This is a genomic window from Pseudomonas sp. FP1762, from assembly GCF_030687105.1.
GTDB classification, from domain to species: domain Bacteria; phylum Pseudomonadota; class Gammaproteobacteria; order Pseudomonadales; family Pseudomonadaceae; genus Aquipseudomonas; species Aquipseudomonas siliginis.
The window spans coordinates 1,717,624-1,831,719 of sequence record NZ_CP117458.1 but is presented as its reverse complement, the minus strand read 5'-3'; the positions used below and the strand labels follow the sequence as shown (position 1 = coordinate 1,831,719).

Genomic DNA, 114,096 nt, shown 5'->3' with positions numbered 1-114,096 from the left:
CGGCAACGTCATTCGCTATCGCGTCGAAGCGCGCGGGGTGGAACTGGTGGTCGACGTACTCAACCGCTCCGCCGCCGATCTGCATCCCGACGGACAACGCCTGGCACTTTCCATCGATCCGACGGCCCTGTGTGAGGTAGCCTGATGACTTTGCTGACGTTGAAGAGAGAACTGCACTGATGGCCCTGGCAATTTTTGATCTGGACGAAACGTTGATCCACGGCGACTGCGCCACCCTCTGGAGCGAGCAGATGGGGCGCCTGGGCTGGGTCGATCCCGAGTCGTTCATGCGCAAGAACAACGAACTGATGGACGCCTACAGCCATGGCAAATTACGCATGGAAGATTACATGGCGTTCAGCCTCGAACCGCTGATCGGCCGTACGCCAGAAGAAGTCGAGCACCTGGTCGGGCCGTGGGTTGAAGACTTTATCGAACCGATCATCTTCAGCGACGCGACCAAAACCATCGCCGCGCACCGCAAGGCCGGCGACCGGATTCTGGTGATCTCGGCGTCGGGCACGCACCTGGTCAGACCGATTGCCGATCGACTCGGCATCGACGAGATTCTAGGGATTGAACTGGAAGTCGCGCACGGCGTTTACAGCGGCCATACCGTGGGCACGTTGACCTACCGCGAAGGCAAGATCACTCGCCTGCTGGAATGGCTGGACGCCGAAGAAGAAAACCTAGAGGGCGCGAGTTTCTATTCCGATTCGCGCAATGACTTGCCGCTGCTGTTGAAAGTGGATTTTCCACACGTGGTCAATCCGGATCCGGTGCTGCTTGAGCACGCAGAAAAGGCCGGCTGGCCGATCCACCTCTGGAAATAAAAGCAAAAGATCGCAGCCTTCGGCAGCTCCTACTTTTGGAATGCGTGCCTCTGTAGGAGCTGCCGAAGGCTGCGATCTTTTGACCTTGCTTTGCTGTCAGCTCAAACCCTCATTGATCACCAACACCAACTTGCCCGCCACCGTATTGCTCGCCAGTTGGGCAAACGCTGCTTCGGCATCCTTCACCGCAAAGGCTCTGGCCAATTGCGGACGCAAGCGGCCCTCGGCAAACAGCGGCCACACATGCTGGCCCAGATCACTGAGCAGATCGGCCTTGAATTGATCGCTACGGCTGCGCAACGTCGAACCGAGCAGTTGCACACGCTTGGCCAACACCTGCGCCAGATCCAGTTTCGCCTCGCGCCCGCCCATCAAACCGATCAGCACCCAACGTCCGTCCAGCGCCATCAGCTTGAGGTTCAGCGCCGCATAATTGCCGCCCACCGGGTCGAGAATCACATCGAACGGCCCGAAGTCGCGCAGGCTTTCAATTTCATCGGTGCGCACCACGCCGCCCTGCGCACCCAATGCTTCGCAGTAAGCCAGGCGTTCGGCGGAACCGACGCTGACCCAGCAAGGGTTACCGAAGGCTTTGCACAGCTGAATGGCGGCTGAACCGATTCCACTTGCGCCGGCGTGCAGGAGAATTTTCTCACCGGGTTTCAGCGCTGCAAGTTGAAACACATTCAGCCAGACGGTGGCGTACACCTCGGGCAATGCCGCCGCCTCGATCAGCGAAACACCTTCGGGCACGGGCAGCACATGCCGTCCGTCGACGACCACCTCTTCAGCCATGCCGCCCCCGGCCAACAAGGCGCAAACCCGGTCGCCAACCTGCCAGGACGAGCCCGCGCCGACCTCGCTGATCACCCCGGAGCACTCAAGACCAAGCACTTGGCTGGCCCCGGGTGGTGGCGGATAAAGCCCTGCTTTCTGTAATAAATCGGCGCGATTGAGGCCGGCTGCCGCCACCCGGATGCGGACTTGTCCTACATCGCACGTCGGACTCGGCTCTTCAACCCATGCCACTTGACCTTCAACGCCTTGCAATGCCTTCACACTGCCTCCATAGTGAGTCTGGACTGAGCCCGAAGCTGTAGCGCCGGGCTTTTTGCATTATGCGACCGGCTCTCAAAGAACCGGCGACTTCAAAGACGGCCTAATATGCGTTATCAATTGTCCCCGCGTCGAATCAGCATGAAGCATCTGCTCCCCAGCACCGCCCTCGCTCTTTTCATCGGTATCGGCCTGTTGCCGGTGTCGGGCACCACATTCGCAGCCAACAGCTGGGACAAGTTGCAGCCTGATCGCGATGAAGTCATCGCCAGCCTGAACGTCGTCGAGTTGCTCAAGCGTCACCACTACAGCAAGCCGCCGCTCGATGATGCGCGCTCGGTGATCATCTACGACAGCTACATCAAGCTGCTCGACCCGTCGCGCAGCTATTTCATGGCCAGCGACATCGCCGAATTCGACAAGTGGAAGACCCAGTTCGACGACTTCCTCAAAAGCGGCGACCTCAACGCCGGGTTCACCATCTACAAGCGCTATCTGGACCGCGTCAAAGCGCGTCTGGACTTCGCCCTTGCCGAGCTGAACAAAGGCGTCGACAAGATGGACTTCAACACCAAGGAGACCTTGCTGATCGATCGCAAGGACGCGCCTTGGCTCAAGTCCACCGCGGAACTCGACGACCTCTGGCGCAAACGCGTCAAGGACGAAGTGCTGCGCCAGAAGATCGCCGGCAAAGACCCGAAGCAGATCCAGGAAACCCTGACCAAGCGCTACAAGAATCAGCTGGCGCGCCTCGACCAGACCCGTGCCGAGGACATTTTCCAGGCGTACATCAACACCTTCGCCATGTCCTACGACCCGCACACCAACTATCTGTCGCCGGATAACGCGGAAAACTTCGACATCAACATGAGTCTGTCCCTTGAGGGCATCGGTGCCGTGTTGCAGAGCGACAATGATCAAGTGAAGGTCGTGCGTCTGGTGCCGGCTGGCCCGGCGGACAAGACCAAGCAAGTCGCTCCGGCCGACAAGATCATCGGCGTTGCCCAGGGCAACAAGGAAATGGTCGACGTGGTCGGCTGGCGTCTGGACGAAGTGGTCAAATTGATTCGCGGTCCTAAAGGCACCGTGGTGCGTCTGGAAGTCATTCCGGCGAGCAATGCGCCGAACGACCAGACCACCAAGATCGTGCCGATCACCCGTGAAGCGGTGAAGCTCGAAGATCAGGCCGTGAAGAAGTCGATTCTCAGCCTGAAACAGGACGGCAAGGACTACAAACTTGGCGTGATCGAGATCCCGGCCTTCTACCTCGACTTCAAGGCATTCCGTGCCGGCGATCCGGACTACAAGAGCACCACTCGCGACGTCAAGAAGCTGCTCACCGAGCTGCAGAAGGACAAAGTCGACGGCGTGGTCATCGACCTGCGCAACAACGGCGGCGGCTCCCTGCAGGAAGCCACCGAGCTGACCAGCCTGTTCATCGACAAAGGTCCGACCGTACTCGTGCGTAACGCCGACGGCCGTGTCGACGTGCTCGAAGATGAAAACCCGGGCGCGTTCTACAAAGGCCCGATGGCGCTGTTGGTCAACCGCCTGTCCGCCTCGGCCTCGGAGATCTTCGCCGGCGCCATGCAGGACTACCATCGCGCATTGATCATCGGCGGCCAGACTTTCGGTAAAGGCACTGTGCAAACCATTCAGCCGCTGAACCACGGCGAACTGAAACTGACCCTGGCCAAGTTCTACCGTGTCTCCGGGCAGAGCACCCAGCATCAGGGTGTACTGCCGGACATCGACTACCCGTCGCTGATCGACACCAAGGAAATCGGCGAAAGTGCCCTGCCGGAAGCCATGCCGTGGGACACCATTCGCGCGGCGATCAAGCCGGCGGCCGATCCGTTCAAGCCGTTCCTCGCCCAGTTGAAGTCCGAACATGACTCGCGCACCAACAAGGATGCCGAGTTCGTGTTCATCCGCGACAAGCTGGCCCTGGCGCAGAAACTGATGGAAGAAAAAACCGTCAGCCTCAACGAAGCCGATCGTCGTGCCCAGCACGCCGACATCGACGCCAAGCAACTGGCGATGGAGAACATCCGTCGCAAGGCCAAAGGCGAAGAACCGCTCAAAGAGCTGAAGAAAGAAGACGAAGACGCACTGGCCGCTGCCGAGCCGGACAAGGTCAAACCGGAAGACGATGCCTACCTGAGCGAAACCGGGCGCGTACTGCTGGATTACCTGAAACTGAGCAATCAGGTGGCCAAGAAGTAAGTGATGGCAATTTAGTGCTGGCGATCCACGGATCGTCATCAAACAGTCATCATTCTGTCGTGCAATAAAGGACCGGGAGCAAGCGCTCCCGGTCCTTTTTTTTATCGCCAGAGACTGCCATGACCACGACCGAACAGCTGAGCGCCTTGAGCTCGATCCTGACTCAAAGCGGTTTGCACAGTCTGTTCCAGCCGATCATCTGTCTCTCCGAACGCCGCATTCTCGGTTACGAAGCCCTCACCCGTGGGCCGTCCAACAGCCCTCTTCACTCGCCGATTGCCCTGTTCGCCGTTGCACGTCAGGCCGGTCGGTTGAGCGAACTGGAAATCGCCTGCCGGCAAAGCGCCTGTCGCCGATTCAATGAACAGCAGTTGCCGGGCAAACTGTTCCTCAACGTTTCGCCGGAATCCTTGCTCGAGGCCGCGCACCAACCCGGACGAACGTTGCAACTGTTGCAGGACTTGGGCATTGCGCCGAGCCAGGTGGTGATCGAGCTCACCGAGCAGACGCCGATCGATGACTTCCAGTTGCTGCAAACCGCCCTGCATCACTACCGGGCGATGGGTTTTTCCATTGCGCTGGACGACTTGGGCGCGGGGTATTCGAGCCTGCGCCTGTGGTCGGAATTGCGTCCGGATTACGTGAAGATCGACCGGCACTTCATTGATGGCATTCATCAGGATGCGTTGAAAAGAGAGTTTGTCGGTTCGATTCTGCAAATCGCCAAAGCCTCGCGCGCGCAAGTCATCGCCGAGGGCATCGAGCTACCGGAAGAACTCGCGGTGCTGACTGAAATGGGCGTCGACCTGGTGCAAGGCTACCTGCTCGGCCGCCCTCAGGAACATCCGTCCCGCGACGCTCGCGCGTTGATGCCCAAACACGACAGCAGCGCCGTCGCGCTGAATGACGAAGGCAGCGACCTCAGCGCCCTGCTCAACGACCAGCCCGCCGTGCAACGCGATACGCCCACCGCGACGGTACTGGAAGCCTTTCGCCGCCAGGCCAACCTCAATTCGCTCGCGGTGCTCGACGAACAAGGCCAGCCCTGCGGCATCGTCCATCGCCACTCGCTGTCGGACGCACTGCTCAAACCGTTTGCCACCGATCTTTTCGCGCGCAAACCGATCAGCCGCCTGATGAACGATGATTTCCTCGCCGTGGAAATCAGCCAGTCGCTGCAGCAAGTCAGCCGCCTGATCACCAGCCGCGCACGCCAGCGCATCGAAGAAGACTTCATCATCACCCTCAACGGCGGTTATCTAGGCCTCGGCCGAGTGATCGACGTGCTGAAACTGATCACCGAACTGAAAATCCAGCAGGCGCGCTACGCCAATCCCCTCACCCTGCTGCCGGGCAACGTACCGATCCAGCAGTGCCTCACCCGCCTGCTGCAACAGGCCCGCGAATCGATCATCTGCTACGTCGACATTGACAGCTTCAAACCCTTCAACGACATCTACGGCTACGGTCGCGGCGACGAAGTCCTGCTCTGCCTCGCGCAATGCCTCAACGAACGCATCGACCCCACCCGCGACTTTGTCGGTCACATCGGCGGCGACGACTTCCTCCTCGTCCTCGGCCCCGAAGACTGGCGCAAACGCCTCAACCAACTGCTCGACGATTTCCAAAGCCAATGCCGCCGGTTCTATCGGCCCGAGCATCTGGAAGCCGGTTGTTTTGTAGCGCCAAACCGACAGGGTGTGCGGCAAGAATTTGCGTTGTTGTCGTTATCGATCGGGGTGGTGCATCTGCGACCTGAGGCTTGTGCAGCGCTTGATGCCAGCCAGCTTGCGGAGATGGCTTCGCAGGCTAAGCATCATGCGAAGGGGGTTGTGGGGTTTAGTGTGTACGTGATTGATAGTTTCGTCGCTGCCGAGCTACTTCCGTCATAGCTTACGGACCAACGTCAACTTGGCTTTTAGTTTACCAAGTTGATCTATCCTCATTAGTTGCCATCAATAGATCCTCTTTCCAAATTTCCTGCGCCAGTCGAAAGACATCTTGAAAAAAGCAACGGGGATTTTCTAATGAGTACCATTCCTCACGCGGCCAACTGTTTGTCTCGCATTCATCAATTTCGAATACAGCTTGAAAATCGAAGCTTGAATCCTTAAGCACTGCTTCCAGATTTTCAATGAGAACCAGTTTATGCCTAAAGGAGAGATAGGGCTGATTTAAGCAATATTTCGTTATTAGCACGCTTCTATCAGCTCGATCATTCGGATCATATATCTCGAGCTCCACACCCTTGGTTTCCTCTCTATCATAAACATCAAATACACCAACGAACCACATCAAATCAGGTTCAAAAGGCTCATTTAAAAATGGGTCTTTAAGCATCATTTGCCCTCCGACGGGAAGCCCGTAAAAGGCTTCTGTGTATTGTCTTTGTCGAACTTAACCTCAAACCAATTCATATCCTCATTCAGCCGAGGATTTTGTGCATCTTTTTTATTAGGCCTGTAGCCGCGCCCAGCTCCAGGCAGTTCCAATCGAACTATAGGATTTTTCTTTTGATCCTTCCCTGTATGCTTAATCAATCCGTTTTCATCCTTCGTCATCGCTTTATTCAAGGCCCCCAGATGCATACGCCAACTATGAAACTGAGAGCTTGGATTACCTTTGGCATTTTTAGGAACCTCGCCAGTATGAGGATCCGCGCCATTTATCGCTCGCTGCTTGAGAGCCGGGCCAGTAATTTCCGAACTATGTTTTTTCACAGTGTGCATGTCATAAAGTTCTTCATACTCACTCACACGCCGTTTCGCATTCTCCTCAGCCACTTCATCAATCCTCGCCCGTCGTTCCTGCGCCGTCATCTTTGGCAGCGGGGGCGCTCCCTCTTCGACGACCACGCGACCAGCCTCGTATCGCATCGGACGTCGTGGCGCTGACGGTGGACAAATGCAACTCAACCCCAACGGATCCACCCACCCCGTCGGATTCGGCACGTATTGGTACTGATTCAACCCACCCGCCAGCTTCACCGGGTCCGGCGTTAAATACCGCCCTAGCCTCGGGTCGTAATACCGATGCCGGTTGTAATGCAGCCCACTTTCAACATCGAAATACTGCCCCTGAAAGCGCAGCGGTTGATCCAGGTAGTCTTCGCCGGCGAGGGTGACGGCGGCGACTTTGCCGTAGGCGTCGTATTGCGCGGACCAGACGATTTCGCCGCTGTAGTCGGTGAGTTCCTGCGGGGTGCCGAGGTGGTCGAGTTGGTAGTAGAACGGGCAGGCTTTTTTCGGGCCTTTGCCGTCGAGCATCGCCAGTGGGCGGAAGGTGCCGGGTTCGTAGAGGAAGCTGCGGTATTGCGTGGCGCTGCTTTCGGCGACGAGGTGTTCGCCTTGCCAGAAGAACTCGGTGATGGCGCCGTCGACGGTTTTGCGGATACGGCGGCCGAAGGCGTCGTATTGATAAGTGGCGGTCTGGCCGTCGGGGCGGGTCAGGCCGATCAGGCGGTGCTGGCAGTCGTAGCGGTATTCGGTGACCAGGGTCTGGCCGTGGCCTCGGCGTTCGCGGATCAGGTTGCCGAAGGCGTCGTAGTCGTAATGGCGGTCGCCTTGCATCAGCAGGCGGTTGCCCTTGATCTGCGCGGGACCGGGGCGGTCCTGCATCAGCAGGTTGCCCGCCGGGTCGTGGGCGAAGGATTCGGGCAGTTCGTCGCGCGAGTGACGTACGCGGATCAACCGGTCGAGGGCGTCGTAGCCGTAGGTGCGCTGGCCGTGGCGGCTGTCGGCGATGTGCTCGAGATTGCCGTTGGCGCTGTAGGCATAATCGCGGCGGTACAGCGAAGCGTGGCGATGGCCTACAGCGTGGGCGAGCAAGCGGCCCTGATCGTCGTAGGAGTATTCGCTGAGCAGCAAACCTTGCTGGCGTTGCTGTTCGCGACCGGACTGATACACATGCCGGGTCAGCGGCGTGCCGTTGAGGTCGATGGCTGACAGCGCACCGCCCTTGGCGTAGTGATAATCGAGCTTGCTGTTGTCCGGCAGACGCAGGCGTTTGAGCTGACCGCAGGCGTCATAGGCGTAGCGCAAGGTGCCCCAGCCCTGATGCTCGGTGATCAGCCGGTCCTGACGGTCATACTCGAAGGCCAGCGGATGGTTTTGCCCGTCATCAACGGCAACCAAGCGCCCGAGGCGATCATAGTCGTAGCGGACTTTGAGCCCATCGGGCAGGGTTTTGACCAGCAAACGCCCGGCCTTGTCGCGCTCATAGTGGGTGACCAGACTGGGGCCGAAATCACCAAACTCGGTCTTCTCCAGCAAATGACCATTGAGGTCGTAGACGTAAGCCGTGCGCCGCCCATCAAACCCGGTTTCCTGTCGGATCAATCCGGTCGGCGTGTAATCCAGTCGGTATTTTTCGCCCGATTCGTTTTCAATTTCGGTCAGCAACAGCCGCGCATGGTCATAGCGGTACTGCACGCGGGTGCCGTCGGGGTTGATCCGCCGCGAGACCAGATGCAGGTCGTCGTCATATTCGTAGCGGGTGATGCGCCCGAGCTCGTCGCGCTCAGCGGTGATCTGGCCGTAGGCGCCGTAGCTGTAGGCGCGCGTGCTTCCCGTAGGAGAAGTCGTCAGGATCAGTCGGCCGGCCGCGTCCCACTGCTGACGACTGACAACACCAAATTCGTCATGGGTGGTAATCCGCCGGCCCAGCGCATCGTAGGAAAAACGCCGCACGCCGCCGTCCGGCAGGGTTTCTTCGATGAGCTGGCCGAGCTCGTTCCACACCCAGCGGTGGCGGCTGCTGTCCGGATAGCGCAGCGACAGCAATTGGCCGCGCAGGTTGTAGTAGTAATGGGTGACCTGGCCGTGGGGATCGACCGCTTCGGTAACGGCGCCTTCAGCGTTGCGCCGGTAGATCCACACCGCATCACCACGGCAACGCTTGTAGAGAAAACCGTTGCGGTACTCGTAGGACGTTGGTGCATCGTCCGGCGGAATCAGCGCGATCAGCCGTCCGAGTTCGTCGTAGCGATATTCGGTGACCGCGCCCAACGCATCCTGCTCGGCGATCAATCGCCCCTGCTGGTCATAAGCCTTGAGCTGCTCGCCGCCATCGGCCGCAACCTGGCGCACCAGTCGCGCGCGCTCGTCGTGGACGTAGACTTCTTCGGTACCGTCGACGTAATGCACGGTCACGCTGGCGTCGTCATCGTTCCAGACGTAACGGGTGTTCATCTGCGAGAACGAAGCCCAGTGCCTCACGCAGCGCGCCGCTTTGCCCTCGCGCTGCCACTCCCAGAAGAAGCTCGCGCCGCCGGTCAGCTGGCGCTGGAGGATGACGTGATGGTCGTCGTAGTCGTAGCGTTCGCTGTCGCCGACCGCGTTGGTCGCGGTCAGCAGGCGTTGCCGGGCATCGAAGCTGTAGGTGGCGAGGGTTTGCTCGGTGGTCCACTCGCCTTGGACGAACACCTGATAATCGATCGCCACCAGTTGCGCGCGGTCATAACGCAACAGCAGGGCGCGGCCGGCGCCGTTGTCCAGACGCTGAATGCGGTCGGAGCGATCGCGTTGCAGGGTCAGACGATTGCCGTAGACGTCGCTGATCGCCGTCAGCCGGCCGGCGCGAAAGTGATAAAAGCGCGCGCTGTCGCCGGCCAAAACCAGAATCAGTTCTTCCGGCTCATCGCCGAGAAAGATCGCCGCCCGCGACAGGCTGTTGTGAATCGCTGGGCGCGCGACGTTGGGCAGGGGAAAACGAGTGCGGCGGTTTTCGTGGTCGATCCAGATCACGCCATCGCCGTCGAAGGACAGGCGATGGGCCAGCGTGTGGCTCCAGCCAAAACCCAGGCCGATGTCGATCTCGACCGCGCTGCTGCGGTACAAGCGGGTGAACTCGAAGGGCAGCACGCCATCGAGCACCGCGTCGGTCAGGGTCAGCAGTTCCTCGCCGGTGACCATCGACACCGGACAGCCGTTTTTGCAGGTATTGGGGACGCAATCGGCGGCGTCGCCGTTGGGGTTTTTTGCCTGGTCGGGGACGTCGTCGTGCTGTTCGTCTTTCTTCAACATGGCGTTGCGCTGGGCATCCCAGCGCAATTGCATCCGGCCCTTTTTCACCCCGGCGGCGATGCCGCGCGCGGCAACGGCTTTGTAGCGGTCGACGTATTCAATGAAGGCGCTGACGATGCTGAACAGCGCCTTGACCAGACGCTTGGCGACGTTGAACAGCTGCGTTGCACGGTCAGCCAGACGCAGCGTCAGATAAGCGATCCCCGCCCCCGCTCCGACAAACGTCAGCACCACGCTGGTCAACACATCGATGATCAGTTGCACGATCATCATCGACGCCACTTCAGCAGATTTGCCGGCAATCTCGCTGGGCGGCAGCATGTCCAGCCACAGGCTTGCCGACCGCAGCAGCAAGCACATCGCCGCTTCGTCACTGACCAGCAACTGCAGCTTTTCCATGAGATTTGGCGCGGTCTGTGCCAGCTCGATCAGCTCAGCCGCGCCACTGCCCAAACGCTCGGCAAACTTGCCGGGGTCCTGGAGAATTTCCGAGAGCAGTCCGAGGCTGTCCCATACCCCCTCGATGGCCGCCCAACTGCCGGCGAGCATGCCGTTGCTGGCTGCGGTCGCCACCGACTGTGACCACTGCGGCTTGAAACCCTGCCACTCGCTACGCAGCCAGCGTTTCAGTTCGCCGGTCAAACCGTTGTAGGATTTGAACAGCTCGTCGACTTGACTGGAGGTGACAGCGCTGTGGACCAGAACGCGGTAGAACTTGCCCTCTTCGCCTCTGAATTCAGCCTTGCCCTGCTGATCAAGGGTGACCGGGCTGGTTTTGCCGCTATCCACGTCGACCACATCGACGGAAATGTTGCCCAGCGGGATGTCGTAGACCGATTCGAACTTGCTCTCGATCTGCATGAGCCCGCCCTGCGGGCACTGGACAACGCTGGAAGAAAACTCCTCGTCGCTGCTACTGACCGCCGTGCGGCTATCGCCGAAGCGGATGATCCGCTCCATGCCCACCAGCGATGGCAGGTCTGCTGCCTCGCTGATCTGGTCCACCCTGCGACTGAGCCAGTGATCGAGCTGTTTGCGGTAGAGGCTGAGCGTTTGCGGGAAACTGTCGAGTTCCTGCTCGATGCGAGCGATGGCTTCCATCAACACACGCAGGCAGACAAGGTGGGCTGAAAAACGGGCTGAAGCATGAGCGGTCCCTCGCGCAAGAAATTAGTCGCGGGAACTGTGCGGGGGATCAGAAAGGAAAGAAGTCAGGCGAGTAGGCAAAGGATGTAGGACTAATCTGCAATCCAACATCCAGCGAAAAACGTGCAGGCAAAAACGTAAACGCGGCGTGAGGAAAACCTCACGCCGCGTTTACTTAGAAGACATACATGGAATTACTGCGTTGAATCACCAGCCATCAGCTGTTGCAGCTTAAGCTCGGCCAACGGGTGGCCGGCTTCGGCGGCCATGCTCCACCAACGAGCGGCCTCAGCGGGATCCGGCGCCTTGCTCGGGGTACCGGCGAGGCTGATCACGCCGACTTGATACGCCGCTTTACCATCACCAGCCAACGCCGCCAGACGCAGTAAGCGCACGCCTTCTTCACGCGCGCCTAACCCGACGCCGCGAAAAGTCAGAATGTGCCCATAAAAGCTTTGCGCACCGACATCGCCGAGGTTGGCCATGCGTGCAAACTGGCCTTCGAGCCAGCGCCAGCCACGCGGCTGGCGAACGAACCACGACCAATGAAACAGCCTGCGGGCCAGCCAGTAACCGGCCCGCGCCTTGAGGCGCAGAAACACTCAGGCCTCCGCCGATTCCGGGTATTCGTATTCGAAGACGCGCACCACTTCCGACGCATGCCAGGACGCCGCTGCAACGCCATCCGAAGGCCCGGAAAAGCGCCCCAGACGCTCGACACATTCAAAAAAACCGGTACGCGGCAAACGACTGGCGCCCTGACTGATGACCAGCGAACTGCGCAACGGCTGCTCGGCTTTGGCGTCCAGTGCGGCCAGATGCTCCAGCGCAGCCGTCAGTGTCTGCATCGCCGGCGTCGGCAGCTGCAAACGCTCAAGCAAGGCTCGATAAGTGAGAAGATGGCGCTGACGACGCGCCTGGTCCAGTTCCCCCAGCAATCCGTCCCAATGTTGACGGCTGATTCGTACGCTCACGATTCGTCCCTCCAACCCGGCACCGTCAGTTCCCAGGCCAGGCTGCGGCGAATCGCGGCGTCGGGCTGACGCTCACCACTTTCGATCATGGCCAGATAAGACGGGCTGATACCTACCGTGCGGGCCAGCGCCTCGATGGCGATGCCCTTCCCTTCGCGCAAACTGCGTAATTGATCCAGACCCGGAAGAATCGGCTCCGGCGAGGCGGCGAGCGGCGCTGCTGGCTGCTGCACCGGTGTTGCGTTGATCCCTGCTGCTTTCAGTAAAGCCTGATATTGAGCCCACGGCAGAACCGCGTATTCGGGTTCGCCATCGCGTGCAATTATCTGAATATCCATGACTACCCCGTAGGACAACACCACTTAGCGAGTCGGCACTTTTCCCTAGAAGTGTAATCCTAACAGCGGCCAAGGTCGCGAGTGGTATCTATCTGTAGGCAGTCTTCGTCAGTCAGGGCTTTTTCGGGCCTTGCAGCTGCAATTGTTCAGGGGTATCAGGAAGGCGCTCAACCACCGCCAGCTTCTCGGGTTGCTGGCGCTTGCGCCACAGGCGGAAGGCGTTGAGCTCGTCATCGAGGGTTTTCATCAGCCAAGCGAGGACAGCGATGTCATCGAGCATGCCGAACATGGGAATGAAATCCGGAATGGCATCGACCGGGCTGAGGAAATACATCAGGCCGGCCACCACCGAAATCAGCGACTTGGCACTGATCGCGCGATACTCGCCACGCCAGTAGGCCAGGCACAGCGACTGCAGCAAGCGCAGATCATCCTTGAGTTTGCCCAGGCGATTGCCTTGCGCGGCGCCTTTGCTGGCCACGGCAAACAACAGGGTCGGCAAGCGTCCACGGGCCAGCAGGCGACCGGCCAACGGCAGGAATCGAGCGAAATTCCACGGAGCTTTCATCTATTCTTCCCGTTGAAATGTTATCCACACAAATTGTGGATAACCTTGTGAACAGAGCTGCATTTCAGCGCTGAGAGCCCCGTTTCATAAGGGCTGCGCTCAGATCGGGCGTTTTTTACTCACATAAAAAAGCCCAATATTTCATTGACTTGGCGGCTCAGGACGTCTAGCGCGGGCAGCCTCAAAGCTATGACTGTGCTGATCGCTGTCAGTTCGCTCTGTTTACCTTTCCTGACCTGCAGATGCAACAACGCCCCGCATAAGCGAGGCGTTGTTGGCGATGCCGTTGCGTGTTACTTGGCAGCGGCGTCTTCTTTGCCTGGATCCTTGATGGCCAGCAGTTCCAGGTCGAAAACCAGAACCGAGTTGGCCGGGATTGCCGGGCTTGGCGACTGAGCGCCGTAAGCCAGATCGCTAGGGATGTACAGTTTGTACTTCTCGCCAACGTGCATCAGTTGCAGACCTTCAACCCAACCCGGGATCACGCCACTGACTGGCAGATCGATCGGGCTGCCGCGCTCTACGGAGCTGTCGAACACGGTGCCGTTGGTCAGCTTGCCGGTGTAGTGAACAGTTACGACGTCGGTCGGCTTAGGCTGTGGGCCATCGGCTTTCTTCACTACTTCGTACTGCAGGCCGGAAGCGGTGGTGGTCACACCGGCTTTCTTGCCGTTTTCTTCGAGGAATTTCTTGCCGGCGGCTGCCGACTCTTCACTCATCTTGGCCATACGCTCTTCAGCACGCTTTTGCAGCGAGGCGAAGGCTTCGACCAGTTCTTCATCTTTCAGCTTCTGTTCTTTCTTGCCAACGGCATCTTCGATGCCCTGGGCTACCGCTTTGGAGTCCAGATCATCCATGCCTTCCTGGGCAAGGCTTTTGCCCATGTTCAGGCCGATGCCGTAGGAAGCTTTTTGCGCCGGGGTTTTCAGCTCTACGCTGGTCTGCGAGTCACAACCCGCGAGTACCAGGCTAACCAGGGCTACCGCCGCCGCCAACCGATGCTGTTTCATGCTATTTCCTTGTTCATGCGCCGAATGGGCAATCGAGTAAAGCCGCGAGCTTATCAGGCCGCCACGACCAATGGCTACCGGCATGAGAGCAGGAATCTTCCGATAAGTTCAGGGATTAAAACGCATTTGGGCAACGGCTGGATGAAGCTTCTGTCATCCACGGACGACAAGCGTCATCGGAGCTTGCCTCAGCGTCTGGCGTAATGGCCACTTGCCCAGCAGTCATGGCTCAGGCATAACAGCGCAACAATTCGACAAGGATGTTTAACTTGCGCCTTCTATTCCGCGTTCTCACTCTGGTGATCGTGCTGGCGATAATCGCCCTCGCGGTGACCGTCTATTACGTCGCCAATCCGAAATTGCCCTCCTACACCCCGCCGCAACAGGTACGTTACCTGGATCAATGGAGCGAAGAGCAACGGCGGACCTACTACTTCACGCCCCAAGGTACGCAAGTCAAAGGCCTGCGTTACGAGTGGTTCCAGGCATTGGAATTGCCGTTCTCCGAGCAGCGCTTCGCCTCCCCTGAATATCTCGCCCGTTTCGGCTTCCTGGTCGACCCGCAGCAGAAAGCGAGCGCGAACAACCCCGGCAACCTTCCCGTCGGTTTTGCCCGGCACCAGAATCCCGGCAACGCCTCGGAGCATTATCTGGACATCACCTGCGCCGCTTGCCACACCGGCGAGTTGCGCGTCAAAGGCCAGGCCGTACGTATCGATGGCGGCAGCGCACAGCACGTGTTGCCTTCCAGCGTTCCTACGTTGCGCGGTGGCAGTTTCGGACAGGCCCTGGTCGCCAGTCTCGCCTCGACTTACTACAACCCGTGGAAGTTCGAGCGCTTCGCCCGCCAGGTGCTCGGAGATGATTACGAAGCGCGCCGCGAACAATTGCGCAGCGAGTTCAAGACCTCGCTGAACACCTTCGTCAAAGTGGCGTGGAACGACACCCATCGCGGCCTGTACCCGACCGAGGAAGGCCCGGGGCGCACCGATGCGTTCGGCCGGATTGCCAACGCGACGTTTGGCGATGCGATTTCCCCTGCCAACTACCGTGTGGCCGATGCCCCGGTGGATTACCCGCAGCTGTGGGACATGTGGACGTTCGACTGGGTGCAGTGGAACGGCTCGGCTCAACAGCCAATGGCGCGCAATATCGGCGAGGCGCTCGGCGTCGGTGCCACGCTGAATTTCTTCGACGGCAACGGCCAGCCGCTGCAAGGCGCTGAGCGCTATCCCTCCAGCGTGCGCGTGCGCGATCTGCACGCTATCGAAGAAACCTTGCAGCAGTTGAAGCCGCCGACCTGGCCGGAAGATCTGTTCGGAGCGATCGACAAGCCGCTGGCCACCAGAGGCCGCGCGCTGTTCGCGGAAAACTGCGCCGGCTGCCATGTCCCGCGCCAATCGCAGGAAGGCGAACGTTGGGTGCAGCACTTGCACATGATTCCCGTGGAGGTGATCGGTACCGATCCGAATGCGGCCAACAACGTTGCCAGCCATCGTTTCGACCTGAGCGCGCTGCAATGGGATGTCAAAGAGTTGGAAAAAATGGACGTCAGACTGCACCCCGAACCTAAAGCGCCGCTTGATCTGAGCCAATTGTCGGTGGCCAAGGGCCTGGCTTACGTCACCGCGTTCGTGGAAAACCGTGCCTATCGCGACGCGCAGATCACGCCGGAAGAAAAACCGCGCATGGACGGTTTCGGCCTGCCGATCGGCGTGCGCGAGAAGGTCGCTTACAAGGCTCGACCGCTGGCTGGCGTGTGGGCGACTGCGCCGTTTCTGCACAACGGTTCGGTGCCAAGCATCTATCAGTTGCTGTCACCGCAGGATGAGCGCGCCACCACCTTCTATAAAGGCACGCTCGAATACGACCCGCGCCACCTCGGCTATCGCACCGAACCTTTCACCAACGGTTTTCTGTTCGACACGCGCATCAGCGGCAACCACAACAGCGGCCACGAATTCCGCGCTGGCGCTCGCGGCAACGGGGTGATCGGCCGCCTCCTGCAACCAGAGGAGCGCTGGGCGCTGCTCGAATACCTGAAAGTGCTGGGCGGACCACTGGAGGCGCAGTTGCCATGATCATGCCGACATTCAAAAAAGAACTGCCGCCACTGGCTCGCTTCTGGCTCTGGTTGGGGCGTTTGCTTGGCAAGACGCTGCTGATCCTGCTGATCATCGGCCTGCTCGGCTGGGCCATCGCCGCCGCGTGGTTCGCTTGGCAGCATCGTGGGCCGGTGTCGGCGCAGGAACAGATTCCACCAGGCGAAGCGGTGATGACCCAGGACATCATTCAAACCGCTGTGCGCATCGTCGACCAGCATCGCGAAAGCACGCGTTATCTGCGCGATGCCCACGCCAAGGCGCATGGCTGCGTGAAGGCGCAAGTGCAAGTGTTACCGGAACTGGAGCAATCGCTGCGACAGGGTGTGTTCAGCGAGCCGGGCAAGACCTGGCAGGCGCTGATCCGGTTGTCCAACGGCAATGCCTACCCGCAATTCGACAGCATTCGCGACGCGCGCGGAATGGCGATCAAGTTGCTTGAGGTTCCTGGCACGCAACTGCTAGGCAACCGCCAGGACCAGCATGAACAGGATTTCGTGATGTTCAGCCATCCGAATTTCTTTGTCAGCAATGTCGCCGAGTACCGTCAGAATGTGGCGGCGCAGGCTGACGGCAAGAAGGTCATGGCGTTTTTTCCGACGTGGGATCCGCGCACCTGGCAGGTCCGTCATCTATTCATCGCGTTGGCAACCCTGTCAGCGCCGCCGGACAGTCCGACCGAGACTACATATTTCTCTGTATCACCCTACAAGTTCGGTGAGGCCAATGCGAAATTCCGCGTCGTGCCGGATCCGGAGCGTTGCCCGGCGTATACCTTGCCCAAACAGAATCACGACTTGCCGAATTTTCTGCGCAGTGCACTGAATCAACAGTTATCCACGGATCGGGTGCCGGCGTGTTTTGCCCTGCAGATCCAGCGCCAGGACGCGAACAAGTACATGCCGATCGAAAACACCAGCATTGAGTGGCGTGAGCAGGATGCGCCTTTTGCAACGGTGGCGCGGATCACCCTGCCCGCGCAGGACTTCGATACGCCGGCGCTGAATCTGCAATGCGACAACCTGTCGTTCAACCCGTGGTTCGGCATCGAGGCGCATCGGCCGGTGGGCGGGATCAATCGCTTGCGCAAGGCAGTGTACGAGGCGGTGAGCGACTATCGGCATGCCCACAATGCGGCGCAGTAGCGCGGCGATTTCATAAATCGCAGACAGCAAAAAGCCCGCACAAGGCGGGCTTTTTGTGGTGTCTGGCGTTCAGTTCCAGATACCGAATATGGCGCAGCGGACGGGACTCGAACCCGCGACCCCCGGCGTGACAGGCCGGTATTCTAACCGACTGAACTACCGCTGCGCGAAACGCTTGAAACGAATGGTGGGTGATGACGGGATCGAACCGCCGACATTCTGCTTGTAAGGCAGACGCTCTCCCAGCTGAGCTAATCACCCTTCGCTTCGTTACGGGGCGTATTATGCCACAGGTTTTCGTAAAGTGTTGATTTAATTGAATATTTTCAAAAAAATCTGAAAACCGGTGAAACGATACATCCCGCGGGTACAACCTTGAGACAGAAAAAAACCCGCCTCAGCGGGTTTTTCCGTGGTGACCTGGCGTTCAGTGGTCCAGGTTACCGAATATGGCGCAGCGGACGGGACTCGAACCCGCGACCCCCGGCGTGACAGGCCGGTATTCTAACCGACTGAACTACCGCTGCGCTAAACACTTGAAACGAATGGTGGGTGATGACGGGATCGAACCGCCGACATTCTGCTTGTAAGGCAGACGCTCTCCCAGCTGAGCTAATCACCCTTCGCTTCGGTGTGGCGCGCATTCTACGGAGCACCCCAACCTCTGGCAAGCACTTTTTTAAATAATTTTCCGAGGCCTTCCAAAGGCTTAGAGAAGGGTTGGCCTATGCCCCGGCGAAGACAATAATGCCCCCCTTTGTATAAAGGAGTGACTCGCCCCATGTGGTTCAAGAACCTGCTGATCTATCGCCTGACCCAAGACCTGCCTGTCGATGCCGAGGCGCTGGAAACTGCACTGGCGACCAAACTGGCGCGGCCGTGTGCAAGCCAGGAGCTGACCACTTACGGTTTCGTTGCACCGTTCGGCAAGGGCGAAGATGCGCCGCTGGTGCACGTCAGCGGCGATTTCCTGCTGATCTCTGCGCGCAAGGAAGAACGCATTCTGCCGGGCAGCGTCGTGCGTGACGCGGTCAAGGAAAAGGTCGAAGAGATCGAAGCCGAGCAGATGCGCAAGGTCTATAAGAAGGAACGCGACCAGATCAAGGATGAAATTATCCAGGCGTTTCTGCCGCGCGCGTTCATCCGTCGTTCGTCGACCTTCGCCGCGATCGCGCCGAAACAGGGCCTGATCCTGGTCAACTCGGCCAGCCCGAAACGCGCCGAAGACCTGCTGTCGACGCTGCGCGAAGTGATCGGCACCCTGCCCGTGCGTCCATTGACCGTGAAAATGGCACCGACTGCGGTGATGACCGAGTGGGTCACCACGCAGAAAGCCGCCGACGATTTTTATGTACTGGACGAGTGCGAACTGCGCGACACCCACGAAGACGGCGGCATCGTCCGTTGCAAGCGTCAGGACCTGACCAGCGAAGAAATCCAGCTGCACCTGAGCACCGGCAAAGTCGTCACTCAGTTGTCGCTGGCGTGGCAGGACAAACTGTCGTTCATGCTCGACGACAAGATGACCGTCAAACGCCTGAAATTCGAGGATCTGCTGCAGGATCAGGCGGAACAGGACGGTGGCGATGAAGCCCTGGGCCAACTGGATGCCAGCTTCACCCTGATGATGCTGACCTTCGGCGACTTCCTGCCGGCGCTGGTTGAAGCGTTGGGTGGGGAAGAGATGCCGCAGGGGATCTGACCCTGACGAGCATCTAACCTGTGGGAGCGAGCCTGCTCGCGAATGCGGTGCGCCAGCAACATTAATGTATCTGGCTCACCGCTTTCGCGAGCAGGCTCGCTCCCACAATGTTTTGTGGTGTAACCAAAAATAAGGATCAAGCCATGCGCGCACTGGCTGCACTCAGCCGCTTTGTCGGCAATACCTTCGCTTACTGGGTTCTGATATTCGCCGTCGTGGCCTTCCTGCAACCGGCGTGGTTCATCGGCCTGAAAAGCGCGATCGTACCGCTGCTGGGTCTGGTGATGTTCGGCATGGGCCTGACCCTCAAGCTCGACGACTTCGCTGCCGTCGCTCGCCATCCGTGGCGGGTGGCGCTGGGCGTGGTTGCACATTTCGTGATCATGCCCGGTGTGGCGTGGTTGCTCTGCCAGGTGTTTCACCTGCCGCCGGAAATCGCCGTCGGGGTGATTCTGGTCGGCTGCTGCCCGAGCGGCACCTCTTCGAACGTGATGACCTGGCTGGCACGCGGTGATCTGGCGCTTTCAGTGGCGATTGCCGCGGTCACTACCCTCCTCGCCCCACTGTTGACCCCGGCGCTGATCTGGCTGCTGGCCTCGGCGTGGCTGCCGGTATCGTTCATGGAGCTGTTCTGGTCGATCCTGCAAGTGGTGCTGTTGCCGATCGTTCTCGGCGTGGTCGCGCAGCGGCTGCTCGGCGACAAGGTGCGGCATGCGGTGGATGTGTTGCCGCTGGTATCGGTGGTCAGCATCGTGATTATCGTCACCGCCGTGGTGGCGGCGAGTCAGGCGAAAATCGCCGAGTCCGGCCTGTTGATCATGGCCGTGGTGATGCTGCACAACAGCTTCGGTTATCTGCTCGGCTACTTCACCGGACGCCTGTTCGGCTTGCCTCTGGCTCAGCGCAAGTCGCTGGCACTGGAGGTCGGCATGCAGAATTCGGGACTGGGCGCGGCATTGGCCAGTGCGCACTTCTCGCCACTGGCGGCGGTGCCGAGCGCGCTGTTCAGCGTTTGGCACAATATTTCCGGAGCACTGCTATCGACGTACTTCCGGCGCATGAGCGAAAAAGAAGATCGCGACAACCTCGCACAACGGGCTGCCGATTGAGGCTGAAAACTTGATCCCCGGGTTAATGCTCGTCAGTATATTGCGCAACGCGGGGACGACCCTGCGGCTCGATCGAGTCATTCATCTGGGGACGACCCCGTCAATCGATGGAGGTCCTGCATGTCCTGGATCATTCTGTTTTGCGCCGGCCTGTTCGAAGTCGGCTGGGCCGTTGGCCTGAAATACACCGACGGCTTCACCCGCCCGCTTCCCACCGCCCTGACCGTTGCCGCCATGGCCATCAGTCTGGGTCTATTGGGCTTGGCGATGAAGGAATTGCCATTGGGTACGGCTTATGCGATCTGGACCGGCGTAGGTGCGGTGGGCACGGTGATCGCCGGGATCATTTTGTTTGGCGAATCAATGGCGCTGATTCGACTGGTCAGTGTGGCGTTGATCGTTACCGGGTTGATCGGGCTCAAGGTCAGCGCTTAAGCCACCGGCCCCATCGCTGGCAAGCCAGCTCCCACAAGATTGGTGTACACCATCTAACCTGTGGGAGCTGGCTTGCCAGCGATGAGGGCCGTCCAGTCAACAACTATCTGACGGATCCGCGCAACTCCCCCACCAACACCTGCAACTTCGCCGGCTCGGTCCCTTCGGTAATAGCCGGCCCCGCCACCAGCGTCACCCGCGACCACAAGCGATGGAACAAGCCCTTGTTCGGATCGCGACTGAAGAAACTCCCCCACAATCCTTGCAGCGCCAGCGGAATCACCGGCACCGGGGTCTCTTCGAGAATCCGCGTCACGCCGCCGCGAAACTCGTTGATCTCGCCATCGGCGGTCAATTTGCCTTCCGGGAAAATGCACACCAGTTCGCCGTCCTTCAGATACTGAGCGATGCGGGTGAAGGCTTTTTCGTAGATCTGGATATCTTCCTGGCGTCCGGCAATCGGAATAGCGCCCGCCGTGCGGAAGATGAAGTTCAGCACCGGCAAGTTGTAGATCTTGTAGTACATGACAAAGCGAATCGGCCTACGCACCGCCCCGCCGATCAGCAAGGCGTCGACGAACGACACATGGTTGCACACCAGCAGCGCCGCGCCCTCGTCCGGGATCGCTTCAAGGTTGCGATGTTCGACGCGGTACATGGAATGGCTGAGCAGCCAGATCATGAAGCGCATGCTGAATTCCGGAACGATCTTGAAGATGTAGGCGTTGACGCCGATGTTCAGCAGCGACACCACCAGGAACAGTTGCGGGATCGACAGCTTGGCGACGCTCAACAACGCGATCGAAACAATCGCCGACACCACCATAAACAACGCGTTGAGAATGTTGTTGGCGGCAATCACCCGCGCGCGTTCGTTTTCAGCCGTACGCGACTGGATCAGCGCGTACAGCGGGACAATATAGAAGCCACCGAAAATGCCGAGGCCAAGAATGTCGATCAACACCGCCCAGGTGTGCACGAAGCCGAGCACCGCAATCCAGCTATGGCCGCTGACGCTGTCCGGGATCCCACCGGAATGCCACCACAGCAACAGGCCGAACACGGTCAGGCCAAACGAGCCAAACGGCACCAGACCGATCTCGACTTTGCGCCCGGAGAGCTTCTCGCAGAGCATCGAACCCAGCGCGATGCCCACCGAGAACACGGTCAGGATCAGCGTGACCACGGTTTCGTCACCGTGCATCCATTCCTTGGCGTAGGCCGGGATCTGCGTCAGATAGATAGCCCCGACGAACCAGAACCACGAGTTGCCGACAATCGAGCGCGACACCGCAGGCGTCTGGCCCAGACCGAGTTTCAACGTCGCCCAGGACTGACTGAAGATATTCCAGTTCAGGCGCATTTCCGGCGACGAGGCCGCCGCGCGCGGAATACTGCGGCTGGCCAGATAACCCAGCACGGCAATGCCGACGATCGCGGCGGAGACTACCGGCGCGTAGTGCTCGGTCGACATCATGATCCCGGCGCCGATGGTCCCGGCGAGAATCGCCAGAAACGTGCCCATTTCCACCAGACCGTTGCCGCCGACCAGTTCATCGTCGCGCAAGGCCTGCGGCAGGATCGAATACTTCACCGGGCCGAACAGCGCCGAGTGCGTGCCCATGGCGAACAGCGCCACCAGCATCAGCGACAGATGATCGAAGAGGAAGCCGATCGATCCTACGGCCATGATGGCGATTTCCGCGAGTTTGATCAGACGGATCAGCGCGTCCTTGGCGAATTTTTCCCCGAACTGCCCGGCCAGCGCCGAGAACAGGAAAAACGGCAGGATAAACAGCAGCGCGCAGAGGTTGACCCAGATCGAGCGATCGCCCTCGATGGTCAGCCGATAGAGGATGGCGAGGATCAACGACTGCTTGAACACATTGTCGTTAAACGCGCCGAGCGACTGGGTAATAAAGAAGGGCAAAAAGCGCCGGGTGCGCAACAGGTTGAACTGTGAGGGGTGACTCATCTTCCGTGTTTCCTGATGTTAGGTAGTGAGGCCTGGGTGCTTGTTATTGGAATCCCGCACCACGATCCAGGCCACACCTTACCTAAACTTTTCGGATTATTTCTTCAAACCTGCAATACACGGCGAGACAAACAGCTCGCCACGCCACGCGCCCTGCACGGTGCGCTTGCCGACGATCAGCCACATTGCCGCCAACAAAATCACCAGCGCCGTACCGATCACACTGAAAAATGTCAGGTTGAGGATACTTGCCAGTTTCAGCGTCGCCAGCGAATACACGCCCAATGGGAAGGTGAAGCCCCACCAGCCGAGGTTGAACGGAATGCCGTCACGCAGATAACGCACGGTGATCAGCAGCGCCATCAACATCCACCACAGACCAAAACCCCACAGGGTGATCCCTGCCACCAGCCCTAATCCTGAGGCGATTTCACCAACGCCGGGCAGACCATTCGCGGCAAAAATCGCTGGCGCCTCACCGCCCAACAGCAACATGCCCAGGGCACCGGTGCCGATCGGACCGAGGGCGAGCCAGCTCGACGCGGCCATGTTTTCGTGGGGTAGCTTGTGCAGAGCCATGCGCAACAACAGGATGGTCAGAATGCTGAACGCCACCGGCAGGGAGAAAGCCCAGAGCACATAGCTGGTGGTCAGTACGACGAGTTGCCCATGGGCGTCGGTCAGATGCGGGGCGAGCAAACCGCCGCTGGCCGCTGCTACTTCCGCCGCCACCACCGGCAGCAACCAGACCGCAGTCATCTGATCGATGCTGTGTTCCTGACGGGTAAACATCATGTACGGAATCAACACACCGCAGGCCAGCGACATCGCTACATCGATCCACCACAACACTTCAACGAGCTGAATGACACCGTCGCCCCAGCGCGGCAGCCCGAACAACAGAAAGCCGTTGATGATCGTCGCCAGGCCCATGGGAATGGTGCCGAAGAACATCGACACAGTGGAATGACCGAAAATCCGCCGCGCCTCGTCAAAGAACAGAATCCAGCGCGCGGCGTAGGCAGCGGTAAACAGGCTGAACAAGAGAATGTTGAACAACCACAGCCCTTCGGCCACAGCGCGCAATCCGGGAATGGCCAGCGGCAACTGGGCCAGCGCCAATGCCAACACACCGGTGCCCATGGTCGCGGCGAACCAGTTCGGCGTGAACTGGCGGATCACTTCACGCGGATGCTGAAGCTGGCTGAAAGGTTTGTAGCCGGGGGTGACACTGTTAGGGCAAATCATCATGAACTCCTGTCCTCTGGTGAGGTTGAGTCCATGGTAGATCCGAATCGAATATCGATATAACGGGTAATATCTCTAACTGTTATCTGTTTTGCAGATAAGATCTACACGCGCTTAAGGAGCGTTGCAAACTCTGCCGGTCTGCGGACGCAGACTGAGCAGCAGCGCAGCCACGGCCAGCACGATCAATACAACGCCGTAACCATCAGTGGTCGCCAGCAACCCGAAACTGCGCGCCAGGTGCCCGGCCAGCAACGCCGGCAAACAGAACGCCAGATAACTGAGCACGTAATACGCCGACATCAATCCGGCTCGCTCGTGTGGCGAGGCCAGCGACACCAGACTGCGCACCGCACCGAGGAAACCCGAACCGAAGCCGCAACCGGCGATCAGGGTGCCAAAGAAAAACAGCGACAGACTGGCGCCATGCACACCGAGCAGAATCAGCACTAGCCCGATCGGCAGCAAGCTCGCGCCCAGCCGCAGCGCCTGAGCGGCCGGACGATTGCGCATCATGAAAATCATCAACGCACCGGTCACGGTGAGCGCCGCGACCGTAGCGCCGCCGATCAGATTGGAGGTAGAGCCAGTGGCGGTGCGCACCAACGACGGTGCCAGCGAGGCATAAAAACCTCCGAGCGCCCAGGTTGCGGTGTTCAGCGGCAGCACTCGCCACAACGTCGATCGCGCTTGCACCGGCACGTGCAAAGTCGGTCGCAAAGACGCCAGCGCCCCACCTTGCCGCGAGACACTTTCCGGCAGGCGCCAGACATACACGCCTTGCAACACAAACAGTGCCAACAGTAACCAATAGGTCAGCTGCAACGGCGCTGGTGCGAATTCTGCCAGCAAGCCACAGCCCAAACCGCCCAAAGCCATCCCGAGTAACGGCGCGACACTGTTGATCAGCGGCCCCTGCTGACGGTCGGTGTCGAGCAGCGTTGCACTCAATACGGCAGTGGCCATGCCGGTGGCGAAACCTTGCAGCACCCGTGCGCTGATCAACCACGACACGCTGTCGGCATAAATGAACAGCAGCATCGCCAGCGCATTGAGCAGCACTGCACTGAAGATCACCGGTTTGCGTCCGAGATGGTCGGAAAGCGAACCAACCGTCAGCAACGCCGCCAACAGACTGAAAGCGTAAACGGCGAAGATCAGCGTCAACATCGCTGCCGAGAAATGCAGCTGATCCTGATACAAGTGATACAACGGCGTCGGAGCGGTGGAAGCGGCGAGAAAACTGAGTAAGGTGATCGCCAGAAACCACAAGCTGGACCGGTGGGAAGCGACACTATTCAAGGGGCTGGTCATGGGCATACTCCGCAAAAGCTAATTTTTTGCTTTTGCGGAGTGTGCTACCGCCCAGCGCTTAAAGCAAATTCTTTGTGTTAAGGTCTGCCGCATGGCTATTAAAGAAGGTTTACGCCCCGGTGGCCGCAGTGCCCGGGTGCAGGAGTCGATTCATTCGGCGGTCAATGCGCTGCTGCAAGAGCAGGAACGTTCCACCGTGACCGTCCCGCAGATTGCCGCCCGCGCGGGGGTTACGCCGTCGACGATCTACCGCCGCTGGGGTGATCTGGCGGCGTTGCTGGCGGACGTCGCCCTCGCCCGCATGCGCCCGGACAGCGAGCCGGCGAACACTGGCAGCCTGCGCGGCGATATCCGCGCCTGGGCCGAGCAATATCTCGACGAGATGAGCTCGGAGGTCGGGCGCAACATGATGCGCGACGTGCAGGCCAGCGCTACGCCCGGCTATTGCGTGGCGATCATCGGTGCGCAGTTGCAGACCATTGTCGATCGCTATCCGGATGAAAACACACCGAGTGTCGACCGCTTGATCAATCTGGTGGTGGCGCCGGTGGTGTTCCGGATTCTGTTTTCGGCCACGGCGCTGGAGGTGGATGAGTTGCATCGGTTGATCGATATTGCATTGCGGCAGGACTGACGCCTTCGCGAGCAGGCTCGCTCCCACAAGGGAATGCATTCCAGAAAGTGGGAGCGAGCCTGCTCGCGAAGAGGCCCGCCCGGGCACCACAAAAACCACCCGGTACCCCGCCTGCGACACCCCGCCACGCCACGACCTTGGTCGACACTGACTAACCGTCGCGCGCGTGCGAGACTGTCCGCCCGGGCAGGAGTGCCGGGGAGTCTTTTGTCGGGAGTGCTGCATGTCGTTGTCCACCGGGCTGATCGCCGTCGTTGCCCTGGCCTACATGGCCATCATGTTCGCCATCGCCTTCTACGGCGACCGTCGCAGCACGCCGTTGCCGCCACGGGTGCGCGCCTGGGTGTACAGCCTGTCGCTGGCGGTTTACTGCACCAGTTGGACGTTCTTCGGCGCGGTCGGTCAGGCGGCGGAACAACTGTGGTCATTCCTGCCGATCTACCTCGGGCCGATCCTGCTGCTGGTCGGCGCGCCGTGGGTCCTGCAGAAAATGGTGATGATCAGCAAACAGGAGAACATCACCTCCATCGCCGACTTCATCGCCGCGCGCTACGGTAAGTCGCAATCGCTGGCGGTGGTGGTGGCGCTGATTTGTCTCGTCGGCGTCTTGCCCTACATCGCCCTGCAACTCAAAGGCATTGTCCTTGGCGTGAACCTGTTGATCGGCGCCGGCGCCGATGCCATGGGCACCCGCGCCCAGGACACGGCGCTGATCGTGTCGCTGGTGCTGGCGTTGTTCACCATCGTTTTCGGTACGCGCAACCTCGACGCCACCGAACACCACCGTGGCATGGTGCTGGCGATCGCGTTCGAATCGCTGGTCAAGCTGTTCGCCTTCCTCGCCGTCGGCGCCTTCGTCACGTACGGGCTGTATGACGGTTTCGACGACCTGTTCAATCAGGCGATGCTCGCCCCGCGCCTTGAGGCGTACTGGAAGGAAACGATTAATTGGCCGTCGATGGTGGTGCAGACCGGCGTGGCGATGATGGCGATCATCTGCCTGCCCCGGCAATTTCACGTGACCGTGGTGGAGAACATCGACCCGCAGGATCTGCGACTGGCGAAATGGGTCTTCCCCGCCTATCTGGCTTTGGCCGCACTGTTTGTAGTCCCGATCGCCCTTGCCGGTCAGATGATGCTGCCCAGCGATGTACTGCCCGACTCGTTCGTGATCAGCCTGCCGCTGGCCCAGGCCCATCCGGCGCTGGCGATGCTGGCGTTTATCGGCGGCGCATCGGCAGCGACCGGCATGGTGATTGTCGCCAGCGTCGCACTGTCGACCATGGTCTCCAACGACATGCTGCTGCCGTGGCTGTTGCGGCGCAACAACGCCGAGCGCCCGTTCGAGGTGTTCCGCCAGTGGATGCTCTCGGTGCGCCGCGTGAGCATCGTGGTGATTCTGCTGCTGGCCTACGTCAGTTATCGCTTGCTCGGCTCGACCGCGAGCCTGGCGACCATCGGCCAGATCGCCTTCGCGGCGGTAACGCAACTGGCGCCGGCCATGCTTGGCGCGCTGTACTGGAAACAGGCCAACCGCCGTGGCGTGTTCGCCGGGCTCGCTACCGGGACGTTTCTGTGGTTTTACACGCTGGTGCTGCCGATTGCCGCGCACAGTCTCGGCTGGTCACTGGCGAGCTTCCCCGGCTTGGCGTGGCTGCACAGCAATCCGCTGAACCTGCCGATCACCCCGTTGACCCAAGGCGTGGTGCTGTCGCTGGCCGGTAATTTCACCCTGTTCGCCTGGGTCTCGGTGCTGTCGCGCACGCGCGTTTCCGAGCACTGGCAAGCCGGGCGCTTCATCGGTCAGGAAATCAGCGCGCGGCCTAATGCCCGTTCGATGCTGGCGGTGCAGATCGACGATCTGCTGCAACTGGCGGCGCGTTTCGTCGGCGAAGAACGTGCGCGGCAGAGCTTCATTCGCTTCGCCTACCGTCAGGGCAAGGGTTTCAACCCCAACCAGAACGCCGACAGCGAATGGATTGCCCACACCGAACGCTTGCTCGCCGGTGTCCTTGGCGCCTCTTCGACGCGCGCCGTAGTAAAGGCCGCCATCGAAGGTCGGGAAATGCAGTTGGAGGACGTAGTCCGAATCGCTGACGAAGCCTCGGAAGTGCTGCAGTTCAACCGCGCCCTGCTGCAAGGCGCGATCGAGAACATCACCCAGGGCATCAGCGTGGTCGACCAGTCGCTGAAACTGGTGGCGTGGAACCGGCGTTATCTGGAGCTGTTCAACTACCCCGACGGCCTGATCAGCGTCGGCCGGCCGATTGCCGACATCATTCGCTACAACGCCGAACGCGGTTTGTGCGGCCCTGGCGAAGCGGAAGTGCACGTCGCGCGACGCTTGCACTGGATGCGTCAGGGCCGCGCACACACTTCCGAACGGCTGTTCCCCAATGGCCGGGTGATCGAGCTGATCGGCAACCCGATGCCCGGCGGCGGATTTGTCATGAGCTTCACCGACATTACCGCGTTCCGCGAAGCCGAACAGGCGCTGACCGAGGCCAACGAAGGGCTGGAACAACGGGTCAGCGAGCGCACCCAGGAACTGTCGCAACTCAACGTCGCGCTCACCGAAGCCAAGGGCAATGCCGAGGCGGCCAACCAGTCGAAAACCCGCTTCCTCGCCGCCGTCAGCCACGACTTGATGCAACCGCTGAACGCCGCGCGACTGTTCTCCGCCGCCCTCTCCCACCAGAACGAAGGCTTGAGCGCAGAGGCGCAGCAGCTGGTGCAACACCTCGACAGCTCGTTGCGTTCGGCGGAAGACCTGATCAGCGATCTACTGGACATATCGCGCCTGGAAAACGGCAAGATCAACCCGGACCGCAAAGCGTTCGTCGTCAATGAACTGTTCGACACCCTAGGCGCGGAGTTCAAGGCGCTGGCCCAAGAGCAAAAGCTCACGTTCCGGGTGCGCGGCAGTCAATTGCGCATCGACAGCGACATCAAACTGCTGCGGCGGATTCTGCAGAATTTCCTCACCAACGCGTTCCGCTACGCCAAAGGCCCAGTGCTGCTGGGCGTGCGTCGGCGCGGTGGTGAGTTATGTCTGGAAGTCTGGGATCGCGGCCCGGGGATTCCGGAAGACAAACAACAAGTGATTTTCGAAGAATTCAAACGCCTCGACAGCCACCAGACCCGCGCCGAAAAAGGTCTGGGCCTGGGTCTGGCGATCGCCGACGGCTTGTGCCGCGTGCTCGGGCACACCCTGCGCGTTCGCTCCTGGCCGGGGCGCGGCAGTGTGTTCAGCGTCACGGTACCGCTGGCGCGCGCGCAAACGCCTGCGGCGAGCGCCTCGATCGAACCAAACAGCAAAATGCTCAGCGGCGCGCAGGTGCTGTGCATCGATAACGAAGACAGCATCCTGATCGGCATGAACAGCCTGCTGAGCCGCTGGGGGTGCCAGGTATGGACGGCGCGCAATCGCGAAGAATGCGCAGCGATATTGAATGAAGGTGTGCGGCCGCAACTGGCGCTGGTCGACTATCACCTCGACCACGGCGATACCGGCACAGAGCTGATGGCCTGGTTGCGCACGCGCCTGGGCGAGCCGGTACCCGGCGTGGTAATCAGCGCGGATGGACGCCCGGAGACCGTAGCGCAAGTGCATGCCGCGGGCCTGGATTACCTGGCCAAACCGGTGAAGCCGGCAGCGTTGCGGGCACTGTTGAGTCGGTATTTGCCGTTGTAGAAGGTGACCTTGCAGACGCCTTCGCGAGCAGGCTCGCTCCCACAGAACAGCAAGAGCAAGAGCAAGAGCAAGAGCAAGAGCAAGAGCAAGAGCAAGAGCAAGAGCAAGAGCAAGAGCAAGAGCAAGAGCAAGAGCAAGAGCAAGAGCAAGAGCAAGAGCAAGAGCAAGAGCAAGAGCAAGAGCAAGAGCAAGAGCAAGAGCAAAAGATCGCAGCCTTCGGCAGCTCCTACAGTTGGACCGTCGATATCTGAGTGGAATGGTTGGTCGGCAGATTGCCTTCGCGAGCAGGCTCGCTCCCACAGAAAAGCAAAGCAGCGAAGCTGCCCGCGGCGCAGCCGCCCCACTCAACAATGAGCGCAAGCTCGAGTGCTTTTGATCTTGATCCACCGGCGACGTCGGAAGGCTGAGTGGAGGGATTGATCCGGGCGTGGGAGCGCAGCGACCGTCTGGCGCAGCCAGACACAGCGAGTGTAGGTGCAGCGAAGCAAACCGGAGCCGCTGCGCCCGGATCGATCCCGGAGCGAAGGAACCCGAGCCTGCGAGGGCCGAACGCAGGAGCTAGCGTTTTTTGCTTACTTTTTTAGGCGCTTGTAAAAAAGTAAGTCGCCGTCAGGCGAAACCGCCAGCCGCCACGCCCGCAGCAACGGATATGCCCCCAAAATCAGCCCAAAAAACGACGCCTACTCAGGCAACTCAACCAACCCATCAACATCCGTCATCGCCCGCTCCAGCAAATCCGCCGGCAAGCTCTTGCTCGCCCGCGCACCGAGCAACTTCAACTGCTCACTGCGGCTGACCAGATTACCGCGCCCCTCTGTCAGCTTATTGCGCGCTGAGCTGTAAGCCTTGTCCAGTTGCTGCAGACGATTGCCCACTTCGTCCAGATCCTGAATAAACAACACGAACTTGTCGTACAGCCAACCCGCCCGCTCAGCGATTTCCCGGGCATTCTGGCTCTGCCGTTCCTGCTTCCACAAACTGTCGATCACCCGCAGCGTGGCCAGCAGCGTAGTCGGGCTGACGATCACGATATTGCGGTCGAAAGCGTCCTGAAACAGCGACGGCTCAGCCTGTAACGCAGCGGAAAATGCCGCTTCGATCGGTACGAACAACAAAACGAAATCGAGGCTGTGCAGGCCTTCCAGGCGCTTGTAATCCTTGCCGGCCAGACCTTTGACGTGATTGCGCAGCGACAACACGTGCTGCTTAATCGCGATCTGCCCCAACGTGTCGTCATCAGCCGCAACATATTGTTGATAGGCCGTGAGGCTGACTTTCGAATCGACCACCACCTGCTTGTCGCCGGGCAGATAAATGATCACATCGGGCTGGAAGCGTTCCCCGTCCGGGCCTTTGAGATTGACCTGGGTCTGGTACTCGCGGCCCTTCTCCAGACCTGCATGCTCAAGAACGCGCTCGAGGATCAGTTCGCCCCAATTGCCTTGGGTTTTCTGGCCCTTGAGCGCGCGAGTCAGGTTGGTCGCTTCGTCGCTCAGGCGCAGGTTCAATGCCTGCAAACGCTCCAGCTCCTTGGCCAGCGAGAAGCGCTCGCGGGCTTCGGCCTGATAGCTTTCTTCCACGCGTTTTTCAAAGGACTGGATGCGTTCTTTCAACGGATCGAGTAACTGCCCGAGCCGCTGCTGGCTGGTTTCGGCAAAGCGCTGCTCACGCTCATCGAAGATCTTGCCGGCCAGCTCGGCGAATTGCGCACGCAACTCATCGCGCGAGCCTTGCAGGTCGTTGAGACGTTGTTGATGGCTTTCCTGTTGCTCTCGCAGTTCGGCACTCAGCGAGGCCGCTTGGGCGTCGAGGCGGCGCAACTCAGCGTCCTTGTTGGCGCGTTCGAGGTTCCAGGCGTGGGAGGCGTCGCGGGCGTCATCGCGCTCGATCTGCAGCAATTCAACTTCGCGGCGCAGGGCGGCGAGGTCTGCCTGTTTGGCGGCATTGGCCTGGCCGAGATCGGCGATTTCATCGCGGCTCGCTTCAAGCTGCGCGGTGAGGCCGTCCTGGGCCAGTTGCGCCATCGCCAGGCGCTCCTCGAGCAAGGCCAGATCGGCCTGGGCATTGCCGGCCCGGCGTTGCAGTTGCCAGGCCAGCGCCAGCAGCGGCACCCCTGCTGCCGCAAGACCAAGCAATATGCTGGTCAAGTCCATAGCCATAGCGACTCCTGCCAATCGGATAAAGCCTGAAGGTTAACCAAGGTGTCTGGGCTTGGACAGCTCAGTCTTCGATCAGACCGAGTTCCTGCTGTGCGCGACGGTCACCGGCGCGGGCGGCCTGACGCAGCAGCTCCTGACCGATACGCCGGTCACGGGCATTGCCGCACTCACGGCAGATCAATTGGCCGAGACGGCTTTGCGCAGCGACTACACCTTCACGGGCCGGTTGCTTGAGCAGGCGGCCCGCGAGGTGTTTGGCGCTGGGGCTGTCGCTCAGGCGCGGCGCATCGAGCAGCCACTCAGCCACACGTACGGAAAAACGCTTGGGAGCGGTAACAGAGGTCGGATTGGAGGTAACAGAGTCTGATACTGAGCGAAACTTCATAAAGCACTGCGGGACAGATCGGAAGGCGCGCCACTTTACTCTCTTTTTCTTACAGGTAAAGTCGAAAAAAACCCGGCACGCCCGTCCTAGAGCAAGCGCTAGGGACAATCCACAGAAGCTGTGGATAAGTCAGTGGACAACCGCTCTGTGATCCTCGCAAAGCCTTATGGAATGGGGCTCGCAGTCAAACTGACGATTTTTTCACCAACAAAAAAAGACGATATTTTTCATTGACTTAAACTTTTGATACAGGCAGTGACTGGAGTCAGGATCGATGTGACAGTTGCGTTACGCTCTGCGCAACTAATGTGCACAAGTACCTGTGAGCCGGTTATATGCGTGCGCTTTTTCGGGTCATTTTGCGCAGCTACGAGCGACCGAAAGGCTCTGCGAAAAGCATGCACGCCGACGGACGGTGCGACCCGACCATTCCCTGTGAAGTTTTTTTGACGTGGGGTTTGCTTCGCCCGAACGGATCCGTTACTATCCGCGGCGTTAGTACCAAGCTGAAAGTCAATTCCGGTCGAACATCTCCCACGGTCAACTTCCAACAGGAAGACACTGCCGAAAAAAGCGGGAACGACCCCTCGATGGTTTCCAGGTAACTTTTGCGACGACGCTGCCTTTGAACGAAAGCAAAGGGCGTTGCGAAGAACACTTACTCTGACCGAACCAACCTGCAAATTGATCAGGATCTTCACCCCGGGCCCAGAACCTTTGCCCTCGCTGTGATGCCTGTCCTCCTAAGTACCTACCTGCCAGCCCAAGCGCGCTCACTTATCAGCGCTTCAAACTGGCTGCTTTGTTCCAGTCGGGTTCTTCGTTCGATCAATGGTGATCAACGTTACTGGAACGTTTTAACGTTGCACGGTTCTTATCCGTGTCATTTGTAGGAACACCTAATAACTATGTCTACTCAAATCCAGACTCAGGATGCCATTCGCACCCTAACCAACGCTTTTGCTCCAATGAACTGCCTGATCATGGCCGCTCGCAAAGGCTGCTTCAGCTTCACCGTAGTCAATGAACACGGTATCGCTCGTCACAGCGAGCGTCTGTACCCCGATCAATACTCCAGCGCCGAACCGCTGCAGGCCGTGATCGAGCGTACCCGTCAGGCACTGGTTGCCTGAAAGCCGGACAGGCTGCAAAAGCAAAGCCCTGCTGAAAAGCGGGGCTTTTTATTGCCTGATATTTCACTTTTAGCGCAACGCCTCTAAGCATGTTCCGATCTAACGCCCGGGATGCGATGGCGGAAATATTTTAAAAACAGTCCTTTACACGCTGAATATGACACTACACTTCAACTCAAGCGGCTTGACCCGCTTGCGGCGAGCCTGATTCGATCCACTGCTGCCAAAGCCCCTTCAGGACTCGCCCTCAACAACAAGAACCGAGGGTGTTATGGGTATCGCTGCCAGCGAACTGTGCCGCTATGTGATCCGTCCCACATTGATCTATCTGGGACGCCACTGCGCAACCGCCGAATCCCTGCTGTTGGGTATCGCTGCCAGCCAATCCGCCCTCGGCTCTGCCCTGCATGACCGCCGTGGCCACGGCCTATACCGGATTGCCGAGCATCGCCATCAGGCGCTCTGGGATGATTATCTGGCGCTCGATCCGGAGCGCGCCAGCCTGGTGCGCGGCCTCGCCAGTCAGCATGCATTCCTCAGCGGCCCGCACCTGGAACTGACCGTCAACCTGCGTTACGCCACGGCCATCGCCTGGCTGCTGGTGGAAGAACAGAACCCCACCCTCCCCGCTCCGACCGATCTGCTCGGCATGGCGCGCATCTGGCGCCAGACCTTTCAACCGCAAGGCCGTTTGCGCGACTTCACCTATGCCTGGCAAACCTGTGTTTCACCGTTGAATCAGGTCGCTTGCTGACCGGGCGGTTTCACAAGTTCTCGCAACAAGTCGCCATTTTGGTCGGATTGTCCTACAAAACCGCTCTAACTCAAGGCTTACAAGCTATAGCGCTGGGACGAAAATGTTGGTAATTTTCGCCCCGGTGATCACCAGGAGTTCTAATAATGAAAAAAGTCATGCTCAAAACCACCCTTAGCCTCGCCGTTACCCTTGCCTCCACACAAATCTTCGCGGCAGGTTTTGCCCTCAACGAACAAAGCATCAGTGGGATGGGGACTGGTTTTGCCGGGCGATCTTCTTCTGCCGACGACGCAAGCACTGTTTATGGCAACCCGGCCGGCATGGCGCGCATCAAGCGCGAACAAGTCACCGGCGGCGTCGCCCTGGTCGACGCGCATACCGATATCAGCGATACCAGCTCCAGCCCTAATGGCGGCAGCAACAAGGGCGACATGGTGCCCCTCACTGCCGTACCGATGGGCTTCTATGTAAAACCGATCGATGATCACTGGGCATTCGGCCTCGGTGTGTACGTACCGTTCGGTCTGATCACGGATTACGAAAACGGCTTCGCCGGTCGTTACTTCGGCAGCAAGTCGGAAGTACAAGTCATCACCTTCCAGCCAACCGTCAGCTACGCCTTCAACGACAAGGTGTCGATCGGTTTCGGCCCGACCATCAACCGCATCGACGGCTCGCTGGAATCCAACCTGTCGATCACCCAGGCACTGCCGGACGGCAAGGTCAAGATCAAGGGTGACGACACCGCGCTGGGCTACAACGTCGGCTTGCTGGTCCAGGCCACCGACACCACCCGTGTCGGCCTGACCTATCACTCCAAGGTCGACTACAAGCTCGAAGGCGACACCAAGGTCAACTACAACGCTCTGGCGCTGGTGGGCGTTGGCGCCAACCAGAAGTACGACGCTTCGTTGAAGATCACCACGCCGGAATCCGTGGACCTGTCGGTCACCCAGGCGATCAACGATCGCTGGAACGTCTACGCCGGTACCACCTGGACCCGCTGGAGCCAACTGGACAAGATCACCGTGAAGAACTCCGGCGTGCAGCCTCTGCTGGCCGGTCAGTTCGGTTCGATCAACGAAGACCAGAACTGGCATGACTCCTGGGCCTATGCCGTGGGTACCTCGTACCAGTTGAACAAGGAATGGGTCCTGCGTACCGGTCTGACCTTCGACCAGTCGCCAACCAATAACGAAGACCGCTCGCCGCGTATCCCGACTGGCGACCGTACCATCTTCAGTATCGGTGCCGGCTGGAGCCCGACCGACGACCTGACCATCGACGTCGCGTACTCGTACCTCAAAGAAGAGTCGGTCAACATCCGCAACGAAAACGCGCGTGGCCAGACTTACGATGCCAAGTATGAAAACTCGGCAAACGGCTTCGGTGTCGGCGCGACATACCGCTTCTGATGCACCGTGGCGAGGCTAACCCCTCGCCCACGAAAAAGCCCCGCTCTCTTCGCAGAGGCGGGGCTTTTTCATGCCTGCAACTTTTCACTGGAACGACAAAATTACAATTGTGGGAGCGAGCCTGCTCGAAGGCGGTATGTCAGATGTAGATTTGCTGGCTGACACACCGCTTCGCGAGCAGGCTCGCTCCCACAGAGAACAGCGTTAATCAGGGCTTCAGCGGTTTGGATGCAATTGCCTTTTCGATCGCGGCAATAAACTCGGGATCATCCGGCTTGGTCAAGCTGGAAAAACTCGCCACGACCTTGCCCTGCCGGTCGACCACGTACTTGTAGAAATTCCACTTCGGCGCATTGCTCTGCGCGGCCAGCACCTGAAACAGATGCGTGGCGTCATCGCCGCGGACCTTCTGCGGCTCGGTCATGTTGAAGGTCACGCCATAGTTGGCGTAGCAGACCTTGGCGGTTTCCGCGCTGTCCTTGGACTCCTGCTTGAAGTCATTCGACGGCACGCCAAGCATTTCCAGCCCCTGATCCTTATAGCGCTTGTTGAGCGCCTCAAGCCCTTCGAACTGCGGCGCGAAACCGCAGAAGCTGGCGGTATTGACCACCACCAGCGGCTTGTCGGCGTACTGCTTGCACAGATCGATGGATTCCTTGGCGCGCAGCTTGGGCAGCGAGCCTTGCAGCAGCTCAGGACAGTCGGCGGCCTGGGCCAGGCCAGTCAACGCCATCAGCAACGCGGGAACAGCACACCAGCGCATCAACATGTTGAATTTCCTTGGGCAGTCATCAGGCTTCGACGTTACTCGCCACGCTGCCATCTAGCAAATGCTCATGCCCAACTGCATCAGCGCCAGACCGCCGCGTTGCCAGCCCCACCACACCAGCGCCAACAGCGCTGCAGCCAGTGCGGTCAGCGCGAATCGCGCGCAGATCCGGCTCATGCTGCGCTCGCCGCAGCTTGCAGGCGCGCCACCGGACGCTCGCGCACCGGCCAGTTCAACGCCGCCGCGAGCAGGCTCAAGAGAACCGCCACTTGCCAGATCAAGTCATAACTTCCGGTTTGGTCATACACCACCCCGCCCAGCCAGCCGCCAAGGAATGAGCCAAGCTGATGGAACAGAAAGACGATGCCACCGAGCATGGACAAATTGCGCACGCCGAACAAGGTTGCCACCGTACCGTTGGTCAACGGCACCGTCGACAGCCACAGAAAGCCCATGGCCATGCCGAACAGATACGCTGTGGTGGTCGTCACCGGCAACCACAGGAACAGCGCGATCACCACCGCGCGCAGCAGATACAACGCCATCAGCAGACGCGGTTTGGACATGCGGCCACCGAGCCAACCAGCGGTGTAAGTGCCGAAGATATTGAACAGTCCGATCAACGCCAGCACCGTAGTGCCGACACTGGCGGGCAGATGCTGATCGACCAGATACGCTGGCAAGTGCACGCCAATGAACACCACTTGAAACCCGCAGACAAAAAAGCCGAACGCCAGCAGCCAGAATCCCGAATGCGAGCAGGCTTCACGCAGCGCTTCGGAGAGGGTTTGTTCGTGGCCGAGAACCGGCAGTGGCTTGTCTTTTAACATGCTCACCAGCGGCACGATCATCGCCACCAGCAGGCCCAGCACCAACAGCGCGGCCGACCAGCCGAGCCAGCCGATCAGGCCCAGCGTGCCCGGCAACATCGCGAACTGGCCGAACGAACCGGCGGCGCTGGCGATACCCATGCCCATGCTGCGTTTCTCTGGCGGCACAGCGCGACCCACAACACCAAGAATGACCGAAAACGAAGTGCCCGAAAGACCGATACCGATCAGCAGACCGGCACTGAGTGACAGAGTCACCGCCGAATCAGACAGGCCCATGCACACCAGGCCCGCCGCGTAGAGGATCCCACCGACCAGCACCACTTTCGCCGCACCGAAGCGGTCGGCCAGCGCGCCGGTGAACGGCTGCGCCAGGCCCCAGATCAGGTTTTGCAGGGCTATGGCGAAGGCAAACACTTCGCGACCCCAGCCGAACTGCGCGCTCATCGGCGACAGGAACAGACCGAAACCGTGGCGCACGCCCAATGACAACGCCAGGATCAGCGCACTCCCCAGCAACACCCAACCGCACGTACGCCACATCGATGTCATTGTTATTCTCCAGTCGCGGGTATATACCCGCTTGAGCGCGAAAAAACCGCCGTCAGGCCAGTTCGTCGAGCAGTTTGAGCAAGGTTTCGCGCTTCTCGGCACCGAGACGGTCGATCAGCCGCTGTTGCGCCGCTTCCCACGCCGGCAATGCCGCTGCCAGGCGCTGCACGCCGTTTTCAGTGAGGCGCACGATGCGGTTGCGCATGTCCTCGCCTTCGGCCAGCGCCACCAGACCTTCGCCCTCCAGCACACGTAGATTGCGTCCGAGCGTGCTGCGATCCAGGCCCATGGCCTCAGCCAGTTCGGAAATGCTCGGTTGCTCCAGCCGCTGCAGATTGCACAGCAGAGAATACTGGGCAACGTTGATCCCGAAGCCATCGAGAGCGCCGTCGTAATGCCTGCTGACGCCACGCGCGGCGCGACGCAGGTTGGTGCACAAACACTGAGAAGGAAGCATGATGCGTGTATATACCCGCGAGTGTGTTAAATCAAGTTACAGATGAGTTTACTCTGAACATCATTGTTGCCGGTGAGGCCCCTTCGCGAGCAGGCTCGCTCCCACAGGGGATTGCATTTCGAAAGTGGGAGCGAGCCTGCTCGCGAAGGGGCCGGCATCATCTACGCAAATCTTTCAGACCAAAGCGAGCCCCACCAACACCCCCATCTCCAGCAATTCCAGCAACGCCCCCGCCGTGTCCCCGGTAGTCCCGCCCAGCCGCTGCATCATCAGCCGCCGCAGCCAGACAAACCCAACCAGCGAAATCAGCACCGCACCGAAGCCAGCGATCAACACGCAGCCCAAGGCACTCAACCCCAGCACCCACCACCCCACTTTACGCGGCAGATGATCGGCCAGTGCCTGACCCAATCCACCCGCACGCACATACGGCGTAGTCAGAAACAACCCCAACAGCGCCGCTCGCCCGAGCACCGGGACGATGATCAGCGCCAGGGTATGCCCTTGCTCGATCAGCGCCAGCAGCGCGGCGAATTTCAGCAACAACACCAGCACCAGCGTGACCACCGCGCTCGGCCCGCTGCGCGGATCTTTCATGATCGTCAGCGTACGTTCACGATCACCAAAACCGCCGAGCCAGGCATCGGCGCTGTCCGCCAAGCCATCGAGATGCAGCGCGCCGCTGAGCAATACCCACACGGTCAACAACAGCGCCGCATGGAGCAACATTGGTGTGCCGCCAAGCAGTAGATTCGAGGCGTAGAGGATCAACCCGAACAGCAATCCCACCAGCGGATAAAACAGCAGCGAACGGCCAAGCTGTTGCGGCTCGGGCATGCCCGGCAGGCGAATCGGCAGGCTGCTGAGAAACTGCAAGGCGATCCACAGCGGCAACATCTCAGTGACCTTCCTTGAGCGCGCCGTCAGCCTCGACCGTCAGCGCAAACAGCGCGCCGTGGCCGACTTCGACATTGAGCAACTGTTCGCGCGGCAGACCACGTGCCTGCGCGAGCAACAAGCGCATCACGCCGCCGTGGCTGACCAGCAGAATCCGTTCGCCGGCGTAAGCCGCCTGCAACCGCGCGACCGCCGCCAACACCCGCGCGGAAAACGCGCTGACCGGCTCGCCCTGCGGTGGCGTGAAGCCATAGGGATCAGCCCAGAACAGCCCCAGCGCTTCAGCATCCGTTTCCATCAACGCCGCCGCGCTCTGCCCTTCCCACGCGCCGAAATGCAGCTCTTGCAGATCCTTGTCCAGATGCACGGACAGGTTCAATTGCTCGCCGAGTTCAGCGGCGAAGCGCGCGCAGCGCTGCAATGGCGAACTGACAATTCGATCCCACGGCCCGCCGTCGACCACCGCTGCACGCATCTGCGTCCAGCCGTTTGCGGTCAGCGCATCGTCGAGGCTGCCGCGCAAGCCGCCGCCGAGTTCCGTTTCGCCGTGGCGCAGCAGATCCAGGCGCAGACTCATGCCGGGCGATCCGCCACGGCTGCTTCGGCGAACGTCGCCATTTGCCCGTGCAGGTCACAGGCCAGACACAACAACGGCACCGCCAACGCTGCGCCACTGCCCTCGCCCAAGCGCAGGTCGAGTTCCAGCAACGGTTCGGCGCTCAAGGTTTCCAGCACATGACGATGGCCCGGCTCGGCACCGCGATGGCCGAACAACAGCCACTGGCGACAGGCCGGATTCAAGCGCACCGCGACCAGCGCGGCGACCGTGCAGATAAAGCCGTCAACCAGCACCGCAATGCCTTCCTGCGCGCAGGCCAGATAGGCGCCGACCAACGCGGCAATCTCGAAACCGCCAAGATTGAACAACGTCTGCAAGGCATCGCCACGCTGTGCGGCATGCAGCGCCAGCGCGCGTTCGATGACTTGCGCCTTGTGGCTGACGCCAGCGGCATTCAGCCCGGTACCGGGGCCGGTCAGGTGCGCCACCGGGCAATCGAGCAAGGCACAGGCCAGCGCACTGGCCGCCGTGGTATTGCCGATGCCCATCTCGCCGCCGATGAACAACTGGGTGCCGGCGGCTTTCGCGCGCAAGACGCTGTCGCGACCGGCCTGCAAGGCCGATTCGCCCTGTGCCTGAGTCATCGCTGCGCCCTGAGCGAAGTTCGCCGTTCCCGCGCCGATGTTCAGATGGCGCACGCCGGGCAAATTCAGCGTCGGATTCACCGTGCCCAGATCGACCACTTCCAGTTGCGCACCGAGCTGACGCGCCAGCACGCTGATCGCCGCGCCGCCGCTGACAAAGTTGAGCAGCATCTGCCCGGTGACTTCCTGCGGATAAGCCGATACGCCTTCGGCTACCACGCCATGGTCGCCAGCGAAAATCGCGATCCAGACTTGTTCCAGCGTTGGCTTGAGCTGACCTTGCAGACCGGCCAGTTGCACGGCCACCGATTCAAGGCGCCCCAGCGAACCGGCCGGTTTGGTCAGTTGCTGCTGGCGCTCGGTCGCTTGCGCGATGATGTCCGAGTTCACGGTTTTGCACGGGTTCAGCCACCAGGTCGGGCTCATAACGCAGATCCTTTCAAAGTCAGGGGCAGGCCGGCGACGGTCAGGACAACTCGCTGACAGCGCTCGGCCAGAGCTTGATGCAGCCAACCGGCTTCATCGACATAGCGGCGAGTCAATTCGCCCAGCGGCACGACACCCATTCCGGTCTCGTTGCTGACAAAAATGATTTCACCCGGCAACGACGCCAGGCAGTCGAGCAGCGCTTCACGCTCGGCGGCGAGACGTTCGGCGTCGTCGAGCATGAGCAGATTGGTCAGCCACAGGGTCAGGCAATCGACCAGCAGGCAGCGCTCGGCGCCAGCGGATTCGCGCAGCACGCGGGCCAGTTCCAGTGGCTCTTCGATCAACGCCCATTCGACCGGGCGGCGCGCGCGGTGATGGGCGACGCGCTGGTTCATTTCGCCGTCGAGCGGTTGGCTGGTGGCGATGTAGGTGACCGCCAGATGGCTGTCGCTGGCGAGTTTTTCCGCCAGACGACTCTTGCCGGAGCGGGCGCCGCCGAGGATCAGTTGGAGCATGGGTTCATCCAAAAATGTGTGGTGAGACAACCGGCCCCTTCGCGAGCAGGATCGCTCCCACCGTTGATCGCGTCTCCCTGTGGGAGCGAGCCTGCTCGCGAAGAGGCCAGTCCAGACAACTCAAATCCCGCAGAGCTGACGCAACAGCCCGGTATCCAGATGCTTCTCCACCAGATCTGCCAGCCGTTCGATGTCGCGTTCGCGCAAGCCGTGGTAATCGACTTCCTGCACATCACTCAACCCGGCCCAGCGCAGCAACGCCGCGCTCGCCTCGGGGGATTCGAACAAGCCGTGCAGATAGGTGCCAAACACCTGACCATCGGCACTTTGCGCACCATCGCAACGACCGTCGTCCAAATGTACCGCCGGATTCTCCAGCGCCGGCCCGCTGGTTACGCCAGCGTGTATTTCGTAACCGCTGACTGCGGCGCTTTCCAACGCCAGCCGCCCGCGCACGTTGCGCAATTGCTTCTCGGCTTCGAGTTGCGTTTCGAACGCCAGCAGCCCCAGACCGGCGCTGGAGCCGGCAGCGCCTTCCAGCCCAAGCGGATCGTGTACTTGCTCACCGAGCATCTGCAGACCGCCGCAAATCCCCAGCACCTTGCCGCCGTAGCGCAGATGCCGATTGATCGCAGCGTCCCAGCCGTTGGCGCGCAGATAAGCCAGATCACTGCGCACGCTTTTCGAGCCCGGCAGGATGATCAGGTCGGCGGCGGGAATCGCCTGCCCCGGGCCGACAAATTGCAGATCCACCTGCGGATGCAGACGCAGCGGGTCGAAATCGGTGTGATTGCTGATGCGCGGCAGCACCGGCACCACCACTTTCAAGACCTGTTCGGCCTTGTCGGTCTGGCGTTGGTCGATGCCGTCCTCGGCTTCAAGGTGCAGGTCCATCACGTAGGGCAGGACGCCGACCACCGGTTTGCCGGTGCGCTGTTCCAGCCAGTCGAGGCCCGGTTGCAACAAGGCGATATCGCCACGAAAGCGGTTGATGATGAAGCCTTTGACCCGCGCCTGCTCGCTCGGTGAAAGCAATTCCAGCGTGCCGACCAAATGCGCAAACACGCCGCCGCGATTGATGTCGGCGATCAGCAGCACCGGGCAATCCACCGCTTCGGCAAAGCCCATGTTGGCAATGTCGCCGGCGCGCAGATTGATCTCCGCCGGCGAACCGGCGCCTTCGACCATTACCAACGAGTACGCAGCGCTGAGTCGCTCGTGCGAGGCGAGCACCGCTTGCATCGCGATGGCCTTGTAATCGTGATAGGCGACGGCGTTCATCGTCGTCACCGCGCGGCCATGAATGATCACTTGCGCGCCGGTGTCGCTGTTGGGCTTGAGCAGCACCGGGTTCATGTCTGTGTGCGGTTCAAGACCGGCCGCTTGCGCCTGCACTGCCTGCGCGCGGCCGATCTCGCCGCCGTCAGCGGTGACTGCGCTGTTGAGCGCCATGTTCTGCGGTTTGAACGGCACCACCGCCACGCCCTGGCGAGTGGCCCAGCGGCACAACGCGGTCACCAATGTGCTTTTGCCGGCATCGGACGTGGTGCCTTGCACCATCAGAGTGGTCATGGGTGGTCCTTGGCGAATGCTTGCAAAGCCTGTTCGAGACGCAGCTCTTGCGCGGCATCGGCTGGCAGGCCGAAACGCACGCTGCTGTTGTGGCTGAACAGGCGCAGGAGGATGCCGCGCCGGGCGAGGAATTCGTGCAGCGCTTCGGCGTGCTCGGTGATCAGCCACTGAAACAGCGCGCAGCCACCCTGCGGTGCAAAACCGCAACGGGTCAGCAGCGCCGCCAGCCGTTCGCTCGCTTCATCGCTACGAATCCGCTGACGGGTGTGACCCTCGGTGTCTTGCAGGCACGCCGTACCGAGTACCCGCGTCGGCCCGCTCACCGCCCACGGCCCGACCTGTTCGGCGAGCAGTTTGAGCAACTTGCGCTCAGCCAGAACGAAACCGAGGCGCACCCCGGCCAGACCGAAAAACTTGCCGAACGAACGCAACACCACCAGCCCGACCTGATGCGCATAGGGCGCCAGGCTCAGTTGCGGTGTGTTGTCCATGAATGCTTCGTCGACCACCAGCCAGCCGCCGCGTTGCGCCAGCCGCGCATGCCAGTCGAGCAGGCGTGCCGGGGTCAGGCTGAGGCCGGTCGGATTGTTCGGATTGACTACCACCAGCACATCGAGACTGTCGAGAAAGAACTCGACTTCCTGCTCGAGCACTTCACGGACGATGTAACCGCTGCGCCGCCAGGCTTCGGCATGCTCGGCATAGCACGGCGACAACACGCCGACCTTGCCGGCCCGGCGCAGACGCGGCAGCAACTGGATAGCCATTTGCGAGCCGGCGACCGGTAGCACCTGCGCGGCGCCGTAATAATCGCAGGCGGCCTGTTCCAGTCCGTCATCGGTTTCCGGCAAGCGCGCCCAGGCGCGTAGCGGGATCTCCGGGATCGGGAACGGCCATGGCGCGAGGCCGCTGGACAGGTCAAGCCAGTCGGCCTCGGCAATCCCGTAATCGAGTGCAGCCTTGCGCAGCCGGCCACCGTGCTCAAGCATAAAATTCCGCCCCCAGGCAAAGCATCAGCAGCCACAACCATACGCCGCGCTGGACCAATTGCCAGCCACGGTCAATGGAATCGGCATCCGCCGGCGCACCTTCGCCCAGTTGTGGGCGCTCATGCAGTTCGCCGTGATAGATCGCCGGTCCACCCAACTCGACGCCGAGCGCACCGGCACCGGCCGCCATCACCGGGCCGGCGTTAGGGCTGTCCCACTGCGGCGCCTGGGTGCGCCAGCACTTCAGCGCGAGGCGGGTTTTGCCGAGCAGCGCGTAGGTCAATGCCACCAGACGCGCAGGAATGTAGTTCAACACGTCGTCGATTTTCGCCGCCGCCCAGCCGAAACGTTCGAAGCGTTCGTTGCGATAACCCCACATCGCATCGAGGGTATTGCTCAAGCGATACAGAACCACGCCCGGGGCGCCGGCGACGACAAACCAGAACAGCGCAGCGAACACCGCATCGCTGCCGTTCTCCAGCACCGACTCAGTCGCGGCACGGGCCACGGCAGTGCTGTCGAGTTCATCGGTCTGGCGGCTGACCAGATAACCGACACGCTTGCGCGCCTCGTCCAGATCATCGGCGCGCAACGCAGCCGCGACCGGTGCGACATGTTCGCCGAGGCTGCGCATGCCGAGGGCGCAATACAGCGCGAGAATCTCGACAATCCAGCCCACATAGGGCGCCCAGGAAAATGCTGTGGCGAGCAAGGTCAGCGGCAGCACCGCGAGCACCCACGCGGTCACACCGTGGCTGCGCCAGCCCCGGCCGCCGGCGTTGAAGCGTTGCTCGATGCGCCCGGCAAAATTGCCGAACGCCACCAGCGGATGCCAGCGTTTCGGTTCACCGAGCAGCGCATCCAGCGCTACTGCGGCGACACTCAGCAACGCCACACTCATTGACTCACTCCCCAATAATTTTCGTACAGCAACTCGTTGAGCGGCCGCGCCTGCGCCCAGCCTTCAAGTACCAGCATCGGCGCCGGATAGAATTCCTTGACCGGGCCGAGACACAACACCGCCAGCGGTTTCGCACCGGCCGGCAATTTGAGCAAATCCGCCAAGGCTTGCGGTTCGAACAACGAAACCCAGCCCATGCCCAGGCCTTCGGCACGGGAGGCCAGCCACAGATTCTGGATCGCGCAGGACAGCGAGGCCATGTCCATTTCCGGCAACGTGCGCCGACCGAAGATGTGTTTTTCGCGATCGTCCATCAGCGCTGCGACCAGCACTTCGGCGCAATCGTTGATGCCTTCGACCTTGAGCTGCATGAACTCATCGCTGCGCTCGCCAAGGGCTTCGGCAGTGCGGATGCGCTCTTCTTCCACCAGATCGCGGATCTGCCCGCGCAGAGCACGATCGCTGATGCGGATGAAGCGCCAGGGCTGCATCAGACCGACGCTCGGCGCTTGATGAGCGGCTTCGAGCAGACGACGCAGCAGTTGCGGCTCGACGCTGCCGCCGGTGAAGTGGCGCATGTCGCGGCGCTCGGCGATTGCCTTGTAGACCGCTGCGCGCTCGGCTTCGGAGAATGTGTTGTCGGTCATGGCCCCATCGCTGGCAAGCCAGCTCCCACAGGAGATCGCATTTCTTCAGGAAGCTCACCATTCACTGTGGGAGCGAGCTTGCTCGCGAAGCCGGCCTCACTGTCTGGCGCAAACAATGCCGCAATCGCAGTCGGATTCGATGGGAAATAAAAGTGCACGTACGACGCCGTCATCCGCCCCTCGCGATAAACCGCCTCAGCGCCGCGCCCGCCATTGGGACTCAGCCCACGGGCAATCGGCGTCAGCGCTGTGGTGGTCAGGGAATGATGATAGGTATGCCCACGCAACTCCCCTTCCGGCAATTCAACCGCCTGCAACGCCAGCGCCGCCAGACGCTTCTGCATCACCGCCTCGCCCTTGAGCAAACCGACCAGCTCAGCACGGGTGCCTTCCACGTCAGTCAGCGAATCAAGCAGGTAAAGCATGCCGCCACATTCGGCGAGCAAGGGCTTGCCCGCCGTATGGTGCGCGCGGATCGCCGCCAGCATCGAGGCGTTTTGCGCCAGCGCGACGTGATGCAACTCTGGATAGCCGCCCGGTAGATACAGGCTGTCCGCCTCGGGCAATTGCGTGTCGCGGATCGGCGAGAAGAAGCGCAATTCGGCGCCCATCGCCCGCAGCAGATCGAGACTGGCGCCATAGGTGAAGGCAAAGGCTTCATCGCGGGCAACGGCGATGCGCACACCTTTTAATAGAGGCTCGGCGGCGATGATCTCAGGCGCGGCGAATTCTACGGCGGGTGGCAGCGCGACCTCGCAACTGCTGGCCAGCGCATCGGCGGCCGCGTCGAGGCGCAGATCCAGATCATTCAATTCGCTGGCCTGAACCAGGCCGAGGTGGCGGCTCGGCAATTCGATACCGGTTTCGCGGGACAGCGCACCGTACCAGCGCAGACCTTCGGTGAGGCTGCCTTCGAGTAATTGCGCATGGCGCAAGGTGCCGACGCGGTTGGCCAGCACGCCAGCGAACGGCAAGTCCGGCTGATACTTCGCCAGGCCCAGCGCCAAGGCGCCAAAGGTCTGCGCCATGGCGGTGCCGTCGATCACGCCGAGCACCGGCACACCGAAGTGGCGCGCCAGATCAGCGCTGGATGGCGTGCCGTCGAAAAGGCCCATCACCCCTTCAATCAGAATCAGGTCGGCTTCGGCGGCGGCTTCCCACAACAGCCGGCGACTTTCCTGCTCGCCGACCATCCACATGTCCAGTTGATACACCGGCGCACCGCTGGCGCGCTCGAGGATCATCGGGTCGAGAAAGTCCGGGCCGCATTTGAACACGCGCACCTTGCGCCCCTGATTGCGATGCAAACGGGCGAGTGCGGCGGTGACGGTGGTCTTGCCCTGACCGGAGGCCGGCGCGGCGATCAACACCGCGGGGCAGTGACGTGGTGGCTTCAAAGTTCGACGCCTTTCTGCGCTTTGATCCCGGCCTGGAAGGCGTGCTTGAGCATGCCCATCTCGGTAACCGTGTCGCCCATCTCGATCATTTCCGGCTTGGCGCCGCGACCGGTGACCACCACGTGCTGCATCGGCGGGCGCGCTTGCAAATCGCTGAGCACCTGATCGAGATCGAGGTAGCCGTGCTTGAGGGCGATGTTCAATTCATCGAGCACCACCAGACCGATCGAAGGGTCGCGCAACAATTCACGCGAGACTTCCCAAGCGGCGGTCGCAGCGGCGATGTCGCGCTGACGATCCTGGGTTTCCCAGGTGAAGCCTTCGCCCATGACGTGGAAACGCACCTGCTCGGGGAAGCGGCGGAAAAACAATTCCTCGCCAGTGCTGTTGCGGCCCTTGATGAACTGCACCACGCCGCACTGCATGCCGTGGCCCATCGCGCGGGCGAGCATGCCGAACGCCGAGCTGCTCTTGCCTTTGCCATTGCCGGTCAGCACCAGCACCAGGCCACATTCGTCGGGCGAGCTGGCGATGCGTTCGTCGATCACGGCCTTCTTGCGCTGCATGCGCGCCAGATGGCGTTCGTCACGCTCGGGGGAATCAGTCATGGGGGGAGCTCTCCGTTGAGGCTGGATAACGGCGGGCAGGCACAAGAATAGACGGCAAAAAGCCTGGCATCGCCCACCGTGATGCCGCTGAGATGGATCAGGCCGGTCTCCGGGCTCATGAGCGGCGTTTCGCCGGACTGCGCGCCTTCCCGCTTCTTTCGAGGCAGTGGCTCAAGGCGCAGTTTTCACTCATTTACCGTTGCGGGGGCAGCGCCGGGATCGTCGTGGCTTCGCTTGAAGACCACCCTCACCGGCTTCCCTGTTTCACTCTGTCGACGCGGGGCCACAGAGCACCTGAAACAAGCGGCGAAGGTTAGAGGGTTGGGGGTGGAGCGTCAATTGAAGAGGCGCTTTGCGCGCGAATAACTGCCGCTGATCCATTGTGCAGCGGCAATCTTGTGCCAGACTGCGACAAGTGATATCAAAGAGCCATGCTTTTCCCGAAAAGCCCACTACAACAATAAGGATGACGACGATGCAAGGCATGATCATCAGCAACCCGCGCCTGGAATTTCTGCGCCCGGTGCTGGAACGCTGGTTTGACTGTATCGATCGCTACAACACTGTACGCGGCGACAACGACACGCCGTACTGGCACGACGAGAAAGCCAATCTCGGCCTGCTCGCGGCAGCGGCGTGGATGGCTGAAATGGTCACGCTGAACGACACGGCCACGCGCAAACAGAACGAAGAAGGCGAACGCAATGCTCGCGCCGACCTGCTGATTGCCGGCGCCGAAGACCGCGCGTTCATTCAGGCCACGCAACGCTGGCCACGGGTCAACAACCTCAACCTGACCCAGGCACTGCTCGACGTCACCGCTGATGCCAAGCGCATCAGTTACGCCAGCGATCTCAAGCTCGGCTGCCTCTTTGTTGCTCCGCAAAAACCTCAGCACAGCGCCAGCCCCGAAGAATTGCAGGACATGGTCGACGACCTGCAAAAGGAACACACCTGCGCCCTGGCCTGGTATTTCCCCTACGCCTATCGCAAATTGCACAGCGACGCGGGCAACTATCATCCGGGCATCGCCATGCTGTTCAAGGAAGCCCGCGGTTGAGCAGTTGAACCATCGGGCCTGCGCCCTCCTCTATGTTTAGGAATGCATTCATAGGGAAGATCAGCAATGCGCAAGGCCCAACTCGCTCTTATCATCGCCGTCGCTGGCGGGCTCGCCGCCTGCGGTGAAACCTCCAGCCTGCAAGTCTCCGACGGCACCGGCCCGTCACCGAAACTGCCCGAACCGAACAAGACGCTGATCCCGACAGTCAACATCGCCCCGGCGGTGGGCTGGCCGGACGGCGCGAAACCGACCGCAGCGGCCGGCACCCAGGTCGCCGCGTTTGCCGAAGGCCTTGATCACCCGCGCTGGCTCTACGTGCTGCCCAACGGCGATGTGCTGGTGGCGGAGACCAATGCGCCGCCCAAGCCCGATGACAGCAAAGGCATTCGTGGCTGGGTGATGAAGAAAGTCATGGGCAAGGCCGGCGCCGGCGTGCCCAGCCCGAACCGCATCACCCTGCTGCGTGATGCCGACCACGACGGCGTCGCAGAAACCCGCACGGTGTTCCTGCAGAACCTCAATTCGCCGTTTGGCATGACGCTGGTCGGCAACGATTTGTACGTTGCCGACACCGACCGCCTGCTGCGCTTCAACTACGAGCCGGGCGCCACCGAGATCAAGACCCAACCGATCAAAGTCGTCGACTTGCCCGGCGGCACGCTGAATCACCACTGGACCAAAAACGTCATCGCCAGCAAGGACGGCAACAAGCTCTACGTCACCGTCGGCTCGAACAGTAACGTCGGCGAAAACGGCCTGGATCAGGAAGAAGGCCGCGCGGCGATCTGGGAAGTGGATCGTGCGACCGGCAATCACCGGATCTTCGCCTCGGGTATCCGCAACCCCAACGGCCTCGCCTGGGAACCTACCAGCGGCGCATTGTGGACAGCAGTCAACGAGCGTGACGAAATCGGCAGCGATCTGGTGCCGGACTACATCACCTCGGTCAAGGACGGCGGCTTCTATGGCTGGCCGTTCAGCTACTACGGCCAGCACGTCGATGTGCGGGTCAAACCGCAGAATCCTGATCTGGTGGCCAAGGCCATCGCTCCGGATTACGCGGTCGGTCCGCACACCGCTTCGCTGGGCCTGACCTTCGCCGATGGCAACCGCTTGCCGGCGCAATTCAAGGAAGGCGCATTCATTGGCCAGCACGGCTCGTGGAACCGCAAACCGCACAGTGGCTACAAGGTGATTTTCGTGCCGTTTACTGGCGGCAAGCCGACCGGGCAGCCGGTGGATGTGCTGACCGGTTTCCTCGACAAGGACGAGAACGCGCTGGGCCGCCCAGTTGGCGTGGTCATCGATCAGCAAGGTAGCTTGCTGGTGGCGGATGATGTCGGGAACAAAATTTGGCGCGTTTCGGCCAGCAATTAAGCTAAGCGCAACGCAAAAAAAGTGGGAGCGAGCCTGCTCGCGAAGCGGTGTATCAGTCAAATCATTGTCGACTGACACTCCGCCTTCGCGAGCAGGCTCGCTCCCACATTTAGTTATGCATACGCACTAGGGGTTATGCGCCAGCTGCCCCGGCTGCAACACCCGCTTGGCGCTCAGATACGCCTTCTGCCAATACGCCTTCGACAGGCTATCGAGCTTGACCGTGCCGCCCGTGGCCGGCGCATGTACGAAGCGCCCCTCGCCGACGTAAATCCCCGCATGACTGACCTGCGAGCCGCCATTGGTGGCGAAGAAAATCAGGTCGCCGGTCTGCAAGCCTTCCTTGCCGACATTCGGCGCCTGCATGACGATCATTTCGCGGGTCGAGCGTGGCAGCGAAATGCCCGCCGCGTCGCGGTAGACGAAACCGATCAGACCACTGCAATCGAAACCGGAATCTGGCGTGTTGCCGCCCCAGCGATACGGCGTACCGACCAGGCCGAGGGCACGGAACAACACGTCTTCAGCAACGGGGGAAAAAGCCTGGGAGGGAGCGAACACGATCGGCGCGCGAACCACGGGGGCTGGCGGCGGTGTGCGGCTGGCGCAGGCGCTGAGCAGCGCGGCGCAAAGGATCAAGGTGAGGCGGGCCGACATCGTCATAAGCAGAACATCCTGATCTGGCTGCGGCTTTCTCTGCCGAATGGACAGAAACAAAACCGCCTGCGTCATCACGCAGGCGGTTTGCCATCAATATAGATTCAGGATTCTAGCGGCTACGCGACAAACTTCAAGTAAGACTTTAACTTCACCTTGTAAAGTTTAGGTCTACTCCGTTGCCGTGCCGTTTTGTCGCCGCGAACGCAGCGACATCGCGCTTACTTGCGAGCGGTGACCACGGTTGGCGCCATGGCGAGTGCACGCTTGGCTTCGATGAAAGTCTTGCTCCAGTAGCTGTCACCCAGGCTGTCGATGCGAACACCGCCGCTGCGACGACTGCTGGAGTGAATGAACTGGTTGTCACCCAAGTAGATGCCGGCGTGACTGACACGACCGCGACGACCATTGGTGGCGAAGAACAGAAGATCACCCGGCTCAAGGTTGCTGCGCGAAACCAGCGGCGCATCAACGTTGATCATTTCGCGAGTGGAGCGCGGCAGGTTCATGCCCGCCTCTTCACGGAACAGGTAACCGATGAAACCGCTGCAATCGAAACCGGCTTCAGAAGTACCGCCGAAACGGTAACGGGTCCCAATCAGGGACATACCGCGTTCGAGGATGCTGTCAGCCAGTACAGGAAGCTGATAAGGCTTGCTGCCGTTGAACTGGTTGAGTTCTTTTTCGGTGTCCAGCTCTTCCTGGTAAATAACGGAAGACTGGGCGGTAGCAGAATTCTTGACCTGTTGCGGCGGCTCTTGAACCGGAGAATGAGCAGCACAACCGAATAACAGGGTAACGAGTGCGAGAGGCACGAGGGGTGCGAAGCGCTTTAGCATGGGCACGACCGTGGCTGATAGTTGTAAAGAAGCCGAGACTATGCCCGCTATCGTCCTCATTTGCAAATTCAATCGAACTTTATGTGACTTCCCGGTTTCGCGTTTACATCTAAGCGCGTAACTCGTCTGGCCGGTGAATCGGCGCAGGGACGCGGGTTTTCTGGCGCCTGAAAGCTGGCAAAAGCCCACTACTACCAGCCAAGAGTTTCCTTGAGGAAGGGAATGGTCAGCTTGCGTTGCGCTTGCAGGGACGCCTGATCAAGCTGCTCGAGAAGATCGAACAGCGCGCTCATGCTGCGTGTGCCGCGAGTGAGAATGAAGTGCCCGACTTCATCGGTCAGGTGCAGACCGCGACGGGATGCGCGCAATTGCAGCGCACGCAATTTGTCTTCATCGGAGAGTGGGCGCATCTGGAAGATCAGCGCCAGGGTCAGGCGCGATTTCAGGTCGGCCAGCTTCACTGGCAATTCGCGCGGCGAAGTGGACGCGGCGATCAGCAGGCGCCGGCCGCTGTCACGCAGACGATTGAACAGATGAAACATCGCCTCTTCCCAGTCGGCCTTGCCGGCAATCACCTGCAAGTCATCCAGACAGACCAGTTCGTACTGCTCAAGGTTGTCGAGGATTTCCACGCCGCGGTCCATCAACTCGGCCAGCGGCAGATACACCGCCGGTTCGCCCATCTGCTCGAAGCGCAGGCACGCGGCCTGCAACAGATGCGTGCGCCCGACGCCGTGTTTGCCCCACAGGTAGATCAGGCTCTCCGTCCACCCGGCGTCGGCTTCGCAAAGACGCTCGACATAGCCGAGTGCAGCGGCATTGGCGCCTGGGTAGTAGTTGATGAAGGTGGCGTCGTCACGCAGACGCACACCTAGGGGCAGCTGAATCGGTTTCATGCTGACTGAACAGTTCTCAAAGGAACCGTTAGTGGCCTCTGTGTAAAGTTGGCGAAGTTTATACCCGTGAGGCTGAGCGCACAATGCGACAGACCCCAAGCAAAATCAAAGGTTTGCGTTGACGCAGCGGTTTGATGACAGATTCTCTGGCGCCCTCGCTCGAACGAAACGCGGCAGCCCGGCCAAGCGCCGGGCCGCCCGCGCCATCACAGCTCAGGTTCGTCAACGCCGCTGTAGATCCCGGAGTCCTTATACAAGTCGTGGACATGACGCACCAGCACCATGATCACCGCCGCCACTGGCAACGCCAGCAGCACGCCGGTAAAACCGAACAGCTCGCCACCCGCGAGGATCGCGAAGATCACCGCCACCGGGTGCAAGCCGATGCGGTCCCCGACCAGCAGCGGCGTCAGCACCATGCCTTCCAGTGCCTGACCGACCATGAACACTGCGACGATCCCGACCATCGGGTACAGATCGCCCCCGAACTGGAACAATCCGGCGATCAATGCCGCACCGATGCCGATGACAAAACCCATGTACGGCACAATCGCCGCGAGCCCGGCAATCAGGCCGATCAACAGCCCCAGTTCCAGACCGACGATCATCAGGCCGGCGGCATAAATCACCCCCAACGCAACCATCACCAGCAACTGCCCGCGCACGAACGCGCCGAGCACTTCGTGGCACTCGCCCGCCAGCGCAACCACGCGCTCTTCGCGATCACGTGGGAGCAGGCTGCGGATCTTGCCCATCATCACGTCCCAGTCGCGCAGCAGATAGAAGCTCACCACCGGAATCAGCACCAGGTTTGCCAGCCAGCCGATCAGCGCCAGGCTCGAGGCCGTCGCCTGACTCAGCACCACACCGACGATGTCGGTGGTCTGGCCCATGTGCTCGCTGATCGCGGCTTTGACTTTATCGAACTTCCAGAAGCCGTCCGACAAACCAAGCTTCGCTTGCGCCCACGGCACAGCGGTGTGCTGCAACCAGTCGAGCATCTGCGGCGCCAGCTCGTACAGACGCAGCAACTGCTTGGCGAGCATCGGTACCAGCACCAGCATCAACGCCGTGACGATCAAGGTGAACAAGGCAAACACGGCAATCACGCCCCAGGTTCGCGACAGCCCGAGCCGCTCCAGACGATCCACCAGCGGATCGAACAGATAAGCCAGCAACAACGCGACCAGAAACGGCGTGAGGATCGGATGCAGCAACCATACAAACGCGCAAAGCAGGACTACCCCACCGAGCCAGAACCAACGCCGCGTATCGGCCATTTACCACTCCTGATGCTTCTATATAAGGAAAGACTTACCAGCGAAACCGCAACGACGGTGCCGCCGCTGCCGGGGCTGGCGCTGGCGCTGCAACCGCAGGCGTACCATCCGCCGCTGGCTGGGCAGGCGCCACCGGAACCGGCGCTTCGGCCGGCAGCTCCTGCAACTTCGCCAGCGACAATTGCGCGCGCAACTGATCGGCGCTGCCATTGACCCGATAGACGATCCGATCGCCCTGCACGCTTTGCAGACGCACGCCGAACGGTTCGAGTAACCGCAGCAGCGCCGCATAATGCTCCAGATTCATGCCCTGCACTTCCAGCGTCTGCTGACCCGATGCGCCGGGTTTGGCGACGAATCGCGGCGCCAGACGCTCGGCCACCGCCAGCATCACCGCATCGGCAATCGCAGCCTGATCGGCGCCCTGCACGCTGCCGGCCTCTTTCTGATCACCGAGCCACAAGCGCCATTTTGCCTGCCACTGTCCGCCCTCTTCGCGGGCATGCACCGCCAGCAAGGCGTCGGCGTTGTAGCGCTCCGAAGCACTGCGCAAGGGCGCGGGGTCAGCGCTTTCCAGCGCGGGTGCGGTGGCAACCAATTGCTCGCTGAGATCAGCCAGCGGCAAGCGCAGTGGCAAACCGCGATGTTGTGCGGCCGTGCGCAATGCTGAGGCTGCGGTTTGACCGTCACCGACCAGGCTCGCACCTTCAGTTGAATCGTTCAGCCACCAGCCGAGGATCGACGGTCGACTGGCGCCCCACACCGGCAACCCGGCCCGGCGCAAGGCCTGCTCGGTGGTTGCCGGATCGAAATCGACTTTCAGCACTTCCGGTGGCCCGGCATCGAAACCGAACTGGCTGATGATCTGCTGCGGATCCTTGCGGATCGGCGCCAGCCCCGGGTTCTGCGCGGCTTTCGGGTCGCCGGTCAGGCGCAGCACCAAGGTATCGAGCGCCGCCTGCGTGGCGCGATCGCGCTCTTGCGGCGCCTGGCCGTTGACTGGCTGACGCACCTGATACAGCCCTTTGAGGTTTTCGGCATGGCTCGCCAGGCTGACCAGCGTCAGGCAGCCTACAAACAATAATTTACAAAAACGCATGGAAAATTCCCGTCGACAGGAGCGGCTGGAACACGCCGCGTGAACCGTTTGAGCAAGGCTGTGACCCCCACCCCTGGCAAAACATTCACACGGTGGCGGTAAGTTTTTGCACAGTCCTAACGATAGACGGTTAATCGCCACACCTTATACAGGCAGTCATACCCTGCGATTGCAAAAAATTTCCGCCGATATGGCCCTGCCCGTCGGTGCGAGGATGGCCGCTGCCCCTCAAGCCTGATAAAATCGCGCGCCTTCGCAGACCGGCAACAGCCGGGCCCCTCGAAACTCGCGTGAGGCGATCGCCCATCGAGTTCGATGTTCCCGCTGAACTCGGTCGTTACCCCCTGAATCCCCTCCCCTAAAGGCCTGGATCATGAGCAAGCAACCCTCCCTGAGCTACAAGGACGCCGGTGTAGACATCGACGCCGGTGAAGCATTGGTCGAACGCATCAAGAGCGTCGCCAAGCGCACTGCGCGCCCGGAAGTCATGGGCGGCCTGGGCGGTTTCGGCGCCCTCTGCGAAATCCCGGCCGGCTACAAGCAGCCGGTGCTGGTCTCCGGCACCGACGGCGTCGGCACCAAGCTGCGTCTGGCGCTGAACCTGAACAAGCACGACAGCATCGGCATCGACCTGGTCGCCATGTGCGTCAACGATCTGGTGGTGTGCGGCGCCGAGCCGCTGTTCTTCCTCGACTACTACGCCACCGGCAAACTGAACGTCGACACCGCTGCCCAGGTTGTCACCGGCATCGGCGCTGGTTGCGAACTGTCGGGTTGCTCGCTGGTCGGCGGCGAAACCGCTGAAATGCCAGGCATGTACGAAGGCGAAGACTACGACCTGGCCGGCTTCTGCGTCGGCGTCGTGGAAAAAGCGGAAATCATCGACGGCTCGAAAGTCGCCACCGGTGACGCCCTGATCGCCCTGCCATCGTCCGGCCCGCACTCCAACGGCTACTCGCTGATCCGCAAGATCATCGAAGTCTCCGGTGCCGACATCGAGAACACCCAGCTCGACGGCAAACCGCTGACCGACCTGCTGATGGCCCCGACCCGCATCTACGTCAAGCCACTGCTCAAGCTGATCAAGGACACTGGCGCTGTGAAGGCCATGGCCCACATCACCGGTGGCGGCCTGCTCGACAACATTCCGCGCGTACTGCCAAAAGGCGCGCAAGCAGTGGTTGACGTGGCCAGCTGGACTCGCCCGGCCGTATTCGACTGGCTGCAGGAGAAAGGCAACGTTGATGAAACCGAGATGCACCGCGTATTGAACTGCGGCGTCGGCATGGTCATCTGCGTGGCTCAGGAGCACGTCGAAGTGGCCCTGAACACCCTGCGTGACGCCGGCGAGCAGCCTTGGGTCATCGGTCAGATCGCCGTGGCCGCCGAAGGCGCTGCGCAGGTCGAGCTGAAGAACCTCAAGGCTCACTGATGCCAAAGCCCTGTGATGTCGTGGTGCTGTTGTCCGGCACCGGCAGTAACTTGCAGGCTCTGATCGACAGCACGCGGACCGGCGACAGCCCGGTCCGCATCGCTGCGGTGATTTCCAACCGCGCCGACGCCTACGGCCTGCAACGCGCCCGCGACGCGGGTATCGCCACCCGCTCGCTGGATCACAAGGCATTCGAGGGCCGCGAGGCCTTCGATGCCGCGCTGATCGAACTGATCGACCAATTCAACCCCGAACTCGTGGTACTGGCCGGCTTCATGCGCATTCTCAGCGCTGATTTCGTGCGTCACTACCAGGGTCGCCTGCTCAACATCCACCCGTCGCTGCTGCCCAAATACAAAGGGTTACACACTCATCAGCGCGCGCTGGAGGCCGGCGATACGGAACATGGCTGCTCCGTGCACTTCGTCACCGAGGAACTCGATGGCGGACCACTGGTCGTACAAGCAGTATTACCGGTAGAGTTGCACGACACGCCGCAGAGTCTGGCGCAACGAGTCCACGCCCAGGAACACCTGATCTATCCGATGGCAGTACGCTGGTTTGCCGAAGGCAGGCTGACACTCGGTGACCAGGGTGCTTTACTCGACGGTCAGCCACTCGCCGCCAGCGGCCACTTGATTCGACACTAGGAGATATTATGCGTCGCGCCCTGCTCTTCGCTTGCGCTCTGCTCGCCCTGCCCTTCGCGCAGGCAGCGGACCTTCAACCGTTCTCCGCCAGCTACACCGCCGACTGGAAGCAGCTGCCCATGAGCGGCACCGCCGAACGCAGCCTGACCAAGGAAGCCGACGGCGTCTGGAAGCTCAGCTTCAAGGCCTCGATGATGATCGCCAGCCTGACTGAAGAAAGCACCCTGAAGCTGGACAAGGACACGCTGCTGCCGCAGTCCTACCACTTTGAACGTGGTGGTCTGGGCAAAGCGAAAAAAGCTGATCTGGACTTCGACTGGGCCAATAAACTGGTGACCGGCACCGACCGTGGCGACGCGGTGAAGATCCCGCTGAACCGCGGCATGGTCGACAAGTCGACCTATCAACTGGCGCTGCAGCACGACGTTGCCGCCGGCAAGAAAAGCATGAGCTATCAGGTGGTTGATGATGGCGAAGTCGATACCTACGACTTCCGCGTGCTGGGTTCGGAAAAGGTCGACACCAAGGCCGGCCAGATCGATGCGATCAAGGTCGAGCGCGTGCGCGATCCGACACAAAGCAAACGCATCACCGTGCTGTGGTTCGCCAAGGATTGGGATTACCTGCTGGTGCGCCTGCAACAGGTCGAGACTGACGGCAAGGAGTACAACATCATGCTCCAGGACGGTACGGTCAACGGTAAGACTGTCAAAGGCAGCTGATCCGTCGCAAGAACAGAGAGCCCCGCGAATGCGGGGCTTTTGTTTATCTGTTCGATGATACTGCGCGGCGGCCCTACCCCTCACCCCAGCCCTCTCCCGAGGGAGAGGGAGCCGACCGAGGTGTCTGCCGCTAACCATCGACCTGAGAAACCGAGTCGAATATGGATTCCAAAGCATCGCACGATTAGTCCCCTCTCCCTCCGGGAGAGGGTTAGGGTGAGGGGCTTTTGAAGGTCAAACTCACACCGAAAACCGCGCCACCATCCCGTTCAGATCCACCGCCAACTTCGACAACTCCTGACTCGCCGCACTGGTCTGATTGGCCCCAGCCGATGTCTGCATCGCCAGATCACGAATATTCATCAGGTTGCGATCCACCTCCCGCGCCACCGCTGCCTGCTCTTCCGAGGCGCTGGCGATGACCAGATTGCGCTCGTTGATCAAGGTAAACGCCGAGGCAATTTCCTCCAGGGCCGAGCCTGCGCTCTTCGCCAGCTCGAGGGTCGAGCGCGCCCTTGAGTTGCTTTGCTGCATCGAACTGACCGCTGAATCGGTGCCCTGCTGGATCCCGCCGATCATTTGCTCGATTTCCTGGGTCGACTGCTGGGTGCGATGCGCCAGCGCCCGCACTTCATCTGCCACTACTGCAAAGCCACGCCCGGCATCACCGGCGCGCGCGGCTTCGATCGCAGCGTTGAGGGCGAGCAGATTGGTCTGTTCGGCGATCGAGCGAATCACGTCCAGCACTTTGCTGATGCCATGAACCTTTTGCGCCAGCGCCTCGACCTGCGCGGCATTATTGGTGACATCGCCAGCGAGAAACTCGATCGACGTCACCGTCTGCTGCACTTGCTCGCGCCCTTGCCGGGCGATGCGGTCGGACTCGCGGGAAGCTTCGGACGTGGCCACGGCGTTGTTCGCCACCTCTTCCACCGCTGCTGTCATCTGATTGACTGCGGTAGCGGCCTGCTCGATTTCCTGGCTCTGCTGATGCAGGCCGCGAGTGGCATCTTCGGTGACGCTGCTGAGTTCTTCGGCGGCCGAGGCCAACTGCGTCGACGACTCGGAGATGCGCCGGATCGTGTCGCGCAGATTGTGCTGCATGCTTTTCAGCGCTTGCAGCAGGCGCGCCGGCTCGTCTTTGCCAACGATGTGAATGTCGCCGGCCAAATCCCCACCGGCCACCACTTCGGCCACGCTGAGCGATTGCGACAATGGCACGACGATGCTGCGCGTCAGCAGCAACGCCAGGCCGACAGTAATCAGCGCAGCCATGGCGATCATTACTGCGACCCATAGCCGCGATTGCTTGAACACCAGCCGCGCGGCCTCAGTGGCCAGACCGGCATTCTGTTTATTCAACTCGACCAGCTCACGCAAAGTGGCGGCGATTTCATCGGCCAGCGGGCTCATCTGATCATTGAGAATCGTCGCAGCCTCAGCGACCCGATTCTGCGCCGACAGCTGTAGGACTTGTGCCTGAAGCTCAAGGTATTTGTGCTCGGTGCCCTTGAAGCGTTCGAACAATACGCGCTCTTCCGGCAAAACGATCAACGCGTCATAACGCTGCTGCGCTTCGCTCAAGCCACTGCGCAGTTCGTCGAGCTTGGCGACATTCTGCTCCAGTGCCTTGGGGTCACGGTTGAGCAACAGGCGCATGGTCAGTGCACGCAGACGCAGCATGTCCTGACTCATCTCCCCCACCGCCATCACGCTTGGCAGCCAGTTGTTGTCGACTTCATCGGACTGCGCTCGCATGTTCGACATTTGCAGCAAGGCGAACGCGCCGAGGGCAAACACCATCAGGGCCAGCAGGCCGAAACCGAGACCGGCGCGCGGGGCAATATTGAGACTACGGATATTCATCACTCTGGCTCCTTCCAAAAGCGCTGCATCAGCCTGCAGCGGGTTGCTTTAGAAGGTATCGGCATTGCCGTGAAATTGCGTAAGACGAAAAAGCGATAGGCAGACGAGCGGCTAGTCCGAACTCATGGCTTTGACGTTTCAGCGCGGAGCAGCGGATTTTTCTGTGTTGCGCGGCAATATTGCCAGGAAGTTATCGCGCGCGACTTTGCGCGCCACCCCTTCCGGCAGCGCATCGAGAAACGGCTTGTAGCTGTGCATTTCCTGACCAAGCTTGTTGAACCGTCCTACCACGTCAGAGCCGAGCATGAAGCGCTCGGGATACTTTTCCACCAGCGCCAGCCATTCGGCGCGCGGCTTGCCCTGCTCGTCGAGCAGATACGGCGTGAGCATGCTCCACGAGAGGTCGATAAACAGATTCGGATAAGCCTCAAGCATGCGCGTCAGGGTTGGCAGGAGAAACGGCAACTGGGTCTGATGCCGATGGATCTCGGCGCTGGTGCCGGCATGCGCCCAGATGAATCGCGTGTGCGGATGATTGCGCAGCGGCTCTTCGACTTCCTTCAGGTACAGCGGATTTTTCTCACGCTTGGAGGTGATGTTGGAGTGCAGCATCACCGGCAGATCGTTTTCCGCAGCGAGGTGATAGATCTTGGTCATTGCCTCGTTGTTCGCTCGAGGCGTGTCGCCGGAGGTCAGCGCGGTCAGGTCATCGTGTCGGGTGAACACCTCGCCGATGCCCTGCCACAACCCCGGATACAGATCGAGCATGCGCTGGATGTGCGCGGCGGAATTCTTGTCATTGGGATTGAAGCCGGACAGGAACGGATGAAAGTACTGGCGCTGCTCCGGCGCAAGTTTTTCCACCGCATCGGCAATGATCACATCGGTGGCGCTGTACCAATAGGCATCGGCGTCATCACCGGCGTAATAACGCGGGCGCTTGGGTTCGTCTTCGTGCCATTTCTTCGCCACGGGAATGCCGGAAATCATGACGTGCTCGATGGAATTGTCCTTCATGGCCGTGAGCAATTTCTGCATGCCGGCGCTTTCCTGGAAAAAATCCACGTAATGCAGGTGCGCATCGCTGTAGGTGTATTCGCGGGCACTGGCGCTGCCAGCGAACAGCAGCAGACAGGCAAGACTCAGACGAGACAAGGACACAAGTAATCTCCGGCAGATGGGCATAGCCTAGACCGCGCCCGAACGACAAGGGTTCATCCCTGCTGAAAAGCGGAACGCCCACTGCCGGGAATGCTCTATAACTGCAAGGTCTGCTTTGATCGAACGATTTCTCCTGCCGCCTGTGAGGTTTCCATGACTGTTACCGTCAATACCGTCTCCGCCGAAGGTTTTCGTCACACCGTCCAGATCGACGACCACGAATTGTTTGCCGATGTACCGAAAGCCGCCGGAGGTGAAGGCACCGCGCCAGAGCCACACGATTACTTCGACGCTGCGCTGGGCGCCTGCAAAGCGCTGACCGTGAAAATGTATGCTAAGAAAAAAGACATCCCGCTGACCGGCGTGGGAGTCGAAGTGAAGCGCGACAACAGCCAGGAACAGAAAGGCAAATACGCCCTGCATGTCACCCTGACGCTCAAAGGCGTGCTGACTGACGCCCAGCGCGAGGAACTGCTGCGCGTGGCCGATCGCTGCCCGATCCACAAGCTGATGACCACCAGTGAAGTCAGCATCGAAACCCACGCACCACAAGGCTTTGACAGCCAATAATCCTCCCAATGCCAGCGGCGGGTTATGCTTCTGGCATCACCCGCTCAGCCTGGAATGCACCATGGACACGCCACTCCTGATCATCCGCCCGCGCGCCGAAGACGTCGAAGGCCAGCCGATTCTGCGCCCGCTGCCGTCAGCCAAATGCCGCAACGTCGGGCCTTTCGTGTTTTTCGACCACATGCTCGAGACGATTTATCCGACGGGTAAAGGCATGGATATCCGACAGCATCCGCACATTGGCCTGTCGACACTTACCTATCTGTTCGAAGGGCAATTGCAGCACAAAGACAGTCTGGGCTCCGATCAGGTGGTCGGCGCCGGCGATGTCAGCTGGATGACCGCTGGCAGCGCCATCGCCCACGTCGAGCGTACGCCTGCGCCACTGCTTGCCGAGACCTTCACCCTGCACGGCCTGCAAGTCTGGCTGGCCTCGCCCAAGGCACACGAAGAAGGCCCGGGGCATTACAGTCATCACCCGGCAGCGACGTTGCCGGTCAGCGATAACCTCGGCGTGCAGATTCGCATGATTGCCGGGTCAGGCTTTTGCCTGGAATCGCCGGTGCCGGTGCTTTCTCCTACGCTGTATGCGGAAGTGAAGATGCAGACCGCGACCACATTGCTGATTCCGGCCGAGCATGAAGAACGCGCGGTGTATGTGTTGAGCGGGGATGCGCAGTTGAATGGCGAGGCGATCGAGCCGCATGCGCTGGTGGTGTTGCCAGCCGGCGAAGAGATGAGCCTGTTTGCCGAAACCGATGTACACGCGGTGGTGTTCGGCGGCGCGGCACTGGACGGGCCGAGACGGATCAACTGGAATTTTGTTGCAAGCGATCCGGCGGCGATTGATGAGGCACGGCGCAAGTGGGCGGCCGGGGATTGGCCGACGGTGCCGGGGGAAGTCGAGCGGATCGAACTACCGCGCTAGGCCGCTTACCCTCACCCCAGCCCTCTCCCAGAGGGAGAGGGAGCCGACCGAGGCGTCTTGCGTTATACATCGACCTGAAAAGTCTCGGCGATTATGGATTCGCCTATTCACGTTCAGGTCGACGCCACTCCCGAGCAACCCCCAATCAGTCCCCTATCCCAGAGGGATAGGGAGCCGACCGAGGCGCCTTGCGTTATACATCGACCTGAAAAATCCCGGCGATTATGGATTCGCCTATTCAAGTTCAGGTCGACGTCACTCCCGAGCAACCCTCAATCAGTCGCCTATCCCAGAGGGATAAGGAGCCGACCGAGGCGTCTTGCGTTATACATCGACCTGAAAAGTCTCGGCGATTATGGATTCGCCTATTCACGTTCAGGTCGACGCCACTCCCGAGCAACCCTCAATCAGTCCCCTCTCCCTCCGGGAGAGGGCTAGGGTGAGGGGCTTTTCGCTTTTAGCCGTTGAACACTTCATCCAGCAAATCATGCATCGACTTGAACGCGCGCTTGGCGGTCTTTTCGTCGTACATCATCTTACCCGGCACATTGGCGTGCGGATCGGTAAACGAGTGCACCGCGCCGCCGTAGCTGAGCAGTTGCCAGTCGACTTTCGCCGCGTTCATTTCATCTTCGAACGCTGGCAGTTGCTCTTTCGGCACCAATGGATCGGACGCGCCATGCAGCACCAGCACCGAGCCCTTGATGTTCTGCGCATCCGCCGGGTTCGGCGAATCCAGCGTGCCGTGGAACGACACCGCCGCTTTTACCGGCGCGCCGGTGCGGGCCAGATCCAGCGCACAGCAACCACCGAAGCAGAAACCGAACACCGCCAGTTTCGAGGTATCCACTGCCGCTTCGCCCTGGCTCTGCAATTGCTCAAATGCCACTTGCAGACGTTTGCGCAACAGCGCGCGGTCGTCCTTGAGCGGCATCATCGCTGCCAGCGCCTCATCAGCGTTCTGCGGACGCACGCTCTGGCCGTAGACATCCGCGATCAGCACCACGTAGCCCTCGGCCGCCACCGTTTTGGCAATGTCTTCAGCACCGGCGCTGACGCCCATCCAGTTCGGCGCCATCAGCAAACCCGGGCGCGCGCCCTTGTGCTCGGCGTCGAACGCCAGGCGACCTTCGTAGGTCTGGCCGTCAATCTGATAGACCACGGAACGTACAGTGACTTGGCTCATTTCTGACTCCTGATTGTGTAAACACCAGAATGAAAAAACCCGCCGAAGCGGGTTTTTCCTACAACGTGATCAAACCGACAGTTCAACCAGCAGCTTGTTCAGCCGGCGCACATAAGCGGCCGGATCCTTCAAGCTGTCGCCCGCCGCCAGGGCGGCCTGATCGAAGAGGATGTGCGACAGATCGCCAAAACGCTCTTCGCTCTGCTCGCCATCGAGTTTCTCGATCAGCGGGTGGCTCGGGTTGAACTCGAAGATCGGCTTCGAATCCGGGACTTTCTGCCCGCTGGCTTCGAGAATCTGGCGCATTTGCAGACCCAGATCCTGTTCGCCGATGGCCAGAATGGCCGGCGAGTCGGTCAGACGATGGGACACGCGAACTTCACCCACGGAATCACCCAGCGCAGTTTTCAGGCGCTCGACCAGACCCTCTTTGGACTTGGCGACTTCTTCTGCGGCTTTCTTGTCCTCTTCCGAGTCCAGGTTGCCCAGATCGAGGTCACCGCGCGCCACGTCGACAAAAGTCTTGCCGTCGAATTCGCTGAGGTAGCTCATCAGCCACTCGTCGATGCGATCGGTGAGCAGCAGCACTTCGATGCCTTTCTTGCGGAAGACTTCCAGGTGCGGGCTGTTCTTGACCTGCGCGTAGGTTTCGCCGGTGAGGTAGTAGATCTTGTCCTGACCTTCCTTGGCGCGGGCCAGGTAGTCAGCCAGACCGACAATCTGCTCGCCGTCGTCGCCCTGGGTCGATGCAAAACGCAGCAGACCGGCAATTTTCTCTTTGTTGGCGAAATCTTCTGCCGGGCCTTCTTTCATGACCTGACCGAAGTTTTTCCAGAAGCCCTTGTATTGCTCAGGTTCGTTCTTCGCCAGTTTTTCCAGCATGTCGAGCACACGCTTGGTCAGCGCGGTTTTCATCGAATCGATGATCGGGTCTTTCTGCAGGATTTCACGCGACACGTTCAGCGACAGGTCGTTGGAATCGACCACGCCTTTGATGAAGCGCAGGTACAGCGGCAGGAACGACTCGGCCTGATCCATTACAAACACACGCTGCACGTAAAGCTTCAGGCCCTTCGGCGCTTCACGCTGGTACAGGTCGAACGGCGCGCGGGCCGGCACGTACAGCAGCGAGCTGTACTCGAGCTTGCCTTCAACCTTGTTGTGGCTCCACGACAGCGGATTCTCGAAGTCGTGAGCGATGTGTTTGTAGAACTCCTGGTATTCCTCGTCTTTGACTTCAGTGCGCGGACGGGTCCACAGGGCGCTGGCGCGGTTGACGGTTTCCCATTCAACGGCCGGAGCCTCTTCGCCTTCGGCCGGAGTGACTTCCTTCGGCAGTTCGATCGGCAAAGCAATGTGGTCGGAGTACTTCTTGATGATGTTGCGCAGACGCCAGCCATCCGCGAATTCGTCTTCACCGGATTTCAGGTGCAGGACGATGCGGGTACCGCGCTCTGGCTTGTCGATGGTGGCGACTTCGAACTCGCCCTCGCCTTTCGACGACCAGTGCACGCCTTCGCTGGCGGCAGTGCCGGCGCGACGGCTGTATACATCAACCTTGTCGGCGACGATAAAGGCCGAATAGAAGCCGACACCGAACTGGCCGATCAGGTGCGAATCTTTCTTCTGATCGCCGGACAGGTTTTTCATGAAATCGGCGGTGCCGGATTTGGCGATGGTACCCAGGTGGGTGATCACATCGTCACGGTTCATGCCGATACCGTTGTCTTCGAGGGTGACGGTCTTGGCGTCCTTGTCGAAGCTCACACGGATTTTCAGGTCAGCGCCACCTTCGAGCAACTCCGGCTTGGCCAGGGCTTCGAAGCGCAGCTTGTCGACAGCGTCAGAGGCGTTCGAGATCAATTCGCGAAGGAAAATTTCCTTATTCGAATACAGCGAATGGATCATGAGGTGCAGCAGCTGCTTTACCTCGGTCTGGAAGCCCAGGGTTTCCTTTTGAGTTTCCACACTCATGGTCATCAAACTCCAATCAGATGGCAGTGGCCGCGACCCGAAATGGTCTGCGGCGGGTTGTCATCTGAGTTGGGGGCGCTGTTCAGGATTTCAAGGGCTCATCAATTTTGAAGTGCGCGCGGGCGGTGGCGATCGGTTCGCCCTCGGTGCTCTGCCACGCCGTGACCGCAACGTTGGCCACGCGACGCCCCTGACGGCAGACCTGACACCTGGCCCACGTGTCGCGAAACTGCCCGGCGCGCAGGTAATCGAGGGAAAAATCGATGATCTTCGGCACACCCGGCGTGCCGGTGAAAATCAGCAGATGCAGGGCTGCGGCCAGCTCCATGAAGCCGGCAATTACCCCGCCGTGGATCGCCGGCAATAAAGGGTTACCAATGTTGTCCTTGTTCGCCGGCAGCTTGAACAGCAACTCATCGCCGACTCGCGAGCACTCGATACCGATCAGCCCGGCATAAGGAATCAACGCCAGCAGCGGCGTGTAATCGCCCTGCGCGTGGGCCTGTTGCAGCTGCTCCCTGAGATCGTTGCTCATTGGCTCGCTCCCTTGATCGCGCCCGCGAAACCCTTGCTGCCCTTCAGGCCGATGCCCATGCGCATGAATGTGCCGACGACGTGGGCAATCGGTTGCTCGGGATCGTCCTGGTAGGCAAAACCACGGGCAAAGATCACATCGGTGGTGACGCGATAGCACTGGGCAAAGCCGTACACCGCTTTATGCGGTTCAGCGGCGTGCATGTAGTCGATGCGCAGATCGAGGGTCGGACAGACTTCGAACTCCGGCAGCACGCACAGTGTCGACATGCCGCAGGCGGTGTCCATCAATGAAGTGATGGCACCGCCGTGGATGACTCCGGTTTCGGGATTGCCGACGATTTTTTCGCTGTACGGCAGGATCACCATCAGCCCTTCGCTGGAGGCACTGTGCACCTGCAGACCGAGGACCTGACAGTGGCGCAATGCCGATAAAAAGCGCGTCGCGCGCTCAAAAACGGGGTTTTCGGCCATGTGATAATTACTCGCGTTTGGGCCTTGTGCCAGTATTGAGAAAAGCGGCAAAAGTTCCGTGATAAAACAAACTTATATATCTGAAACAATTGAGGAACTTAACCCGTAGCGCCGAGTTCTTAAGGCCAGTAGTTATTTTCCATAAGGAGATACACCCCATGCGTAAGACTTTAGCTATTGCCTTGATGTTGACCGCTTCCCTCGGTCTCGCTGCCTGCGATAAAAAATCCGAGGACAAAGCTCAAGATGCAAACCAACATGCTGAGCAAGCTCAGCAAGACATGAACAAAGCTCAGGATAAAGTGAACGACGCAGCAAAAGAAAACGCCGAAGCTGCCAAAGCTCAGGCTGAATCGAACGCCGCTGCTCAAGAAGAAGCCGCCAAAAAGCAATAAGCTTTGTGGTGTGAAAGGAAAACCCGCCAAGTGCGGGTTTTCTTTTGCCTGCGATTTACCGGTTAGAGCAACACGGTTCTAAAAGTCGGACTAATCATCAGCAACAGCGAACAGATGAAGCCAACTAGCCACATCAGGCTGCGCAACTTCGCCAGATCGGCCAGATAGAACCACAGATAGAAAATCCGCGAGATCACGAAGATGATCGCCAGCGCATCGATCAGCCAACCCGCGGTTTGCGTGGTATGCGCCATCAGCACGCCGACGGCGAAGAGGATGAAGGCTTCGATGCTGTTCTGATGGGCCGCCAGCGCCCTCGCACCGAAGCCAGTCAACTGCGCCTGCTGCTGCCGCGGCAAGTGATTGTCATACCCGCCCTGCTCTTTCATGGCCTTGGCCACCGGCATACGCGCCACATAGATCAATAAAGCACTGATAAACACACACCAGAACGGAATACTCATCAAACAGCCTCTTTGTTCGCCTCAGGGACGGGCGCCTCTGTAGGGGTATAGACCATGACATCGAGAACGTCGGAATGAAACTCGCGGCGATACAAAACCACCACGACTCCCGCGCTCATGATCATGAACAGCCACGGGCTGACGAACCACGCCAGCATGCTCATGCCGAAGTAATAAGAACGCAGGCCGAAGTTGAACTGGTTGGCCGCCATCGAAATCACCCGCGCCGCCCGCGAAGCGAAGGCCTTGCGTTCCTGCTCGGTCACTTGGCGCTCACCGATCATCGGCGCCGACCCGACCAGAATCGCCGCGAAGTTGTATTGGCGCATGCACCAACTGAAAGTAAAGAACGCATAGACGAACACCAGTGCCAGACACAGCAACTTGATCTCCGACATGCCCTGCGACGCCTGCTGCACCATCGGAATATCCGCCAACAACGATACGGCTCGGTCGGACGCACCGAGCACGGTGAGGATACCGGCGAGGATGATCAGCGTGCTGGAGGCGAAGAACGACGCGTTGCGTTCCAGATTGCCGATCACGCTGGCATCGGCGATGCGGTTGTCACGCAGCAGCATGCGGCGCATCCAGTCTTCGCGGTACAGGTGCAACACGCTGGCCAGACACGCCGTATCACGGGCCTTCCAGGTGGCATAACGGGTGTAACCGCCCCAGCAGACGACAAACCAGACGGCGGCGAGCAAGTGGATCAGATTGGCTTGGATGAACGACATTCGTTGTCCTGAGCAAGAGGAATGATGGAGGGAACCCTTCGTTTCGACGTGTTGGCTCGTAAAAAGACACGCTCATTGAAGAGTCAAATTTATTCAAAATAGACCGCAGCTATCAGTTTTCAGAGGCTTATACCTGTCAACTCTGACAGTAGCGCCGAGGGTATGGCGAGGCATAAGGTCGTTTTCTCAAACGGGAACACTGACCGCTCCCCTATCAGACAAGGATTTGAGCATGAGACCTTTGAACGCTGCGCTGCCCATTGACACAACGTTTGGCAACCGGGGGTACGCCGAGTCATTTGCTACGGGAAGCCAGGCTTTGAAAATCGCAGGCTTGCGCCCGGATGGAAAGATCCTTCTCGTGGGACAAACTGTTGTAGAGGGCAAAGTCAGTTTTCATTTGGCGCAATTACTCGCGGACGGTACTAACGATACTGGCTTCAACGAAAACGGTTTGATCGTAGGTACGTTTACAGGTTCGGGACAAGCCAGCGGAACTGGCGCCTGTCTTTATAAAGACGGCAAGGCGCTGCTTTTTGGGTATCAATATGATGAGGACCAAGGAACTCGATTTGCGCTTGCCAGATTCTTCGCTGATGGTGAAAGAGATCGCGATTTCGGTCCCGATGGGACGGTTTACGTCCCTTTCCTGCCACAGTCCGAATCGCAATTGCCAAAACCGGAAGCTTCCATCACGTCGCAATCCAGAACCAGGTTAGTACTGACTGCTGATGAAAAAATACTCGTCGGTCAAAGCGACCGACTGTTCAGACTTGATCAGAATGGAGATTTCGATACCGCTTTCAACAACAAAGGCTGGCTGGATCTTGCAATGGGCATTGCTTCGATTTCAGTAGCAGAGGATGGAGTAATCACAGTTGCAGGTTCGAGGGCTGGAGAAGGGAAGATTGTGCGCCTGAACGTCGATGGAACGCCCCATAAAGACTTCGGCGATGATGGCACCGGGACCGTCTACATTCCATCGGATTACCCGGTCAGCGTACGAAGCCTGATGTTACGTGCTGACGGCAGCTTCTTTGTTGCTGGCCAGGTAGACACATCCCCCAACGACGTTTGGGGGAAAGGACGCAAAGCAATGATGGCCGCGTACAACCCGAACGGTAGACCAAATCTCGCATTCAATCAGGGTAAGCCTGTTGTCACTGATCTTGGATTAACCGACGGTTGCACTTTGTTCGATCTAAGTGGGGAACCTGAAGATGGTTTGGTTGTGGTGGGGAGTACAGGGCAAATAACCAGGGAGCAAATGCTTGCCTGCCGCTATCTGGCAACGGGTGAACTGGACACAACCTTTGGGGACGGCAAGGGATACGTTACTCACTCTATGGGGCCCGGTATGCAATGGATCTCGGTGGCAGTGCAGCCCGACAAGCGAATACTCCTGAGCCGTGACAGCGACAACGTCAATGTGGGAGCTCTGGTCGTACGTTATCTGGGTTGAGGATTATCAGCTCTGATAAAAAATGCCCCGTATCGATTGATACGGGGCATTTCTGTTTAACCGTGCCTGACCCGCTTGTGGCGGGTCACATCACGTCAGGCAGTGACTTCGCTGCGCTTGCCCAGCAGGCGATCACAGACCACGGCGACCACCAGGGTCATCACGCATGGCACCAGCCATGCCAGCCCTTGCTCGCTCAGCGGCAGATGGGTCAGCTGAGTTGGCATCCAGTCGGCCAGACCAGCGCCTTTCAGGGCGTCGATGGTGCCGAAAACGAAGGAAACCAGCATCACCGGGCCAAGAATGCGCCCGTGCTCATGCCAGAAATCCTTGCAGAAGCTCAGTGCGACCAGAACGATGCACGGCGGGTAGATCGCGGTGAGTACCGGAATCGAGAACGCAATGAGCTTGGTCAGACCGAGGTTGGAGACCAGCAGCGAGAACGCCGCGAGGATAATCACCAGCGTCTTGTAGGACAGTGGCAGCACACGGCTGAAGTATTCAGCACAGGCACAGGTCAGACCGACCGCCGTGACCAGACACGCCAGCGAGATCAGCACCGCAAGGAAACCGCTACCCAGCGAACCGAAGGTGTGTTGCACGTAGGCATGCAACACCGCCGCGCCGTTGGTGGCGCCGACCGCGACTTCATGGCTGCCGGAACCGAGGCGGAACAGGCTGACGTAGACCAGTGCCAGACCCACGCCGGCAATCAGCCCGGCAATGATCGCGTAACGGGTGATCAGCGCCGGCGACTCGACGCCACGGGAGCGGATCGCGTTGACGATAACGATGCCGAATACCAGTGCGCCGAGGGTATCCATGGTCAGGTAACCATTGATGAAGCCCTGAGAAAACGGTGCCGCCACATATTCCGGTGTGCCGTGACCGATGTCACCCGCCGGCAAGGCGAACGCGGCGATGCCCAGTACTGCCAGCGCAATGATTTTCAGCGGTGCGAGGAAGCGGCCAACGGTATCCAGCAACCGCCCAGGGTAGAGCGAAATGAAGAACACCAGCAGGAAGTACACCGAGCTGTAGAGGAACAGCGCCAGCGGGCTTTCGCCGGTCAATGGCGCCAGACCTACCTCGAAGGATACGGTCGCGGTACGCGGGGTGGCGAACAGCGGACCCACGGCCAGGTAGCATGCCGCCGCGAGGATACCGCCAGCGATCTTGCCGATAGGGCTGCTCAACGCATCCATCGCACCGCCGACCTTGGCCAGCGCCACCACGGTGACCACCGGCAAACCAACGGCGGTAATCAGGAAACCCAGTGCGGCCATCCAGACGTGAGGTCCGGCCTGCAAGCCGACGATCGGCGGGAAAATGATGTTACCGGCCCCGACAAACAGGGCAAACGTCATAAAACCAAGTGCCAGGATGTCCTGACCTTTCAAAACTTTCATTAAGGTAATACCACACTACTGAAATCGGAATTTAGAGGGGGATTGCCCTGTTGGATTAGGGAAATGCTGTCGATCCGTATGGGACTGACCCTTAAAGCGCGTAGCTGCCTTGTGGGCGGCGGACGCAAAAATGGCTGCCAGCCTAACGAATTTGGCTGACAAACGCACTGTTAGAGGGCGAACTATCCGATACGCGACGTTTCAGTGTCGCGTTTACATATCTATTTTTCATACAGAGAACCTGTATTCATCACAACGAACCTGTGGCGAGGGGATTTATCCCCGTTGGACTGCGCAGCAGTCCCAAAGAATCCGAGCTGGAACTGCCTGACTGATCATGGTCGCTAGCATGGGGGCCGCTTCGCAGCCCAGCGGGGATAAATCCCCTCGCCACTACAGCTCTCAAAATTCTCATACGCCAGGAACGACAAAGGCCACCCGAAGGTGGCCTTTGTTGCTGGAGCTAAAAAGTCAGCCGAAGCTTACTTCTTCACTTCCCAGCCAGTCAGCTCGGCCAGGGCCTTGCCGATGTCTGCCAGCGAACGCACGGTTTTTACGCCTGCGTCTTGCAGCGCAGCGAATTTCTCGTCTGCAGTGCCTTTGCCGCCAGAGATGATTGCGCCAGCATGGCCCATGCGCTTGCCCGGAGGAGCAGTCACACCAGCGATGTAGGAAACAACCGGCTTGGTCACGTTAGCCTTGATGTAGGCAGCCGCTTCTTCTTCAGCCGAACCGCCGATCTCGCCGATCATCACGATCGCCTCGGTCTTCGGGTCTTCCTGGAACAGCTTCAGGATGTCGATGAAGTTCGAGCCCGGGATCGGGTCACCACCGATGCCGACGCAAGTCGACTGACCGAAACCGGCGTCAGTGGTCTGCTTCACAGCTTCGTAGGTCAGGGTGCCGGAACGGGAAACGATACCGACCTTGCCTGGCAAGTGAATGTGACCTGGCATGATGCCGATCTTGCATTCGCCTGGGGTGATCACGCCTGGGCAGTTAGGGCCGATCAGGACTACGCCCAGCTCGTCGCACTTAACTTTGGCGTCCAGCATGTCCAGGGTAGGAATGCCTTCGGTGATGCAGACGATCAGCTTGATGCCGCCGAATGCCGCTTCCAGGATCGAGTCCTTGCAGAACGGAGCCGGAACGTAGATCACGCTGGCGGTAGCGCCAGTGGCAGCTACTGCGTCTTTTACGGTGTTGAACACTGGCAGACCCAGGTGCTCGGTGCCGCCCTTGCCCGGAGTTACGCCACCAACCATCTTGGTGCCGTATTCGATGGCTTGCTGGGTGTGGAAACTACCTTGCGAACCGGTAATACCCTGGCAGATAACTTTGGTGTCTTTATTGATCAGGACGCTCATTATTTGCCCTCCGCAGCTTTGACAACTTGTTGAGCAGCGTCGGTCAGGCTGGTAGCAGCGATGATGTTCAAACCGCTTTCTGCCAGTACTTTAGCGCCCAGCTCAGCGTTGTTGCCTTCAAGGCGAACAACAACCGGGATTTTCACGCCGACTTCTTTCACGGCGCCGATGATGCCTTCGGCAATCATGTCGCAACGAACGATGCCGCCGAAGATGTTGACCAGTACTGCCGCGACGTTCTGGTCGGACAGGATGATCTTGAACGCTTCAGTAACGCGTTCCTTGGTAGCGCCACCACCTACGTCGAGGAAGTTGGCTGGCTTGCCGCCATGCAGGTTGACGATGTCCATGGTGCCCATGGCCAGACCGGCACCGTTGACCATGCAGCCGATGTTGCCTTCCAGCGCTACGTAGTTCAGTTCGAACTTGGCAGCGTGCGCTTCGCGCGGATCGTCCTGCGACGGATCGTGGAAAGCCTTCAGCTTAGGCTGACGGTACATGGCGTTGGCGTCGATGTTGATCTTCGCGTCGAGGCAGTGCAGATCGCCGTCAGCCTTGATCACCAGCGGGTTTACTTCCAGCAGAGCCAGGTCGTGGTCTTTGAACAGCTTGGCCAGACCTACGAAGATCTTGGCGAACTGAGTGACCTGCTTGCCTTCCAGACCCAGCTGGAATGCCAGCTCGCGACCCTGGGATGGCTGAGCGCCAACCAGTGGATCGATAGTGGCCTTGAGAATTTTTTCTGGAGTGTCGTGAGCGATTTTCTCGATGTCCACGCCACCTTCGGTGGAAGCCATGAACACGATGCGACGGCTCGAACGGTCAACGACAGCGCCCAGGTACAGCTCTTTAGCGATATCAGTGCACGATTCAACCAGGATCTTGGTGACTGGCTGGCCATTGGCGTCAGTCTGGTAAGTCACCAGACGCTTGCCCAGCCACTGCTGTGCGAAGGCTTTGGCGTCTTCTTTGCTGCGAACCAGCTTTACGCCGCCCGCTTTACCGCGACCACCGGCGTGAACCTGGGCTTTGACGACCCACTCGTTGCCGCCGATTTTGTCGCAAGCTTCTGCTGCTGCTTCCGGGGTGTCTACTGCGTAACCAGTGGAAACTGGCAGGCCGTATTCAGCGAACAGCTGCTTACCCTGATACTCGTGAAGATTCATGCTTTTTACCGTCTTCGTTAGGTACTGCGCATTCGGCGCTGCGCTCGTTTGAGTGCCGCGCCACCTGTGACTGCTGCTTGCGTAGCTGGGCTACGCAAGACTGCGTCCGGCGGACATTCCGCGGTGAGTCTTGCTCGCAAGGCTCACGACGGGCCGTTGCCGCCGTGGTTTCTTATTATGTCTTAACGCTTCTTGCGGTTGGCAATGTGAATGGCGCCGCCATTCACTGCCAGAGCAGCTTCGTGCAAGGCTTCGGACAGGGTCGGATGGGAGAAAACCATCATGCCCAGGTCTTCAGCGCTGGTGCCGAATTCCATACCGATCGCGCCCTGCTGAACCAGTTCTGCAGCGCTCGGGCCAATCACGTGCACGCCCAATACGCGGTCGGTCTTCGCATCGGCGATGACCTTGACGAAACCACCGGTATCGTTGGCAGCCATGGCACGGCCGGAAGCGGCGAACGGGAAGGTGCCGACGTTGACTTCAACGCCTTCGGCCTTCAGCGCCTGCTCGGTTTTGCCCACCCACGCGATTTCCGGGTGAGTATAAATAACCGAAGGGATCAAATCATAGTTCATCTGAGCCTTGTGGCCCTTGATGCGCTCGACAACCATGATGCCTTCTTCCGAAGCCTTGTGGGCCAGCATCATGCCGCGAACCACGTCACCGATGGCGAAGACGCCCGGTACAGCTGTGACGCAATGGTCATCGACCGCGATGAAACCGCGCTCGTCGATTTCCACGCCGCAGTCGGCAGACAGCAGATCAGTGGTCACCGGACGGCGACCAACGGCTACGATCAGCTTGTCGAAAGTGATGGTCTGTTCGCCGTTGGCATCGGTGTAGTTGACGACGACTTCTTCGCCGTTGACTTTCGAACCGGTAACGCGAGCGCCCAGCTTGATGTCCAGGCCCTGTTTGGTCAGGGTTTTCAGCGCTTCCTTGGAAACGGCGGTGTCCGCTGCCATCAGGAAAGTGTCCAGTGCTTCGAGAACAGTCACTTCTGCACCCAGACGCGACCATACCGAACCCAGTTCCAGACCGATCACGCCAGCGCCGATCACGCCCAGACGTTTAGGTACGGACTGGAATTCCAGAGCGCCAGTCGAATCGACGATGACTTTCTGGTCAACCGGAGCCGGTGGAATGTCGATCGGACGCGAACCTGGCGCGAGAATGACGTTTTCCGCTTCGATGACTTCAACCGAACCGTCCGGCTTGGTGACTTCGACTTTCTTGCCGGCCAGCAGCTTGCCGTGGCCCTGGATCGAAGTAACGCCGTTGGCCTTGAACAGGGTGGCAACGCCGCCGGTCAGGTTCTTGACGATGCCAGCCTTGCGGCCAACCATCGCAGCGACGTCCATTTTGACTTCGCCGGTCGAGATACCGTGAACGTTGAAGCTCTCTTTGGCTTCCTTGTATTTCCACGAGCTGTCGAGCAGCGCCTTGGAAGGAATGCAACCTACGTTCAGGCAGGTACCGCCCAGGGCTTGCTTGCCCTCTGCGTCGGTGTACTTCTCGATGCAGGCAGTGGTCAGGCCCAACTGAGCAGCCTTGATGGCCGCTACATAGCCACCAGGGCCGGCACCGATCACTACTACGTCAAATTTCTGCGACATTCAAAAAATCCTCTTTAGCAATAAAGCTACAAGCCGCAAGCTCCAAGCTGCAAGCCCACCCGCTCGCCCTGAGCTTGAGGCTTGTAGCTGAAAGCTTGCAGCTGCTTTTTAGATATCCAGCAACAGACGAGCCGGATCTTCCAGCAGGTTCTTGATGGTCACCAGGAAGGTCACAGCTTCTTTGCCATCGATCAGGCGGTGATCGTAGGACAGAGCCAGGTACATCATCGGACGGATCACGACCTGACCGTTGATGGCCATCGGACGCTGGATGATGTTGTGCATGCCCAGAATCGCTGCCTGCGGCGGGTTGACGATCGGCGTCGACATCATCGAACCGAAGGTACCACCGTTGGTGATGGTGAAGGTACCACCGGTCATCTCGTCCATCGACAGTTTGCCGTCACGGGCTTTCTTGCCAAATGTTGCGATGCCGCCTTCGATTTCAGCCAGGCTCATCAGCTCGGCGTTACGCAGAACCGGTACCACCAGGCCACGGTCGCTGGAAACGGCAACGCCGATGTCCGCATAGCCGTGGTAAACGATGTCGCCGCCGTCGATCGACGCGTTGACAGCCGGGAAGCGTTTCAGCGCTTCGGTGGCCGCTTTCACGAAGAACGACATGAAGCCCAGGCGTACGCCGTTGTGGGACTTCTCGAACAGGTCCTTGTACTTCGAACGCAGCGCCATGACTTCGGTCATGTCGACTTCGTTGAACGTGGTCAGCATCGCCATGTTTGACTGGGCTTCAACCAGACGCTTGGCCACGGTGGCACGTACGCGAGTCATCGGTACGCGCTTCTCGATGCGGTCGCCGGCAGCGAACACAGGCGCAGCAGCCGAAGGAGCAGCAGCCTTGGCAGGCGCGGCAGCCGGAGCGGCTTTCTTCGCAGCAACTGCTGCTACCACGTCTTCCTTGGTCACACGACCGCCCTTGCCGGTGCCGGCAACGGAAGCGATGTTGATGCCGTTCTCTTCAGCCAGCTTGCGCGCGGCAGGAGCGGCGATCGGGTCATCTTCGCCATCGGCAGCAGCTGGTGCGGCAGCGGCAGTAGCGGCCGGAGCGGCAGCGGCGGCAGGAGCGGCAGCAGCAGCGCCGCCCTCTTCGATCGAGCCCAGGACCTGGTTCGACAGAACGGTAGCGCCCTCTTCGGCAACGATTGCGCCCAGCACGCCGTCTGCTTCAGCCAACACTTCGAGCACGACTTTGTCGGTTTCGATGTCGACGATCAGGTCGTCACGCTTGACGGCCTCACCTGGTTTCTTGTGCCAGGTGGCAACGGTGCCATCGGCAACCGATTCCGGGAATGACGGGGCTTTGATTTCGATAGCCATTATCTGTGGGTCCTTAAAATTCGGTTTCAGTCAGCGCGAAGGCGTTAAACAGTGAAAGCATCTTGCAGCAGTTTTTCCTGCTGCTCGGCGTGCATCGATGCGTAACCACAAGCTGGCGCAGCCGAAGCCTCACGGCCCGCGTACTCAAGTACGAGAGTCTTGTCGAGGTTGGCGATGCTGCGACGCAAGTGATGCTGGCTGCAGTACCAGGCACCCTGGTTCATCGGCTCTTCCTGACACCAGACGGCGTGTTTGACGTTGGTATATGGAGCCAGGACTTCTTTCAAGTCGTCCTCAGGGAACGGATACAGCTGCTCGATACGCACGATGGCGATATCTTCGCGGCCTTCGGCACGGCGTTTTTCCAGCAGGTCGTAGTAGACCTTGCCGCTGCACAGAACCACGCGCTCGACCTTTTTCGGGTCCAGTGCATCGATTTCCGGGATCACGGTCTGGAACGAACCTTCGGCCAGATCTTCCAGCGTCGAGATGGCCAGCTTGTGGCGCAGCAGCGACTTCGGCGTCAGCACGACCAGCGGCTTGCGCAGCGGACGGATCACCTGACGACGCAGCAAGTGGTAGATCTGCGCTGGCGTGGTCGGCATGCACACCTGAATGTTGTGCTCGGCGCACAGCTGCAGGTAACGCTCAAGACGAGCCGAGCTGTGCTCAGGGCCTTGGCCTTCGTAACCGTGTGGCAGCAGCATGGTCAGACCGCAGAGACGGCCCCACTTGTGCTCGCCGCTGGTGATGAACTGGTCGATCACGACCTGAGCACCGTTGGCGAAGTCGCCGAACTGGGCTTCCCAGATCACCAGCGCGTTTGGCGTGGTGGTCGAGTAACCGTATTCGAATGCCAGTACCGCTTCTTCCGAGAGGAACGAGTCGTACAGGTCGAAACGTGGCTGACCGTCGTACAGGTTCTGCAGCGGAATGTAGGTGCCCGCGTCTTTCTGGTTGTGCAACACAGCGTGACGGTGCGAGAACGTACCGCGGCCGATGTCCTGACCGGTCATGCGGATCGGGTGACCTTCGAACGCGAGGGTCGCGTACGCCATGGTTTCAGCGTAACCCCAGTTGATCGGCAGGCCGCCGGCTTGCATCTTCTGACGGTCTTCGTAGATCTTCGCGACCTGGCGCTGAACGACGAAGCCTTCCGGAATTTCCAGCAGCTTGGCGGACAGCTCTTGCAGGGTCTTCAGATCGAAACGCGTGTCGTGACGCGCAGTCCAGGCGTGGCCCAGGTACGGACGCCAGTCGACGAACAGCTCTTTGTTCGGCTCTTTGACCAGCGATTTCACTACGTGCAGACCGTTGTCCAGCGCGTTGCGGTATTCGTCGACCTTGGCCTGAACGCGTTCAGCGTCAAGCACACCGGCCTGAGTCAGGCGATCAGCGTACAGCTCACGGGTGGTGCGCTGCTTGGTGATCTGCTGATACATCAGTGGCTGGGTGCCGCTTGGTTCGTCGGCCTCGTTGTGGCCGCGACGACGGTAGCAGACCAGATCGATCACCACGTCACGCTTGAACTGCATGCGGTAGTCGATGGCCAGTTGGGTCACGAACAGCACGGCTTCCGGATCATCGCCATTCACATGGAGGATCGGCGCCTGGATCATCTTGGCGACGTCGGTGGCGTACTCGGTGGAACGCGAGTCCAGCGGGTTGCTGATGGTGAAACCGACCTGGTTGTTGATCACGATGTGCACGGTACCGCCGGTCTTGAAACCGCGGGCCTGCGACATCTGGAAGGTTTCCATGACCACGCCCTGACCGGCGAATGCCGCGTCACCGTGGATGGAGATCGGCAGAACTTTCTCACCGGTCAGGTCGTTGCGACGGTCCTGACGGGCGCGCACCGAACCTTCGACCACCGGGGAAACGATTTCCAGGTGGGACGGGTTGAACGCCATGGCCAGGTGAACTTCACCGCCGGTGGTCATCACGTTGGACGAGAAGCCCTGGTGGTATTTAACGTCACCGGAACCCAGCTCGACCTTCTTCTTGCCTTCGAACTCGTCGAACAGCTCGCGCGGGTTCTTGCCGAAGGTGTTGACCAGAACGTTCAGACGGCCACGGTGGGCCATGCCGATGACGACTTCCTTGGTACCGTACGAGCCGGAACGCTGGATCAGTTCGTCGAGCATCGGAATCAGGCTTTCGCCGCCTTCCAGACCGAAACGCTTGGTGCCCGGGTATTTGGTACCGAGGTATTTTTCCAGGCCTTCACCGGCAGTCACGCGCTCAAGCAGGTGGCTCTTGATGTCGGCGGAGTACGTCGGACGACCACGCACGCTTTCCAGACGCTGCTGGAACCACTGGCGCTGCTCGGAATCGGTGATGTGCGTGAACTCAGCGCCGATGGTGCGGCAATATGTCTGCTGCAACGCTTCGTGAATTTCGCGTAGGCTCGCTTCCTCTTTGCCGATGAACAGGTCGCCGGCACGGAAGGTCGTATCAAGATCGGCATTGGTCAAGCCGTAATGATTGATCGACAGGTCTGCAGGTGCAGGACGCTGCCACAGCCCCAGCGGGTCAAGCTGGGCTGCCTGGTGGCCACGCATACGGTAGGCCTGGATCAATCGCAGCACTTCAACTTGCTTCTTCTCGTGCTCACTGCTCACGCTGCCGGCGGAAACCGGTTGGGCGCGGCGCTGGTTCTTTGCCAGCAGCACGAAATGATCGCGAATCGTCGAGTGCGAAACATCAGTGGCAGAGTTGCCGTCGGCTGGCAACTTCTGAAAGTAGGTGCGCCACTCTTCTGGCACAGCGTTAGGGTCGTGCAGGTAGAGCTCATAAAGCTCTTCCACATAGGCAGCGTTTCCACCTGAAAGGTAGGCGCTGTTCCACATGCGCTGCATCACGCTTTCTTGCATGCTTGGTCACCCTCGGTTAGGGGAACACCATCGGTGTCGACACCGAGCAAACTTGCAGAAGTCCGAATGCAGCGACTAAAACAAGCCACCTAGGATCACACTGATAGTCCGGGTACCAGCCCGGATGCCCCTGCTTGTCTCATTTCTTCAAAAGAAGAGCTGCAGCTTATGGCTACGGCTCTGGTTATAGCCATGACGCGGGTTGAAGCCCGCGCCACAGCCTCTACGGTGCAACGGTTACAGCAGCTGAATCACACGCCGCTCGAAAGCAGCATGTTACGGATGTGACCGATGGCCTTAGTCGGGTTCAGGCCTTTCGGACATACGTTGACGCAGTTCATGATGCCCCGGCAGCGGAAAACGCTGAACGGGTCGTCAAGTGAAGCCAGACGCTCGCTGGTCTTGGTGTCGCGGCTGTCTGCCAGGAAGCGGTAGGCTTGCAGCAGCGCAGCAGGACCCAGGAACTTGTCCGGGTTCCACCAGAAGGACGGGCAAGAGGTCGAGCAGCAGGCGCACAGGATGCACTCGTACAGACCGTCGAGCTTTTCGCGCTCTTCTGGCGACTGCAGACGCTCGATGGCCGGAGCCGGCGTGTCGTTCTGCAGGTAAGGCTTCACCTTCTCGTATTGCTTGTAGAAGATGCTCATATCGACGACCAGGTCACGGATAACCGGCAAACCTGGCAGTGGACGAACGATCAGCTTGTTGCCTTTTACAACGGCAGACAGCGGCGTGATGCAGGCCAGACCGTTCTTGCCGTTGATGTTCATGCCGTCGGAGCCGCAGACGCCTTCACGGCAGGAGCGACGATAGGAGAAACCTTCGTCCTGCTCTTTGATCAGGGCCAGCACGTCCAGCACCATCAGGTCTTTACCACCGGTATCGACCTGGAAATCCTGCATGAACGGCGCGGCGTCCTGATCAGGGTTGTAGCGATAAACACTGACTTGCAACATGGCGGTCACCCTTAATAAGTCCGGACTTTAGGTTCGAAAGTCGGAACAGTCTTCGGCGAGAAGTTCACGGCACGCTTGGTGACGCGCTTGTCACCCGGGAAGTACAGGGTGTGGCACAGCCAGTTTTCGTCATCACGGTCTTCGAAGTCTTCACGGGCGTGAGCGCCGCGGGACTCTTTACGTACTTCGGCCGCGATGGCGGTAGCTTCAGCCACTTCCAGCAGGTTCTGCAGTTCCAGCGCTTCGATACGTGCAGTGTTGAACGCTTGCGACTTGTCGTTGATCTTCACGTTGGCGATACGCTTGCGCAGATCGGCCAGCTGAGCGATGCCCTTCTGCATGTATTCGCCGGTACGGAATACACCGAAGTAGTTCTGCATGCAGCTTTGCAGCTCGCGACGCAGGGTGGCAACGTCTTCACCGTCGGTACGGTTGTTCAGCGCGTTCAGACGCGACAATGCAGCTTCGATGTCGGACTCGGTAGCGTCGTCGTATTCGATGCCATCGGTCAACGCCTTTTCCAGGTGCAGGCCGGCAGCGCGACCGAAGACCACCAGGTCGAGCAGCGAGTTGCCGCCCAGACGGTTCGCACCGTGTACCGATACGCAAGCCACTTCGCCTACCGCGAACAGGCCAGGAATGATCTGGTCCTGACCTTCGGCGTTCTGGGTGATCGCCTGGCCATGAATGTTGGTGGCAACGCCGCCCATCATGTAGTGGCAGGTCGGCACGACCGGAACCGGAGCAACTACCGGGTCAACGTGGGCGAAAGTCTTCGACAGTTCGCAGATGCCTGGCAGACGGCTGTGCAGCACTTCCTCGCCCAGGTGGTCGAGCTTGAGCATTACGTGGTCGCCATTCGGACCGCAACCGTTGCCGGCGATGATTTCCTTGACCATCGAACGGGCAACCACGTCACGACCTGCAAGGTCTTTCGCGTTCGGAGCATAACGCTCCATGAAACGCTCGCCGTGCTTGTTGATCAGGTAACCACCTTCACCACGGCAACCTTCGGTAACCAGTACACCGGCGCCGGCAATGCCGGTCGGGTGGAACTGCCACATTTCGATGTCTTGTACCGGCACGCCAGCACGCAGAGCCATGCCGACGCCGTCACCGGTGTTGATCAGGGCGTTGGTGGTGGACGCGTAGATACGGCCTGCACCGCCAGTCGCCAGAACGGTGGCCTTGGCACGGATGTAGGAGGTTTCGCCGGTTTCGATGCAGATCGCGATCACACCAACGAATTCGCCTTCCTGGTTTTTCACCAGATCAACAGCGTAGTACTCGTTGAGGAACGTGGTACCGGCTTTCAGGTTGCCCTGATAAAGGGTGTGCAGCAGCGCGTGACCGGTACGGTCGGATGCAGCGCAGGTACGTGCAGCCTGACCGCCCTTGCCGTAATCCTTGGACTGGCCACCGAACGGACGCTGGTAGATGCGGCCTTGCTCGGTACGCGAGAACGGCAGACCCATGTGGTCCAGCTCGAACACGGCAGCCGGGCCTTCCTGACACATGTATTCGATAGCGTCCTGGTCACCGATGTAGTCGGAACCCTTGACGGTATCGTACATGTGCCAGCGCCAGTCATCGTTCGGGTCGGCGGAAGCGATGGCGCACGTGATGCCGCCCTGTGCGGACACGGTGTGCGAACGGGTCGGGAAAACCTTGGTGATCACCGCAGTCTTGTGGCCGCCCTGTGCCAGCTGCAGCGCAGCGCGCATGCCGGCACCGCCACCACCAATAATGATGGCGTCGAAAGAAATCGTTGGAATGTTAGCCATGAATCAGATACCCCAGAGAATCTGCACACCCCAGACGAAGTAAGCGAACATCGCAACGCCGCATACTGCCTGGAAAAGGAAACGTATCGCCGTTGCGGACTTGCCGAACGCCATTGGCGTCAGGTAGTCGGTCGCGATGGTCCACATGCCGACCCAGGCGTGAGCGCCCAGAGCAACAAGGGCCAGCAGGCTGAAAATACGCATTCCGTTGTGAGCGAACAGTTCATGCCACTGGGCATACTCGAGGCCAGGGTTGGCGACGATGTATCCGATCAGAAAGATGAAGTAAGCCGCGAGAACGACCGCAGACACACGCTGTGCCATCCAGTCATAGAGGCCCGAACGCGACAGGTTAGTGACGTTAGTTACCATATCCAGACTCCTGCCAGAACGATTACCACCACGGAAACGGCGATAACGATTTTCGAGCCCAGTTTGCCGCCTTCCAGCGTCTCACCGATGCCCATGTCCATGATCAAGTGGCGCACACCGGCTACCAGGTGATACAGCAGAGCGGACAGGATGCCCCAAATCACTAGCTTGGCTAGCGGACTGGTCAGACACGCTTTCACCTGACCGAAGCCTTCCTCGGAGCTCAGCGACTTGTCCAATGCGTAAAGCATGATGGCAAGGCACACGAAGAGGATGACACCGGAGATACGGTGAAGAATGGACGTGTAAGCAGTGACTGGGAGTTTGATGGTCCTTAGGTCTAGGTTTACAGGTCGTTGGCTTTTCACGGCTTTTTTTTCACACTGAAGAGCCCCTAACAATCAGGGCAAAGTTGTTGGGGAGTGCACTGGTCAGGTAACCACCACCCAGGGATGCGACCCCCAATGAAAGCAAGCCCAAAAGCCCTTGGCGGTCGGTGGCCGAGTATAGACAGTTAGGCTACTAATGACAACGCGTTCACCTACCCCCAATAGCGGATTGCACAAGTTGCATAAAAGGCGTAAATGGCAGGCAATTTCGAGGAAAAAGTCGGCTTAAAGCCTTCTGGAGCAAGACTTTAGGCAAATTGACATTCGAATTTATCTCACTATAGTGGTGCGGGCCCTGCGTGGGGGGTCTGTCTGATGGTTCAAGCATAAATAGGAGGCCACATGGCTGACAAAAAAGCGCAGTTGATCATCGAGGGCGCAGCCCCCGTCGAGCTGCCCATTTTAACCGGCACCGTTGGTCCCGATGTAATCGATGTTCGGGGCCTGACGGCCACGGGCCGCTTCACTTTCGACCCGGGTTTCATGTCGACCGCTTCGTGCGAATCGAAAATTACCTATATCGACGGCGACAACGGCATTTTGTTGCACCGCGGCTACCCGATCGAACAGCTGGCTGAAAAGTCGGACTACCTGGAAACCTGCTACCTGCTGCTCAACGGCGAATTGCCGACCGCAGAACAGAAGGCCCAGTTCGTCAGCACCGTGAAGAACCACACCATGGTTCACGAGCAGCTGAAAACCTTCTTCAACGGTTTCCGTCGCGACGCCCACCCGATGGCCGTCATGTGCGGTGTAGTCGGCGCCCTCTCGGCCTTCTACCACGACTCCCTGGACATCAATAACCCGCAGCATCGCGAAATTTCCGCGATCCGTCTGGTTGCGAAGATGCCGACCCTGGCAGCGATGGTTTACAAGTACTCCATGGGCCAACCCATGATGTACCCGCGCAACGATCTGACTTACGCGGAAAACTTCCTGCACATGATGTTCAACACCCCGTGCGAGATCAAACCGATCAGCCCGGTACTCGCCAAGGCCATGGACCGGATCTTCATCCTCCACGCCGACCACGAGCAGAACGCTTCGACCTCCACCGTGCGTCTGGCCGGCTCTTCGGGTGCCAACCCGTTCGCCTGCATCGCTGCCGGTATCGCCGCACTGTGGGGTCCTGCCCACGGCGGTGCGAACGAAGCCGTGCTGACCATGCTCGACGAGATTGGCGATGTGTCGAACATCGACAAGTTCATCGCCAAAGCCAAGGACAAGAACGATCCGTTCAAGTTGATGGGCTTCGGTCACCGCGTCTACAAGAACCGCGACCCTCGCGCGACTGTCATGAAGCAGACCTGCGACGAAGTGCTGAAGGAACTGGGCATCAACAACGATCCGCAACTCGAACTGGCCATGCGCCTGGAAGAGATCGCGTTGACCGACCCGTACTTCATCGAGCGCTCGCTGTACCCGAACGTCGACTTCTACTCGGGGATCATCCTCAAGGCGATCGGCATTCCGACCAGCATGTTCACGGTGATTTTCGCCCTGGCGCGTACTGTGGGCTGGATTTCGCACTGGAAAGAAATGCTTTCGAGCCCGTACAAGATTGGCCGTCCGCGCCAGCTGTACACCGGTTACGAGTCGCGTGACATTACCAAGCTGGAAGATCGCAAATAAGGGTTTTTCTTTTTTGTGATGGTTTAGTGGTGTGTCAGGAACGGCCTCTTATATAGAGGCCGTTTTTGTTTGTGGTTTCAGCGGCCTTCGGGCCGACTGGTTCTTGGATTTTGGGGGCATATCCGTTGCTGCGGGTGCTGCCGCTGGCGGTTTCGCTCTTACAGCGAGTCACCTTTTCCAAACGCCGAAAAGGTAACCCAAAAGGCTTTGCCCCGGCGTACGGCCCGCTCGCTAGGGCTCGGGGTACCTTCGTTACGGGACCGATCCGGGCGCAGCGGCTCCGGTTGGCTTCGCTGCACCTACACTCGCTGTGTACGACTGCGTCGTACGGTCGCTACGCTCCCACCCCCGGATCGATCCCGTAACGAAGCCTGCCGAAGGGGCAAAAGATCAAAAGCAAAAGCCAAAGCCAGATCAAGAGCCCCTCACCCTAGCCCTCTCCCAGAGGGAGAGGGGACTGACCGAGGTGTTTGGGCGAAACACGCCGACTTGCGATACCGAGTCGAATGCAGGTTTTGAACACCACACAAATCGGCTCCCTCTCCCTGGGGAGAGGGCTGGGGTGAGGGGCGAATCCACCGAAAATCTCAAGCCATGCGACGCTTCTAACCACTCAACAATGAGCGTTAGCTCGAGTGCTTTTGATCTTGATCCACGGGCGACGTCGGAAGGCTGAGTGGAGGGATTGATCCGGGCGTGGGAGCGCAGCGACCGTCTGGCGCAGCCAGACACAGCGGAAGGAGGTGCAGCGAAGCAAACCGGAGCCGCTGCGCCCGGATCGATCCCGCAGCGAAGGAACCCGAGCCTGCGAGGGCCGAACGCAGGAGCTAGCGTTTTTTGCTTACTTTTTTTGGCGCTTGTAAAAAAGTAAGTCGCCGTAAGGGCGAAACCGCCAGCCGCAGCACTGCAAAAAACGGATATACACACCAAACCAACCGATAACCGCCCACAAAAAAAACGCCCCAATCTCTCAACCAGGGCGTTTTCTTGAAGCTTGAAGCTTGCAGCTTACAACTGATCTCTTAGTGCGAAACCGCCCCACTCGCCCCCAACCCGGTCTGCGAACGCACAAACTGCGGGAAGAACAGCGCCCGCTCATTGTCCGCAGCCGCCGACTTGTCAGTGATCGAGAAGAACCAGATCCCGATGAACGCAATCATCATCGAGAACAGCGCCGGATATTCGTAAGGGAAGATCGCCTTCTCGTGATGCAGAATCTGCACCCAGATGGTCGGGCCGAGGATCATCAGACCAACAGCACTGACCAGACCCAGCCAGCCACCAATCATCGCGCCACGAGTGGTCAGCTTCTTCCAGTACATCGAAAGCAGCAGCACAGGGAAGTTGCAGCTCGCCGCAATCGAGAACGCCAGGCCGACCATGAACGCAATGTTCTGGCTTTCGAACAGAATGCCCAGACCAATCGCCAGCACCGCCAGGGCGATGGTGGTGATCTTCGACACGCGAATCTCATCCTTCTCGTTGGCCTTGCCCTTCTTGATCACACTGGCGTACAGGTCGTGAGAAACCGCCGAAGCACCCGCCAGCGTCAGACCGGCTACCACAGCCAGAATGGTTGCAAACGCCACTGCCGAGATGAAGCCTAGGAAGATGCTGCCGCCCACCGCGTTGGCCAGGTGCACCGCCGCCATGTTGTTGCCGCCGAGCAAAGCGCCCGCTGCATCTTTGAAGGCCGGGTTGGTGCTGACCAGCAGGATCGCGCCGAAGCCGATGATGAAGGTCAGGATGTAGAAGTAGCCAATGAAACCGGTAGCGTACAGCACGCTCTTGCGCGCTTCTTTTGCGTCACTCACGGTGAAGAAGCGCATCAGGATGTGCGGCAGGCCAGCGGTGCCGAACATCAGCGCCAGACCCAGCGAGAATGCCGAGATCGGATCCTTCACCAGACCGCCGGGGCTCATGATCGCTTCGCCCTTGGCGTGAACCTTGATCGCTTCGGAAAACAGCGTGTTGAAGTCGAAGCCCACGTGCTTCATCACCATCAGCGCCATGAACGAGGCACCGGACAGCAGCAGCACTGCCTTGATGATCTGCACCCAAGTGGTCGCGAGCATGCCGCCGAACAGCACGTACATGCACATCAGCACGCCGACCAGAATCACCGCAACGTGGTAATCGAGGCCGAACAGCAGCTGGATCAGCTTGCCGGCACCGACCATTTGCGCGATCAGGTAGAACGCCACCACCACCAGCGAACCGCAGGCGGACAGGGTGCGAATCTGGGTTTGCCCGAGGCGGTAGGACGCCACGTCGGCAAAGGTGTATTTACCCAAGTTGCGCAGGCGCTCGGCGATCAGGAACAGAATGATCGGCCAGCCCACGAGGAAGCCGATCGAGTAGATCAGGCCATCGTAGCCGGAGGTGAACACCAGTGCGGAAATCCCCAGGAAGGACGCCGCCGACATGTAGTCGCCAGCGATCGCCAGGCCGTTCTGGAAACCGGTGATCTTGCCGCCCGCCGCATAATAATCGGCGGCCGAATTGTTTTTCTTCGAAGCCCAGTAGGTGATGTACAACGTCGCGCCGACGAAGGCCACGAACATCAGGATCGCCGGGATGTTCAGCGGCTGTTTGGCCACCTCCCCCGTTAGCGCGTCAGCCGCCCAGACACTCGGCGCGAAAGCCGCAACACTCAATAGAGCCAGTAGACGCCGGATCATTGCTGAGCCTCCTTGAGAATCGCATTGTTCAGGTCGTCGAACTCGCCATTGGCGCGGCGCACGTAGATGCCGGTCAGGACGAAGGCTGAAATGATCAGGCCGACACCGATCGGGATGCCCCAGGTGATCGAAGATTCAGGACTGAGTTTCGCCCCGAGCACGTGCGGCCCGTATGCGATCAGCAGGATGAATGCGGAGTACAGCCCAAGCATGATTGCCGAGAGAATCCAGGCGAATCGTTCCCTTTTCTGAACCAGCTCCTTGAATCGGGGACTGTTTTGAATCGAGAGGTAAATGCTGTCGTTCATTGTTTTTATCCTCGCAGCACAAATTATTGTTGGAACGTAGCTAATGTATGCGGCTGCGAGAGAGGTTCCAGACGACCTTAGTAGTAGATGGCCATGATGTTTTAACCATTTTCCGGTACACAGAAAAAAACTGTGGGAGCGAGCCTGCTCGCGAAGGCGTCGTATCAGTCGATATTGCATCAACTGACAGATTGCATTCGCGAGCAGGCTCGCTCCCACAGGGGTGTGGCGGTGTTTAAATTATTTGGTCCAGTCAGCTACACGATCCGGGTGTTTGGCCACCCAGTCCTTGGCCGCTGCATCAGGCTTGGCGCCGTCCTGGATCGCCAGCATGACCTCGCCGATTTCGTCTTTCGACGCCCACTGGAAGTTTTTCAGGAACTTGGCCACTTCCGGCGCCTTGGCGTCCAGGCCTTTGCTGCCGATGCTGTTCACGGTTTCAGCCTGGCCATACACGCCTTTCGGGTCGTCGAGGAAGCGCAGTTTCCACTTGGCGAACATCCAGTGCGGCACCCAACCGGTGACAGCGATGGATTCGTTTTTCTTCTCGGCGCGGGTCAGCTCGGCAATCATGCCGGCGCCGGAACTGGCCTTGAGGCTGTACTTGTCCAGACCATAATCCTTGATTGCCTGATCGGTCTTGAGCATTACGCCTGAACCGGCGTCGATGCCAACAATGCGGTTTTTGAAGGTATCGTCGATTTTCAGGTCTTCGATCGATTTGGCTTTGACGTACTCCGGCACGATCAGGCCGATTTTTGCGTCCTTGAAGTTCGGGCCGTAATCGACGACCTGATCCTTGTTTTTCGTCCAATAGTCACCGTGGGTCACGGGCAGCCAGGCCGAGAGCATCGCATCGAGTTTGCCGGTGGCCACGCCCTGCCACATGATCCCGGTGGCGACAGCTTGCAGCTTCACGTCATAACCGAGCTTCTGTTTGATCACTTCGGCCGCCACGTGGGTGGTCGCGACGCTGTCGGACCAGCCGTCAACGTAACCGATGTTCAGGGTCTGTTTTTCAGCGTTGGCGAAAGTGGAACTCATCGCAAGCGCCAAAGCGGCACCTGCGCCTAAAAGTCGTCGCATCTTCATCGTTTACTTCCCCGAAATGCTGCGCCCGACGGATGCCGGGCATCGTCAACGTATTGTTATGGTGCACAGCGCCCCCATCACGCCGGACCTCACACACCGAACATCAGCCGATTTTTCAAAAAGGGTACTGATGGTTTGATCATCAACCTCAAGCGGCCGGCGACCTGCTCTGTCAGCGACCTCAAGGCAGCGAGAAACGACATCAGAAAGCCATTAATCAAGCGAGATTAATTGACGCCAGACAATCCGCCCGAACTTTGCATGGACAACGCCTGCAAGCCACCAGCCCTTCTATAAATGCAGGTAACATGCGTCGCTTTGCAGCCACTCGGCCTGACCATGTCCGCAACGTACCGATTTCCTTTTCTGCCTTATCTGTTCGCCTGCCTGCTCGGGCTGTTGGCCCTTAGCGGTTTCTGGTATGGCCTCGGCCAACCGGTGATCCTGCCGGACGCCGCGACGCCGACGCACAAGTTGCAATGCGCCTCCTACACACCGTTCGACAAAGACCAATCGCCGTTCGACGTGCCGTTCAAATTGCGCCCCGAGCGCATGGATGCCGACCTCGCGCTGCTGGCGACGCGCTTTGAATGCATCCGCACCTACTCGATGACCGGCCTCGACGCCCTGCCCGATCTGGCGCGCAAGCACGGTCTGAAGTTGATGATCGGCGCCTGGGTCAACAGCAACCCGGTCGACACCGAGCAGGAAGTCGAGCTGCTGATCAAATCGGCCAATGCCAACCCCGACGTGGTCACCGCCGTAATCGTCGGCAACGAAGCGCTGCTGCGCAAAGAGGTCACTGGCGCGCAACTGGCCCGGCTGATCAACAAGGTAAAAAGCCAGGTCAAGCAACCGGTGACCTACGCCGATGTTTGGGAATTCTGGCTCAAGCACCCGGAAGTCGCGCCGGCTGTGGATTTTCTGACCATCCACTTGCTGCCGTACTGGGAAGACGATCCGTCGAATATCGACGTGGCGCTGCGGCATGTGGCGGATGTACGTCAGGTGTTCGGCAACAAATTCGCTCCGAAAGACGTGATGATTGGCGAAACCGGCTGGCCCAGCGAAGGCCGCCAGCGCGAAACCGCCGTGCCGAGCCGGGTCAACGAGGCAAAATTCATTCGTGGCTTTGTGGCGATGGCCGAGCAGGAAGGCTGGCGTTACAACCTGATCGAAGCCTTCGATCAACCGTGGAAGCGCGGCAGTGAAGGCGCGGTCGGCGGCTATTGGGGGCTGTTCGATGCCGATCGGCAGGACAAGGGCGTACTCGCCGGGCCGGTGAGCAACGTGCCGTACTGGAAAGAATGGCTGGCGGTAGGCGGATTGATTTTCCTTGGCACGCTGATGCTTGGTGGACGCGTGCGCAGCACACGTTCGGCGCTTTTGCTGCCACTGCTGGGCGCCGTCGCTGCTTGCTCGATTGGCGCCTGGGGCGATCTGGCTCAATTGACCACACGGTTTGCCGGGGAATGGCTGTGGGTTGGCTTGCTGACCGGGTTGAATCTGTTGGTGCTCGCGCATGCCGCGTTGACATTGAGCGCACGCAGCGGTTGGCGCGCGCGCGCATTCGACTTCCTCGAGCGGCGCGCCGGCTGGCTGGTCGTGGCGGCCGGTTTTGCCGCGGCGGTGATGATGCTGGAGATGGTCTTCGATCCGCGCTATCGCAGTTTCGCCAGCATGGCGTTCGTGCTGCCGGCGCTGGTCTACCTGTGCCGCCCGGTGAGCGTGCCGCGTCGGGAGATTGCTCTGCTGACCTTTATCATCGGCGCCGGGATTGCACCGCAGTTGTATCAGGAAAGGATGCTGAATCAGCAGGCTTGGGGTTGGGCGCTGGTCAGTGGATTGATGGTGGTGGCGTTGTGGCGATGCCTGCGGGTTCGCAAGGCCTGATTTCAGCGCCTTCGAAATCGCCATCGCTGGCAAGCCAGCTCCCACAGGATTTCTGCTGCACACAAATGCTGTGTTCACCTCAATTCCTGTGGGAGCGGGCTTGCCCGCGATGACTGACTGTCAGGCGCTGCGGGACACGCGGACCAGGCGCAACCCGGCAATCACCACCGCAAACACCGCTAATGTAGTGTTGTACAACGCCAGCGCCGGCAGGCCGAACACCAGCGCCAGCACCGCCAGCCACCACCCTGCCCGTCCCGGCACGACAAACGCCAATACCGCTGCGCCCACCGCCGCCCAGCCCAACACTTTGAAATGAATCATCAGCCCCAGATTCGCACGCACCAGGCATTGCCAACGACTGGCTTCGTCGACACAGATGCCCACCCACTGCCCGTCTTCCATGAAGCCATAGCGCGCGGCATAACTGCCGGCCAGCCACAGCGGCAACAAAACGAGCAGCACAATAACGGGCAAGCGGCGGGACATGGAGCACTCCAATCTGCGGAAATCGGCGGCCAGCTTAATCTGCCGACCGGCATTCGCAAGCACTAACAACTGTTAACTGTTCAGCGAGCCCTTGCAACGTGTATCGTCCAGCTACTATTACCCCGAATTCCGCCTGTTTGGTGCCGCAGCATGGCACTTTGGCGCACGGCCGGTGGTCATAGCCTGCGAACTTCAATCGGCACCTTCCTCTAAGGGATCTAGTCATGCTCCGTTCCTTGCGCTTCGCCGCGCTGTTCAGCGGCCTTATCTTGAGTGCGTCCGCGCTGGCGGTGGATATCGACGCCGCCAGCTATGGCTACCCGCTGACCAACCCGTTCGAGGCGACGATCGCCACGACACCACCGGACCTGCGTCCGGAGCTGCCGCTGGACGACGACATCAATCAATCGGACCGCAGCCTCACCCTGCGCCCGGAGCGTGAATTCCAACTGCCGGACAATTTCTGGGCAGTGAAGAAACTCACTTACCGCATCGCCACGCAGGACAAACCGGCGCCGCTTATCTTCCTGATTGCCGGCACCGGCGCGCGCTTTGACAGCACGCTCAACGAATACCTGAAAAAGCTGTATTACAAGGCCGGCTACCACGTCGTGCAGTTGTCCTCGCCGACCAGCTTCGACTTCATCAGCGCCGCCTCGCGTTTCGCCACGCCGGGCGTGACCAAGGAAGATGCCGAAGACATGTATCGGGTGATGCAGGCCGTGCGGGCGCAGAACCCGAAGCTGCCGGTCACCGAGTATTACCTGACCGGCTACAGCCTCGGCGCCCTTGATGCCGCGTTCGTCGCGCATCTGGACGAGACGCGCCGTAGCTTCAACTTCAAGAAAGTCCTGCTGCTCAACCCGCCGGTCAACCTCTACACCTCGGTGACCAACCTCGACAAGCTGGTACAGACCGAGGTCAAGGGCATCAACAACAGCACCACGTTCTATGAACTGGTACTGACCAAGCTGACCCGTTACTTCCAGCAGAAAGGCTACATCGATCTCAACGATGCGCTGCTGTATGACTTCCAGCAGTCCAAGCAGCACCTGACCAACGAGCAGATGGCCATGCTCATCGGCACGTCGTTCCGCTTCTCGGCAGCCGACATTGCCTACACCTCGGACCTGGTCAACCGTCGCGGTCTGATTACCCCGCCGAAATTCCCGATCACCGAAGGCACCAGCCTCACGCCGTTCCTCAAGCGTGCGCTGCAATGCGATTTCGACTGCTACATCACCGAACAGGTTATTCCGATGTGGCGCGCACGCACCGACGGCGGCAGCCTGCTGCAACTGATCGACCAGGTCAGCCTGTATGCGCTCAAGGACTACCTGCACGACAGCCCGAAAATCGCCGTCATGCACAACGCCGACGACGTCATCCTCGGCCCTGGCGACCTGGGCTTCCTGCGGAAAACCTTCGGTGATCGCCTGACCGTTTATCCACTGGGCGGCCACTGCGGCAACCTTAACTACCGCGTCAACAGCGACGCCATGCTGGAGTTCTTCCGTGGCTAAATATCTCCTGCTGATTGCAGCGTTCCTCTGTGCAGGCGTGGCCCAGGCCGACAACAGTAAAGCCGATGCACCGGTGGTGGTCGACAGCGACGGCTTCAAGCAGCCGCTGACCAAACTCAAGTTCAACCCGGGCCTGGATCAGCGCGAATTCGAACGCTCCACGCTCAATGCGCTGAACGTCTATGACCCACTGGAATCGTGGAACCGCCGGGTCTATCACTTCAACTACCGCTTCGACCAGTGGGTGTTCCTGCCGGTAGTCGATGGCTATCGCTACATCACCCCAAGCTTCCTGCGTACCGGGGTGAGCAACTTCTTCAACAACATTGGTGACGTGCCGAACCTGGTCAACAGCCTGTTGCAGTTCAAGGGCCAGCGCTCGATGGAAACCACCGCGCGCCTGCTGCTCAACACCACGATCGGCATCGCCGGCCTGTGGGATCCGGCAACCGCCATGGGCCTGCCGCGCCAGAACGAGGACTTCGGGCAGACTCTGGGCTTCTATGGCGTACCGGGCGGCGCCTACTTCGTACTGCCGATCTTCGGCCCGTCGAACATCCGCGACACCGCAGGTCTGGCCGTGGATTACACCGCCGACACCGCGATCAACTTCCTCAACGTCGCGGAAGTCAGCTCCAACCACCCGGAAGTCTGGGCCTTGCGTGCGATCGACAAGCGCTACCAGACCAGCTTCCGCTATGGTCAGATGAACTCGCCGTTCGAGTACGAGAAAGTGCGGTACGTGTACACCGAAGCGCGCAAGTTGCAGATCGCCGAGTAAATCGGCTGGCGCAAAACACTGTGGGAGCGAGCCTGCTCGCGAACGCGGAGTTTCAGTCAACATCGATATTGACTGAACTACCGCATTCGCGAGCAGGCTCGCTCCCACATTTGTTATGTGTTGCTGATTAACCCTTCAGCGCTTTCCAGATCTTGCCTACGACCGAAACCACCGCCAACACCGCTGCGCCAGCAATAATCCCCGCAACACCATTGAGCAGCATCGGCACGGCGAACCCGGCGCTGCCCGCTGCCGCGCCGATGCCTTCAATCCAGTGATGCAGCACCGGCACGCCATGAGTCAGGATGCCACCGCCGACCAGGAACATCGCCGCCGTGCCGACCACCGACAGGGTTTTCATCATGTACGGCGCGGCACTGAGAATGCCGCCGCCGATCTTTTTCGCCATCTGCCCGGGTTTCTGCGTCAGCCACAGCCCCAGATCGTCGAGCTTGACGATGCCCGCCACCAAACCGTAAACGCCCACGGTCATGACAATGGCGATGCCGGACATGACGACCACTTGCTGAGTCAGCGAGGCATCTGCCACGGTGCCGAGGGTGATGGCGATGATTTCTGCCGAGAGAATGAAGTCGGTGCGGATCGCGCCTTTGATCTTGTCCTTTTCGTACGCCACCAGATCGGTCGCCGGATCGGCCACTGCTTCGGTCAACTGTGCGTGTTCTGCCTCGTCTTCCTCTTTGCTGTGCAGAAACTTGTGCGCGAGTTTTTCAAAACCCTCGAAACACAGGTACGCGCCGCCGACCATCAACAGCGGCGTCACCAGCCAAGGCACAAAGGCGCTGATTGCCAGCGCCGACGGCACGAGGATCAGTTTGTTGACGAACGAGCCCTTGGCCACCGCCCAGACCACGGGAATTTCCCGCTCGGCGCGCACGCCCGATACCTGCTGGGCATTGAGCGCCAGATCATCACCGAGCACCCCGGCGGTCTTCTTCGCGGCCATCTTGGTCATCAACGCAACGTCATCCAGAACGGTGGCGATGTCATCGATCAGCACCAGCAAACTGCTTCCTGCCATGAATCCTGTTTCCTTCTGTGTATGAATGTTGCCAAGCATAACGCGACCGCCGGCCACAGGCTGCATTGTTGAGCGCCGCTCAAGGCCGGTGCTACCATGCGCCACCGCCAGAACAGGCAAGGAACCACCGGGTTTATGAGCACAATCCGCGAGCGTAACAAAGAACTGATCCTGCGCGCCGCCAGCGAAGAGTTTGCCGACAAGGGCTTCGCGGCGACCAAAACCAGCGACATCGCCGCCAAGGCGGGATTGCCCAAGCCCAACGTCTACTACTACTTCAAATCCAAGGAAAACCTCTATCGCGAGGTGCTGGAAAGCATCATCGAGCCGATTCTGCAGGCCTCGACCCCGTTCAACCCGGACGGCGTACCGAGCGAAGTGCTGAGCGGCTACATCCGCTCGAAGATCCGCATCTCCCGCGACCTGCCCTACGCCTCCAAGGTGTTCGCCAGCGAAATCATGCACGGCGCCCCACACCTGAGCGCTGATCTTGTCGAGCAGCTCAACGCCCAGGCCAAACACAACATCGCCTGCATCCAGAGCTGGATCGACCGCGGCCAGATCGCCCCGATCGATCCCAACCACCTGATGTTCAGCATCTGGGCCGCGACCCAGACCTACGCCGACTTCGACTGGCAGATTTCCGCGGTGACCGGGAAAGACAAGCTTGATGAAGCCGATTATGAAGCGGCGGCGCAGACGATTATCCGGTTGGTGTTGAAGGGGTGTGAGCCGGATCGGTGAGATCGGGGGAACCGCTTCGCGAGCAGGCTCGCTCCCACAGGGGTTGTGGTGTCCAGACATTTTGTGTCCAACCCAGATCCACTGTGGGAGCGAGCCTGCTCGCGAATAGCTGCACCGCAGACCTCAACTCATAACCAGATCGAATCCCACAACGGATAGTCGCCAAGGCTTTTGACCAGCCCTGCCCGCAATGGGTTGGCAATGACATACCGAGCCATCTTCACCAGATTCTCCTCTTTACGCAGTGCCCGGTCATGGAAGCCAGGTTGCCAAAGGCTGGACTTTCTACCGGTCGAAAGCTTTACCGATTTGGTGCTGAGGGATTTAGTTCGCTGCATCAATTCGCCGAGCGAGCCACTCTTCAATTCAATCAGCCAGTGAAAATGATCTGGCATTACGACCCAAGCCAGAGAATTGGCCAATCCCGTTTCCCCAGCTGCCCTGAATTGGCTTACAAGCAATCTGCCGAGGAAGAAATCGCTGAATACAGGTTCTCTCCCGGCGGTATTGGCGGTCAGAAGGTAAATGCGGTTGTGTTCTGAATAGCGTCCGATGCGCAAGCGATGTGAAGCAGATAAACCCGGCATTCCGTTGCCTTCTCATATGTTGATCATGAGAAGGCTAGCCGTGGAGATGGCGAAGAGAGCGTCAGACTTTTAGCAAGATGTGTAGCGCAGATCGTATTCGCGAGCAGGCTCGCTCCCACAGTGGGCTTCAGGTGTTCAGACATTTTGTGTCCAACCCTGATCCAATGGGGGAGCGAGCCTGCTCGCGAAAGCGGTTATTCAGACACTGACATTCAACCAACCACCCCGCCATCCGCCCTCAAATCCAGCGCTTCCACCGCTCTGATCGCCACCTGCTCATCCACATCCGACAAATCCCCACTGATCCCGATCGCGCCTAGCACTTCACCCGCCTGATTTCGAATCAACACCCCACCCGGAGCCGGCACTACGCTGCCCTGCCCCATGCTGTTCAACGAAGAAAAAAACGCCGGGCGTTGCTGGGCGTCCTGGGCGAGCAGGCGTGAGCCTTTGCCCAGGGCGATGGCGCCCCAGGCTTTGCCGATGGCGATGTCGGGGCGCAGCAGGCTGGCGCCGTCTTCGCGTTGCAGGGCGATCAGGTGGCCGCCGTTATCGAGTACCGCGATGGTCAGCGGTGCGGCGTTGATGCCGCGTCCTGCGTTGATGGCTTCGCTGACCAGGTTGACTGCGACTTTCAAGGTTAAAGCGCTCATGGTGCCGTCCTCATTTTGTTATAGGGAAAGTCGTGGGACTGCGCGTTTGTGCCGCAGTCAGATGACACAAATAGAACACAATGAGTTATTTTTTTGTATACAATAATTCTCGAAAAGCGCCACATGCGACGAAAAGCCACAGCACAGCGGACTTCCGACGAATGAAACAGGCGCTTGAGAAAATGGATTGACCTGCGCCGTCCGCCGTGAATACACTTTGCGCAAAGCCACTTGTATACAATTACAAAACGTAAAGAGGCACAAAACAATGAGCAAAATGAGAGCAATCGAAGCCGCCGTTCTGGTGATGCGCCGTGAAGGAGTTGATACCGCTTTTGGCATCCCGGGCGCAGCGATCAACCCGCTGTACTCCGCCTTGCAGAAGGTCGGTGGCATCGATCACGTCCTTGCTCGCCACGTTGAAGGCGCCTCGCACATGGCCGAGGGCTACACCCGCACCAAGGCCGGCAATATCGGCGTGTGCATCGGCACGTCCGGCCCGGCCGGCACCGATATGGTCACCGGGCTCTACAGCGCCTCGGCTGACTCGATTCCAATCCTCTGCATCACCGGGCAAGCACCCCGCGCCCGGATGCACAAGGAAGATTTCCAGGCTGTCGACATCACCAGCATCGTCAAGCCAGTCACCAAGTGGGCAACCACGGTTCTGGAGCCGGGCCAGGTGCCTTACGCATTCCAGAAAGCCTTCTATGAAATGCGCTCCGGTCGTCCAGGCCCTGTACTGATCGACCTGCCGTTCGACGTGCAGATGGCCGAGATCGAATTCGACATCGACGCTTACCAACCGCTGCCACTGGCCAAACCGACCGCGACCCGCGTGCAGGTCGAGAAGGCTCTGGCGCTGCTGGATCAGGCCGAGCGTCCATTGCTGGTCGCCGGTGGTGGCATCATCAACGCCGATGCCAGTGATCTGCTGGTGGAGTTCGCCGAGCTGACCGGCATCCCGGTCATCCCGACCCTGATGGGCTGGGGCACCATCCCTGACGACCACCCGCTGATGGTCGGCATGGTCGGTCTGCAGACTTCGCACCGTTACGGCAACGCGACGATGCTCAAATCCGACGTGGTGCTAGGCATTGGTAACCGTTGGGCCAACCGCCATACCGGTTCGGTTGACGTGTACACCGAAGGTCGCAAGTTCATTCACGTTGACATCGAAGGCACGCAGATCGGTCGTGTGTTCACCCCGGACTTGGGCATCGTTTCCGACGCCGCGGCAGCGCTGACCGTGTTCATCGAAGTCGCCCGTGAATGGCAAGCCGCCGGCAAGCTGAAGAACCGCAGCGCCTGGCTGCAAGATTGCCAGCAGCGCAAGGCCAGCCTGCATCGCAAGACCCACTTCGACAACGTGCCGGTCAAACCGCAGCGCGTTTATGAAGAAATGAACCAGGTGTTCGGCAAGGACACCTGCTACGTCAGCACCATTGGTCTGTCGCAGATTGCCGGCGCGCAGTTCCTGCACGTCTACAAGCCGCGTCACTGGATCAACTGTGGCCAGGCCGGCCCGTTGGGCTGGACCATTCCGGCGGCGCTGGGCGTGGTGAAGGCCGATCCGAGCCGCAAAGTCGTGGCCCTGTCGGGGGACTATGATTTCCAGTTCATGATCGAAGAACTGGCGGTCGGCGCTCAGTTCAAACTGCCGTACATCCACGTCGTGGTGAACAACTCGTACCTGGGCCTGATCCGTCAGGCCCAGCGCGGGTTCGAAATGGACTACTGCGTGCAGCTGTCCTTCGATAACCTGAATGCGCCGGAACTCAACGGTTACGGGGTTGACCACATCGCAGTCGCCGAGGGCCTCGGCTGCAAGGCGCTGCGTGTGTTCGAACCGTCGGAAATCGCCCCTGCCCTGCGCAAGGCCGAACAGATGATCGAAGAGTTCAAGGTGCCGGTGATCGTCGAGATCATTCTGGAGCGTGTGACCAACATCTCCATGGGTACCGAGATCAACGCGGTCAACGAGTTCGAGGACCTGGCACTGGTCGGCAACGATGCGCCGACGGCGATTTCGTTGCTCGATTGATTGCTTTTAGCCCCCTCTCCCTCTGGGAGAGGGCTGGGGTGAGGGAAAGGTTTTGCGGTGTTCGCACAATCGGGATCAGACTCAGGATTCCCCCTCACCCTAACCCTCTCCCCAAGGAGAGGGGACTGATCGCGTTCAGTCTGACCTACCGTGCCTCATCAGTTTTTAGGAGACCACCATGCCGCGTTTCGCAGCCAACCTGTCCATGCTGTTCACCGAACAGGATTTCCTTGCCCGTTTCGACGCCGCCGCCAAGGCCGGTTTCAGTGGCGTGGAATACCTGTTCCCGTACGACTTCAGCTCGGCTGAAATCAAGGCAAAACTCGAGGCCAACGGGCTGACCCAAGTGCTGTTCAACCTGCCGGCCGGTGACTGGGCCAAGGGCGAGCGTGGCATCGCCTGCCTGCCGGATCGGGTCGAAGAGTTCCGCGCCGGGGTCGATCTGGCGATCGCTTACGCACAAGTGCTGGGCAACACCCAGGTCAACTGCCTGGCCGGCATCCGCCCGCAAGGCGTTGACGATGCCACTGTGGAAAAGACCTTTGTCGCCAACCTCAAATACGCCGCCGACAAGCTGCAAGCGGCGGGCATCAAACTGGTGATGGAAGCGATCAACACCCGTGACATTCCCGGTTTCTACCTGAACAACACGGCGCAAGCCCTGTCGATTCGCGAGCAGGTCGGCAGCGTCAATCTGTTCCTGCAATACGACATCTATCACATGCAAATCATGGAAGGCGATCTGGCCCGCACCCTGCAATCGCACCTGGGCGAGATCAACCACGTGCAACTCGCGGACAACCCGGGGCGCAACGAGCCGGGCACCGGTGAGATCAACTACCGCTTCCTGTTCGAACACCTTGATCGCATCGGTTATCAGGGTTGGGTGGGTTGCGAGTACAAACCGCTGACCACCACCGAAGCGGGTCTGGGTTGGTTGAAATCACACAACGCAATCTAAGAAACACAGCAAATCCCCTGTGGGAGCGAGCCTGCTCGCGAATGCGGTGGTTCAGTCAACACGGATATTGAATGTTCCACCGCATTCGCGAGCAGGCTCGCTCCCACATGAAAAGCAGCTCCCCTATTTGCTTGAGCACGACAAAAACAAGAGGATTTTCTCATGGCTAAAATCGGATTCATCGGCACCGGCATCATGGGCCACCCAATGGCGGCGAACCTGCAGAAAGCCGGTCACAGCCTGTTCCTGTCGCAACACCACGACGCGGCCCCGGCCGACCTCGTCGCCGCTGGCGCCGTCGCCCTGGCCAACCCGCGCGAAGTGGCGCAGGAAGCCGAATTCATCATCGTCATGGTTCCGGACACCCCGCAGGTCGACGATGTGCTGTTCCGCGCTGACGGTGTTGCGGCCGGTATCGGTAAAGGCAAAGTGGTCATCGACATGAGCTCGATTTCGCCGACCGCCACCAAAGCCTTCGCGGCGAAGATCAACGAAAAAGGCGCGCAGTACCTCGACGCTCCGGTTTCCGGCGGTGAAGTCGGCGCCAAGGCCGCAACCCTGAGCATCATGGTCGGTGGCGACGCCGATGCCTTCGAACGCGCCCTGCCGCTGTTCCAGGCCATGGGCAAGAACATCACCCTGGTTGGTAGCAATGGCGACGGCCAGACCGCCAAAGTGGCGAACCAGATCATCGTCGCGCTGAACATCCAGGCCGTAGCCGAAGCCCTGCTGTTCGCCTCGAAAAACGGTGCCGATCCGGCCAAGGTGCGTGAAGCGCTGATGGGCGGTTTCGCTTCTTCGAAGATCCTCGAAGTGCACGGCGAGCGCATGATCAAAGGCACCTTCGACCCGGGCTTCCGCATCAGCCTGCACCAGAAGGACCTGAACCTGGCCCTTCAAGGCGCCAAGGAACTGAACATCAACCTGCCGAACACCGCCAATGCCCAGCAGGTATTCAGCACCTGCGCGGCCATCGGCGGCAGCAACTGGGACCACTCGGCGCTGATCAAGGGCCTGGAGCACATGGCCAATTTCTCGATTCGCGACAATAAATAAAGCCTGCACAAAACCCTGTGGGAGCGAGCCTGCTCGCGAAAGCGGCTTCACATTCAACATCCATGTTGGCTGACATACCGCGTTCGCGAGCAGGCTCGCTCCCACAAGGGACCTGAGTCGCCCTTTCGAATAACAAGAATTCCGGGAGCCCGCCATGTCGGTCGATCCGCAACAACTGCTGCGCGAGCTGTTTGCCACAGCCATCGACGCGGCCCATCCGAACCAAGTCCTCGAAGCCCATTTGCCTGCCGATCGCACGGGTCGGGTTATCGTCATCGGTGCCGGCAAAGCCGCTGCCGCCATGGCGCAAGTGGTCGAGCGCTGCTGGGAGGGTGAAGTCACCGGTCTGGTGGTGACCCGCTACGGTCACGGCGCCCCGTGCGAAAAAATCGAAGTGGTCGAAGCCGCGCACCCGGTGCCGGACGCCGCCGGTCTGGCCGTGGCCAAACGTGTGCTGGAACTGGTCAGCAACCTGACTGAAGACGACCGCGTGATCTTCCTGCTCTCCGGCGGCGGCTCTGCCTTGCTCGCCCTGCCGGCCGAAGGCATCACCCTCGCTGACAAGCAGTCGATCAACAAAGCCCTGCTCAAATCCGGTGCGACCATCGGCGAGATGAACTGCGTGCGCAAGCACCTCTCGGCGATCAAGGGCGGCCGCCTCGGCAAGGCCTGCTGGCCGGCGACGGTTTACACCTACGCGATTTCCGATGTGCCCGGCGACCTCGCCACCGTCATCGCCTCCGGGCCGACCGTGGCCGATCCAAGCACTTCGGCCGAAGCACTGGCGATCATCAAACGCTACGGCATCGACATTCCCGCTTCCGTGCGCACCTGGCTGCACAGCCCTGAATCGGAAACCGTCAAACCCGGCGACCCGTCCCTGGCGCGCAGCCACTTCCAGTTGATCGCCCGCCCGCAGCAGTCGCTGGACGCGGCGGCGGTGAAATGCCGTCAGGCCGGTTTCAGCACCTTGATTCTCGGCGACCTCGAAGGCGAATCCCGTGAAGTGGCGAAAGTTCACGCCGGCATCGCCCGCCAGATCATCAACCACGGCCAGCCACTGGCGGCGCCCTGCGTGATTCTCTCCGGCGGTGAAACCACGGTGACCGTGCGCGGCAATGGCCGTGGCGGACGCAATGCCGAATTCCTCCTCAGCCTGACCGACAGCCTCAAGGGCCAGCCCGGCGTCTACGCGCTGGCCGGCGACACCGATGGCATCGACGGCTCGGAAGACAACGCCGGCGCAATCATGACTCCGGACAGCTACGCCCGCGCCGCCGCACTGGGTCTGAGCGCCAGCGACGAGCTGGATAACAACAACGGCTATGGCTACTTCCAGGCGCTCGATGCGCTGATCGTCACCGAGCCGACCCGCACTAACGTCAACGACTTCCGCGCCATTCTGATCCTTGAGAACTGCAAATCATGACGCCTGATAAAAAGGTCAAAATCCTCGCCACCCTCGGCCCTGCGGTCGACGGTATCGACGACATCCGCGAGCTGGTCGAGGCCGGGGTCAACATCTTCCGGCTGAATTTCAGCCATGGCGATCACGCCGACCACGCCAAGCGCTATCAGTGGATCCGCGAAGTCGAGCGCCAGCTCAACTATCCGCTGGGCATTCTGATGGACCTGCAAGGGCCGAAACTGCGTGTGGGCAAGTTCGCTGACGGCAAGGTGCAGTTGCATCGCGGTCAGGCGTTCCGCTTGGATCTCGATGCGACACCGGGCGATGAGCGCCGGGTCAACCTGCCGCATCCGGAAATCATTGCCGCGCTGGAAGCGGGCATGGACCTGCTGCTCGACGACGGCAAGCTGCGCCTGCGCGTGGTCACCAAGTACGCCGATGCGATCGACACCAGCGTGCTCAACGGCGGCGAACTGTCCGATCGCAAAGGCGTGAATGTGCCGCAAGCGGTGCTCGACCTCAGCCCGCTGACCGCCAAGGATCGCCGCGATTTGAGCTTCGGCCTGGAATTGGGTGTGGACTGGGTCGCGCTGTCGTTCGTACAGCGCCCGCAGGACATTGTCGAAGCCCGCGCATTGATCGGCGACAAGGCGTTTCTGATGGCGAAAATCGAGAAGCCTTCAGCGGTCGAGCAACTACGTGAGATTGCTGAGTTGAGCGACGCGATCATGGTCGCGCGCGGCGATCTTGGTGTGGAAGTGCCGGCGGAGAGCGTGCCGCAGATTCAGAAAAACATCATCACCACCTGCCGCGCGCTGGGCAAACCGGTGGTGGTGGCGACGCAGATGCTCGAGTCAATGCGCTTCTCCCCTGCCCCAACCCGTGCCGAGGTGACTGACGTCGCCAACGCCGTAGCCGAAGGCGCCGATGCGGTGATGCTCTCGGCGGAGACCGCGTCCGGCGAATACCCGCTGGAAGCCGTGCAGATGATGAGCAAGATCATCCGTCAAGTTGAGAACGGCCCGGATTATCAGACCCAGCTTGACGTCAGCCGACCGAAAGCCGAGGCGACGGTTTCCGATGCGATCAGCTGTGCGATCCGCCGGATCAGCAACGTGCTGCCGGTGGCGGTGCTGGTCAATTACAGCGAGTCCGGCGCCTCGACGTTGCGCGCATCCCGGGAACGGCCGAAAGCACCGATCCTCAATCTGACGCCGAACCTGCAAACGGCGCGGCGCTTGAGCGTAGCGTGGGGCATTCATTCGGTAGTCAACGATCGCCTGCGTCAGGTCGACGAAGTCTGCTCGACCGCGCTGGAGATTGCTCAGGCGCAAGGCATGGCCGAGCGTGGCGACACGCTGCTGATCACTGCTGGCGTGCCGTTCGGGCAGCCGGGGTCGACCAATTCGCTGCGCATTGAGACGTTGATTTAGCGCCTGTACCGGCCTCTTCGCGAGCAGGCTCGCTCCCACAGTTGATTTGTGTGCACCACAAACTCAATGACTGGACGCAGATCCATGTGGGAGCGAGCTTGCTCGCGAAGCAGGCACCTCGGTTTCCCTGACTTTCAGAACTGCCATGCCTGCCAATCACTTCAACACCCACTGCCCCGACTGGGCCGAGGCTTTGCTCAACGGTTTCAGTCAGATTTTCTTCCAGCGCCATCCGCTGTGCGGCCTGCTGTGTCTGTTGGCGATTCTGCTGACGGCGCCGGTGCTGTTCGCCGGGGCGCTGCTCGGTGGCGTTGCCGGTCTGCTCACCGCGCAGCGGCGCAACTACGCCAAGGCCGATCGCCAGGCCGGGTTGTTCAGCTACAACGGCGTGCTGCTCGGCCTGCTGCTGAGCCTGTATTTCCCTTGGTCGCCACTGCTGCCGCCGTTGATTCTTGCAGCCGGTGGCTTGAGCGCGATGCTTACTCAGCAATGGCTCAAACACGTGTACCGCAGTCGCGCCATACCGGCGTATACCTCGCCGTTCGTGGCGCTCAGCTGGGTGCTGCTGATGTTCGCCGAGCCGTCCGCGCCGGCGGCATCGGTCGACCTGAACACGACAAATCTGCTGGCCGCTGAACTGCGCGGATTCGGCCAGGTGATGTTTCTCGACCATCCATTGGCCGGGGCCTTGATCGCCAGCGGCTTGCTGCTCGCCGATCGCCGCGCGTTCTGCTGGGCGCTGCTGGCGTCGGCGATCGGCCTCGGCTCGAGTCTGCTGCACCACGAAACTTCCGCCGCACTGCTCGGGCTCGGTGGCTACAACGCCGTACTCGCCGCCCTTGCCTTCAGCGCTCAGCGACAAAATCCGTGGCTGCCGCTGCTGGCAATTGTCCTGGCGCTGCTGGTGACGCCGCTGTTTGCTGCCCTTGGATTGGCGACGCTGACCGCGCCGTTCATCCTCGCCTGCTGGTTGATCCGGGCTGGCATTCAAATGCTTGGCAAAGCTTCGCTCGCGCATGAGTCTTGCGTTCACGAGGAGAATCACCCTAGGCTGCGCTGATCTTCGATTCAGGCGTTATCCATGGACAGCAGCAACAATTGGCGCGAACGGCTTTACGTCATGATTTTCCAGAGCGACACCCCGGCCGGGCGTCGCTTCGACGGCATCCTGCTGTTGATCATCCTCGCCAGTCTGGTGATCGTGATGCTCGACAGTATCGACAGCATTCACCGTAATTACGCCGACGTTCTGGCATATATAGAGTGGGGCTTCACGGCGATCTTCCTCGGCGAATACATCCTGCGTCTGTACTGCTCGCCCAAGCCGCTGCGCTATGCCTTCAGCTTTTATGGCCTGGTGGATCTGCTGGCGATCGTGCCGGGCATCCTCGCCCTGTATTACAGCGATGCGCAGTATCTGCTGATCATCCGCATCATTCGGATGCTGCGGATTTTCCGTGTGCTCAAGCTCAGCCCGTATCTCAAGCAAGCCAACTATCTGATGTCGGCGCTGCGTGGCAGCAAGCAGAAAATCGTCGTGTTTCTGGTCAGCGTGTGCACGCTGGTGACAGTGTTCGGCACGCTGATGTACGTGATCGAAGGCCCGGAACATGGCTTCACCAGCATTCCCAAGGGCATCTATTGGGCGATCGTGACGTTGACCACTGTGGGCTTCGGCGACATCGTGCCGAAGACGCCGCTGGGCCAGGTGATTTCCTCGCTGGTGATGATCACCGGTTATTCGATCATCGCTGTGCCGACAGGGATCTTCACCGCTGAGCTGGCCAACGCTATGCGCGGCGAGCAGCTGCAACATGACTGCCCGGGCTGTCAGAAAAAGACCCACGAGCAGAGCGCAGCGTTCTGTTCGCGCTGCGGTAGTCAGCTGTTCAGGAAAGTGGAATAAGCACAGAGCTTTTTAATCTTTAAGCGACTATGCGCTGCCCGTTATAGTCGCTGGCAAATGGCTTCATTTTTGGCATAACACCCCCACAGAACAAGGAATGCGCAGTGAAAAAACTCTTTGGCGCCTCACTTCTCGCCGCCGGCCTGGCCTTGGCCAACATCGCCGAAGCAGCACCGACGCTGCTTAACGTTTCCTACGACGTGATGCGCGATTTCTACAAGGACTACAACACTGCGTTCCAGAAGCACTGGCAAGCCGAGCACAACGAAAACATCACCGTGCAGATGTCCTTCGGCGGCTCGAGCAAGCAGGCGCGTTCGGTGATCGACGGCCTGCCGGCTGACGTCATTACCATGAACATGGCCACCGACATCAACGCCCTCGCCGACAACGGCAAACTGGTGCCGGACAACTGGGTCACGCGCCTGCCGAACAACAGCGCACCGTTCACCTCGGCGACAGTGTTCATCGTTCGCAAGGGCAATCCAAAAGCGCTGAAAGACTGGCCGGATCTGCTCAAGGACGGCGTACAGGTGATCGTGCCGAACCCGAAAACTTCCGGTAACGGCCGCTACACCTACCTGTCGGCCTGGGGCTATGTGCTGAAAAACGGTGGCGACGAGAACAAGGCCAAGGACTTCGTCGGCAAGCTGTTCAAGCAGGCGCCGGTGCTCGACACCGGTGGCCGCGCCGCCACCACCACGTTCATGACCAACCAGATCGGCGACGTACTGGTGACCTTCGAAAACGAAGCGGAAATGATCGCCCGCGAGTTCGGTCGCGATCAGTTCGAAGTCATCTACCCGACCGTCTCAGCGGAAGCCGAGCCACCGGTTTCGGTGGTCGACAAAGTGGTCGACAAGAAAGGCTCGCGCGCTGCGGCTGATGAGTATCTGAAGTACCTGTGGTCGCCGGAAGGTCAGGAAATTGCGGCGGCCAACTACCTGCGCCCGCGTGACCCGGCGGTGCTGGCGAAGTACACCGACCGTTTCCCGAAAGTCGACTTCCTTTCGGTGGAGAAGACCTTTGGTGACTGGCGCACGGTGCAGAAAACCCACTTCAATGATGGTGGCGTGTTTGATCAGATTTACAGCGGGCAGTAAGGCTTGATCTGAAAAAATCAAAAGGCGACCCACCGGGTCGCCTTTTTGTTGACCGGGAATACCGGTCATTACACTGCGTAATAACAGTTATCATCCGAAAACGTCTTCTGCCGGTCCACGTTGTCCATTAGCCTCAGCCCTTTCCTGTGCCCGACCCGAGATCCCCTATGACCACCACTCCTCACGCAATGACCCGAGGCATGGTCCTGCTGTTCGCGTTCTGCTGCGGCGCCATCGTTGCCAACATCTACTACGCACAGCCGATCATCGGCCTGATCGCGCCGGACATCGGCCTCTCCGACACCATGGCCAGTTTCATCGTCTCGCTGACCCAGATCGGTTACGCGTTGGGCCTGTTCTTTCTGGTGCCGCTGGGGGATCTGCTGGAGAACCGTCGGCTGATGATCATCACCACGGTCGTGGCGATCGCCAGTCTGCTTGGCGCCGCGTTCACTGAACAGCCGAACGTATTTCTGCTGATCTCACTGCTGGTCGGGTTCAGCTCGGTGTCGGTGCAGATCCTGATTCCGCTGGCCGCGCATCTGGCGCCGGAAGAGTCCCGTGGTCGCGTGGTGGGCGGGATCATGGGCGGTTTGCTGCTGGGTATTCTGTTGGCGCGACCGGTGTCGAGTGTGGTCGCCGATCACCTCGGCTGGCGCGCCATGTTCATGATCGCCGCGGCGTTGATGGCGGCAATCAGCGTGGTGCTGGCACTGACCGTGCCCAAGCGCCAGCCAGATCACAGCGCTACTTATGGCCAATTGATCGGCTCGCTGTGGACGCTGCTGCGCCAGCAACCGGTGCTGCGTCAGCGGGCGTTTTATCAGGGCTGCATGTTCGCCACGTTCAGCCTGTTCTGGACCGCCGTGCCGCTGGAGCTGGCACGCAACCATGGCCTGTCGCAAAGCGAGATTGCGATCTTCGCTCTGGTGGGCGCGATCGGTGCCATCGCCGCGCCAATCAGCGGCCGCCTCGCTGATGCCGGCCACACACGCATCGCCTCGCTGCTGGCCATGCTGTTCGCCAGCCTGAGCTTTCTCCCCGCCTTCATTCACCCGGCCTACAGCGTCATCGGCCTGGCCGTGACCGGCGTGGTGCTGGACTTCTGCGTGCAGATGAACATGGTCCTCGGCCAACGCGCGGTGTACTCGCTGGACGCGAAAAGTCGTGGCCGTTTGAACGCGCTGTACATGACCAGCATCTTCATCGGCGGCGCCTTCGGCTCGTCGGTGGCCAGCGCGGTGTACGAGCATGGCGGCTGGTTGTGGATCGTGATTGTCGGCAGCGTGTTTCCGTTGCTGGCGTTGTTGCGGTTTTTGAGTGCATCGCAAAACGCTGCGCTGGCGCAGCGAAAAGTCGCGTCCTGACGCGATGTCATAGTGGGAGCGAGCCTGCTCGCGAAGGCGGTGTGTCAGCCATAGATCAGTGCCTGACCTGACGCCTTCGCGAGCAGGCTCGCTCCCACAATTGCGCAGACCCTCAATACCGAACCAGTTTCTCCATCGCCGCATCCGCCAGAAATGAAGAGCGGCTTTTGACGTTATGCTCGCGTACATAGCGATCAATACGCTGAATCAAATAGCCGGGCAGCGTAACGTTGACCTTTTCGGTCTTGCCCAAGTACGGCGAGATATCCAGCTCCAGCATGCCCCAGCCCATCTCGGCAAAATCCGGATGATTGCGATGCGCCGCTGCCGAGGTCGGCATCGGAATCGCCTGACCGGCCGCCGCGATCTCCTGCAGCATGAGGTGAGCCACTTCCACGGCCGCGTTGTAGGCCTCCTCAAAGCTGTCCCCGGCCGTGACTGCGCCGGGAATATCGGGGATCTGAATACCGATGGCAGTGTTCTCGTCACCCCACTCGATGCAGATGGGATATTGCATTACGGATCTCCTTCATGACGGGTTGGCGGGCTGAATAACCCCGCGCGCCGCCGAATGCTTTTGACTGTCCCCAACGGTAAATCCTTTTTAGGATGCGGGACGGCAATCGTGTTCGGGTTGTAACGATGAGTGAAGATGTAATGACTGCCCGCAACCCGATCCAGCGTCCAGCCCGCCTCCTCCAGCTCCTTCATCAATAGCCTGCTCTGCACCAACCGCCTCCTTGGCCTGGCCCATTAAAAGTAACTCTAGAGTTATCTTTACTCAAGCACAGAATGGGACGGGGTGATGGTTGGTAGTTTTACAAAATATTCCTGCACCAGTTTCGTTTATTGCGAATTTCGTTTAATTCGAATAACGTCGACACATCCTTCCATAGAATGCTGGAACAGTCTTATGACCACCGCTACTCCATCTGCCATCAATCTGCCTGTCGAACGAGAGGTCAAAGCCGCGATTGCAGGCCAGCGCGCCCTGAGCGCCTTCCTCACAACCGCTTTTGAAACTCAGCGAATCCAGATTTTTGATGAACAGAACGAAGCCCACAGCGTCGAGCTGCCAACATCGGCGTTGCGCTTGCTGAGCGATATCCTCGCGGCGCTGGCGCAGGGCAACGCTGTGAAGGTGGTACCGATCCACGCGGAACTGACCACGCAGGAAGCTGCCGATCTGCTCAACGTCTCACGTCCGCACATGATCAAACTGCTGGAGAGCGGTGAGATTTCCTACCACAAAACAGGCAAGCACCGACGTGTGCGTTTTGCTGATCTGATGGAATATAAAACCCGGCGAGACACCGCCAGCGAGCAGGCAATGATGCTTCTCGCGGAGCAGGCACAGGCGCTAAGGACAGGATACGAGTGAGGCATTCCTCTTTCACTGCTGTATACGATGCATGCGTTTTATATCCGGCGCCTTTAAGAGATTTCCTGATGTGGCTCGCATTGTGAGGGCTGTATCGGGCTCGCTGGACTCAGGAAATACACCACGAATGGAAGCGTAACTTATTGAAGAACAGGTCCGACCTGACCCTCGAACAACTCGATCGCACATCGCAATTGATGGACCTGGCCATTCCAGACGCGTGTATCGATGGCTATGAAGACTTGGTGTCAGGCCTGACACTGCCTGATGAGAACGATCGCCATGTTCTGGCGGCCGCTATCCGATGCGGTGCCGATGTAATAGTGACGTTCAACCTGAAAGATTTCCCCACCCGTCACCTCGCGACATACGGCATTGAAGCTCAGCACCCGGATGAGTTTGTGGAAAATCTTTTCCATCTTGATTCGGCTGCCGTCGTCGCTGCGGCTCAAAGCCAGCGACGGCAATTGAAAACGCCCAATGTGGAGGTGGACAAATATCTTGGCTTTCTCCAACGGCAAGGATTGGTCGAGTCGGTAAAGGCGTTAGGTAACTATCGTGCGATTCTCTGAAAATCAGACGCAAAAAAAACGGCGATCCCAAGATCGCCGTTTCTCTTACTGCCCGAACTTCTTGCCCAACCCCGGCGGGACGCCGTGGATGTTGGTGTCTTCCCACGGGCCGTTGGGGCTGACCGAGCGGCTCCAGCCGTTGTTCCAGCGGTAGTAGGTGCGCTGGCGGTAGAAGGTGTTGGTCTGGTCGTCGAGCACGTAGACGCCGAGTTTCTGGTCCCAGTGGCTGTTGCCGCCCGGTGGCGGGGCGAAGCTGGCCGAGGTGCGGGGCACGGGCTTGGCGGGTTTGGCCGGGATGCTCTTGCCGGGGCTCGGCGAGGTCGACGGGGTCGGGCTTGGCTGCGAGGGCGGGATTGGCGGCAGGCTGGTGGTCGGTTCCGGGCGTTGTACCGCACATGCACTCAAGCCCAGGGCCAGTGTGAGGACTGTGATGCGGGCGATGGTGTGCATGGCGGTGCTTTCCTGTTGGGTCCGGTTACTTGTCCGGGCTGTCGATGGTCAGTTTTTGTGGCGCGGTGGTGCTGCTGGCCACTGGGCCGCTGCGACCGATCCACTCACCGGCAGTCGGTTGACCGGCTCGTGAGATGCGCGCAACCAGTTGGACTTCAGGGAAGTTGGACAGTTTCAACTGCGGCATCATTGCATCGGCATCGCCCAGTTCGACGGTCACCGGCAGGTCAGCCACGGTCAGGCGTTTGGCCGCCAGCGGCGCCGGTGGGCCAGAAGTAGCGCGGGCGAAGATGAACACGCTGTCGCCCGGTTGCACCTTGCTCTTGAGTTCGCTGGCCAGATCAACGCTGACTTTCAGCAACGCAGCTTTCGGCGCCGGTGCCTGGGCAACTTTGCCGCCGCTGGCTTTCAGGCGTTCGGCGGCACGCTCGATGCCGCCTTGCAGCGCAACGCGAGAGTTGTCATCCGGCGGCAGTTGCGCGAGCAGGCGATTCCAGTAGTCGATGGCCTCCTGATAACGCTCGCCTTCGAACGCGGCGATGCCGAGCAGGCCGAGGCTGGTGACTTCCTTCGGATCTGCCTTCAGCGCTTCGTCGGTCAATTTCTGAATCTGCTCCGACCACTTTTTACCGTCAGCAAAATACTGCGCCTGCGCCCACTGGCCGAGCAGTTCCGGCTGGCGACCGGCGAGGTTGGCGGCGCGTTCGAACATCTTCGCCGCGTCTGCCGGACGGTCTTGAGCCATGTAGGTACGGCCGAGGAAATACAGGCCTTCAGCGGAATCCGGTTGCGCGGCGACCGCACGCTCCAGACGCTGGGTCATCTCTTCCATCGACTGCGGTGCCTGAGCGAATTCGCGGGTCAGTTCGACCTTGTCGGCGGCGCCGAAATGCAGGTACAGACCGAGACCCAGCACCGGTACCAACACGGCGGCCAGCAGCGGCAACGGCTTGCCCAGGCGCGAGACACGCGGTGCGGTGACGCCTTCGGTGTCAGCGAGCAATTCACGCGCGGCTTCTGCGCGGCCGCTGTCCAGTTGCGCGGCGTCGAGCACGCCTTCGGCCTGCTGCGCTTGCAGCTCGGCAACCCGTTCCTGGTACAGCGCGACGTTCAACGCGGTGCGATCTTCTTCCCGCTGAGCGCGGCGTTCGCGCAGTACCGGGATCAGCAGAAAACTCAGGGCGACCAGAAGCAACAGCCCTGCGGCGAGCCAGAAATCAATCATTCTTGGTTTTTATCCAACAGTTGGTCGAGGCGCTGACGTTCTTCGGCAGACAGCGATGACGGCGTTTCGGCACGTTGCCCGCGACGCCTGCGCAAGATCAGCGCGATCACCACGAAACCACCGAGCAGCAGACCGGCCGGGCCGAACCACAGCAGCGCGGTTTTGGCATTGAGCGCCGGTTTGTAGCGGACGAAATCACCGTAGCGATCGACCATGAAGTCGATGATCTGCTGATTGTCCTTGCCCTCGCCGAGCATGCGGAAAATCTCTTTGCGCAGGTCGGCGGCAATCGGTGCGTTGGAGTCGGCGATGTCCTGGTTCTGGCATTTGGGGCAGCGCAGTTCCTTGGTCAGTTCGCGGAAACGCTCGCGGTCGCCCTCTTTGGCAAATTCGTAGGTGTCGATGGCCGCATGGGCGACACCGGCCAGGCTCAAACCCAACACGACCGCAGCGAGAAAACGCTTCATGGCTTGGCCTCATCGACCAGCGCCTGATACTTGGCCGCGAGTTTTTCGCGCCAGACCTGCTCGTCGATCACCCCGACGAACTTGTCGCGGATGATGCCTTTGGAGTCGATAAAGAAGGTTTCCGGCGCGCCGTAGACACCGAGGTTGAGGCCCAGCGAACCCTCGTCGTCACGAATATCCAGCGCATACGGATTGTGAAACTCGGCCAGCCATTTCAAGGCGTCGGCATTGGTGTCCTTGTAGTTGATGCCGTAGATCACCACGCCGCGCTCGGCAAGTTTGTTCAGCACCGGATGCTCGACCCGGCAGGAAATGCACCAGGTGCCCCAGACATTGACCAGCGCCGGTTTGCCGAGAATGTCGGCCTTGGTCAGCGTCTTGTCACCCTGCACACTTGGCAGGGAAAACTCCGGGAATGGCTTGTCGATCATCGCCGACGGCAGCTCCGCCGGATCCAGGTACAAGCCGCGATAGAGAAACACCGCCACCAGCAGAAAAATCGCCAACGGCAACAACATCAACCAACGCCTCATGCCGCCGCTCCCGTCATGCCCAGCGCTTCGCGCACTTTGCTTTTCACCTTGACCCGATAACGCCGATCCAGCGCCGCCAGCAAACCACCCAATCCGGTGAGCAAGCCGCCGAACCAGATCCAGCGCACGAACGGTTTGACGTGAACGCGCACGGCCCAGGCGCCGTTACCCAGCGGCTCGCCGAGGGCGACGTAGAGATCGCGAGTGAAACCGGCATCGATCCCGGCTTCGGTCATCACCGAGTTCTGCACGGTGTACAGACGTTTTTCCGGGTGCAGCACGCTGATTTCCTTGCCATCGCGAATGACGCGGATGGTGCCTTTGTCGGAGGTAAAATTCGGCCCCTCGAAATGCTTGGCGCCCTCGAAGACGAATTGATAGCCGGCCAGATCCATCGACTCGCCCGGTGCCAGACGCAGGTCGCGTTCGGCACTGTTCTGACTCGACAACACCACGCCCAGCGCGCACACGGCGATGCCGAGGTGGGCGATCTGCATGCCCCAATAGCTGCGGGTCAGCGTCGGCAAACCTTTGATCAGGCCTTTGTGCCGAGTCTTGTCGAACAGATCGCGCACACCGGCAAGCAACACCCACGCCGCCAGCAGGAACGTCGCGATCACTGCCCAGTTGAAATCGCCATAAGCCACGCCGGCCACCACGGCCAATGCGACGCTGCCGAGCAGCACCGGAGTGAGCATGCTCGCCAGCCATTTCACTGGCGTGTCCTTCCAGCGCACGATCACGCCGATCGCCATGACCAGCATCAGCAACGCCATCAACGGAATGAACAACGCATTGAAGTATGGTGGGCCGACCGACAGCTTGGCGCCGCTGATGGCATCAAGAATCAGCGGATACAAGGTCCCAAGCAGGATCATCGATGCAGCGACGACCAGCACCAGGTTGTTGCCCAGCAGCAAGGTTTCCCGTGACCAAAGATTGAACCCGACCTGACTTTTCACCACTGGCGCGCGCAGGGCGAAAAGGGTCAGCGAACCGCCCACCACGAACAGCAGGAAAATCAGGATGAACACACCGCGCTCGGGATCCGAAGCGAAGGCATGCACCGAAGTCAGCACGCCCGAGCGGACGAGGAAGGTGCCGAGCAGGCTCAACGAAAAAGCGGCAATCGCCAGCAACACCGTCCAGCTCTTGAACACGCCGCGTTTCTCGGTGACCGCCAACGAGTGAATCAACGCGGTGCCGACCAGCCATGGCATGAACGAGGCATTTTCCACCGGGTCCCAGAACCACCAGCCGCCCCAGCCGAGTTCGTAATACGCCCACCACGAACCGAGGGTGATGCCGATCCCGAGGAAGGCCCAGGCGACGATGGTCCATGGCCGCGACCAGCGCGCCCATGCCGCATCGAGACGGCCGCCGAGCAGCGCGGCGATGGCAAATGCGAAGGCCACAGAGAAACCGACGTAACCCATGTACAGCATCGGCGGATGCACGATCAGGCCAATGTCCTGCAGCAACGGGTTGAGGTCGCGACCGTCCGCGGGAATCTGCGGCAGGATCCGCGAAAACGGGTTCGAGGTAAGAATCAGGAACAGCAGGAAACCGGTGCTGATCATGCCCATCACCGCCAGTACCCGGGCGAGCATGACTTGTGGCAACTGCCGGGAGAACACCGACACGGCGAAGGTCCAGCCGCCGAGGATCAACGCCCACAGCAGCAGCGAACCTTCGTGGGCGCCCCACACCGCGCTGAATTTGTAGTACCACGGCAGCGCGCTGTTGGAGTTCATCGCAACGTAGCCGACCGAGAAATCGTCGGTCATGAACGCGTAGGTCAGGCAGCCAAAGGCAAACAGCAGAAAGGCAAACTGGCCCCACGCCGCCGGTTGCGCCAGGCTCATCCACAAGCGGTCACCGCGCCACGCGCCGAGCATCGGCACCAGCGCTTGGACCAGCGCAAAACACAGGGCGAGGATCATCGCCAGATGGCCCAGCTCGGGAATAAACAGTGCAGCAGCCATCGATCAACCCTCCTTCACAGGCGTCGGTGCGGATTGACCGCTGTCCTTCAGCGCTTTGGTCACTTCCGGCGGCATGTACTTCTCGTCGTGCTTGGCCAGCACTTCATCGGCGACCACTACGCCATCAGCGTTGAGCTTACCGAGGGCAACGATGCCCTGCCCTTCGCGGAACAGATCCGGGAGGATGCCGCGATAGGCGATGGTCACGGATTTGTTGAAATCGGTGACGACGAATCTGACGTCCAGCGAATCCTTGGAGCGTTGCAGCGAACCGGCCTCGACCATGCCGCCGGCGCGGATGCGCGTGTCCTGCGGCGCATCGCCGTTGGCGATCTGCGTCGGCGTGTAAAACAGATTGATGTTTTCCTGCAACGCGCTCAGGGCCAGGCCGACAGCAGCGCCCACTCCGACCAGAATCGCCAGAATGATGATCAGACGTTTTTTGCGCAGCGCATTCACTTGCCGTTCTCCCGGCGCAGACGACGCGCCTCTTGTTGCAGATAACGCTTGCGCGCCGCAATCGGCGCCACTACGTTGAGGGCCAGCACCGCCAGGCAGATGCCGTAGGCCGACCAGACATACAGGCCGTGATGG

General features: G+C 59.9%; 104 protein-coding genes, 4 tRNA genes, 1 pseudogene and 1 riboswitch (2 of these 110 cut by a window edge). Of the genes and pseudogenes, 39 read left to right on the top strand and 70 right to left on the bottom strand.

Annotated elements, in window-relative coordinates; translation table 11 throughout:
* Both PSH90_RS08100 and PSH90_RS08095 read left to right on the top strand, forming a co-directional pair.
* Positions 1-145 carry the end of an ABC transporter ATP-binding protein gene (locus PSH90_RS08100; RefSeq protein ID WP_073472631.1) on the top strand. It extends 845 nt beyond the left edge of the window, so 145 of the gene's 990 nt are visible here — the last part of the coding sequence; the start codon falls outside the window, past its left edge; the stop codon is at positions 143-145.
* Between the two features lie 34 nt (positions 146-179).
* Entirely contained in the window at positions 180-833 is a 654-nt protein-coding gene (locus PSH90_RS08095; protein WP_073472633.1) for an HAD family phosphatase, read from the top strand.
* A 96-nt stretch (positions 834-929) separates the two neighbouring features.
* Here the strand turns inward: PSH90_RS08095 and PSH90_RS08090 are convergent, their stop codons facing one another.
* Complete coding sequence (locus PSH90_RS08090) at positions 930-1,892, bottom strand: zinc-binding dehydrogenase (protein WP_305382491.1); 963 nt, start codon at positions 1,890-1,892, stop codon at positions 930-932.
* 138 nt (positions 1,893-2,030) lie between these two features.
* Between PSH90_RS08090 and PSH90_RS08085 the strand changes: the two genes are divergently transcribed.
* Together PSH90_RS08085 and PSH90_RS08080 are read left to right on the top strand one after the other, a co-directional pair.
* On the top strand, positions 2,031-4,115 hold the full coding sequence (locus tag PSH90_RS08085; protein WP_177434207.1) for a carboxy terminal-processing peptidase: 2,085 nt from the start codon (positions 2,031-2,033) through the stop codon (positions 4,113-4,115).
* Between the two features lie 119 nt (positions 4,116-4,234).
* Entirely contained in the window at positions 4,235-6,007 is a 1,773-nt protein-coding gene (locus PSH90_RS08080; RefSeq protein ID WP_305382490.1) for a bifunctional diguanylate cyclase/phosphodiesterase, read from the top strand.
* Between the two features lie 31 nt (positions 6,008-6,038).
* On the opposite strand, the gene PSH90_RS08075 is transcribed toward PSH90_RS08080, so the two are convergent.
* The 7 genes from PSH90_RS08075 to PSH90_RS08045 all read right to left on the bottom strand — a co-directional run bounded on the left by PSH90_RS08075 (position 6,039) and on the right by PSH90_RS08045 (position 14,174).
* Positions 6,039-6,458 carry a hypothetical protein gene (locus PSH90_RS08075; RefSeq protein WP_056783991.1) on the bottom strand — a complete coding sequence of 140 codons (420 nt, stop codon included), beginning with the start codon at positions 6,456-6,458 and terminating at the stop codon, positions 6,039-6,041.
* Positions 6,455-11,239: an RHS repeat-associated core domain-containing protein gene (locus tag PSH90_RS08070; RefSeq protein ID WP_305382488.1), complete on the bottom strand. Its 4,785-nt coding sequence runs from the start codon at positions 11,237-11,239 to the stop codon at positions 6,455-6,457. The genes PSH90_RS08075 and PSH90_RS08070 overlap by 4 nt, the downstream gene beginning before the upstream one ends.
* Positions 11,240-11,478: 239 nt before the next feature.
* Complete coding sequence (locus PSH90_RS08065) at positions 11,479-11,886, bottom strand: sel1 repeat family protein (protein WP_076566754.1); 408 nt, start codon at positions 11,884-11,886, stop codon at positions 11,479-11,481.
* On the bottom strand, positions 11,887-12,258 hold the full coding sequence (locus PSH90_RS08060) for a hypothetical protein (protein WP_003223109.1): 372 nt from the start codon (positions 12,256-12,258) through the stop codon (positions 11,887-11,889).
* Complete coding sequence (locus PSH90_RS08055) at positions 12,255-12,596, bottom strand: helix-turn-helix domain-containing protein (RefSeq protein WP_056783977.1); 342 nt, start codon at positions 12,594-12,596, stop codon at positions 12,255-12,257. Before PSH90_RS08055 ends, PSH90_RS08060 begins: the two co-directional genes overlap by 4 nt.
* A 112-nt stretch (positions 12,597-12,708) precedes the next feature.
* Complete coding sequence (locus PSH90_RS08050) at positions 12,709-13,164, bottom strand: YkvA family protein (RefSeq protein ID WP_016773733.1); 456 nt, start codon at positions 13,162-13,164, stop codon at positions 12,709-12,711.
* 293 nt (positions 13,165-13,457) lie between these two features.
* Positions 13,458-14,174: an FKBP-type peptidyl-prolyl cis-trans isomerase gene (locus tag PSH90_RS08045; RefSeq protein ID WP_305382486.1), complete on the bottom strand. Its 717-nt coding sequence runs from the start codon at positions 14,172-14,174 to the stop codon at positions 13,458-13,460.
* Positions 14,175-14,443: 269 nt separating this feature from the next.
* Here PSH90_RS08045 and PSH90_RS08040 point away from each other — a divergent pair, with 269 nt between their 5' ends.
* Together PSH90_RS08040 and PSH90_RS08035 are read left to right on the top strand one after the other, a co-directional pair.
* Positions 14,444-16,255, top strand: a complete 1,812-nt coding sequence (locus tag PSH90_RS08040) for a di-heme-cytochrome C peroxidase (RefSeq protein WP_305382485.1) — start codon at positions 14,444-14,446, stop codon at positions 16,253-16,255.
* Positions 16,252-17,421, top strand: a complete 1,170-nt coding sequence (locus PSH90_RS08035) for a catalase family protein (RefSeq protein WP_305382484.1) — start codon at positions 16,252-16,254, stop codon at positions 17,419-17,421. The genes PSH90_RS08040 and PSH90_RS08035 overlap by 4 nt, the downstream gene beginning before the upstream one ends.
* An 89-nt stretch (positions 17,422-17,510) precedes the next feature.
* On the opposite strand, the gene PSH90_RS08030 is transcribed toward PSH90_RS08035, so the two are convergent.
* The 4 genes from PSH90_RS08030 to PSH90_RS08015 all read right to left on the bottom strand — a co-directional run bounded on the left by PSH90_RS08030 (position 17,511) and on the right by PSH90_RS08015 (position 18,043).
* Positions 17,511-17,587, bottom strand: a tRNA-Asp gene (locus tag PSH90_RS08030).
* A 19-nt stretch (positions 17,588-17,606) separates the two neighbouring features.
* A tRNA-Val gene (locus PSH90_RS08025) sits at positions 17,607-17,682 on the bottom strand.
* Positions 17,683-17,871: 189 nt separating this feature from the next.
* Positions 17,872-17,948: transfer RNA gene (locus PSH90_RS08020), tRNA-Asp, on the bottom strand.
* 19 nt (positions 17,949-17,967) lie between these two features.
* A tRNA-Val gene (locus PSH90_RS08015) sits at positions 17,968-18,043 on the bottom strand.
* 159 nt (positions 18,044-18,202) lie between these two features.
* Here PSH90_RS08015 and rdgC point away from each other — a divergent pair.
* The 3 genes from rdgC to sugE all read left to right on the top strand — a co-directional run bounded on the left by rdgC (position 18,203) and on the right by sugE (position 20,667).
* Positions 18,203-19,123, top strand: coding sequence for a recombination-associated protein RdgC (gene rdgC / locus PSH90_RS08010; protein ID WP_024012190.1), 921 nt, complete (start codon positions 18,203-18,205; stop codon positions 19,121-19,123).
* A 143-nt stretch (positions 19,124-19,266) separates the two neighbouring features.
* A complete protein-coding gene (locus PSH90_RS08005; RefSeq protein WP_041479525.1) occupies positions 19,267-20,232 on the top strand; it encodes a bile acid:sodium symporter family protein in 966 nt (321 codons plus the stop codon).
* 120 nt (positions 20,233-20,352) lie between these two features.
* Complete coding sequence (gene sugE / locus PSH90_RS08000; protein ID WP_024012188.1) at positions 20,353-20,667, top strand: quaternary ammonium compound efflux SMR transporter SugE; 315 nt, start codon at positions 20,353-20,355, stop codon at positions 20,665-20,667.
* 103 nt (positions 20,668-20,770) lie between these two features.
* Here sugE and PSH90_RS07995 read toward each other — a convergent pair whose 3' ends face one another.
* The 3 genes from PSH90_RS07995 to PSH90_RS07985 form a co-directional block, all read right to left on the bottom strand.
* Positions 20,771-22,642: an MFS transporter gene (locus PSH90_RS07995; RefSeq protein ID WP_305382483.1), complete on the bottom strand. Its 1,872-nt coding sequence runs from the start codon at positions 22,640-22,642 to the stop codon at positions 20,771-20,773.
* 96 nt (positions 22,643-22,738) lie between these two features.
* Positions 22,739-23,890: a TDT family transporter gene (locus tag PSH90_RS07990; RefSeq protein ID WP_305382482.1), complete on the bottom strand. Its 1,152-nt coding sequence runs from the start codon at positions 23,888-23,890 to the stop codon at positions 22,739-22,741.
* 114 nt (positions 23,891-24,004) lie between these two features.
* A complete protein-coding gene (locus PSH90_RS07985; protein WP_305383113.1) occupies positions 24,005-25,192 on the bottom strand; it encodes an MFS transporter in 1,188 nt (395 codons plus the stop codon).
* A 103-nt stretch (positions 25,193-25,295) separates the two neighbouring features.
* Between PSH90_RS07985 and PSH90_RS07980 the strand changes: the two genes are divergently transcribed.
* Complete coding sequence (locus PSH90_RS07980; protein WP_236169115.1) at positions 25,296-25,838, top strand: TetR/AcrR family transcriptional regulator; 543 nt, start codon at positions 25,296-25,298, stop codon at positions 25,836-25,838.
* A 223-nt stretch (positions 25,839-26,061) separates the two neighbouring features.
* Positions 26,062-29,532: a PAS domain-containing hybrid sensor histidine kinase/response regulator gene (locus tag PSH90_RS07975; protein ID WP_305382481.1), complete on the top strand. Its 3,471-nt coding sequence runs from the start codon at positions 26,062-26,064 to the stop codon at positions 29,530-29,532.
* Positions 29,533-30,212: 680 nt separating this feature from the next.
* Here the strand turns inward: PSH90_RS07975 and rmuC are convergent.
* Together rmuC and PSH90_RS07965 are read right to left on the bottom strand one after the other, a co-directional pair.
* Positions 30,213-31,577 carry a DNA recombination protein RmuC gene (rmuC, locus tag PSH90_RS07970; RefSeq protein WP_164488343.1) on the bottom strand — a complete coding sequence of 455 codons (1,365 nt, stop codon included), beginning with the start codon at positions 31,575-31,577 and terminating at the stop codon, positions 30,213-30,215.
* A 175-nt stretch (positions 31,578-31,752) separates the two neighbouring features.
* Positions 31,753-32,076: a hypothetical protein gene (locus PSH90_RS07965; RefSeq protein WP_024012181.1), complete on the bottom strand. Its 324-nt coding sequence runs from the start codon at positions 32,074-32,076 to the stop codon at positions 31,753-31,755.
* A gap of 908 nt (positions 32,077-32,984) precedes the next feature.
* Between PSH90_RS07965 and PSH90_RS07960 the strand changes: the two genes are divergently transcribed.
* The 3 genes from PSH90_RS07960 (at position 32,985) to PSH90_RS07950 (ending at position 35,381) form a co-directional block, all read left to right on the top strand.
* A complete protein-coding gene (locus tag PSH90_RS07960; protein WP_016773719.1) occupies positions 32,985-33,209 on the top strand; it encodes a hypothetical protein in 225 nt (74 codons plus the stop codon).
* 271 nt (positions 33,210-33,480) lie between these two features.
* A complete protein-coding gene (locus PSH90_RS07955) occupies positions 33,481-33,963 on the top strand; it encodes a hypothetical protein (protein WP_024012180.1) in 483 nt (160 codons plus the stop codon).
* Positions 33,964-34,109: 146 nt separating this feature from the next.
* The gene (locus tag PSH90_RS07950) at positions 34,110-35,381 is read left to right on the top strand and encodes an OmpP1/FadL family transporter (RefSeq protein ID WP_056783953.1); all 1,272 of its coding nucleotides are present in this window, start codon (positions 34,110-34,112) and stop codon (positions 35,379-35,381) included.
* Positions 35,382-35,589: 208 nt separating this feature from the next.
* Here PSH90_RS07950 and PSH90_RS07945 read toward each other — a convergent pair whose 3' ends face one another.
* The 14 genes from PSH90_RS07945 to cobO form a co-directional block, all read right to left on the bottom strand.
* Positions 35,590-36,150, bottom strand: coding sequence for a glutathione peroxidase (locus PSH90_RS07945; RefSeq protein WP_041479535.1), 561 nt, complete (start codon positions 36,148-36,150; stop codon positions 35,590-35,592).
* A 54-nt stretch (positions 36,151-36,204) separates the two neighbouring features.
* Positions 36,205-36,327 carry a hypothetical protein gene (locus tag PSH90_RS07940; RefSeq protein WP_256584315.1) on the bottom strand — a complete coding sequence of 41 codons (123 nt, stop codon included), beginning with the start codon at positions 36,325-36,327 and terminating at the stop codon, positions 36,205-36,207.
* Positions 36,324-37,532 (bottom strand): MFS transporter, encoded by a 1,209-nt coding sequence (locus PSH90_RS07935; RefSeq protein ID WP_305382480.1) that lies wholly within the window; start codon positions 37,530-37,532, stop codon positions 36,324-36,326. The genes PSH90_RS07940 and PSH90_RS07935 overlap by 4 nt, the downstream gene beginning before the upstream one ends.
* 52 nt (positions 37,533-37,584) lie before the next feature.
* Entirely contained in the window at positions 37,585-37,989 is a 405-nt protein-coding gene (locus tag PSH90_RS07930; RefSeq protein WP_305382479.1) for a MarR family winged helix-turn-helix transcriptional regulator, read from the bottom strand.
* 174 nt (positions 37,990-38,163) lie between these two features.
* Complete coding sequence (locus PSH90_RS07925; RefSeq protein WP_305382477.1) at positions 38,164-38,886, bottom strand: adenosylcobinamide-GDP ribazoletransferase; 723 nt, start codon at positions 38,884-38,886, stop codon at positions 38,164-38,166.
* A 1-nt stretch (position 38,887) separates the two neighbouring features.
* A complete protein-coding gene (gene cobC, locus PSH90_RS07920; RefSeq protein WP_150741323.1) occupies positions 38,888-39,463 on the bottom strand; it encodes an alpha-ribazole phosphatase family protein in 576 nt (191 codons plus the stop codon).
* Positions 39,460-40,515 (bottom strand): nicotinate-nucleotide--dimethylbenzimidazole phosphoribosyltransferase, encoded by a 1,056-nt coding sequence (gene cobT / locus PSH90_RS07915; RefSeq protein ID WP_305382476.1) that lies wholly within the window; start codon positions 40,513-40,515, stop codon positions 39,460-39,462. Before cobT ends, cobC begins: the two co-directional genes overlap by 4 nt.
* Entirely contained in the window at positions 40,512-41,033 is a 522-nt protein-coding gene (gene cobU / locus PSH90_RS07910) for a bifunctional adenosylcobinamide kinase/adenosylcobinamide-phosphate guanylyltransferase (RefSeq protein WP_150741322.1), read from the bottom strand. The genes cobT and cobU overlap by 4 nt, the downstream gene beginning before the upstream one ends.
* Positions 41,034-41,153: 120 nt before the next feature.
* Entirely contained in the window at positions 41,154-42,605 is a 1,452-nt protein-coding gene (locus PSH90_RS07905; protein WP_252879678.1) for a cobyric acid synthase, read from the bottom strand.
* Positions 42,602-43,594 (bottom strand): threonine-phosphate decarboxylase CobD, encoded by a 993-nt coding sequence (gene cobD, locus PSH90_RS07900; protein WP_150636724.1) that lies wholly within the window; start codon positions 43,592-43,594, stop codon positions 42,602-42,604. Before cobD ends, PSH90_RS07905 begins: the two co-directional genes overlap by 4 nt.
* The gene (gene cbiB, locus PSH90_RS07895; RefSeq protein ID WP_041479543.1) at positions 43,587-44,495 is read right to left on the bottom strand and encodes an adenosylcobinamide-phosphate synthase CbiB; all 909 of its coding nucleotides are present in this window, start codon (positions 44,493-44,495) and stop codon (positions 43,587-43,589) included. Before cbiB ends, cobD begins: the two co-directional genes overlap by 8 nt.
* Positions 44,492-45,142: a 5,6-dimethylbenzimidazole synthase gene (bluB, locus tag PSH90_RS07890; RefSeq protein ID WP_024012169.1), complete on the bottom strand. Its 651-nt coding sequence runs from the start codon at positions 45,140-45,142 to the stop codon at positions 44,492-44,494. The genes cbiB and bluB overlap by 4 nt, the downstream gene beginning before the upstream one ends.
* On the bottom strand, positions 45,139-46,539 hold the full coding sequence (locus PSH90_RS07885; protein ID WP_305382475.1) for a cobyrinate a,c-diamide synthase: 1,401 nt from the start codon (positions 46,537-46,539) through the stop codon (positions 45,139-45,141). The genes bluB and PSH90_RS07885 overlap by 4 nt, the downstream gene beginning before the upstream one ends.
* On the bottom strand, positions 46,536-47,147 hold the full coding sequence (gene cobO, locus PSH90_RS07880) for a cob(I)yrinic acid a,c-diamide adenosyltransferase (protein WP_150636720.1): 612 nt from the start codon (positions 47,145-47,147) through the stop codon (positions 46,536-46,538). Before cobO ends, PSH90_RS07885 begins: the two co-directional genes overlap by 4 nt.
* Before the next feature lie 82 nt (positions 47,148-47,229).
* Positions 47,230-47,460: riboswitch (cobalamin riboswitch) on the bottom strand.
* A gap of 162 nt (positions 47,461-47,622) precedes the next feature.
* Here cobO and PSH90_RS07875 point away from each other — a divergent pair.
* Entirely contained in the window at positions 47,623-48,207 is a 585-nt protein-coding gene (locus tag PSH90_RS07875; protein WP_305382474.1) for a hypothetical protein, read from the top strand.
* Positions 48,208-48,273: 66 nt separating this feature from the next.
* Positions 48,274-49,587, top strand: coding sequence for a sorbosone dehydrogenase family protein (locus PSH90_RS07870; RefSeq protein WP_305382473.1), 1,314 nt, complete (start codon positions 48,274-48,276; stop codon positions 49,585-49,587).
* Between the two features lie 126 nt (positions 49,588-49,713).
* Here the strand turns inward: PSH90_RS07870 and PSH90_RS07865 are convergent, their stop codons facing one another.
* The 5 genes from PSH90_RS07865 to PSH90_RS07845 form a co-directional block, all read right to left on the bottom strand.
* On the bottom strand, positions 49,714-50,250 hold the full coding sequence (locus PSH90_RS07865) for a C40 family peptidase (RefSeq protein WP_041479547.1): 537 nt from the start codon (positions 50,248-50,250) through the stop codon (positions 49,714-49,716).
* A 215-nt stretch (positions 50,251-50,465) separates the two neighbouring features.
* On the bottom strand, positions 50,466-51,083 hold the full coding sequence (locus PSH90_RS07860) for a C40 family peptidase (protein WP_016773699.1): 618 nt from the start codon (positions 51,081-51,083) through the stop codon (positions 50,466-50,468).
* A gap of 191 nt (positions 51,084-51,274) precedes the next feature.
* The gene (gene hda / locus PSH90_RS07855; RefSeq protein ID WP_007919828.1) at positions 51,275-51,979 is read right to left on the bottom strand and encodes a DnaA regulatory inactivator Hda; all 705 of its coding nucleotides are present in this window, start codon (positions 51,977-51,979) and stop codon (positions 51,275-51,277) included.
* Positions 51,980-52,185: 206 nt separating this feature from the next.
* Entirely contained in the window at positions 52,186-53,259 is a 1,074-nt protein-coding gene (locus PSH90_RS07850; protein WP_095180755.1) for an AI-2E family transporter, read from the bottom strand.
* Positions 53,260-53,293: 34 nt separating this feature from the next.
* Entirely contained in the window at positions 53,294-54,358 is a 1,065-nt protein-coding gene (locus tag PSH90_RS07845) for a DUF2066 domain-containing protein (RefSeq protein WP_305382472.1), read from the bottom strand.
* A gap of 373 nt (positions 54,359-54,731) precedes the next feature.
* Between PSH90_RS07845 and purM the strand changes: the two genes are divergently transcribed.
* The 3 genes from purM to PSH90_RS07830 are packed head-to-tail and all read left to right on the top strand — an operon-like array spanning position 54,732 to position 57,162.
* Entirely contained in the window at positions 54,732-55,790 is a 1,059-nt protein-coding gene (purM, locus tag PSH90_RS07840; protein ID WP_016773695.1) for a phosphoribosylformylglycinamidine cyclo-ligase, read from the top strand.
* Positions 55,790-56,440, top strand: a complete 651-nt coding sequence (gene purN, locus PSH90_RS07835) for a phosphoribosylglycinamide formyltransferase (protein WP_150741314.1) — start codon at positions 55,790-55,792, stop codon at positions 56,438-56,440. The genes purM and purN overlap by 1 nt, the downstream gene beginning before the upstream one ends.
* A gap of 8 nt (positions 56,441-56,448) precedes the next feature.
* Positions 56,449-57,162, top strand: coding sequence for a DUF3108 domain-containing protein (locus tag PSH90_RS07830; RefSeq protein WP_056783915.1), 714 nt, complete (start codon positions 56,449-56,451; stop codon positions 57,160-57,162).
* Positions 57,163-57,402: 240 nt separating this feature from the next.
* Here the strand turns inward: PSH90_RS07830 and PSH90_RS07825 are convergent, their stop codons facing one another.
* Both PSH90_RS07825 and PSH90_RS07820 read right to left on the bottom strand, forming a co-directional pair.
* The gene (locus PSH90_RS07825; protein WP_305382471.1) at positions 57,403-59,028 is read right to left on the bottom strand and encodes a methyl-accepting chemotaxis protein; all 1,626 of its coding nucleotides are present in this window, start codon (positions 59,026-59,028) and stop codon (positions 57,403-57,405) included.
* 138 nt (positions 59,029-59,166) lie between these two features.
* On the bottom strand, positions 59,167-60,213 hold the full coding sequence (locus PSH90_RS07820) for an amidohydrolase family protein (RefSeq protein ID WP_370695116.1): 1,047 nt from the start codon (positions 60,211-60,213) through the stop codon (positions 59,167-59,169).
* A 129-nt stretch (positions 60,214-60,342) separates the two neighbouring features.
* Here PSH90_RS07820 and PSH90_RS07815 point away from each other — a divergent pair, with 129 nt between their 5' ends.
* Positions 60,343-60,759 carry an OsmC family protein gene (locus PSH90_RS07815; RefSeq protein ID WP_305382469.1) on the top strand — a complete coding sequence of 139 codons (417 nt, stop codon included), beginning with the start codon at positions 60,343-60,345 and terminating at the stop codon, positions 60,757-60,759.
* A gap of 61 nt (positions 60,760-60,820) precedes the next feature.
* Positions 60,821-61,687 (top strand): pirin family protein, encoded by an 867-nt coding sequence (locus PSH90_RS07810; RefSeq protein ID WP_252883397.1) that lies wholly within the window; start codon positions 60,821-60,823, stop codon positions 61,685-61,687.
* A 457-nt stretch (positions 61,688-62,144) separates the two neighbouring features.
* Here PSH90_RS07810 and PSH90_RS07805 read toward each other — a convergent pair whose 3' ends face one another.
* The 4 genes from PSH90_RS07805 to PSH90_RS07790 all read right to left on the bottom strand — a co-directional run bounded on the left by PSH90_RS07805 (position 62,145) and on the right by PSH90_RS07790 (position 65,855).
* Complete coding sequence (locus PSH90_RS07805; RefSeq protein WP_095180749.1) at positions 62,145-62,873, bottom strand: dienelactone hydrolase family protein; 729 nt, start codon at positions 62,871-62,873, stop codon at positions 62,145-62,147.
* A 69-nt stretch (positions 62,874-62,942) separates the two neighbouring features.
* The gene (gene htpG, locus PSH90_RS07800) at positions 62,943-64,847 is read right to left on the bottom strand and encodes a molecular chaperone HtpG (protein WP_305382467.1); all 1,905 of its coding nucleotides are present in this window, start codon (positions 64,845-64,847) and stop codon (positions 62,943-62,945) included.
* A gap of 82 nt (positions 64,848-64,929) precedes the next feature.
* Entirely contained in the window at positions 64,930-65,382 is a 453-nt protein-coding gene (locus PSH90_RS07795) for a PaaI family thioesterase (RefSeq protein WP_041479556.1), read from the bottom strand.
* Positions 65,379-65,855, bottom strand: coding sequence for a PaaI family thioesterase (locus PSH90_RS07790; protein WP_252877703.1), 477 nt, complete (start codon positions 65,853-65,855; stop codon positions 65,379-65,381). The genes PSH90_RS07795 and PSH90_RS07790 overlap by 4 nt, the downstream gene beginning before the upstream one ends.
* Before the next feature lie 158 nt (positions 65,856-66,013).
* On the opposite strand from PSH90_RS07790, the gene PSH90_RS07785 reads away from it, so the two are divergent.
* Positions 66,014-66,250, top strand: coding sequence for a hypothetical protein (locus PSH90_RS07785; RefSeq protein ID WP_007959016.1), 237 nt, complete (start codon positions 66,014-66,016; stop codon positions 66,248-66,250).
* A gap of 62 nt (positions 66,251-66,312) precedes the next feature.
* Here the strand turns inward: PSH90_RS07785 and PSH90_RS07780 are convergent, their stop codons facing one another.
* Together PSH90_RS07780 and PSH90_RS07775 are read right to left on the bottom strand one after the other, a co-directional pair.
* A complete protein-coding gene (locus PSH90_RS07780) occupies positions 66,313-66,714 on the bottom strand; it encodes an MAPEG family protein (protein WP_056783897.1) in 402 nt (133 codons plus the stop codon).
* Positions 66,714-67,451 carry a DUF599 domain-containing protein gene (locus PSH90_RS07775; protein ID WP_016773682.1) on the bottom strand — a complete coding sequence of 246 codons (738 nt, stop codon included), beginning with the start codon at positions 67,449-67,451 and terminating at the stop codon, positions 66,714-66,716. Before PSH90_RS07775 ends, PSH90_RS07780 begins: the two co-directional genes overlap by 1 nt.
* Positions 67,452-67,683: 232 nt before the next feature.
* On the opposite strand from PSH90_RS07775, the gene PSH90_RS07770 reads away from it, so the two are divergent.
* Positions 67,684-68,913 carry a hypothetical protein gene (locus PSH90_RS07770; protein ID WP_236169133.1) on the top strand — a complete coding sequence of 410 codons (1,230 nt, stop codon included), beginning with the start codon at positions 67,684-67,686 and terminating at the stop codon, positions 68,911-68,913.
* A 95-nt stretch (positions 68,914-69,008) separates the two neighbouring features.
* Here the strand turns inward: PSH90_RS07770 and brnQ are convergent, their stop codons facing one another.
* From brnQ to sdhC, 10 genes are all read right to left on the bottom strand, one after another.
* Entirely contained in the window at positions 69,009-70,322 is a 1,314-nt protein-coding gene (gene brnQ, locus PSH90_RS07765; RefSeq protein WP_016773681.1) for a branched-chain amino acid transport system II carrier protein, read from the bottom strand.
* Between the two features lie 482 nt (positions 70,323-70,804).
* The gene (gene sucD / locus PSH90_RS07760; protein ID WP_016773680.1) at positions 70,805-71,689 is read right to left on the bottom strand and encodes a succinate--CoA ligase subunit alpha; all 885 of its coding nucleotides are present in this window, start codon (positions 71,687-71,689) and stop codon (positions 70,805-70,807) included.
* Positions 71,689-72,855: an ADP-forming succinate--CoA ligase subunit beta gene (gene sucC / locus PSH90_RS07755; protein ID WP_016773679.1), complete on the bottom strand. Its 1,167-nt coding sequence runs from the start codon at positions 72,853-72,855 to the stop codon at positions 71,689-71,691. The genes sucD and sucC overlap by 1 nt, the downstream gene beginning before the upstream one ends.
* A 182-nt stretch (positions 72,856-73,037) precedes the next feature.
* Complete coding sequence (gene lpdA, locus PSH90_RS07750) at positions 73,038-74,474, bottom strand: dihydrolipoyl dehydrogenase (protein WP_016773678.1); 1,437 nt, start codon at positions 74,472-74,474, stop codon at positions 73,038-73,040.
* Between the two features lie 108 nt (positions 74,475-74,582).
* Entirely contained in the window at positions 74,583-75,809 is a 1,227-nt protein-coding gene (odhB, locus tag PSH90_RS07745) for a 2-oxoglutarate dehydrogenase complex dihydrolipoyllysine-residue succinyltransferase (RefSeq protein WP_024012151.1), read from the bottom strand.
* A gap of 44 nt (positions 75,810-75,853) precedes the next feature.
* Positions 75,854-78,685 carry a 2-oxoglutarate dehydrogenase E1 component gene (locus tag PSH90_RS07740; RefSeq protein WP_305382466.1) on the bottom strand — a complete coding sequence of 944 codons (2,832 nt, stop codon included), beginning with the start codon at positions 78,683-78,685 and terminating at the stop codon, positions 75,854-75,856.
* Between the two features lie 251 nt (positions 78,686-78,936).
* Positions 78,937-79,641: a succinate dehydrogenase iron-sulfur subunit gene (locus tag PSH90_RS07735; RefSeq protein ID WP_016773675.1), complete on the bottom strand. Its 705-nt coding sequence runs from the start codon at positions 79,639-79,641 to the stop codon at positions 78,937-78,939.
* Positions 79,642-79,652: 11 nt separating this feature from the next.
* Complete coding sequence (sdhA, locus tag PSH90_RS07730; protein WP_024012149.1) at positions 79,653-81,425, bottom strand: succinate dehydrogenase flavoprotein subunit; 1,773 nt, start codon at positions 81,423-81,425, stop codon at positions 79,653-79,655.
* Between the two features lie 3 nt (positions 81,426-81,428).
* Complete coding sequence (gene sdhD, locus PSH90_RS07725; protein ID WP_008049683.1) at positions 81,429-81,797, bottom strand: succinate dehydrogenase, hydrophobic membrane anchor protein; 369 nt, start codon at positions 81,795-81,797, stop codon at positions 81,429-81,431.
* Positions 81,791-82,165, bottom strand: a complete 375-nt coding sequence (gene sdhC / locus PSH90_RS07720) for a succinate dehydrogenase, cytochrome b556 subunit (RefSeq protein ID WP_016773673.1) — start codon at positions 82,163-82,165, stop codon at positions 81,791-81,793. The genes sdhD and sdhC overlap by 7 nt, the downstream gene beginning before the upstream one ends.
* 363 nt (positions 82,166-82,528) lie before the next feature.
* On the opposite strand from sdhC, the gene gltA reads away from it, so the two are divergent.
* On the top strand, positions 82,529-83,818 hold the full coding sequence (gltA, locus tag PSH90_RS07715; protein ID WP_003222994.1) for a citrate synthase: 1,290 nt from the start codon (positions 82,529-82,531) through the stop codon (positions 83,816-83,818).
* 1,022 nt (positions 83,819-84,840) lie between these two features.
* Here gltA and PSH90_RS07710 read toward each other — a convergent pair.
* From PSH90_RS07710 to PSH90_RS07700, 3 genes are all read right to left on the bottom strand, one after another.
* Complete coding sequence (locus tag PSH90_RS07710; RefSeq protein ID WP_016771015.1) at positions 84,841-86,499, bottom strand: cation acetate symporter; 1,659 nt, start codon at positions 86,497-86,499, stop codon at positions 84,841-84,843.
* Positions 86,496-86,807: a DUF485 domain-containing protein gene (locus PSH90_RS07705; RefSeq protein WP_016771016.1), complete on the bottom strand. Its 312-nt coding sequence runs from the start codon at positions 86,805-86,807 to the stop codon at positions 86,496-86,498. Before PSH90_RS07705 ends, PSH90_RS07710 begins: the two co-directional genes overlap by 4 nt.
* A 240-nt stretch (positions 86,808-87,047) precedes the next feature.
* Positions 87,048-87,899, bottom strand: a complete 852-nt coding sequence (locus PSH90_RS07700) for a glycine betaine ABC transporter substrate-binding protein (RefSeq protein WP_305382465.1) — start codon at positions 87,897-87,899, stop codon at positions 87,048-87,050.
* A gap of 297 nt (positions 87,900-88,196) precedes the next feature.
* Between PSH90_RS07700 and PSH90_RS07695 the strand changes: the two genes are divergently transcribed.
* On the top strand, positions 88,197-89,792 hold the full coding sequence (locus tag PSH90_RS07695; RefSeq protein ID WP_305382464.1) for a beta (1-6) glucans synthase: 1,596 nt from the start codon (positions 88,197-88,199) through the stop codon (positions 89,790-89,792).
* 120 nt (positions 89,793-89,912) lie between these two features.
* Here the strand turns inward: PSH90_RS07695 and PSH90_RS07690 are convergent, their stop codons facing one another.
* Positions 89,913-90,281 carry a hypothetical protein gene (locus tag PSH90_RS07690; protein WP_305382463.1) on the bottom strand — a complete coding sequence of 123 codons (369 nt, stop codon included), beginning with the start codon at positions 90,279-90,281 and terminating at the stop codon, positions 89,913-89,915.
* A gap of 224 nt (positions 90,282-90,505) precedes the next feature.
* Here PSH90_RS07690 and PSH90_RS07685 point away from each other — a divergent pair, with 224 nt between their 5' ends.
* Entirely contained in the window at positions 90,506-91,804 is a 1,299-nt protein-coding gene (locus PSH90_RS07685; protein ID WP_258707793.1) for a serine/threonine protein kinase, read from the top strand.
* The gene (locus PSH90_RS07680; protein WP_056783881.1) at positions 91,797-92,585 is read left to right on the top strand and encodes a VacJ family lipoprotein; all 789 of its coding nucleotides are present in this window, start codon (positions 91,797-91,799) and stop codon (positions 92,583-92,585) included. The genes PSH90_RS07685 and PSH90_RS07680 overlap by 8 nt, the downstream gene beginning before the upstream one ends.
* A gap of 127 nt (positions 92,586-92,712) precedes the next feature.
* Here the strand turns inward: PSH90_RS07680 and PSH90_RS07675 are convergent, their stop codons facing one another.
* Positions 92,713-93,627, bottom strand: a complete 915-nt coding sequence (locus PSH90_RS07675) for a DUF808 domain-containing protein (protein ID WP_056783879.1) — start codon at positions 93,625-93,627, stop codon at positions 92,713-92,715.
* A gap of 135 nt (positions 93,628-93,762) precedes the next feature.
* On the opposite strand from PSH90_RS07675, the gene PSH90_RS07670 reads away from it, so the two are divergent.
* Positions 93,763-94,371, top strand: coding sequence for a TetR/AcrR family transcriptional regulator (locus PSH90_RS07670; protein WP_041479604.1), 609 nt, complete (start codon positions 93,763-93,765; stop codon positions 94,369-94,371).
* A gap of 128 nt (positions 94,372-94,499) precedes the next feature.
* Here the strand turns inward: PSH90_RS07670 and PSH90_RS07665 are convergent, their stop codons facing one another.
* Together PSH90_RS07665 and PSH90_RS07660 are read right to left on the bottom strand one after the other, a co-directional pair.
* A complete protein-coding gene (locus tag PSH90_RS07665; RefSeq protein WP_305382462.1) occupies positions 94,500-94,958 on the bottom strand; it encodes a transposase in 459 nt (152 codons plus the stop codon).
* Positions 94,959-95,170: 212 nt separating this feature from the next.
* The gene (locus tag PSH90_RS07660; protein ID WP_041479606.1) at positions 95,171-95,611 is read right to left on the bottom strand and encodes a heme-binding protein; all 441 of its coding nucleotides are present in this window, start codon (positions 95,609-95,611) and stop codon (positions 95,171-95,173) included.
* A gap of 268 nt (positions 95,612-95,879) precedes the next feature.
* Here PSH90_RS07660 and gcl point away from each other — a divergent pair, with 268 nt between their 5' ends.
* The 9 genes from gcl to PSH90_RS07615 all read left to right on the top strand — a co-directional run bounded on the left by gcl (position 95,880) and on the right by PSH90_RS07615 (position 106,889).
* On the top strand, positions 95,880-97,655 hold the full coding sequence (gene gcl / locus PSH90_RS07655) for a glyoxylate carboligase (protein WP_041479607.1): 1,776 nt from the start codon (positions 95,880-95,882) through the stop codon (positions 97,653-97,655).
* Between the two features lie 178 nt (positions 97,656-97,833).
* Entirely contained in the window at positions 97,834-98,616 is a 783-nt protein-coding gene (hyi, locus tag PSH90_RS07650; protein ID WP_258707792.1) for a hydroxypyruvate isomerase, read from the top strand.
* A 162-nt stretch (positions 98,617-98,778) separates the two neighbouring features.
* A complete protein-coding gene (locus PSH90_RS07645) occupies positions 98,779-99,672 on the top strand; it encodes a 2-hydroxy-3-oxopropionate reductase (protein ID WP_150741301.1) in 894 nt (297 codons plus the stop codon).
* Between the two features lie 154 nt (positions 99,673-99,826).
* Positions 99,827-101,101 (top strand): glycerate kinase, encoded by a 1,275-nt coding sequence (locus PSH90_RS07640; protein ID WP_305382461.1) that lies wholly within the window; start codon positions 99,827-99,829, stop codon positions 101,099-101,101.
* Positions 101,098-102,513 carry a pyruvate kinase gene (pyk, locus tag PSH90_RS07635; protein ID WP_095180738.1) on the top strand — a complete coding sequence of 472 codons (1,416 nt, stop codon included), beginning with the start codon at positions 101,098-101,100 and terminating at the stop codon, positions 102,511-102,513. The genes PSH90_RS07640 and pyk overlap by 4 nt, the downstream gene beginning before the upstream one ends.
* A 145-nt stretch (positions 102,514-102,658) precedes the next feature.
* Entirely contained in the window at positions 102,659-103,573 is a 915-nt protein-coding gene (locus PSH90_RS07630; RefSeq protein WP_305382460.1) for an urea transporter, read from the top strand.
* A 21-nt stretch (positions 103,574-103,594) separates the two neighbouring features.
* On the top strand, positions 103,595-104,419 hold the full coding sequence (locus PSH90_RS07625; RefSeq protein WP_042607567.1) for an ion transporter: 825 nt from the start codon (positions 103,595-103,597) through the stop codon (positions 104,417-104,419).
* Between the two features lie 104 nt (positions 104,420-104,523).
* A complete protein-coding gene (locus PSH90_RS07620) occupies positions 104,524-105,522 on the top strand; it encodes a sulfate ABC transporter substrate-binding protein (RefSeq protein ID WP_217863988.1) in 999 nt (332 codons plus the stop codon).
* A 167-nt stretch (positions 105,523-105,689) separates the two neighbouring features.
* Complete coding sequence (locus PSH90_RS07615) at positions 105,690-106,889, top strand: MFS transporter (protein ID WP_122611605.1); 1,200 nt, start codon at positions 105,690-105,692, stop codon at positions 106,887-106,889.
* 112 nt (positions 106,890-107,001) lie between these two features.
* Here PSH90_RS07615 and PSH90_RS07610 read toward each other — a convergent pair whose 3' ends face one another.
* Positions 107,002-107,406 carry a type II toxin-antitoxin system HicB family antitoxin gene (locus PSH90_RS07610; protein WP_305382458.1) on the bottom strand — a complete coding sequence of 135 codons (405 nt, stop codon included), beginning with the start codon at positions 107,404-107,406 and terminating at the stop codon, positions 107,002-107,004.
* Positions 107,406-107,618 carry a type II toxin-antitoxin system HicA family toxin gene (locus PSH90_RS07605; protein ID WP_041479616.1) on the bottom strand — a complete coding sequence of 71 codons (213 nt, stop codon included), beginning with the start codon at positions 107,616-107,618 and terminating at the stop codon, positions 107,406-107,408. The genes PSH90_RS07610 and PSH90_RS07605 overlap by 1 nt, the downstream gene beginning before the upstream one ends.
* A 184-nt stretch (positions 107,619-107,802) precedes the next feature.
* On the opposite strand from PSH90_RS07605, the gene PSH90_RS07600 reads away from it, so the two are divergent.
* Together PSH90_RS07600 and PSH90_RS07595 are read left to right on the top strand one after the other, a co-directional pair.
* Positions 107,803-108,270, top strand: a complete 468-nt coding sequence (locus PSH90_RS07600; RefSeq protein WP_056783858.1) for a helix-turn-helix domain-containing protein — start codon at positions 107,803-107,805, stop codon at positions 108,268-108,270.
* Positions 108,267-108,842: pseudogene (locus PSH90_RS07595) on the top strand (PIN domain-containing protein). Before PSH90_RS07600 ends, PSH90_RS07595 begins: the two are co-directional and overlap by 4 nt.
* A gap of 45 nt (positions 108,843-108,887) precedes the next feature.
* On the opposite strand, the gene PSH90_RS07590 reads toward PSH90_RS07595, so the two are convergent.
* The 7 genes in view from PSH90_RS07590 to ccmD are tightly spaced (at most 25 nt apart) and all read right to left on the bottom strand, a layout consistent with a single transcriptional unit that may run on beyond the window.
* Positions 108,888-109,292 (bottom strand): hypothetical protein, encoded by a 405-nt coding sequence (locus tag PSH90_RS07590; protein ID WP_016771039.1) that lies wholly within the window; start codon positions 109,290-109,292, stop codon positions 108,888-108,890.
* A 25-nt stretch (positions 109,293-109,317) separates the two neighbouring features.
* Positions 109,318-110,517, bottom strand: coding sequence for a c-type cytochrome biogenesis protein CcmI (ccmI, locus tag PSH90_RS07585; protein WP_236169677.1), 1,200 nt, complete (start codon positions 110,515-110,517; stop codon positions 109,318-109,320).
* Positions 110,514-110,984: a cytochrome c-type biogenesis protein gene (locus tag PSH90_RS07580; RefSeq protein WP_305382457.1), complete on the bottom strand. Its 471-nt coding sequence runs from the start codon at positions 110,982-110,984 to the stop codon at positions 110,514-110,516. The genes ccmI and PSH90_RS07580 overlap by 4 nt, the downstream gene beginning before the upstream one ends.
* Entirely contained in the window at positions 110,981-111,517 is a 537-nt protein-coding gene (locus PSH90_RS07575; RefSeq protein ID WP_150636682.1) for a DsbE family thiol:disulfide interchange protein, read from the bottom strand. The genes PSH90_RS07580 and PSH90_RS07575 overlap by 4 nt, the downstream gene beginning before the upstream one ends.
* On the bottom strand, positions 111,514-113,502 hold the full coding sequence (locus PSH90_RS07570) for a heme lyase CcmF/NrfE family subunit (RefSeq protein WP_236169675.1): 1,989 nt from the start codon (positions 113,500-113,502) through the stop codon (positions 111,514-111,516). The genes PSH90_RS07575 and PSH90_RS07570 overlap by 4 nt, the downstream gene beginning before the upstream one ends.
* Positions 113,503-113,505: 3 nt before the next feature.
* Positions 113,506-113,961, bottom strand: coding sequence for a cytochrome c maturation protein CcmE (gene ccmE, locus PSH90_RS07565; RefSeq protein ID WP_305382455.1), 456 nt, complete (start codon positions 113,959-113,961; stop codon positions 113,506-113,508).
* On the bottom strand, positions 113,958-114,096 hold the 3' portion of the coding sequence (gene ccmD / locus PSH90_RS07560; RefSeq protein WP_016771045.1) for a heme exporter protein CcmD. The gene runs 38 nt beyond the window's last position; only the last 139 of its 177 coding nucleotides appear in the window; the start codon falls outside the window, past its right edge; its stop codon occupies positions 113,958-113,960. Before ccmD ends, ccmE begins: the two co-directional genes overlap by 4 nt.

What these genes read in the sequence shown, in the direction of transcription:
- PSH90_RS07830 (WP_056783915.1), top strand. Translation starts at nt 56,449, where the DNA reads ATGCGTCGCGCCCTGCTCTTCGCTTGCGCTCTGCTCGCCCTGCCCTTC.
- PSH90_RS08085 (WP_177434207.1), top strand. Translation starts at nt 2,031, where the DNA reads ATGAAGCATCTGCTCCCCAGCACCGCCCTCGCTCTTTTCATCGGTATC.
- gcl (WP_041479607.1), top strand. Translation starts at nt 95,880, where the DNA reads ATGAGCAAAATGAGAGCAATCGAAGCCGCCGTTCTGGTGATGCGCCGT.
- PSH90_RS08045 (WP_305382486.1), bottom strand. Translation starts at nt 14,174, where the DNA reads ATGAAACAGCATCGGTTGGCGGCGGCGGTAGCCCTGGTTAGCCTGGTA.
- PSH90_RS07930 (WP_305382479.1), bottom strand. Translation starts at nt 37,989, where the DNA reads ATGCTTCCTTCTCAGTGTTTGTGCACCAACCTGCGTCGCGCCGCGCGT.
- PSH90_RS07690 (WP_305382463.1), bottom strand. Translation starts at nt 90,281, where the DNA reads ATGTCCCGCCGCTTGCCCGTTATTGTGCTGCTCGTTTTGTTGCCGCTG.
- PSH90_RS07925 (WP_305382477.1), bottom strand. Translation starts at nt 38,886, where the DNA reads ATGTTGCCGCTGTGGATCGCCTTGCAGTTTCTCAGCAGCCTGCCGATT.
- PSH90_RS08055 (WP_056783977.1), bottom strand. Translation starts at nt 12,596, where the DNA reads ATGGATATTCAGATAATTGCACGCGATGGCGAACCCGAATACGCGGTT.
- hyi (WP_258707792.1), top strand. Translation starts at nt 97,834, where the DNA reads ATGCCGCGTTTCGCAGCCAACCTGTCCATGCTGTTCACCGAACAGGAT.
- PSH90_RS07815 (WP_305382469.1), top strand. Translation starts at nt 60,343, where the DNA reads ATGACTGTTACCGTCAATACCGTCTCCGCCGAAGGTTTTCGTCACACC.
- PSH90_RS07805 (WP_095180749.1), bottom strand. Translation starts at nt 62,873, where the DNA reads ATGAGCCAAGTCACTGTACGTTCCGTGGTCTATCAGATTGACGGCCAG.
- PSH90_RS07695 (WP_305382464.1), top strand. Translation starts at nt 88,197, where the DNA reads ATGCAGGTAACATGCGTCGCTTTGCAGCCACTCGGCCTGACCATGTCC.
- odhB (WP_024012151.1), bottom strand. Translation starts at nt 75,809, where the DNA reads ATGGCTATCGAAATCAAAGCCCCGTCATTCCCGGAATCGGTTGCCGAT.
- PSH90_RS07960 (WP_016773719.1), top strand. Translation starts at nt 32,985, where the DNA reads ATGTCTACTCAAATCCAGACTCAGGATGCCATTCGCACCCTAACCAAC.
- hda (WP_007919828.1), bottom strand. Translation starts at nt 51,979, where the DNA reads ATGAAACCGATTCAGCTGCCCCTAGGTGTGCGTCTGCGTGACGACGCC.
- PSH90_RS07870 (WP_305382473.1), top strand. Translation starts at nt 48,274, where the DNA reads ATGCGCAAGGCCCAACTCGCTCTTATCATCGCCGTCGCTGGCGGGCTC.
- PSH90_RS07580 (WP_305382457.1), bottom strand. Translation starts at nt 110,984, where the DNA reads ATGAAGCGTTTTCTCGCTGCGGTCGTGTTGGGTTTGAGCCTGGCCGGT.
- PSH90_RS07645 (WP_150741301.1), top strand. Translation starts at nt 98,779, where the DNA reads ATGGCTAAAATCGGATTCATCGGCACCGGCATCATGGGCCACCCAATG.
- cbiB (WP_041479543.1), bottom strand. Translation starts at nt 44,495, where the DNA reads ATGAGTGTGGCGTTGCTGAGTGTCGCCGCAGTAGCGCTGGATGCGCTG.
- PSH90_RS07630 (WP_305382460.1), top strand. Translation starts at nt 102,659, where the DNA reads ATGCCTGCCAATCACTTCAACACCCACTGCCCCGACTGGGCCGAGGCT.
- cobC (WP_150741323.1), bottom strand. Translation starts at nt 39,463, where the DNA reads ATGAGTCTGCGCCTGGATCTGCTGCGCCACGGCGAAACGGAACTCGGC.
- htpG (WP_305382467.1), bottom strand. Translation starts at nt 64,847, where the DNA reads ATGAGTGTGGAAACTCAAAAGGAAACCCTGGGCTTCCAGACCGAGGTA.
- ccmI (WP_236169677.1), bottom strand. Translation starts at nt 110,517, where the DNA reads ATGATTGATTTCTGGCTCGCCGCAGGGCTGTTGCTTCTGGTCGCCCTG.
- PSH90_RS07905 (WP_252879678.1), bottom strand. Translation starts at nt 42,605, where the DNA reads ATGACCACTCTGATGGTGCAAGGCACCACGTCCGATGCCGGCAAAAGC.
- PSH90_RS07670 (WP_041479604.1), top strand. Translation starts at nt 93,763, where the DNA reads ATGAGCACAATCCGCGAGCGTAACAAAGAACTGATCCTGCGCGCCGCC.
- PSH90_RS07850 (WP_095180755.1), bottom strand. Translation starts at nt 53,259, where the DNA reads ATGGCCGATACGCGGCGTTGGTTCTGGCTCGGTGGGGTAGTCCTGCTT.
- PSH90_RS07775 (WP_016773682.1), bottom strand. Translation starts at nt 67,451, where the DNA reads ATGTCGTTCATCCAAGCCAATCTGATCCACTTGCTCGCCGCCGTCTGG.
- PSH90_RS07625 (WP_042607567.1), top strand. Translation starts at nt 103,595, where the DNA reads ATGGACAGCAGCAACAATTGGCGCGAACGGCTTTACGTCATGATTTTC.
- cobO (WP_150636720.1), bottom strand. Translation starts at nt 47,147, where the DNA reads ATGACTGATTCCCCCGAGCGTGACGAACGCCATCTGGCGCGCATGCAG.
- PSH90_RS07995 (WP_305382483.1), bottom strand. Translation starts at nt 22,642, where the DNA reads ATGAGTCACCCCTCACAGTTCAACCTGTTGCGCACCCGGCGCTTTTTG.
- PSH90_RS07935 (WP_305382480.1), bottom strand. Translation starts at nt 37,532, where the DNA reads ATGACATCGATGTGGCGTACGTGCGGTTGGGTGTTGCTGGGGAGTGCG.
- PSH90_RS07810 (WP_252883397.1), top strand. Translation starts at nt 60,821, where the DNA reads ATGGACACGCCACTCCTGATCATCCGCCCGCGCGCCGAAGACGTCGAA.
- cobT (WP_305382476.1), bottom strand. Translation starts at nt 40,515, where the DNA reads ATGAGCCCGACCTGGTGGCTGAACCCGTGCAAAACCGTGAACTCGGAC.
- cobD (WP_150636724.1), bottom strand. Translation starts at nt 43,594, where the DNA reads ATGCTTGAGCACGGTGGCCGGCTGCGCAAGGCTGCACTCGATTACGGG.
- sugE (WP_024012188.1), top strand. Translation starts at nt 20,353, where the DNA reads ATGTCCTGGATCATTCTGTTTTGCGCCGGCCTGTTCGAAGTCGGCTGG.
- PSH90_RS07955 (WP_024012180.1), top strand. Translation starts at nt 33,481, where the DNA reads ATGGGTATCGCTGCCAGCGAACTGTGCCGCTATGTGATCCGTCCCACA.
- PSH90_RS08080 (WP_305382490.1), top strand. Translation starts at nt 4,235, where the DNA reads ATGACCACGACCGAACAGCTGAGCGCCTTGAGCTCGATCCTGACTCAA.
- gltA (WP_003222994.1), top strand. Translation starts at nt 82,529, where the DNA reads ATGGCTGACAAAAAAGCGCAGTTGATCATCGAGGGCGCAGCCCCCGTC.
- PSH90_RS08075 (WP_056783991.1), bottom strand. Translation starts at nt 6,458, where the DNA reads ATGATGCTTAAAGACCCATTTTTAAATGAGCCTTTTGAACCTGATTTG.
- PSH90_RS07980 (WP_236169115.1), top strand. Translation starts at nt 25,296, where the DNA reads ATGGCTATTAAAGAAGGTTTACGCCCCGGTGGCCGCAGTGCCCGGGTG.
- PSH90_RS07780 (WP_056783897.1), bottom strand. Translation starts at nt 66,714, where the DNA reads ATGAGTATTCCGTTCTGGTGTGTGTTTATCAGTGCTTTATTGATCTAT.
- sucC (WP_016773679.1), bottom strand. Translation starts at nt 72,855, where the DNA reads ATGAATCTTCACGAGTATCAGGGTAAGCAGCTGTTCGCTGAATACGGC.
- sdhD (WP_008049683.1), bottom strand. Translation starts at nt 81,797, where the DNA reads ATGGTAACTAACGTCACTAACCTGTCGCGTTCGGGCCTCTATGACTGG.
- PSH90_RS08070 (WP_305382488.1), bottom strand. Translation starts at nt 11,239, where the DNA reads ATGGAAGCCATCGCTCGCATCGAGCAGGAACTCGACAGTTTCCCGCAA.
- PSH90_RS07825 (WP_305382471.1), bottom strand. Translation starts at nt 59,028, where the DNA reads ATGAATATCCGTAGTCTCAATATTGCCCCGCGCGCCGGTCTCGGTTTC.
- PSH90_RS07940 (WP_256584315.1), bottom strand. Translation starts at nt 36,327, where the DNA reads ATGAGCCGGATCTGCGCGCGATTCGCGCTGACCGCACTGGCTGCAGCG.
- PSH90_RS07700 (WP_305382465.1), bottom strand. Translation starts at nt 87,899, where the DNA reads ATGAAGATGCGACGACTTTTAGGCGCAGGTGCCGCTTTGGCGCTTGCG.
- lpdA (WP_016773678.1), bottom strand. Translation starts at nt 74,474, where the DNA reads ATGTCGCAGAAATTTGACGTAGTAGTGATCGGTGCCGGCCCTGGTGGC.
- PSH90_RS07660 (WP_041479606.1), bottom strand. Translation starts at nt 95,611, where the DNA reads ATGAGCGCTTTAACCTTGAAAGTCGCAGTCAACCTGGTCAGCGAAGCC.
- brnQ (WP_016773681.1), bottom strand. Translation starts at nt 70,322, where the DNA reads ATGAAAGTTTTGAAAGGTCAGGACATCCTGGCACTTGGTTTTATGACG.
- PSH90_RS07820 (WP_370695116.1), bottom strand. Translation starts at nt 60,213, where the DNA reads ATGCCCATCTGCCGGAGATTACTTGTGTCCTTGTCTCGTCTGAGTCTT.
- PSH90_RS07705 (WP_016771016.1), bottom strand. Translation starts at nt 86,807, where the DNA reads ATGAACGACAGCATTTACCTCTCGATTCAAAACAGTCCCCGATTCAAG.
- PSH90_RS07950 (WP_056783953.1), top strand. Translation starts at nt 34,110, where the DNA reads ATGAAAAAAGTCATGCTCAAAACCACCCTTAGCCTCGCCGTTACCCTT.
- purM (WP_016773695.1), top strand. Translation starts at nt 54,732, where the DNA reads ATGAGCAAGCAACCCTCCCTGAGCTACAAGGACGCCGGTGTAGACATC.
- sucD (WP_016773680.1), bottom strand. Translation starts at nt 71,689, where the DNA reads ATGAGCGTCCTGATCAATAAAGACACCAAAGTTATCTGCCAGGGTATT.
- PSH90_RS07795 (WP_041479556.1), bottom strand. Translation starts at nt 65,382, where the DNA reads ATGAGCAACGATCTCAGGGAGCAGCTGCAACAGGCCCACGCGCAGGGC.
- PSH90_RS07965 (WP_024012181.1), bottom strand. Translation starts at nt 32,076, where the DNA reads ATGAAGTTTCGCTCAGTATCAGACTCTGTTACCTCCAATCCGACCTCT.
- PSH90_RS07575 (WP_150636682.1), bottom strand. Translation starts at nt 111,517, where the DNA reads ATGAGGCGTTGGTTGATGTTGTTGCCGTTGGCGATTTTTCTGCTGGTG.
- PSH90_RS07740 (WP_305382466.1), bottom strand. Translation starts at nt 78,685, where the DNA reads ATGCAAGAAAGCGTGATGCAGCGCATGTGGAACAGCGCCTACCTTTCA.
- PSH90_RS08005 (WP_041479525.1), top strand. Translation starts at nt 19,267, where the DNA reads ATGCGCGCACTGGCTGCACTCAGCCGCTTTGTCGGCAATACCTTCGCT.
- PSH90_RS07975 (WP_305382481.1), top strand. Translation starts at nt 26,062, where the DNA reads ATGTCGTTGTCCACCGGGCTGATCGCCGTCGTTGCCCTGGCCTACATG.
- PSH90_RS07770 (WP_236169133.1), top strand. Translation starts at nt 67,684, where the DNA reads ATGAGACCTTTGAACGCTGCGCTGCCCATTGACACAACGTTTGGCAAC.
- rdgC (WP_024012190.1), top strand. Translation starts at nt 18,203, where the DNA reads ATGTGGTTCAAGAACCTGCTGATCTATCGCCTGACCCAAGACCTGCCT.
- PSH90_RS07675 (WP_056783879.1), bottom strand. Translation starts at nt 93,627, where the DNA reads ATGGCAGGAAGCAGTTTGCTGGTGCTGATCGATGACATCGCCACCGTT.
- PSH90_RS07590 (WP_016771039.1), bottom strand. Translation starts at nt 109,292, where the DNA reads ATGCACACCATCGCCCGCATCACAGTCCTCACACTGGCCCTGGGCTTG.
- bluB (WP_024012169.1), bottom strand. Translation starts at nt 45,142, where the DNA reads ATGACCGACAACACATTCTCCGAAGCCGAGCGCGCAGCGGTCTACAAG.
- purN (WP_150741314.1), top strand. Translation starts at nt 55,790, where the DNA reads ATGCCAAAGCCCTGTGATGTCGTGGTGCTGTTGTCCGGCACCGGCAGT.
- PSH90_RS07860 (WP_016773699.1), bottom strand. Translation starts at nt 51,083, where the DNA reads ATGCTAAAGCGCTTCGCACCCCTCGTGCCTCTCGCACTCGTTACCCTG.
- cobU (WP_150741322.1), bottom strand. Translation starts at nt 41,033, where the DNA reads ATGCTCCAACTGATCCTCGGCGGCGCCCGCTCCGGCAAGAGTCGTCTG.
- PSH90_RS08050 (WP_016773733.1), bottom strand. Translation starts at nt 13,164, where the DNA reads ATGAAAGCTCCGTGGAATTTCGCTCGATTCCTGCCGTTGGCCGGTCGC.
- PSH90_RS07615 (WP_122611605.1), top strand. Translation starts at nt 105,690, where the DNA reads ATGACCACCACTCCTCACGCAATGACCCGAGGCATGGTCCTGCTGTTC.
- PSH90_RS07845 (WP_305382472.1), bottom strand. Translation starts at nt 54,358, where the DNA reads ATGCGTTTTTGTAAATTATTGTTTGTAGGCTGCCTGACGCTGGTCAGC.
- pyk (WP_095180738.1), top strand. Translation starts at nt 101,098, where the DNA reads ATGACGCCTGATAAAAAGGTCAAAATCCTCGCCACCCTCGGCCCTGCG.
- sdhA (WP_024012149.1), bottom strand. Translation starts at nt 81,425, where the DNA reads ATGGCTAACATTCCAACGATTTCTTTCGACGCCATCATTATTGGTGGT.
- PSH90_RS07665 (WP_305382462.1), bottom strand. Translation starts at nt 94,958, where the DNA reads ATGCCGGGTTTATCTGCTTCACATCGCTTGCGCATCGGACGCTATTCA.
- PSH90_RS07600 (WP_056783858.1), top strand. Translation starts at nt 107,803, where the DNA reads ATGACCACCGCTACTCCATCTGCCATCAATCTGCCTGTCGAACGAGAG.
- PSH90_RS07640 (WP_305382461.1), top strand. Translation starts at nt 99,827, where the DNA reads ATGTCGGTCGATCCGCAACAACTGCTGCGCGAGCTGTTTGCCACAGCC.
- PSH90_RS08095 (WP_073472633.1), top strand. Translation starts at nt 180, where the DNA reads ATGGCCCTGGCAATTTTTGATCTGGACGAAACGTTGATCCACGGCGAC.
- PSH90_RS07865 (WP_041479547.1), bottom strand. Translation starts at nt 50,250, where the DNA reads ATGACGATGTCGGCCCGCCTCACCTTGATCCTTTGCGCCGCGCTGCTC.
- PSH90_RS07570 (WP_236169675.1), bottom strand. Translation starts at nt 113,502, where the DNA reads ATGGCTGCTGCACTGTTTATTCCCGAGCTGGGCCATCTGGCGATGATC.
- PSH90_RS07790 (WP_252877703.1), bottom strand. Translation starts at nt 65,855, where the DNA reads ATGGCCGAAAACCCCGTTTTTGAGCGCGCGACGCGCTTTTTATCGGCA.
- PSH90_RS07685 (WP_258707793.1), top strand. Translation starts at nt 90,506, where the DNA reads ATGCTCCGTTCCTTGCGCTTCGCCGCGCTGTTCAGCGGCCTTATCTTG.
- PSH90_RS07875 (WP_305382474.1), top strand. Translation starts at nt 47,623, where the DNA reads ATGCAAGGCATGATCATCAGCAACCCGCGCCTGGAATTTCTGCGCCCG.
- PSH90_RS07945 (WP_041479535.1), bottom strand. Translation starts at nt 36,150, where the DNA reads ATGTTGATGCGCTGGTGTGCTGTTCCCGCGTTGCTGATGGCGTTGACT.
- PSH90_RS08035 (WP_305382484.1), top strand. Translation starts at nt 16,252, where the DNA reads ATGATCATGCCGACATTCAAAAAAGAACTGCCGCCACTGGCTCGCTTC.
- PSH90_RS07610 (WP_305382458.1), bottom strand. Translation starts at nt 107,406, where the DNA reads ATGCAATATCCCATCTGCATCGAGTGGGGTGACGAGAACACTGCCATC.
- PSH90_RS07710 (WP_016771015.1), bottom strand. Translation starts at nt 86,499, where the DNA reads ATGATCCGGCGTCTACTGGCTCTATTGAGTGTTGCGGCTTTCGCGCCG.
- PSH90_RS07735 (WP_016773675.1), bottom strand. Translation starts at nt 79,641, where the DNA reads ATGTTGCAAGTCAGTGTTTATCGCTACAACCCTGATCAGGACGCCGCG.
- PSH90_RS07785 (WP_007959016.1), top strand. Translation starts at nt 66,014, where the DNA reads ATGCGTAAGACTTTAGCTATTGCCTTGATGTTGACCGCTTCCCTCGGT.
- PSH90_RS07990 (WP_305382482.1), bottom strand. Translation starts at nt 23,890, where the DNA reads ATGATTTGCCCTAACAGTGTCACCCCCGGCTACAAACCTTTCAGCCAG.